This is a genomic window from Jeongeupia sp. HS-3 (assembly GCF_015140455.1).
Lineage (GTDB): Bacteria > Pseudomonadota > Gammaproteobacteria > Burkholderiales > Chitinibacteraceae > Jeongeupia.
Genome location: NZ_AP024094.1, coordinates 57,672 through 171,745 on the forward strand (window position 1 = coordinate 57,672; position 114,074 = coordinate 171,745).

General features: G+C 63.4%; 101 protein-coding genes and 1 tRNA gene (2 of these 102 cut by a window edge). 38 read left to right on the top strand and 64 right to left on the bottom strand.

Annotation, left to right across the window (positions count from 1 at the left end; translation table 11 throughout):
- The 5 genes from JLC71_RS00385 to mutL form a co-directional block, all read right to left on the bottom strand.
- A protein-coding gene (locus tag JLC71_RS00385) for a GntP family permease (protein WP_200916720.1) crosses the window boundary here: on the bottom strand, positions 1-613 show its 5' portion. Its footprint begins 779 nt before the window's first position; the window shows 613 of its 1,392 coding nt (coding positions 1-613); the start codon lies at positions 611-613; the stop codon falls past the left edge of the window.
- A gap of 379 nt (positions 614-992) precedes the next feature.
- On the bottom strand, positions 993-2,420 hold the full coding sequence (locus JLC71_RS00390; protein ID WP_200916721.1) for a sigma-54 interaction domain-containing protein: 1,428 nt from the start codon (positions 2,418-2,420) through the stop codon (positions 993-995).
- A gap of 22 nt (positions 2,421-2,442) precedes the next feature.
- Entirely contained in the window at positions 2,443-3,375 is a 933-nt protein-coding gene (gene miaA / locus JLC71_RS00395) for a tRNA (adenosine(37)-N6)-dimethylallyltransferase MiaA (RefSeq protein WP_200916722.1), read from the bottom strand.
- Positions 3,372-4,160: a hypothetical protein gene (locus JLC71_RS00400; protein ID WP_200916723.1), complete on the bottom strand. Its 789-nt coding sequence runs from the start codon at positions 4,158-4,160 to the stop codon at positions 3,372-3,374. The genes miaA and JLC71_RS00400 overlap by 4 nt, the downstream gene beginning before the upstream one ends.
- Positions 4,160-6,049, bottom strand: coding sequence for a DNA mismatch repair endonuclease MutL (gene mutL / locus JLC71_RS00405; RefSeq protein ID WP_200916724.1), 1,890 nt, complete (start codon positions 6,047-6,049; stop codon positions 4,160-4,162). The genes JLC71_RS00400 and mutL overlap by 1 nt, the downstream gene beginning before the upstream one ends.
- Before the next feature lie 137 nt (positions 6,050-6,186).
- On the opposite strand from mutL, the gene JLC71_RS00410 reads away from it, so the two are divergent.
- The 3 genes from JLC71_RS00410 (at position 6,187) to speG (ending at position 7,699) form a co-directional block, all read left to right on the top strand.
- A complete protein-coding gene (locus JLC71_RS00410; RefSeq protein WP_200916725.1) occupies positions 6,187-6,588 on the top strand; it encodes a hypothetical protein in 402 nt (133 codons plus the stop codon).
- Between the two features lie 115 nt (positions 6,589-6,703).
- Positions 6,704-7,144, top strand: a complete 441-nt coding sequence (locus JLC71_RS00415; protein WP_200916726.1) for a PACE efflux transporter — start codon at positions 6,704-6,706, stop codon at positions 7,142-7,144.
- A gap of 3 nt (positions 7,145-7,147) precedes the next feature.
- Entirely contained in the window at positions 7,148-7,699 is a 552-nt protein-coding gene (gene speG, locus JLC71_RS00420; RefSeq protein ID WP_200916727.1) for a spermidine N1-acetyltransferase, read from the top strand.
- Between the two features lie 118 nt (positions 7,700-7,817).
- Here speG and JLC71_RS00425 read toward each other — a convergent pair whose 3' ends face one another.
- The 7 genes from JLC71_RS00425 to rsmI form a co-directional block, all read right to left on the bottom strand.
- Positions 7,818-9,272: a hypothetical protein gene (locus JLC71_RS00425; protein WP_200916728.1), complete on the bottom strand. Its 1,455-nt coding sequence runs from the start codon at positions 9,270-9,272 to the stop codon at positions 7,818-7,820.
- 118 nt (positions 9,273-9,390) lie between these two features.
- Complete coding sequence (locus JLC71_RS00430; RefSeq protein WP_200916729.1) at positions 9,391-12,555, bottom strand: efflux RND transporter permease subunit; 3,165 nt, start codon at positions 12,553-12,555, stop codon at positions 9,391-9,393.
- A complete protein-coding gene (locus tag JLC71_RS00435; RefSeq protein WP_200916730.1) occupies positions 12,552-14,042 on the bottom strand; it encodes an efflux RND transporter periplasmic adaptor subunit in 1,491 nt (496 codons plus the stop codon). The genes JLC71_RS00430 and JLC71_RS00435 overlap by 4 nt, the downstream gene beginning before the upstream one ends.
- Complete coding sequence (locus tag JLC71_RS00440) at positions 14,042-15,256, bottom strand: TolC family protein (protein WP_200916731.1); 1,215 nt, start codon at positions 15,254-15,256, stop codon at positions 14,042-14,044. The genes JLC71_RS00435 and JLC71_RS00440 overlap by 1 nt, the downstream gene beginning before the upstream one ends.
- A gap of 137 nt (positions 15,257-15,393) precedes the next feature.
- Complete coding sequence (locus tag JLC71_RS00445) at positions 15,394-15,786, bottom strand: hypothetical protein (protein WP_200916732.1); 393 nt, start codon at positions 15,784-15,786, stop codon at positions 15,394-15,396.
- Positions 15,787-16,011: 225 nt separating this feature from the next.
- A tRNA-Leu gene (locus JLC71_RS00450) sits at positions 16,012-16,095 on the bottom strand.
- A gap of 44 nt (positions 16,096-16,139) precedes the next feature.
- Positions 16,140-16,970, bottom strand: a complete 831-nt coding sequence (gene rsmI, locus JLC71_RS00455) for a 16S rRNA (cytidine(1402)-2'-O)-methyltransferase (RefSeq protein ID WP_200918214.1) — start codon at positions 16,968-16,970, stop codon at positions 16,140-16,142.
- A gap of 36 nt (positions 16,971-17,006) precedes the next feature.
- Between rsmI and JLC71_RS00460 the strand changes: the two genes are divergently transcribed.
- Genes JLC71_RS00460 through JLC71_RS00480 form a run of 5 tightly spaced genes read left to right on the top strand, consistent with a single transcriptional unit; the run spans position 17,007 to position 20,470 of the window.
- The gene (locus tag JLC71_RS00460) at positions 17,007-18,260 is read left to right on the top strand and encodes a penicillin-binding protein activator (protein ID WP_200916733.1); all 1,254 of its coding nucleotides are present in this window, start codon (positions 17,007-17,009) and stop codon (positions 18,258-18,260) included.
- On the top strand, positions 18,244-18,603 hold the full coding sequence (locus JLC71_RS00465) for a YraN family protein (RefSeq protein ID WP_374757609.1): 360 nt from the start codon (positions 18,244-18,246) through the stop codon (positions 18,601-18,603). Before JLC71_RS00460 ends, JLC71_RS00465 begins: the two co-directional genes overlap by 17 nt.
- Before the next feature lie 37 nt (positions 18,604-18,640).
- Positions 18,641-19,231: a phosphoheptose isomerase gene (locus JLC71_RS00470; protein WP_200916734.1), complete on the top strand. Its 591-nt coding sequence runs from the start codon at positions 18,641-18,643 to the stop codon at positions 19,229-19,231.
- A complete protein-coding gene (locus JLC71_RS00475) occupies positions 19,232-19,837 on the top strand; it encodes a BON domain-containing protein (RefSeq protein ID WP_200916735.1) in 606 nt (201 codons plus the stop codon). It abuts the gene before it with no gap.
- Positions 19,838-19,888: 51 nt separating this feature from the next.
- The gene (locus JLC71_RS00480) at positions 19,889-20,470 is read left to right on the top strand and encodes a BON domain-containing protein (protein WP_200916736.1); all 582 of its coding nucleotides are present in this window, start codon (positions 19,889-19,891) and stop codon (positions 20,468-20,470) included.
- A gap of 13 nt (positions 20,471-20,483) precedes the next feature.
- On the opposite strand, the gene JLC71_RS00485 is transcribed toward JLC71_RS00480, so the two are convergent.
- The 4 genes from JLC71_RS00485 to JLC71_RS00500 form a co-directional block, all read right to left on the bottom strand.
- Positions 20,484-23,195, bottom strand: a complete 2,712-nt coding sequence (locus JLC71_RS00485; protein WP_200916737.1) for a DEAD/DEAH box helicase — start codon at positions 23,193-23,195, stop codon at positions 20,484-20,486.
- Entirely contained in the window at positions 23,192-24,781 is a 1,590-nt protein-coding gene (locus JLC71_RS00490) for a site-specific DNA-methyltransferase (protein WP_200916738.1), read from the bottom strand. Before JLC71_RS00490 ends, JLC71_RS00485 begins: the two co-directional genes overlap by 4 nt.
- A gap of 65 nt (positions 24,782-24,846) precedes the next feature.
- Positions 24,847-25,059 carry a hypothetical protein gene (locus JLC71_RS00495; RefSeq protein ID WP_200916739.1) on the bottom strand — a complete coding sequence of 71 codons (213 nt, stop codon included), beginning with the start codon at positions 25,057-25,059 and terminating at the stop codon, positions 24,847-24,849.
- Positions 25,060-25,200: 141 nt separating this feature from the next.
- Entirely contained in the window at positions 25,201-25,842 is a 642-nt protein-coding gene (locus JLC71_RS00500; protein WP_236250929.1) for an arylesterase, read from the bottom strand.
- Here JLC71_RS00500 and JLC71_RS00505 point away from each other — a divergent pair.
- On the top strand, positions 25,841-26,536 hold the full coding sequence (locus JLC71_RS00505; protein ID WP_200916740.1) for an ABC transporter ATP-binding protein: 696 nt from the start codon (positions 25,841-25,843) through the stop codon (positions 26,534-26,536). The genes JLC71_RS00500 and JLC71_RS00505 overlap by 2 nt on opposite strands.
- Positions 26,533-28,986, top strand: a complete 2,454-nt coding sequence (locus tag JLC71_RS00510) for an ABC transporter permease (protein ID WP_200916741.1) — start codon at positions 26,533-26,535, stop codon at positions 28,984-28,986. The genes JLC71_RS00505 and JLC71_RS00510 overlap by 4 nt, the downstream gene beginning before the upstream one ends.
- Before the next feature lie 74 nt (positions 28,987-29,060).
- On the opposite strand, the gene JLC71_RS00515 is transcribed toward JLC71_RS00510, so the two are convergent.
- The 8 genes from JLC71_RS00515 to recQ form a co-directional block, all read right to left on the bottom strand.
- Positions 29,061-29,519: a GNAT family N-acetyltransferase gene (locus JLC71_RS00515; RefSeq protein ID WP_200916742.1), complete on the bottom strand. Its 459-nt coding sequence runs from the start codon at positions 29,517-29,519 to the stop codon at positions 29,061-29,063.
- Positions 29,520-29,536: 17 nt separating this feature from the next.
- Positions 29,537-29,938, bottom strand: coding sequence for a VOC family protein (locus JLC71_RS00520; protein ID WP_200916743.1), 402 nt, complete (start codon positions 29,936-29,938; stop codon positions 29,537-29,539).
- An 84-nt stretch (positions 29,939-30,022) separates the two neighbouring features.
- Positions 30,023-30,502 carry a hypothetical protein gene (locus JLC71_RS00525; RefSeq protein ID WP_200916744.1) on the bottom strand — a complete coding sequence of 160 codons (480 nt, stop codon included), beginning with the start codon at positions 30,500-30,502 and terminating at the stop codon, positions 30,023-30,025.
- 154 nt (positions 30,503-30,656) lie between these two features.
- Complete coding sequence (locus tag JLC71_RS00530; protein WP_200916745.1) at positions 30,657-31,514, bottom strand: endonuclease; 858 nt, start codon at positions 31,512-31,514, stop codon at positions 30,657-30,659.
- Positions 31,515-31,606: 92 nt separating this feature from the next.
- Positions 31,607-32,569 carry a GMP reductase gene (locus JLC71_RS00535; protein ID WP_200916746.1) on the bottom strand — a complete coding sequence of 321 codons (963 nt, stop codon included), beginning with the start codon at positions 32,567-32,569 and terminating at the stop codon, positions 31,607-31,609.
- 295 nt (positions 32,570-32,864) lie between these two features.
- Positions 32,865-33,794, bottom strand: a complete 930-nt coding sequence (locus tag JLC71_RS00540) for a DUF2950 domain-containing protein (RefSeq protein WP_200916747.1) — start codon at positions 33,792-33,794, stop codon at positions 32,865-32,867.
- Between the two features lie 15 nt (positions 33,795-33,809).
- Complete coding sequence (locus JLC71_RS00545) at positions 33,810-35,018, bottom strand: DUF3300 domain-containing protein (protein ID WP_200916748.1); 1,209 nt, start codon at positions 35,016-35,018, stop codon at positions 33,810-33,812.
- Between the two features lie 123 nt (positions 35,019-35,141).
- On the bottom strand, positions 35,142-36,926 hold the full coding sequence (gene recQ, locus JLC71_RS00550; RefSeq protein ID WP_200916749.1) for a DNA helicase RecQ: 1,785 nt from the start codon (positions 36,924-36,926) through the stop codon (positions 35,142-35,144).
- A gap of 180 nt (positions 36,927-37,106) precedes the next feature.
- Between recQ and argS the strand changes: the two genes are divergently transcribed.
- A complete protein-coding gene (gene argS / locus JLC71_RS00555) occupies positions 37,107-38,828 on the top strand; it encodes an arginine--tRNA ligase (RefSeq protein WP_200916750.1) in 1,722 nt (573 codons plus the stop codon).
- Positions 38,829-38,891: 63 nt separating this feature from the next.
- Here the strand turns inward: argS and JLC71_RS00560 are convergent, their stop codons facing one another.
- Entirely contained in the window at positions 38,892-40,154 is a 1,263-nt protein-coding gene (locus JLC71_RS00560) for a hypothetical protein (protein ID WP_200916751.1), read from the bottom strand.
- A 141-nt stretch (positions 40,155-40,295) separates the two neighbouring features.
- On the opposite strand from JLC71_RS00560, the gene JLC71_RS00565 reads away from it, so the two are divergent.
- Complete coding sequence (locus JLC71_RS00565; RefSeq protein WP_200916752.1) at positions 40,296-40,634, top strand: GNAT family N-acetyltransferase; 339 nt, start codon at positions 40,296-40,298, stop codon at positions 40,632-40,634.
- On the opposite strand, the gene JLC71_RS00570 is transcribed toward JLC71_RS00565, so the two are convergent.
- The 3 genes from JLC71_RS00570 to JLC71_RS00580 all read right to left on the bottom strand — a co-directional run bounded on the left by JLC71_RS00570 (position 40,618) and on the right by JLC71_RS00580 (position 44,747).
- Positions 40,618-40,944, bottom strand: a complete 327-nt coding sequence (locus tag JLC71_RS00570) for a heavy metal-binding domain-containing protein (protein ID WP_070530856.1) — start codon at positions 40,942-40,944, stop codon at positions 40,618-40,620. The genes JLC71_RS00565 and JLC71_RS00570 overlap by 17 nt on opposite strands.
- 127 nt (positions 40,945-41,071) lie before the next feature.
- Positions 41,072-43,945, bottom strand: coding sequence for a peptidoglycan-binding protein (locus JLC71_RS00575; protein ID WP_200916753.1), 2,874 nt, complete (start codon positions 43,943-43,945; stop codon positions 41,072-41,074).
- A 16-nt stretch (positions 43,946-43,961) separates the two neighbouring features.
- Complete coding sequence (locus JLC71_RS00580) at positions 43,962-44,747, bottom strand: caspase family protein (RefSeq protein ID WP_200916754.1); 786 nt, start codon at positions 44,745-44,747, stop codon at positions 43,962-43,964.
- Between the two features lie 263 nt (positions 44,748-45,010).
- Here JLC71_RS00580 and chrA point away from each other — a divergent pair, with 263 nt between their 5' ends.
- Positions 45,011-46,351 carry a chromate efflux transporter gene (chrA, locus tag JLC71_RS00585; protein ID WP_200916755.1) on the top strand — a complete coding sequence of 447 codons (1,341 nt, stop codon included), beginning with the start codon at positions 45,011-45,013 and terminating at the stop codon, positions 46,349-46,351.
- 68 nt (positions 46,352-46,419) lie between these two features.
- On the opposite strand, the gene prmB is transcribed toward chrA, so the two are convergent.
- Positions 46,420-47,328: a 50S ribosomal protein L3 N(5)-glutamine methyltransferase gene (gene prmB / locus JLC71_RS00590; protein WP_200916756.1), complete on the bottom strand. Its 909-nt coding sequence runs from the start codon at positions 47,326-47,328 to the stop codon at positions 46,420-46,422.
- Between the two features lie 247 nt (positions 47,329-47,575).
- Here prmB and JLC71_RS00595 point away from each other — a divergent pair, with 247 nt between their 5' ends.
- Positions 47,576-48,958, top strand: coding sequence for a DEAD/DEAH box helicase (locus JLC71_RS00595; protein ID WP_200916757.1), 1,383 nt, complete (start codon positions 47,576-47,578; stop codon positions 48,956-48,958).
- Complete coding sequence (locus JLC71_RS00600; protein WP_200916758.1) at positions 48,955-49,398, top strand: YiiD C-terminal domain-containing protein; 444 nt, start codon at positions 48,955-48,957, stop codon at positions 49,396-49,398. Before JLC71_RS00595 ends, JLC71_RS00600 begins: the two co-directional genes overlap by 4 nt.
- 53 nt (positions 49,399-49,451) lie before the next feature.
- On the opposite strand, the gene JLC71_RS00605 is transcribed toward JLC71_RS00600, so the two are convergent.
- The 13 genes from JLC71_RS00605 to JLC71_RS00665 all read right to left on the bottom strand — a co-directional run bounded on the left by JLC71_RS00605 (position 49,452) and on the right by JLC71_RS00665 (position 59,683).
- On the bottom strand, positions 49,452-49,763 hold the full coding sequence (locus JLC71_RS00605) for a DUF2322 family protein (RefSeq protein WP_200916759.1): 312 nt from the start codon (positions 49,761-49,763) through the stop codon (positions 49,452-49,454).
- A 36-nt stretch (positions 49,764-49,799) separates the two neighbouring features.
- A complete protein-coding gene (locus JLC71_RS00610; RefSeq protein WP_200916760.1) occupies positions 49,800-50,714 on the bottom strand; it encodes an HD-GYP domain-containing protein in 915 nt (304 codons plus the stop codon).
- Between the two features lie 115 nt (positions 50,715-50,829).
- On the bottom strand, positions 50,830-51,030 hold the full coding sequence (iscX, locus tag JLC71_RS00615) for a Fe-S cluster assembly protein IscX (protein ID WP_200916761.1): 201 nt from the start codon (positions 51,028-51,030) through the stop codon (positions 50,830-50,832).
- Positions 51,027-51,512, bottom strand: a complete 486-nt coding sequence (locus JLC71_RS00620) for a YbaK/EbsC family protein (RefSeq protein WP_200916762.1) — start codon at positions 51,510-51,512, stop codon at positions 51,027-51,029. The genes iscX and JLC71_RS00620 overlap by 4 nt, the downstream gene beginning before the upstream one ends.
- Position 51,513: 1 nt before the next feature.
- Complete coding sequence (gene fdx / locus JLC71_RS00625) at positions 51,514-51,852, bottom strand: ISC system 2Fe-2S type ferredoxin (RefSeq protein ID WP_200916763.1); 339 nt, start codon at positions 51,850-51,852, stop codon at positions 51,514-51,516.
- Between the two features lie 14 nt (positions 51,853-51,866).
- The gene (gene hscA, locus JLC71_RS00630; RefSeq protein WP_200916764.1) at positions 51,867-53,723 is read right to left on the bottom strand and encodes a Fe-S protein assembly chaperone HscA; all 1,857 of its coding nucleotides are present in this window, start codon (positions 53,721-53,723) and stop codon (positions 51,867-51,869) included.
- A gap of 70 nt (positions 53,724-53,793) precedes the next feature.
- Positions 53,794-54,327, bottom strand: a complete 534-nt coding sequence (hscB, locus tag JLC71_RS00635) for a Fe-S protein assembly co-chaperone HscB (RefSeq protein ID WP_200916765.1) — start codon at positions 54,325-54,327, stop codon at positions 53,794-53,796.
- Positions 54,328-54,368: 41 nt separating this feature from the next.
- Complete coding sequence (iscA, locus tag JLC71_RS00640; protein ID WP_200916766.1) at positions 54,369-54,692, bottom strand: iron-sulfur cluster assembly protein IscA; 324 nt, start codon at positions 54,690-54,692, stop codon at positions 54,369-54,371.
- A 54-nt stretch (positions 54,693-54,746) separates the two neighbouring features.
- Positions 54,747-55,127, bottom strand: a complete 381-nt coding sequence (gene iscU / locus JLC71_RS00645) for a Fe-S cluster assembly scaffold IscU (RefSeq protein ID WP_200916767.1) — start codon at positions 55,125-55,127, stop codon at positions 54,747-54,749.
- A 161-nt stretch (positions 55,128-55,288) separates the two neighbouring features.
- Positions 55,289-56,497, bottom strand: a complete 1,209-nt coding sequence (locus tag JLC71_RS00650) for an IscS subfamily cysteine desulfurase (RefSeq protein WP_200916768.1) — start codon at positions 56,495-56,497, stop codon at positions 55,289-55,291.
- A 26-nt stretch (positions 56,498-56,523) separates the two neighbouring features.
- Positions 56,524-57,012 (bottom strand): Fe-S cluster assembly transcriptional regulator IscR, encoded by a 489-nt coding sequence (iscR, locus tag JLC71_RS00655; protein WP_200916769.1) that lies wholly within the window; start codon positions 57,010-57,012, stop codon positions 56,524-56,526.
- A 113-nt stretch (positions 57,013-57,125) separates the two neighbouring features.
- Entirely contained in the window at positions 57,126-57,878 is a 753-nt protein-coding gene (cysE, locus tag JLC71_RS00660) for a serine O-acetyltransferase (protein WP_200916770.1), read from the bottom strand.
- A gap of 344 nt (positions 57,879-58,222) precedes the next feature.
- Complete coding sequence (locus JLC71_RS00665; RefSeq protein WP_200916771.1) at positions 58,223-59,683, bottom strand: catalase; 1,461 nt, start codon at positions 59,681-59,683, stop codon at positions 58,223-58,225.
- Positions 59,684-59,917: 234 nt separating this feature from the next.
- On the opposite strand from JLC71_RS00665, the gene JLC71_RS00670 reads away from it, so the two are divergent.
- Positions 59,918-61,540 (top strand): alpha-D-glucose phosphate-specific phosphoglucomutase, encoded by a 1,623-nt coding sequence (locus tag JLC71_RS00670; RefSeq protein WP_200916772.1) that lies wholly within the window; start codon positions 59,918-59,920, stop codon positions 61,538-61,540.
- Between the two features lie 146 nt (positions 61,541-61,686).
- Here the strand turns inward: JLC71_RS00670 and JLC71_RS00675 are convergent, their stop codons facing one another.
- The 3 genes from JLC71_RS00675 to JLC71_RS00685 form a co-directional block, all read right to left on the bottom strand.
- The gene (locus tag JLC71_RS00675; RefSeq protein ID WP_200916773.1) at positions 61,687-62,892 is read right to left on the bottom strand and encodes a hypothetical protein; all 1,206 of its coding nucleotides are present in this window, start codon (positions 62,890-62,892) and stop codon (positions 61,687-61,689) included.
- 225 nt (positions 62,893-63,117) lie between these two features.
- Positions 63,118-64,347 carry a bifunctional glutamate N-acetyltransferase/amino-acid acetyltransferase ArgJ gene (gene argJ / locus JLC71_RS00680; RefSeq protein WP_200916774.1) on the bottom strand — a complete coding sequence of 410 codons (1,230 nt, stop codon included), beginning with the start codon at positions 64,345-64,347 and terminating at the stop codon, positions 63,118-63,120.
- Positions 64,348-64,399: 52 nt separating this feature from the next.
- Positions 64,400-65,620, bottom strand: a complete 1,221-nt coding sequence (locus tag JLC71_RS00685; protein WP_200916775.1) for a dienelactone hydrolase family protein — start codon at positions 65,618-65,620, stop codon at positions 64,400-64,402.
- Positions 65,621-65,856: 236 nt separating this feature from the next.
- On the opposite strand from JLC71_RS00685, the gene JLC71_RS00690 reads away from it, so the two are divergent.
- Entirely contained in the window at positions 65,857-66,255 is a 399-nt protein-coding gene (locus JLC71_RS00690) for a hypothetical protein (protein ID WP_200916776.1), read from the top strand.
- Between the two features lie 56 nt (positions 66,256-66,311).
- Here JLC71_RS00690 and JLC71_RS00695 read toward each other — a convergent pair whose 3' ends face one another.
- The 3 genes from JLC71_RS00695 to JLC71_RS00705 form a co-directional block, all read right to left on the bottom strand.
- Complete coding sequence (locus JLC71_RS00695; RefSeq protein ID WP_200916777.1) at positions 66,312-68,111, bottom strand: carbon starvation CstA family protein; 1,800 nt, start codon at positions 68,109-68,111, stop codon at positions 66,312-66,314.
- A 149-nt stretch (positions 68,112-68,260) separates the two neighbouring features.
- Entirely contained in the window at positions 68,261-68,980 is a 720-nt protein-coding gene (gene btsR, locus JLC71_RS00700; protein WP_200916778.1) for a two-component system response regulator BtsR, read from the bottom strand.
- Positions 68,977-70,692, bottom strand: a complete 1,716-nt coding sequence (locus JLC71_RS00705) for a sensor histidine kinase (RefSeq protein ID WP_305066875.1) — start codon at positions 70,690-70,692, stop codon at positions 68,977-68,979. Before JLC71_RS00705 ends, btsR begins: the two co-directional genes overlap by 4 nt.
- 670 nt (positions 70,693-71,362) lie before the next feature.
- Here JLC71_RS00705 and JLC71_RS00710 point away from each other — a divergent pair.
- The 8 genes from JLC71_RS00710 to JLC71_RS00745 all read left to right on the top strand — a co-directional run bounded on the left by JLC71_RS00710 (position 71,363) and on the right by JLC71_RS00745 (position 81,284).
- Positions 71,363-72,244, top strand: coding sequence for an AraC family transcriptional regulator (locus JLC71_RS00710; protein ID WP_200916779.1), 882 nt, complete (start codon positions 71,363-71,365; stop codon positions 72,242-72,244).
- Between the two features lie 73 nt (positions 72,245-72,317).
- Entirely contained in the window at positions 72,318-73,781 is a 1,464-nt protein-coding gene (gene xylB, locus JLC71_RS00715) for a xylulokinase (protein ID WP_236250930.1), read from the top strand.
- Positions 73,782-73,914: 133 nt separating this feature from the next.
- Positions 73,915-74,844 carry a substrate-binding domain-containing protein gene (locus JLC71_RS00720; protein WP_200916780.1) on the top strand — a complete coding sequence of 310 codons (930 nt, stop codon included), beginning with the start codon at positions 73,915-73,917 and terminating at the stop codon, positions 74,842-74,844.
- A gap of 230 nt (positions 74,845-75,074) precedes the next feature.
- Complete coding sequence (locus JLC71_RS00725; RefSeq protein ID WP_200916781.1) at positions 75,075-76,589, top strand: sugar ABC transporter ATP-binding protein; 1,515 nt, start codon at positions 75,075-75,077, stop codon at positions 76,587-76,589.
- Complete coding sequence (locus JLC71_RS00730) at positions 76,576-77,553, top strand: ABC transporter permease (protein ID WP_200916782.1); 978 nt, start codon at positions 76,576-76,578, stop codon at positions 77,551-77,553. The genes JLC71_RS00725 and JLC71_RS00730 overlap by 14 nt, the downstream gene beginning before the upstream one ends.
- A 227-nt stretch (positions 77,554-77,780) precedes the next feature.
- Positions 77,781-78,881: an alcohol dehydrogenase catalytic domain-containing protein gene (locus JLC71_RS00735; RefSeq protein ID WP_200916783.1), complete on the top strand. Its 1,101-nt coding sequence runs from the start codon at positions 77,781-77,783 to the stop codon at positions 78,879-78,881.
- A gap of 58 nt (positions 78,882-78,939) precedes the next feature.
- On the top strand, positions 78,940-80,472 hold the full coding sequence (locus tag JLC71_RS00740; protein WP_200916784.1) for an FGGY-family carbohydrate kinase: 1,533 nt from the start codon (positions 78,940-78,942) through the stop codon (positions 80,470-80,472).
- 68 nt (positions 80,473-80,540) lie between these two features.
- On the top strand, positions 80,541-81,284 hold the full coding sequence (locus JLC71_RS00745) for an SDR family oxidoreductase (protein WP_200916785.1): 744 nt from the start codon (positions 80,541-80,543) through the stop codon (positions 81,282-81,284).
- Positions 81,285-81,412: 128 nt separating this feature from the next.
- Here JLC71_RS00745 and JLC71_RS00750 read toward each other — a convergent pair whose 3' ends face one another.
- Positions 81,413-82,327, bottom strand: coding sequence for a LysR family transcriptional regulator (locus JLC71_RS00750; protein WP_200916786.1), 915 nt, complete (start codon positions 82,325-82,327; stop codon positions 81,413-81,415).
- Between the two features lie 103 nt (positions 82,328-82,430).
- On the opposite strand from JLC71_RS00750, the gene JLC71_RS00755 reads away from it, so the two are divergent.
- On the top strand, positions 82,431-83,312 hold the full coding sequence (locus JLC71_RS00755; protein WP_200916787.1) for an MBL fold metallo-hydrolase: 882 nt from the start codon (positions 82,431-82,433) through the stop codon (positions 83,310-83,312).
- A 148-nt stretch (positions 83,313-83,460) separates the two neighbouring features.
- Here JLC71_RS00755 and mutY read toward each other — a convergent pair whose 3' ends face one another.
- Positions 83,461-84,495 carry an A/G-specific adenine glycosylase gene (gene mutY, locus JLC71_RS00760; RefSeq protein ID WP_200916788.1) on the bottom strand — a complete coding sequence of 345 codons (1,035 nt, stop codon included), beginning with the start codon at positions 84,493-84,495 and terminating at the stop codon, positions 83,461-83,463.
- The gene (locus JLC71_RS00765) at positions 84,492-86,831 is read right to left on the bottom strand and encodes an AsmA family protein (protein WP_374757611.1); all 2,340 of its coding nucleotides are present in this window, start codon (positions 86,829-86,831) and stop codon (positions 84,492-84,494) included. Before JLC71_RS00765 ends, mutY begins: the two co-directional genes overlap by 4 nt.
- A 238-nt stretch (positions 86,832-87,069) precedes the next feature.
- Here JLC71_RS00765 and JLC71_RS00770 point away from each other — a divergent pair, with 238 nt between their 5' ends.
- From JLC71_RS00770 to JLC71_RS00780, 3 genes are read left to right on the top strand one after another with little or no spacing between them, the layout of a single operon-like run.
- Positions 87,070-87,480, top strand: coding sequence for an acyl-CoA thioesterase (locus tag JLC71_RS00770; protein WP_200916790.1), 411 nt, complete (start codon positions 87,070-87,072; stop codon positions 87,478-87,480).
- On the top strand, positions 87,477-87,965 hold the full coding sequence (locus JLC71_RS00775; RefSeq protein WP_200916791.1) for an LEA/WHy family protein: 489 nt from the start codon (positions 87,477-87,479) through the stop codon (positions 87,963-87,965). Before JLC71_RS00770 ends, JLC71_RS00775 begins: the two co-directional genes overlap by 4 nt.
- A 6-nt stretch (positions 87,966-87,971) precedes the next feature.
- Positions 87,972-88,388, top strand: a complete 417-nt coding sequence (locus JLC71_RS00780; protein WP_200916792.1) for a hypothetical protein — start codon at positions 87,972-87,974, stop codon at positions 88,386-88,388.
- Between the two features lie 42 nt (positions 88,389-88,430).
- Here the strand turns inward: JLC71_RS00780 and JLC71_RS00785 are convergent, their stop codons facing one another.
- Entirely contained in the window at positions 88,431-89,186 is a 756-nt protein-coding gene (locus JLC71_RS00785; protein ID WP_200916793.1) for a class I SAM-dependent methyltransferase, read from the bottom strand.
- Positions 89,186-90,028, bottom strand: a complete 843-nt coding sequence (locus JLC71_RS00790) for a M90 family metallopeptidase (protein WP_200916794.1) — start codon at positions 90,026-90,028, stop codon at positions 89,186-89,188. The genes JLC71_RS00785 and JLC71_RS00790 overlap by 1 nt, the downstream gene beginning before the upstream one ends.
- A 207-nt stretch (positions 90,029-90,235) precedes the next feature.
- Between JLC71_RS00790 and JLC71_RS00795 the strand changes: the two genes are divergently transcribed.
- On the top strand, positions 90,236-90,844 hold the full coding sequence (locus JLC71_RS00795; protein ID WP_200916795.1) for a peptidylprolyl isomerase: 609 nt from the start codon (positions 90,236-90,238) through the stop codon (positions 90,842-90,844).
- Between the two features lie 363 nt (positions 90,845-91,207).
- On the opposite strand, the gene JLC71_RS00800 is transcribed toward JLC71_RS00795, so the two are convergent.
- The 3 genes from JLC71_RS00800 to JLC71_RS00810 all read right to left on the bottom strand — a co-directional run bounded on the left by JLC71_RS00800 (position 91,208) and on the right by JLC71_RS00810 (position 93,800).
- Complete coding sequence (locus JLC71_RS00800; RefSeq protein WP_200916796.1) at positions 91,208-91,693, bottom strand: hypothetical protein; 486 nt, start codon at positions 91,691-91,693, stop codon at positions 91,208-91,210.
- Between the two features lie 197 nt (positions 91,694-91,890).
- Positions 91,891-92,934 (bottom strand): glycosyltransferase family 4 protein, encoded by a 1,044-nt coding sequence (locus JLC71_RS00805; RefSeq protein ID WP_200916797.1) that lies wholly within the window; start codon positions 92,932-92,934, stop codon positions 91,891-91,893.
- Positions 92,931-93,800 (bottom strand): UDP-2,3-diacylglucosamine diphosphatase, encoded by an 870-nt coding sequence (locus JLC71_RS00810; RefSeq protein ID WP_236250931.1) that lies wholly within the window; start codon positions 93,798-93,800, stop codon positions 92,931-92,933. Before JLC71_RS00810 ends, JLC71_RS00805 begins: the two co-directional genes overlap by 4 nt.
- A 161-nt stretch (positions 93,801-93,961) precedes the next feature.
- On the opposite strand from JLC71_RS00810, the gene JLC71_RS00815 reads away from it, so the two are divergent.
- Entirely contained in the window at positions 93,962-94,168 is a 207-nt protein-coding gene (locus tag JLC71_RS00815; RefSeq protein ID WP_200916798.1) for a DUF1289 domain-containing protein, read from the top strand.
- Between the two features lie 112 nt (positions 94,169-94,280).
- On the opposite strand, the gene JLC71_RS00820 is transcribed toward JLC71_RS00815, so the two are convergent.
- Together JLC71_RS00820 and JLC71_RS16580 are read right to left on the bottom strand one after the other, a co-directional pair.
- A complete protein-coding gene (locus JLC71_RS00820) occupies positions 94,281-95,792 on the bottom strand; it encodes a methyl-accepting chemotaxis protein (RefSeq protein WP_200916799.1) in 1,512 nt (503 codons plus the stop codon).
- Between the two features lie 28 nt (positions 95,793-95,820).
- Positions 95,821-95,955, bottom strand: coding sequence for a hypothetical protein (locus tag JLC71_RS16580; RefSeq protein WP_255517311.1), 135 nt, complete (start codon positions 95,953-95,955; stop codon positions 95,821-95,823).
- A gap of 201 nt (positions 95,956-96,156) precedes the next feature.
- Here JLC71_RS16580 and JLC71_RS00825 point away from each other — a divergent pair, with 201 nt between their 5' ends.
- From JLC71_RS00825 to JLC71_RS00835, 3 genes are all read left to right on the top strand, one after another.
- Positions 96,157-99,072, top strand: a complete 2,916-nt coding sequence (locus JLC71_RS00825) for an HD domain-containing phosphohydrolase (protein WP_200916800.1) — start codon at positions 96,157-96,159, stop codon at positions 99,070-99,072.
- Positions 99,073-99,512: 440 nt separating this feature from the next.
- Positions 99,513-99,692, top strand: a complete 180-nt coding sequence (locus JLC71_RS00830) for a hypothetical protein (RefSeq protein ID WP_200916801.1) — start codon at positions 99,513-99,515, stop codon at positions 99,690-99,692.
- A 212-nt stretch (positions 99,693-99,904) separates the two neighbouring features.
- Positions 99,905-101,530, top strand: a complete 1,626-nt coding sequence (locus JLC71_RS00835) for an NAD+ synthase (RefSeq protein ID WP_200916802.1) — start codon at positions 99,905-99,907, stop codon at positions 101,528-101,530.
- 54 nt (positions 101,531-101,584) lie between these two features.
- On the opposite strand, the gene JLC71_RS00840 is transcribed toward JLC71_RS00835, so the two are convergent.
- The gene (locus JLC71_RS00840) at positions 101,585-102,202 is read right to left on the bottom strand and encodes a TetR/AcrR family transcriptional regulator (RefSeq protein ID WP_200916803.1); all 618 of its coding nucleotides are present in this window, start codon (positions 102,200-102,202) and stop codon (positions 101,585-101,587) included.
- A gap of 188 nt (positions 102,203-102,390) precedes the next feature.
- Between JLC71_RS00840 and surE the strand changes: the two genes are divergently transcribed.
- From surE to JLC71_RS00855, 3 genes are all read left to right on the top strand, one after another.
- Complete coding sequence (gene surE, locus JLC71_RS00845) at positions 102,391-103,347, top strand: 5'/3'-nucleotidase SurE (RefSeq protein ID WP_200916804.1); 957 nt, start codon at positions 102,391-102,393, stop codon at positions 103,345-103,347.
- Positions 103,348-103,357: 10 nt separating this feature from the next.
- Positions 103,358-104,014, top strand: a complete 657-nt coding sequence (locus JLC71_RS00850; RefSeq protein ID WP_200916805.1) for a hypothetical protein — start codon at positions 103,358-103,360, stop codon at positions 104,012-104,014.
- 149 nt (positions 104,015-104,163) lie between these two features.
- Positions 104,164-105,939, top strand: coding sequence for a GGDEF domain-containing protein (locus JLC71_RS00855; protein WP_200916806.1), 1,776 nt, complete (start codon positions 104,164-104,166; stop codon positions 105,937-105,939).
- Positions 105,940-105,963: 24 nt separating this feature from the next.
- On the opposite strand, the gene JLC71_RS00860 is transcribed toward JLC71_RS00855, so the two are convergent.
- Positions 105,964-107,088 (bottom strand): GGDEF domain-containing response regulator, encoded by a 1,125-nt coding sequence (locus JLC71_RS00860; protein ID WP_200916807.1) that lies wholly within the window; start codon positions 107,086-107,088, stop codon positions 105,964-105,966.
- Positions 107,089-107,364: 276 nt separating this feature from the next.
- Between JLC71_RS00860 and JLC71_RS00865 the strand changes: the two genes are divergently transcribed.
- On the top strand, positions 107,365-107,796 hold the full coding sequence (locus JLC71_RS00865) for a Spy/CpxP family protein refolding chaperone (RefSeq protein WP_200916809.1): 432 nt from the start codon (positions 107,365-107,367) through the stop codon (positions 107,794-107,796).
- Between the two features lie 70 nt (positions 107,797-107,866).
- Here JLC71_RS00865 and JLC71_RS00870 read toward each other — a convergent pair whose 3' ends face one another.
- The 4 genes from JLC71_RS00870 to JLC71_RS00885 all read right to left on the bottom strand — a co-directional run.
- A complete protein-coding gene (locus JLC71_RS00870) occupies positions 107,867-109,048 on the bottom strand; it encodes a carbohydrate-binding protein (protein WP_200916810.1) in 1,182 nt (393 codons plus the stop codon).
- A 148-nt stretch (positions 109,049-109,196) separates the two neighbouring features.
- A complete protein-coding gene (gene uvrB, locus JLC71_RS00875; protein WP_200916811.1) occupies positions 109,197-111,215 on the bottom strand; it encodes an excinuclease ABC subunit UvrB in 2,019 nt (672 codons plus the stop codon).
- A 136-nt stretch (positions 111,216-111,351) separates the two neighbouring features.
- A complete protein-coding gene (locus tag JLC71_RS00880) occupies positions 111,352-112,962 on the bottom strand; it encodes a methyl-accepting chemotaxis protein (RefSeq protein ID WP_200916812.1) in 1,611 nt (536 codons plus the stop codon).
- Positions 112,963-113,211: 249 nt separating this feature from the next.
- On the bottom strand, positions 113,212-114,074 hold the 3' portion of the coding sequence (locus JLC71_RS00885; protein ID WP_200916813.1) for a glycoside hydrolase family 18 protein. 325 nt of this gene lie beyond the right edge of the window; 863 of the gene's 1,188 nt are visible here — the last part of the coding sequence; the start codon falls outside the window, past its right edge; the stop codon is at positions 113,212-113,214.

Consider the following 114,074-nt stretch of genomic DNA (forward strand, 5'->3'; position numbering starts at 1 on the left):
GCGAGCGGCGGCGCCAGTCGAGGTAGGCGATGCCGACGATGATGATGAAGATCGCGCCGATCACGCCCAGCGTCGGCGCGGCCCAGGTCGTGGTCTTGAAGAAGGTTGTCGGGATGATGTTCTGGATCTGCGGCGTACCGGGCAGTGCATCCATGGTGAACGAGAACGCACCGAGCGCGATCACGCCCGGAATCAGCCGCTTCGGAATCTGGCTCTGGCGGAACAGTTCGGCCGCGAACGGGTAGACCGCGAAGACGACGACGAACAGCGATACGCCGCCATAGGTGAGCAGCGCACAGACCACCACGATGACCGTGATCGCGCGGCTGGCGCCGATCCAGCGGATCACCGCGGCGACGATGGCCTTGGAAAAGCCCGACAGCTCGACCAGCTTGCCGAACACCGAGCCGAGCAGGAAGACCGGGAAGTAGAGCTTGATGAAACCGACCATCTTTTCCATGAATACGCCGGAAAACATCGGCGCGACCATGGAAGGGTCGGTCAGCAGTACCGCGCCGAGCGCGGCGATCGGCGCCATCAGGATGACGCTGTAGCCGCGGTACGCCGCCAGCATCAGAAAGACCAGTGCGGCCAGTGCAATGACAAATGCCATGAATGCTCCTCCAGTGGGTATAACGCGAGCGGCGGTGATTTTTGCCCCTGTCACCACGCGTCGCGTCGGCACGTTTCAATCAGGGGTGGCCCTGTCTTGGTGCGCCGTAACTGTATAAGCATATTTCGTACCAACTGCCGATCAACTACGAAAATGGCGGCTTTGCTGCGTTTGCGCTGGAGGACGGGGATAGCCGAAGTCTCCGATTGGAGACTGTTGTGACACACTGACGATCTGGAAAAGTGCAGTGATATCAGTGGCTTGGTCGGTGTCTGGACGCAAGTCTCCAAATCGAGACGAAAGTCTCTGCTTGGAGATATTCTGACCGGGTGAAGGAGGAGGGCGGCGGTGACGTAGTTTGCTGTTGCGGCCTACTACGCTATCGGTACGCGACGATGCCGTGCAGCACCATCTTCTTGTAGAAGGTCGCGCGGCCGATGCCCAGGCGCGCGGCGGCGTCGATGACCCGGCCGTTGCAGGCGTCGAGCGCATCCTGCAGCAGGCGTTTCTCGAAGCCTGCCATTGCATCGCCATAGCTTGGCGAGCCGCCAGCAGCGGGTGGCGCAACCTGGCCGGGGCGGAGCAGCGGCAACAGTTCGGCGGTGCCGAGCTGCAGGTGATCGCTGAGCATGGTCGCGCGTTCGAGCACGTTGCGCAGCTCGCGCACATTGCCGGGCCAGTCGTAGCCCTGCAGCAGCGCAATGCCGCTAGCGTCGATCCGCCGCACCGCACCGCCTTCGGTGGCCGCGAGGTCGGCAAAGACCGTTTCGCACAGCGCGGCGATGTCCGAACTGCGCTCGCGCAGCGGCGGCAGATTGATCGACAAGACGTTGAGCCGGTAGAAGAGGTCGGCGCGGAAGGCGCCGGTTTCGACCTGCTGCAGCAGCCGGGCCGACGTTGCGGCGATGATGCGTACGTCCGAGCGGACCACCTGGTTCGAGCCGAGCGCCTCGAATTCCTTGTCCTGCAGCACGCGCAGCAGCTTGGCCTGCAGCGCCAAGGGCAGGTCGCCGATTTCATCCAGAAACAGCGTGCCGCCGTCGGCGAGCAAAAACTTGCCGACCCGGCTTTTGGCGCCGGTATAGGCACCGGCGGTGGCGCCGAACAGCTCGGCCTCGAGCAGCGCTTCGGGGATCGCCGCCATGTTCAGCGTCACCAGCGGCTTGTGGGCGCGGCGCGATGCGCTGTGGATCGCGTGCGCGAGCACCTCCTTGCCGGTGCCGGTTTCGCCGAGCAGCAGCACCGGCGAATCCATCGTCGCGGCGCGCTGGGCCTGGCGCTTGACCTCTTCGCTGGCCGGCGCACTGCCGACGAAACTGTCGAACGAATACTTGGCGCGGCGCGTCTGCGCCAGCGATTCGCGCGCGGCGGCGAGTTCGTCGTTCAGCTTGCCGACCTTGGCGATCAGCGGCGACAGCGAGCGCACCTCGTCGTACAGCGCGAAACCGATCGCGCCGACGATGCGGCCGGCCTCGTCGCGCAGCGGCAGCCGGGTGACGACGAGCGAACCGTTGCGCGTCGGCATCAGGTCGAGCAGCATCGGCTTGCCGGTGCGCACCACTTCGCGCAACAGGCTGGACGGGATGACTTCTTCGACCTCGCGGCCGAGCGCGTCGGCCGGATCCTTGAAGCCGAAGCGATCGGCGTAGCGCGCGTTGATCCACACCACGCGGGTGTCGGCGTCGACGATGACCGTGCCTTCGCAGAAGGTTTCGAACGAGCGGAACAGCGAGGCAATCGCCCAGTCTCGCGTCTGTTCGTAATCGGCGAGCCGGGCGCCGAGCGGGGCGGTGGACAGGTCGGTCATCATCGGCTCCGTCATCGGACTGCTAGGGCTTGATCCAGCCGGCGATGCGCAAGGTGACCGCATCGGCGAGCCCGGCCTGCTGGCAATCGAGCGTTTCTACATCATCCATGCCGCGCAGCCACGTCAACTGGCGCTTGGCGAGCTGGCGCGTCGCGGCGATGCCCTTGTCGCGCAGCGTTGCCAGATCATAGTCGCCGGCGAGATGCTCCCAAGCCTGGCGGTAGCCGACGCAGCGCATCGAAGGCAGGTCGAGCGACAGCGCGTACTTTTGTTGCAGCTTGCGCACTTCGTCGAGCAGGCCGCCTTCGAGCATCAGGTCGAAACGCAGCGCGATCCGTTCATGCAGCCAGGCGCGCTCGGCCGGCACCAGCGCGAGCTTGTGCAGCCGGTACGGCAGTGCTTCGGCGGTGGGGGCGGCGAGCAGCTCGGCCATCGGGCGGCCGGCCAGGATGCAGATTTCCAGCGCCCGGCCGACGCGCTGCGAGTCGTTCGGCGCCAGCCGTGCCGCGGTGATCGGATCGAGTACGGCAAGGCGCGCGTGCATGCCGGGCCAGCCGATCTCCAGTGCGTCGGCCTCGATCTGCAGCCGCAACGCGGCGTCGGCCTGCGGCAGATCGTGCAGCCCGTGTTGCAGCGCGTTGTAATACATCATCGTGCCGCCAACGAGTACCGGCACCTTGCCACGTGCGGTGATATCGCTCATCAGCGCCAGCGCGTCGCTGCGGAACTGCGCCGCCGAGTAGCTCTGCTCGGGGCTGATGATGTCGATCAAGTGGTGCGGCGCGCGTGCGAGTTCGTCGGCGTCTGGTTTGGCGGTGCCGACATCCATGTCGCGAAACACCAGCGCCGAATCGACCGAGATCAGTTCGACCGGCAGGCCGGCTTCGACCAGCGCGATGGCGCTGGCGGTCTTGCCCGACGCGGTCGGGCCCATCAGGAAAATCGCCGGGTTCATCGTTCCAGTCTTTGCATAAGGAAGTTGGCGCCGTAGCCGCAAGCAACAGCGATCAGCGTGGCCGGCAACGCCGCCCAGCCGCCGAGGTGGGCCGCCAGCGCGGGCAGGCACAGGAAGCTCGCGCCGGTACCGACCAGGCCGGTGAGGAAACCGCGCAACTGCACCAGCACCGCATCACGACCGGCATTGGCGAGCGTGAACGCCGGGATGACCGCGCCTGCGACCGGGGCTGCCGCGAGTACGCCGGTCAGCGCCGGGCCGAGTATTTGGGCCAGCCCCGTCAGCGATGCCACCAGCAGCAGTGCGGCGCTCATCCGTGTCACCAGTTCGATCCGCGGCAGCGGCACGATGACCGGCGGTGCGGCCGGTTTCGGCAGCACATACCGCGCCGCCAGCAAGAGACCCGCCAGTGAGGCGATGCCGACCGGCAGGCTGTGTGCGAGACCGCTCCTGGCCAGCGCAATCGCGGCGAACAGGTACACAATCCAGCCGCAGGCGAGCATGCCGGCCCAGCCGAAACGGCGACCGGCAAAATGCCGGCTGGCAAAACCGAGCGCGAGCATATAAGCGACATTGGCCCAGAGCCCGACCGGCGCGGCGCTAGCGGTGGCGACCGCGTAGTCCTGACCGTGTTCGAGCCACAGCGCGGTGATCACGCACGCGGCAATCAGCGGCAGCCCGCCGAGCAGGCCGGCGGCGGCCGGGCCCCAGCGCTTGCCGGCGAGGCTGGCGAGACCGATGACCAGCGGGCCGGCGAACAGCTTGACCGCAAGCACGCCATCCATCACTGGCCGCGCATGAAGAGTTTGTCGAGGTCGTTCATCGTCAGCCGGAACCATGTCGGCCGGCCGTGGTTGCACTGGCCCGAACGTTCGGTGATCTCCATCTCGCGCAGCAGCGCGTTCATTTCCGGAATCGTCAGCGCCCGGTTCGCGCGCACCGAACCGTGGCAGGCCATGGTGGCGAGGATCTCGTTGCGTCGGCCGGTGAGCACCTGGCTGGCGCCAACGTCGCGGATGTCGCTCAACACGGACTTCGCCAGCTCGACCACGTCGGCGTCTTTCAATAGCAGCGGCACGCCGCGTATCGCCAGCAGCGTCGGCGATTGCACCGACAGATCGAAGCCGAGCCGTGCCAGCGTTTCGCCGTGATCTTCGACCGTGGCGACGTCGAGCCGGTCGGCCGGGAAGACGTGCGGAATCAGCAGCGGCTGCGTCGGCAGTTGTTCCAGATCGAGCGCGTTCTTGAGCTTTTCGTAAACGACGCGTTCGTGCGCCGCGTGCATGTCGACGACGATCAGCCCGTCGGCGGTCTGCGACAACACATACACGCCGTGTAGCTGCGCCAAGGCGAACCCGAGCGGCGGAATGCCGGCGTCGTTGTGCGCGGGGAACGGGGTCGTTTGTGGCGCGGTGGCCGATGGATTCCACGCCGGCGTCGCCTGATCAGACCCAAGAGCCGGGGGGCGGGCATCGAGCGTCGCAACACCATCGTTGCGGCGCAGATCGCCGAACATCCTGTCGTACAAAGCCATCGGCTCGTTCGCCACCGGCAGCGGCATAGCCTGCTGGCTGTAGGCGCCGCGCGCGGCGAGGTCGGCGTAGCTTTGGCCCGCCGTTTGAATCGATGGTGGCGGTACGAGCACCTCACCGGTTTCGGGGTCGATCCCGGCCGGCATCGTGCCGGCCTTGGTCGCCGCCAGTGCTTTTTTCAGCGAATGCAGCAGGAAGCGGTACACCGCCTGCGATTCGCGGAAACGCACTTCGATCTTGGTCGGGTGAACGTTGACGTCGACGCCGTCGGGGTCGAGATCCAGAAACAGGCAGTAGGCGGCGTGGCGGTCGTGGTGCAGCACGTCGCGGTAGGCCTCGCGCAGCGCGTGCTGGATCACCTTGTCGCGCACGAAGCGGCCGTTCACGAAGAAATACTGGCCGTCACGGCTGGATTTGCCCAGCGTCGGGCTGCCGGTCAGGCCGTAAATGCGCAGCGGCCCGGCGGCCTCGTCGATGGCGATCGCGCTGGCGGCGAATTCGTCGCCGAGAATCGCCGCGGCTCGCTTCAAGAGATCGCCGGCGAGCAGGCGCAGCTGCGCACGGCCGTTGTGGCTCAGCGTGAACTGCTTGCCCGGATTGGCCAAGGCAAGGCGCTGCACCATGTCGGCGCAATGCGCGTATTCGGTCGAGTCGGATTTCAAAAATTTGCGCCGCGCCGGCAACTGGTAATACAGATCGTGGACTTCGATCATCGTGCCGAGCGCCAGCGCCGCCGGTTCGGGCTCGGACAAGCGGCCGTGATCGGCGTCGACGCGCCATGCGTGCGCACCGCCGGCCTCGCGGCTGGTCAGCACCAGCCTTGAAACCGACGAGATCGACGCCAAGCCTTCGCCACGAAAACCCAGGGTCGAAACGCGCTGCAAGTCATCGAAATCGCGAATCTTGCTCGTCGCATGCCGGTGCAGCGCCAGCGCCAGATCATCGCGACCGATGCCGCCGCCGTCGTCGATCACCTTGATCAGCTTGGTGCCGCCGGCGATGAGCTCGACGTTCAGATTCTCGGCACCGGCGTCGATGCTGTTCTCCAGCAATTCCTTGAGCGCATTGGCCGGGCGCTCGACCACTTCGCCGGCGGCGATCTGGTTGACGAGGGTGTCGGAGAGAACCTGGATACGGGGCATGGCGGGGGACGGCGGGCAAATCGATATGATAACAGGCGGGCACGGGAGCTCGGGTCGCCCTGTACGGGCATTGCCGGTGCGCGCAGGACTGCCACTCTGGCACAATCGGGCCCTGCCGACCGTTACCCGAATCCCGCATGCTCAATCCGCTTCCGATTTCCACCGACATCCCGCCCTATGGCGCCGATGAGGACACCGAGCACGCCTGGCAATGGTTCCACGCCGTCTGCCAGCTGGTGGCGGCACAACTGGCCGAGCTGCCGCGCGGTACGGTGGCGCTGCAGGATGATGGCGATCCGGTGTACTGGCTGACCGAGCACGACGGTTATCGCTATCTGGCGACGGCACCGACATTCGAAGGTGAAATTGCCATTGGCAGCGCCGCACTGGTGCGCGATCTGGCCGGTCTTGGCGTCGACGAACTGGCGTATCTGCGCCAGGGGCTGGAACACTGGCTGCATACGCAAACAACCATGCGCATCGGCGATGTGCGTCTGTTGCGCGTGGCCCCGGTCAGCCGCAATGAGATGGATCAATAGCCTGTCGTCGTGACGTGAGCCGCATCAACCATCTGTTTATCAGATGGATTCCAACTGGCTCTAACCAACCAGCCGCATAGAATGGCAATCTTCATTGTTCGTTCAAGGTGCCGGTATGCGCAGCGTTGCTGACCGCATTCGCCATTCACTGCTGTTCGAGATTTTCGGCGTCCTGCTGGTCATCCCTTATGGCTATCTGCTGTTCGATCTTGGTCCCAAGGAAATGGGCGTGATCGGCGTGGTCAGTGCGCTGATCGCTACGCTGTGGAATTACGCGTTCAACCTCGGCTTCGACAAGGTCATGCTGCGGCGACGCGGTCATACCCGCAAAACCATCCGCCTGCGCGTGCTGCATGCGCTGCTGTTCGAGGGCGGCCTGGTGGTGGTGCTGTTGCCGCTGATGGCGTTTTATCTGGGCATCAGCCTGATGCAGGCGCTGGTGATGGATATCGCCTTTGTCGTGTTCTATCTGGTTTATGCCTTTATCTACAACTGGCTGTATGACACGGTGTTCCCGATTGCGCCGCCGCTGGCACCCGCCGTCGAGCTGGATTGATCCATGAAAAAAACCGATAGCCGCCTGAGCTTGCGACCGCTTGAACGCAGCGATCTGCGTTTCGTGCACGAGCTGAACAACAACGCCGGCATCATGCGTTACTGGTTCGAAGAACCGTACGAAACCTTCACCGAACTCTCGCAACTGTACGACCGGCACGTGCACGATCAGCGTGAACGGCGTTTCGTCGCGGTCGACCAGGATGGTGAAACGGTGGGGCTGGTCGAGCTGATCGAACTCGACTATATCCATCGCCGCGGCGAGTTCCAGATCATCATCGCCCCGGATGCCCAAGGCTGCGGCTATGCCACCAGTGCCACGCAGCTGGCGATCAATTACGGCTTCTCGGTCTTGAATCTGCGCAAACTGTATCTGGTGGTCGACGTTTCCAACGAGGCGGCGATTCATATCTACGAGAAGTGCGGCTTTATCAAAGAGGCCGAGCTGGTCGAGGAGTTTTTCAGCAACGGCCGCTATCACAATGTGTTCCGCATGTATTTGCTGCAGCCGCAGTTCTTTGCCACCAAGGCGGGCGAGGCGCAGGCAAAACCGTGATGACCGCGACTAAACGGTTCGATAACGGTTCGATAACGGTTCGATAACGGTTCGATTGAACCATGACTAAAAAACCCCGGCATCGGCCGGGGTTTTTTAACGTCAGGTTTGCGCGCGGCTACGGTCGCTTGGGCAAACCGAACTGGTACATCAGGCTCAGGTCGTACACCGGCGAGCTCAGCTCACCCTTGATGGACATCACGCGCCCGGCGCTACCCCGCAGTTGCCAGCCCGGCGTGACGTTGTAGCCCAGGAACACCATCGGCTGGGTGATCGCGCCACCCTCGCTGGAAACGCCGCCGCCACCCGCCGCCCCGGCGGTGAGCTCGGCGCCGGCCACCAATTTGTTCGACGCAAAACTGCTTTGCCAGCCCGCGCCGAACAGGCCGACCGAATACGCCCCGGCATCGCCGGCAAACGCGCTGTGCGCCTGACCGGTGAGGTAAAAGCCCTGGGCCAGATCGCGCTCGATGCGCAAGCCGATGGTATCCAGTGGCTTGGATTCACCGCTGCGGCGCTGTGCCGAGCTGTAGCGCTGCACGCTGCCGCCCCAGCGCCAGCCGTCGAGCTTGGCCGTACTGAGCCCGGTTTCCGGGTGATCCAGCGCCAGCTGCAATTGCGCACTGCCGTACCAGGCGCGGAAGCTGCCTTGCGGCGCATCGGCCAGACCGCCTTCCAGCAGCAGGCTCAGATCGCGGCTCAGCGCCACGCGGCTGAACACCGCCGCCTTGGCCAGCACGCCGCCCTTGGTATCGATCGCGCCACCACCACCGGCGCCGAGCGCCGCCCTGGCGCCCAGATACACGCTGTTGCCGATCACCGGCGTTTCCCAGCCCAGATAGCCAAGCACCTCGGCATACCCGTCCGCGCCGCCCGAGGCCGCGCCGGCGGCTTCGATGCCCCATAACCAGCCGTTGGCGAGCACCTGCTGCATGTCTACGCCGGCAAAGCCGATGTTTTCGCCGCCATCCTTGGGGCGATACCCGCCGGCGCGCACGCCGATCCGGTCGAAACCGACGCCGCCGCGCTGATCGGTGAGCAAGGATTTGCCCGCATTGCCAGCAGCGGTGAAATTGAACGGGTCATCCAGCGACCAGACCACACCGAGCTGATTACTGCGGATGTCGCCATTCGGAAAGTACACCTGCGAGAGCGACAGACCGGCGCGTTGCCGTCCCCACGCCCAGGTCAGATCCACGTGCGGGCGGAGCATCAGCCCGCCACCCACCGGTGCCGCCGCGCCGCCGCCGCCGCCGACATAGAGGCCGGCCTCCAGCATCAGCCGGCTATAGATAGGCTGCCGCCAGGCCGTTTCCCAGCCGCCGGTAAAGAAGCCGCCGCGCTGGCCGGATACCGCGCCATAGGCGGCCGGGCCGACATACAGCCCGGGGATCGTTTCAATCAAATAGGTGCCGCCAAGCAGACCCAGATGTTCATCGCCAGGTAGCTTGATCGTTTCGTAACCGAGGCGGAACACGGCATCGTGGCTGGAAAGCGTGGCATCGTCGGCGAACGTGACACCGGAGAAGGCGGCAGTCAGGATGGCAATGGAGAGTTTGATTTGATCTTTCATCGGCGGATGTTATCAAACTTTCATTGTGGCAAAACTAACTGACTTGATGCTTTTGACTTGTCTCGCGAGTGCGCCTGGTAGCGCCGGGCTGGGCGCAATGAATGCGCCCAGCAAGCGTTCATCGTTTTTCTTTCCGCGTGAGCTGAGGCACTGCATGTGCTTGCTTGGGGCGGCCTCGCATCAGCAGGTAAGCCGCCGGAATCACGAACATCGACAGCAGCGGCGCGGTGATCATGCCGCCGACCATCGGCGCGGCGATCCGGCTCATCACCTCCGAGCCGGCGCCGCTACCCCAGAGGATGGGCAGCAGGCCGACCAGGATGGTCGCCACGGTCATCACCTTGGGGCGGACGCGCTGCACCGCGCCCTCGACAATCGCCGCAAGTACCGTGGCCGTATCGTCGGGCTGGCCGGCGATTTCGCGTGCTTCGAGCGCCTGTTTCAAATACAGCAGCATGATCACGCCGAACTCGGCCGAGACGCCGGCGAGCGCGATGAAACCGACGCCGGTCGCCACCGACAGGTGATAGCCGAGCAGGTCGAGGAACCACACGCCGCCGACCAGCGCGAACGGCAGCGTCGCCATGATCAGCAGCGCTTCGTCAAAGCGCCGGAACGTCAGATACAGCAGCACGAAGATGATCAGCAGCGTCGCCGGCACCACCAGTTTGAGCCGCGCGTTGGCGCGTTCCAGATATTCGAACTGGCCCGAGTAGGCGACGCTGATGCCCGGTGGCGGTTTCAACTGCTGCGCCACGGCGTTCTGCAGGGCGTGCACCACGGTGCTCAGATCGCTGTCGCGCACGTCGATATACACCCATGACGACAGCCGGCCGTTCTCGCTTTTCAGCATCGGCGGGCCATCGGTCACGGCGATCCTGGCGACGGTGCCGAGGGTGATCTGCGCACCGCTGGGCGTCAGCACCGGCAGCTCGCGCAGCTTCTGTACCGAATCTCGCAGTTCGCGCGGGTAACGCACGCTGATCGGATAGCGCGCGGTGCCCTCGACCGTTTCGCCGACGTTCTCGCCACCGATCAGCCGCGACACCACCGATTGCACGTCGGCGACGTTCAGGCCGTAGCGGCCGGCGGCGTCGCGGTCGATATCGACGTCGATATAGCGTCCGCCCGACAGCCGCTCGGCCAGACTCGACGACACGCCGGGTACGTCCTTGGCGATGCGTTCGATCTCCAGCGCCACTTTCTCGATCTGCCCCAGATCGCTGCCCGACACCTTGACGCCGATCGGGCTCTTGATCCCGGTCGCCAGCATGTCGATGCGGTTGCGGATCGGCGGCACCCAGATGTTCGCCAGCCCCGGCACCTTGACGACGCGGTCGAGCTCGGCGACGAGCTTTTCGGGCGTCATCCCCGGCCGCCACTGATCGCGCGGCTTGAACTGGATCGTCGTCTCGAACATCTCCATCGGTGCGTTGTCGGTCGCGGTATCGGCGCGACCGGCCTTGCCGAACACGGTGGCGACCTCGGGCACGGTCTTGATCAGCCGGTCGGTCTGCTGCAACAGCTCGGCCGCCTTGCCGGCCGACAGCCCCGGCAGCGCGCTCGGCATATACAGCAGATCACCTTCGTCCATATTCGGCAGGAATTCGCCGCCGAGCCTTGAGGCCGGGACCAGCGCGGTGAAGAACGCCAGCGCCGCGATGGCCAGCGTCGCCTTGGGCCAGCGCAGCACCCAGTCGAGTAAGGGTTGATACGCGCGGATCAGCCAGCGGTTGATCGGATTTTTGTGCTCGGACGGAATCCGCCCGCGTATCCAGTAGCCCATCAGCACCGGCACCAGCGTCACCGACAGCCCGGCGGCGGCGGCCATTGCATAGCTCTTGGTGAACGCCAGCGGCCCGAACAGCCGGCCTTCCTGCGCTTCGAGCGTGAAGATCGGGATGAACGACAGCGTGATGATCAAGAGGCTGAAAAACAGCGCTGGGCCGACCTCGGCCGCGGCCTCGGCGATCACCAGCCAGCGTGCCTCGCCTTCGAGCCTTTCATCGGGGTATTGGTGTTGCCACGCTTCGAGCTTCTTGTGGGCGTTCTCTATCATCACCACTGCCGCGTCGACCATCGCGCCGATGGCGATGGCAATCCCGCCCAGCGACATGATGTTGGCGTTGACGCCCTGATAACGCATGACGATGAACGCCGCCAGCACGCCCAGCGGCAGCGAAATGATCGCCACCAGGGCCGAGCGCAAATGCCAGAGGAAGATCACGCACACCAGCGCGACGACGATGAACTCCTCCAGCAGCTTGTGGCTGAGGTTCTCGACCGCGTGGTCGATCAACTGGCTGCGATCGTAGGTGGTGACGATCTCGACCCCCGGTGGCAGGCTGGCCTTGAGCGTTGCCAGCTTGGCCTTGACCGCCGTGATCGTCTCGCGGGCGTTCTTGCCGCTGCGCAAAATCACCACGCCGCCGGCCACTTCGCCCTGACCGTTCAGCTCGGCAATGCCGCGGCGCATTTCCGGGCCGATCTGCACCCGCGCCACGTCGCCAAGCCGCACCACGGTGCCGTTGACGGTCTTGAGCGGAATCGCCCGGAAGTCGTCAAGCGACTTCAAATAGCCGGTCGCGCGTACCATGTACTCGGCCTCGGCCAGCTCGACCACCGAGCCGCCGGCCTCCGAATTGGCCTTGCCGACCGCGGCGATCACCGCATCGGCCGACAGCCCGTAGCCAGCGAGCTTCACCGGATCGGGGACGATCTGGTACTGCTTGACCATGCCGCCGATAGACGCGACTTCGGCGACATTGGGCAGCGTTTTCAGCTCGTACTTGAGGAACCAGTCCTGCAGGCTGCGCAAATCGGCAAGGCTGCGTGTGCCGGTCTTGTCGACCAGCGCGTACTCGTAAATCCAGCCGACGCCGGTCGCATCCGGCCCCAAGGCCGGGCGCGCGCTGGCCGGCAGCTTGCCCTGCACCTGGTTCAGGTATTCAAGCACCCGCGACCTGGCCCAGTACAGGTCGGTGTGATCGTCGAACAGTACGTAGACGTAGGAATCGCCGAAGAAGGAATAGCCGCGCACCGTCTTGACGCCGGGCACCGACAGCATCGTCGTGGTCAGCGGATAGGTGACCTGATCCTCGACAATACGCGGCGCCTGCCCCGGATACGGCGTGCGGATGATCACCTGCACATCCGAAAGATCGGGCAGCGCATCGACCGGCATCGTCTTCACCGCCCAGACGCCCCAGAGCGCGAGCATCAGCGTCGCCAGCAACACCATGAAGCGGTTGCGGATCGACCAGTAGATCAGCTTGGCGATCATAGTCCGCCTCCGTCTTGGCGGCTTAGTGATTCGATCATTGCGTCATCACCGTGCATCATCAGGCCGAACTTCACCTTGTCGCCGACCTTGATGCCCTGAACGAGTTTCGCGTCCATCAGCGGAAACGGCATCGTCATCGCCGGCCACTGCAGCGCGGCAATCGGCTCGTGCGCCAGCGTGATCGAATCGCCGGAGATCGCCTTGACCACGCCGATGCCTTCGATTGCGGGTGGCGCGGCGGCTTTGCTCGCCGCCGTTGCACTTTCGGCCATCGCGGCCATAGGCGCACTGGCCATGCGCGCCAGTACCCCGCGCAGGCTGGCTTCCGAATCGATCATGAACTGCCCGGATACCACGACCTGCTGGCCTTCGTTCAAGCCGGCGACAATCTCGGTCTTGCCAGCGCGCTCGGCGCCGACCTTGACCTCGACCGGCGCGAACCGGCCCGCGTCGTCGGCGGTGATGATGACAAAGCGTTGACCGGTCGCGATCACCGCATCGCTCGGCACCAAGAGCGCCGGCTTGGCTGCCTCGCCGGCGAGGCTCACGCGGGCATACAGCCCGGGGTGGAGCATGCCGTCCTTGTTCGGCACCTCGATCCGAACACGGATCGTCCGTGTATCGACCTTCAGTTCCGGCACCAAGGCCGTGACCTTGCCCTTGACCGGCTGGTTCGGCCACGCGGCAAAGTGCGCGGCGACCGCTGCACCGATACGGATTTGCGCGGCTTGTGCCTCGGGCACATCGGCCTCGATCCACACGGTCGCAAGGCCGTTGATCCGGGCCAGCGCCTGCCCGGCAGACAAGGTCATGCCCTGGCGCACACCGAGTTCGGCGATCATGCCGCCACGCGGCGCGGTGATCGTCACCACCGGCTGCGGCTGGCCTGTGCGTTCAAGCCGGGCGACCGCGTCGGCACTCATGCCAAGCTGAATCAGCCTGGATTTGGCCGCCGCACCCAGCTGCGCATCGCTGCGCAACGCCAGATATTCGTTCTGCGCCACCAGCCATTCGGGCACGCGTACATCGGCAAGCGGGCTACCGGCCTTGATCACGTCGCCCACCGCATGCGGATAGGCGCGCTCGACAATCCCGCCGGTACGCGCCGAAACGATGGCGACATCGCGGTCGTTGAACACCACGCTGCCGGCCACATCCAGCCCGCCAGCCAGCTCGCCGCGCGCAACCTTGGCCAGCTTGACGCCGGTGTTCTGCGTCAGCGCCGGATCGATGCGCACGCCGCTTGTCGTGTCGCCGGTCTCGTCGGCGTAACGCGCTACCAGCTGCATATCCATGAACGGCGATTTGCCCGGTTTGTCGAAATGCACGTCTGGCTTCATCGGGTCGTACCAGTACAGCACTGGTTTTTCTGGTGCCGCTACGGCGGGAACTGCGTGATCCATGCCTTGACGGCTTGCCATCCAGCCGGCTGCCGTGCCGATGCCGAGCGCCGCAATAGCGATCGCGATTGTTGTTCTGGTTTTCATCAGTGGGCTCCGGTCAGGAAATACAGGCGGGTGCTGGCTGCGGCGAGCTGGGATTCGAGCTCGACCCCGCGCATCTGCACCGCCAAACGCGCCTGGCGCGCGTCAAGCACGGTGCCGCTACCGGCCTTGCCCGAACGCAGTCCGGCCAGGGCAAGGTCAAGCTGCCGATCGATCAGCGGCAAGGTATTGGTTTTGAGTCGGCCGATTTGGGCCTGCAAGGCATCGCGCTCGGCGCTGGCCTCATCGATCTGCTGGCGGTAGCTCGCCATTCTGGCCTGGCGTTCGGCATCGCTTTTCTGGATGTTTGCCAGCGCGGCGGCAATTTTCGGGTCTTGGCGGTTGGCCGCGAAAATCGGCAGGTCAAAGGTGAACTTCACCATTGCCATGCCCTGATCCATCGCGTCTTGGCCCCAGCCGACCTCGACACCCCAATTGGGCTTCTTGGCGGCTTGCGCCAGCGATAACTCGGCCTGCGCGACACTGAGCTGCGTCGTCGCGGCGCGGATTTCCGGTTGCTCGGCGATGTCGTCGCTGTCGGCCTGTTGCGCGCTTAACCACACGGGCAGGCCGCCGCTGACCGCTTGCCGCGCCAGATCTCGCCCGATCCACCGGGCCAGCTGTGCCCGGGCCTTGGCCTGATCGCGGGCCAGCCCGTCGCGGGCATCATCAAGCTGCGCACGCTCCAAGCGGGCGGTCAGCGCCGTATCGGCCGAGGCACCGCCCTTGAGTGCGGCCACGCTGGCTTGCTGGCTGCGCGCGTTATCGCCTTCCTGCGCCGCCAGAATCTCGGCCTTGCGATCGAGGTAATACAGCGCCAGCCAGGCGAGCGTGGCCTCGCGGCGCACGTTCAGGCGGGTATAGCGCGTCTGCGCCTCGCTGGTTTGCAGCTGTGCGCCGGCGATCTGCCGCTCGGCGTCGCGCAGGTCGCCATTGGGCACTTCCTGCATCAGGCTGACCATGCGTTTGGCGTCGCCGACGCGGTAGGCATCGGGGCCAGACGTTTGCAAATCATCGACCCAGACCGAGAGTTTGGGATCGGGCAATGCACCGGCCGAGACGGTCAGCGATTGGGCGGCCGACGTTGCCGCGGTGCTGGCGGCAATATCCGGCGCATGGCCGGCGGCGGCAAGCGCTTCATCCAGCGTCAGCGCATGCGCAGTGATACTGGCGGCGCCGAAGACAAGGGCCAGCCAGCCAAGACGGAATGGGGACATGAGTCTCTCCACGCAAAACGGGTTCGAATACGTTCGGCGGGAAACTGACACGTGGCCAAGTCGGCCCTGAACAGGGACGGGTTGAAACCACGAATGAGGCAGTACGGCCGAACGAGAAAACGGACGATCAGCGCGGACTAATTGCGAAAGACTTGATACTGGATGCGCAAAGGCGGAGACGACGCGATCAGCGTCGGAGGAACGACCCTCGTCGACAACGTCGTCGAATCGGGTGTTTCAAGGTAGGGCATCGCAAAGAAAAGCGCGATGAAGAGTGGCGCCGAAAGCTGGGGCAGCTGTACGTCGGCCGACTGGGCATCCTTCTGGCAGTGCGCCTTGCAGATCACCGGCTGCGCCATCTGCTGCATATCGCCACATTCGGACATATCCATCATCTGCACGCTCATCGGTGCAGTTTGCGCCGCTGGTAACGCTTCCACGCAAGCATAGGCTGCCGTCACCAGCTGGCTGAAGACCAGCAGGAGCGCGAGGAAGCACGCGAGACGGGATGAGCGGAATAACGTCAGCATGCCGGGATTATAGCTTCCGGACGCTGCCCATATATATGAGCGCGGACAAACATTGAGCTGTTGCAGCTCGCTTGGGCGGCGTCAGTCCCGGGGCCTTTGAGCAGCTTGTGGCGCGAGGCAGGCGTTTGCCTGCTGAATCCAGGGTGGCCCAGTAAACAAAAAACCCCTGGAAGCCAAGCTTTACGGGGGTTTCTGGATGCCGTTGGACGGCTTTGTAGGGGTGCCTGGTGCCCGGGGTCGGACTCGAACCGACACGTCTTTCAACGGGGGATTTTGAGTCCCCTGCGTCTACCATTTCGCCACCCGGGCAGGCAAGGGCTGGATTATCGCCGAACTGGCGACCGACGGCAATATCAATCTTCGTCGGCGGCGTTCTTCAGCGTCAGTGCACGCTCGTACAGCCGGTTGCGCGGGGCGCCGGTGATGGTTTGCGCCAGCGCCACGGCCTGCTTGAGTGGCAGCTCGGCGACCAGCGGCGCGAGCACCGAGTCGTGTGCGTCTTCGTCGCTTTGGGGTGCCGGTGGTGCGGCGTCGACCACCAGTACGAACTCGCCGCGCTGCTGGTTGGGGTCTGCCTTGATCCATTCGGCCAACTCGCCCAGCGGGGCGCGACGGATGGTTTCGAAGGTTTTGGTCAGTTCGCGCGCCATCACCGCCAGCCGTTCCGCGCCGAATACCGCGACGAGATCGTCGACGCTTTCAACGATGCGGTGCGGCGCTTCGTAATAGACGGTGAGGTAGGGCAGTGCCGCCAGCGGCGTCAGTGCGTCACGGCGCTGTTTGGTTTTCGGCGGCAAAAACCCATAAAACAGCGTGTGCGGACAAGTGAAACCGGCGGCCGAGACTGCGGCGGTCAGCGCGCTGGCGCCGGGTACCGGTACCACCGGGTAGCCGGCGGCGTGCACCGCTGCGGCAAGCACCGCGCCGGGGTCGGAAATGCCCGGCGTGCCGGCGTCGGAGATTTGCGCGACCGATTCGCCGGCGGCGAGCCGGGCGATGATGCGCTCGGCCATGGCGTGTTCGTTGTGCTCACGCAGGCTGACCAGCGATTTCTGGATGCCAAAGTGGCGCAGCATTTGACCGGAGACCCGGGTATCCTCGGCGGCGACGACGTCGACGCTGGTGAGCACATCCAGCGCGCGCTGGCTGATATCCCGCAAATTTCCGATGGGCGTGGCCACCACATATAATGTAGCCCGGGCTACCTGGTAAGGATCGTGATGCACATTCAGGCTCCATGGCGCGTCTTGCGCCGGATTCAACACGGCGGTGGCCGTGGGTTGCGGGCGCTACTATACGGCGCGCTGCTGGCTGGTGTCAGTACCGGCTGCGCCACGCGGCAGGTGCCGGTGTCTTCACAACCCGCGCCGGCACCCAGCGTCGTGGCTCGCCCGCTGCCGCCAGCGGCGGCGCCGGTAGAAATCACACCACTGCCGTCCGAGTCGGTGACGGCCACGCCGCCAGCGGGACGCGGTGCGTACATCGCCTTGCTGCTCCCCACCGCGAGCAAGGCGTTCAAGCCGGCGGTGCAGCAGATCCTGGATGGCGTGTTCGGCGCCGAGCGCGTCTACGGTCAGGGCAAGGAGCCGCCGGTACGTGTCTTCGATACCACCGATCAGGATGACGACGTGCTGGCGCAGTACAACAAGGCCATCGATGGCGGTGCAGCCGCGGTGATCGGGCCGCTGACGCGCAGTGCGGTCGATTACCTGGCCGATAACGGGCGTTTTCCGGTGCCGGTGGTCGCGCTGAACCGTTTTAATGCGAAAACGCTGCGTCGCCCGAATCTCTACAGTTTCAGCCTGTCGGTTGAACAGGAGGCGAGCGAAGTCGCCCGGCTGATGCGCGAGGATGGTATACGCTCGCCGGTGATCATTGTTGCACCGGGTGTGTTGAACCAGCGCATGGCCCAGGGTTTTGCCGCCGCTTGGACGACGATAGGCGGAGCCGTACCACAGCAGATCGAAGCCGGCAGCAGCATGCAGAGCTTCGGCGGGATCAGGGCGCAATTGACGATCACCGGGGGCGACGCGGTGTTCTTCGCCAGCGGCTTCAAGCAGGGGCGTAAACTGCGCCCCTTTATCGGTACCGATTTGCCGATCTACGCCACCTCGCAAATCAACCCGGGGCCGAAAGCGTCGCAGGCCGATCTGGTCGGTATCCGCTATCTCGACATGCCTTGGCTGGTGCACGCCGATGACCCGTACTACGCGCTGTTCGCACGCGCACGCACGCAGTCGAACGATCAAGAGCGGCTGTTTGCCCTTGGCGTGGATGCCTGGCGGATTGCCGTGGCGTTGATTGACGCGCCGGAGCAGCCGGTGGCCATCGATGGCATTACCGGGCTGTTGTCACAGGGGCAGGATGGCGTGATCGAACGCCGTCTGCTGCCGCAACGCATCGGCAACAACAGCAGCAGCGCGCCAGCGGCGAGCGATGCGTCAACGCCGGATGATGGTGCGTCTTTTCTCTAAGGCGTCGACCCGCGAGCGCGGCGCGGCAGCCGAAGACATGGCGGCCGAACATTTGCGCCAGCATGGCCTGGTGGTCGTGGCCCGCAACTGGCTTTGCCGTCGTGGCGAGATCGATCTGATCTGCCGCGACGGGAACACGCTGGTGTTTGTCGAGGTCAGACAGCGGGCTTCCAGCCGCTTTGGCGGCGCGGCGGCCAGCATCACGCCGGCCAAGCAAGCCAGACTGATCGCCGCTGCCCAGCATTATCTCCTTGGTGTTTCGCCGTTGCCGCCATGTCGCTTTGACGCAGTGTGCATCGATGGCGAAACGATTTCCTGGATCAAGCACTGTATCGAGGCCTAACTCCCTGTGGGCAGGCCCAAGCAAGAAAGGTAAGCGGATGGATTTATTGCAACGGGTGCGTCAGCACTTTGAAGAAAACATCACCACGCAGCAGCTGGTGATGGACATTCTTGGTCCCAGCATCGGTTTGGCGGGTGAAAAGGTCGTACAGGCGCTGATTTCTGACGGCAAGGTGCTGGCCTGCGGCAACGGCGGCTCGGCGGCGATATCACAGTATTTCGCCTCGGCCATGGTCGGCCGCTTCGAGCGCGAACGCCCGGGCCTGTCGGCCATCGCGTTGACGACCGATTCCTCGGTGCTGTCGGCGATCGCCAACGATTACGACTACGACCTGGTGTTCTCCAAACAGGTGCACGCGGTCGGTCGCGCCGGTGATGTGCTGCTGGCGATTTCAACCTCGGGCAACTCGGCCAACGTGATTTCCGCGATCAACGCCGCGCACGAGCGGCAGATGAATGTGATCGCGCTCACTGGCAATGACGGCGGCCAGATCGGAGACTTGCTGGTTGGCGACGACCTGCACCTGTGTGTGCCGGCCGAGCGCACCGCACGGATTCTCGAAGCGCACATCACCGTGGTGCATGCGCTGTGCGATACGATCGATTACATGTTGTTGGGAGGCGAGTAAATGAAGAAGTCCAAAATCGTGATTGCAGCGCTGCTGGCGTCGTTGTCCTTGTCGGCCTGCGTGCCGATCGTGATCGCCGGCGCCGTCGCGGTCGGTGCGATGGTCGGTACCGACCCGCGTCGTGCCGAAACGATCAAGACCGACTTCGACCTCGGCGCCCGCATCAGCGCCAAGATCCTCGACGCCTACAAGGACAGGGCGCACGTCAACGTCAATAGCTACAACGGTATCGTGCTGCTGTCGGGCGAAGTGCCGGACGCCGCCGCGCAGCAAAAGCTGACCGAACTGGCGCGCACCGAACCGGGACTGCGCAAGCTCTACAATGAAACCGTGGTGGCCTTGCCGTCGGGCAGCACCGACCGCCTCAACGATACCCAGCTGACCGCCAGGGTGAAGACATCGATCCTGACCAATGCCGGTGACAGTACCGCACTGCACCTGATGGTGGTGACCGAGCGCAAGGTCGTCTACCTGATGGGGATATCGCGTGCCGACATCGCCGATAAGGCCGCGCGCGCCGCGAGCATGGTCGACGGCGTGGCCCAGGTGGTGAAGCTGGTCGAGTTCGCGCCGGTTGGCCCGGCCGACGAGGCGCTGCGCAAGTAAGCGGACCGACCGAGGGCGTGCGCAGCGGGTTCCGTTCGATGGGAGAGCGGCATGAAGCGCAGCGTTCTCGTTCTGCCGTTGCTGATCGCGACCTTGACGGCCTGCGTGCCGCTGATGCTGGCGCTCAATCTGGTCGAGATCGGCGTACTGGTCGGCACCGATCCACGCCCGCTGGTGGTGATCAAGCGCGATTTCGACATCGCCGCGCGTCTGGAGGCGCTGATCGACGCGAGCTACGGCGATCGCGCCCACGTCGACGTCAACGCCTTCAACGGGGTGGTGCTGCTGAGCGGCGAAGTGCCCGACGCGGCGGCGCAGCAGCGGCTCACCGCGTTCGCCAGCGCCGAGCCCGGCCTGCGCAAGCTCTACAACGAAACGGTGATCGGGCCGCCATCGGCCAGCGATCAGCGCGCCAACGATGCGCAACTCACTGCGCGGGTGAAAACGGCGATCGTCGCCTACGCCAGCGATAGCCTCGAATCGTTGCACCTGATGGTGGTGACCGAGCGACGGATCGTTTACCTGCTGGGGCTGACCCGGCCGGCCTATGCCGAGCATGCGGCGATTGCCGCCAGCCAGGTCCGCGGCGTGGCCGGGGTCGTGGTGCTGATCGAGACCGGCGCGCCGCAGTGAACGTGTCGGCACATCAGCGACAAGCGCCGCCTTTTGCGACTGATCCAAGATTCTGGCTATCTGGGCTGTGCAGTCGCAGCCAATCACGCAATTCGTGCAAGTCAGCCAAATCCACATTCTCGCCCAGGCTGCCATCATCCTTGACCCAGCGCAGCCGTTCCTGATCCTTGGTCAAAAACAGCACCTTGCCGTAATACGCGGGAATATGCCGTGCCTTGCGCGCGGCATCCTTCACGTCTTGCTTGGTTTCGATCAGCCGAATCAATGGCTCATCCCCCGGGTCATGCTCAAGGCAGACGATGAAGTCGGGATAGAAAAAATGCTTGTGCTCGCCACGAACGAGTCGCACCGCATAGGCCTTGCCACCACCGGGCGGATTACGGTGCCACCACGCCACAAATTCACTGCGATCCAGTGCCTTGGCAAAAGGCAATTCTTCGCCATTGAGCGAAAACGATTGATCAAAGCCGCCGCAATACAAGGCGTCGTCGTCCCAGCGCCATTCCTTGTCACGCAGCCATTTTCGCTCGTCGGGCAGCAATATCTGCTCGACTTGCAATAGCGTGTCCACGCTGGGTGGCATCACGCCATAAATATTCTTGGCCGATTGCGGCAAGGGCAGCTCGGTTGGGAAGAGCATGGCATCGGGCAAGCGGCCCGCATCTTCCAGTTGCGCCTGCAGGGCAATGATCTCGTGCAAGGCTTCGGCCAGACGGTCGGCTTCGCTTTTTGCAATCCAGTTGGCCGCATCACGCGCCAATCTGCGCAGGGTGATTTCATCCCGTGCGTCATCCAAGGCCAGTTGCAGGGCAGGCTGAATCCGCTCGGCCAGCGTATTCAATATGTCGCGAATATCGGCTTCTTCGACTTGCGGCAATCTGCGCAGCGCCAGCCGCGCTTCGCGTGCTAGTGCACTGCGGTCGGTCACTATCGCTACTTCGGCGAGATGCATTGCGCGGCTGTTCAACTCGGTGCGCTGCTCCGTGGCCCGCAAATGATGCAATGCCGCGTCAATCGCCTTGGATTGCAGTGCTTCGGCCAGCGGCAATGCTTGTGCGACCGTGCGCGAAAGTTGCGACATCGCCAGCATTTGTGGACGACGTTCGCGCTTGAGCGCGGTCGGCAAATTGCGGGCATCGCGTTTGCGTGGATAGACCGCAATCCCGTTTTCCCGCAGCGTGGCCTTGAGTTCGACGACGCTTGCAGGAGCTGCCGGGATATCAGCGCTGGTCGTGGCGACGGTGATGACTTGATCCAGAAGGTCGTCCTGCCCCGAGAACAAATCGTCTTGATGGCCTTGCCGTGCTACGGCATAGCCAGACGGATGTTCCATCGCCACCGAGGGGGCATTGTCGTTGCGCGGCAAGCCGATGTCGTAGCCCAGCGGGTACTGTGGCGTTGGGCAGTTGCTGAAAACGATTGCGCCGTTCTGTGTTTGCCGCTGCACCAGCTTTTCGGTTTGACCTTCCAGCTCGCTTTTGACCCGGCTGGCGGCGGCTACCGCATATTCAAAACCTTGCTGGGCCTCGGCATCGGCCAGATAGATATAGGCGGTGTTGAATGAAGCGGGGATTGCCTCTGCGCTCGAAAACCGTGCGCGCAGTGCGGCGGCCACCCGCATGACGCGGCCGATGAATTGCATCGCAAAATCAGCATCATTCACCACCTTGGTTGATGCCAGCACAAAGGCGCGCGGCGCATCAAAGCCCGTGCCTGCCGACTGCTTGAAAATCAGCACCTCCTTGCTGCTGTCGTTGGCAATGGCCGCCATCAGTACGGGGTCGGGCGCATCGGCAGAGTGTTTGCCAATGGCGTGTGGCGGAATATTGCAGAGTTCGATCAAATCGCGCTCGGCATCCTCGACGGTTTTGTCGCCATTGCCCACCTGCACCAGCAAGAGCGGCGTCAGCGGAATGCCCGCATTCGCCAGCGCCGCTTTCAATGCCTGATTGCGCGCCCAAGCTTGTCGCAACACGGTGCGCTTTAAATCGATCACGTCGTGCATGCCGTGGCGCAAGTCGTAGATGATTGCTTCAATATATTGCTTGTTGAGCCGCGCATTCACCACATCACTGCGGCTGACGGCAAACGATTCATAGCTCGACATGCCCGCGCCGGCCAGGAACTCCAGCAGCCGCTGATCTTTGGGCGTCGCCGTGGCCATCAACAGGTAATCAGGATTCAGCCATTGGGTGAACTTGCCAAATTCGGTGGTTTTATCCAGTGCGATATGGGCCTCGTCGACGATCATTCCCAGACGCAAGCCTTGTACGCGGGCGCGCGCAATCCATTCGGCCAGCGTGCGGGTATCATCATCGCCATCGGCGTTGTAACCCTTGTTGCGCCACTGCGCTTTCGCAACGGCTTGCGCGGTGGAAATCAGTACCTGCCCGGCCTCCGCGTCCTGATTGCGGCCGTGCGTGAGCAGCAGTGGCGTTAAATCCGCCGCATTACTTTTAATCGCATCCAGCGTTTGCGCAACCAGATTCACAAAGGGCACGAACCACAGCCAGACCACGTCGCGTTCGGCGCTGACGTCGGCCAGTACCCGCGCCAGCATCAGCGTCTTGCCCGCACCGGTCGGTGCGCGCAGCAGGCAGGGCGGATGGTTGTCGCGCAGAAGGGCATCGCGCAAATTGTCGATCAGTGTTTGCTGGAATTTTTCCGGCGCCAGCAGCGCACCTTGAGCGGTGGTGACCGCCAGATTCAATGGCAGTGCGCTCATTGTGTCGCTCCCCGTTGCGTGGTCTGACCGCGCAGTAGCGCATCCTCCAGGCTGTAACTGATGACATCGCGGTCGGCGTCGGCGAACTGTTGGCTCACCGTTTGTGGCCGGGATGAATACACCACTAGCCGCTCGGCCGGCCACGCCAAGAGTTGCGCCATGCTGTCTTCATCGACCACATTCGCCAGCACGATTGCAATTTGCCCATCGTTGGCAATGAGGGTGAGTTTGCCGTTGTGCCCTGTGACAAGCGCCGTCTGTTGATGGCGCAAGCTCAACAGCTGCGCGGCATGGTCGTTGCTGGCGTCAAACGGCACATCTGCGGCTTCGATTTTATCCAGTTGCAAATAGGCGAAGCTGCCCCCGAGCGCGGGCTTGTTGCCATAGCCCTGCATGACGCGGCGGATACGCTCGGCGCACACATCGCGGCAGAGGTTTTTATCCGGTTCCTTGCCGGTGGCTTCAGTGCTGGAGCACAGAATAAAGCGCCGCGAACCTTCGTCTTCGGCGTTCAGTTCCAGCACCGCCTGGCCCGTGGTGCCGGAACCGGCAAAGAAATCGAGAATGATGTCGTTGGGGCGGGTGGCTTGTTGCAGCAGGGTTTTGATCAGCGACAGCGGCTTGGGGTAAGGAAAGGCATTAAATCCAAGGATTTCATTGACGGAATGCTCTCCAGTACCGCTACGCTGTGACACCAATCCAACCGCAAATTCGTCGAGATTCTCTTCTTCAGATGCACCTCTAATCCAGCTTGAGACTGGGCGAACTTCACTTTGCAAATCGACCAAGTGGCGTTTGAACCATGGGCGACCAAATCCAACAGCTTTGCCAACCCAAAAATCCAGATCTGGCAAATCCGCAGTAATCAGTGGTGTTTTGTTTTTCGGGCGTAATGGAACATCACCTTTGGCTATGGCCGCGAGCAATTCTGCTTTGCTATTCCAAGTGACTACACGCTCTGCTTCTGGGGTAGGGAATATCACCTTGTCCTCACGAATGTACTGTTCCATGGTCTTGGCTTGCAGTACTTCGCTTGGGTCAATAATGTTCTCGCTGGCAAATGCCCAGACCCGGCTAGGATTGCAGGGGTACCAAACACCATTGACCGGATTTTTAATTGGGTAATATCCATTTGGGCGTTCTAACAGGGTATGTGATTTGCTCAGGTCGCCTGTTTTCCAACGGCCTCGTGAGTCATTGTCCGGATTCTTATATTGGGAGAAATCCTTGAACTGTCCACTGAAAGCAAAGCCGGGATTGGCATAAATCAGTATGTGTTCGTGATCGAGGGAAAGCTGAAAGCCGGATTTATCATTTGAGCCTGAGCGAGTTTTCCATGCAAAACTGCCCACCCTCCGCCCCGGCATCACCTCATCCATCAGCAATTCCAGCCGTGACCGGTTTTCGTCGTTGATTGACATCATGATGACGCCATCGGGCGTGAGCAGATCACGCGCCAGGGTCAGGCGTTGATAGAGAAATTCCAGCCATTGCGAATGGCGGTAACGATCGTTGGCGCCGACGTAATGGTCGTTGTAGACCCAATCCTTGTTACCGGTGTTGTATGGCGGATCGATATAAATCACGCGGATTTTGCCGCGATGCGTGGCTTTCAGCAGCCTGAGCGAATCAAAGTTATCGCCTTCGATAATCAGATTCTGGGGGGGGGTACACTATTTACATGCGAGAGTGCAAGGCTCAGGCGCGGGAAAACCAGATTGGCATTCAGCGCGGCATCGCGGGCAATCGCGTTCGATTCCCAGTAAAGCCCCAGTTTCTGCTTGGTGAGGTGCTCAACCAGCAGGCGGCGCAGTTGCTGTTCATTGCAATGTTCAAGCTGGGAAAGAAGAGAGTCGGCGTTCATGGGCGGGTAGCGTGTAGCTCAGGCGAAACAAGCGGTAATGCTAATAGAAAACCGGCGATGTCCCCAGTGTTTACGACCAAAGCTGGCCCCTGCTTGGGGGCGCTGGCGCGCCGAACCGGGGGCGGAGCCTTGGCGCCTTGCTTACAATAGCGGCGCCAGATCGCGCGCGATCATTGTCGCGATCGCCGGCTGTGCCGCCGCGACCGGATGCAGCTGGTCGGGCTGGAACCAGTCCGGCCGGTTGATCACCGGCGCAAGCAGAAACGGCGTCAGGCCGGTGCGGTACTGCTTGGCCAGGGCCGGATACATCGCCGCGAAATCCCGCGTGTAGTCCTGACCGTAATTCGGCGGCATTTGCATGCCGACCAGATGTACCCGTGCGCCGGCTTTTTGCGCCGCAGCGATCATCGCCGCGAGGTTGGCGCGCGACTTGGTCACCGGCAGCCCGCGCAGGCCGTCATTGGCGCCAAGCTCCAGAATCACCAGCTTCGGGCTGTGCATTTTCAGCGCCTGCGGGAACCGGGTGAGCCCACCGGCGGTCGTTTCTCCTGACACACTCGCGTTGATGACCCGGTACGGTTTGCCGCGCTGCGCCAGTTCCGCTTCCAGCTTCACAGGCCACGCCGCATTGGCGGCGATGCCGTAGCCGGCCGCGAGGCTGTCGCCGAATACCAGCAGCACCGGTGTCGCCGCCATCGCACCACGCGCCAGCAGCGCAATGCCGCAGAACACCGTAAGCTGAAGCGCTGCCCGTCCGATCACCCTAAGCATCCTGGTTCCCATGTCCGAATCGTTCCCTGTTCTTGAATGCCGATCACTGGCAAAACGCGTTGCCATTGCCGATGGCTCGCTCGATCTCCTGAGCGATATTTCGTTTTCCTTGCCCGAAGGCGAGAGTCTCGCCATCGTCGGCGCCTCCGGCTCGGGCAAGTCGACCTTGCTGGCGCTGCTGGCCGGGCTGGATCTGCCCAGCAGCGGCAGTATCAGCCTCGCCGGCACCGATCTGGCCGCGCTGAATGAGGACGGCCGCGCCCGCTTGCGCGGCAAGCTCGCCGGTTTCGTGTTCCAGTCTTTCCAGTTGCTGCCCGAGCTGACCGCGCTGGAGAACGTCATGCTGCCGCTTGAACTCGCATCCCGCAAGGGCGCGCGCGAGATCGCCGCCGGCTGGCTGGAGCGCGTCGGTCTTGGCAAGCGGCTCGATCACACCCCGCGCACCCTGTCGGGCGGCGAACAGCAGCGCGTGGCGCTGGCCAGGGCGTTTTGTACCGAACCGCGTATTCTTTATGCCGATGAGCCGACCGGCAGCCTGGATACCCATACCGGCGAGCGCATCGCCGACCTGCTGTTCGAGCTGAACCGCGAAACCGGCGCGACCCTGGTACTGGTGACACATGATGAAACGCTCGCGGCCCGCTGCGGTGCGCGCCTACGTCTGGCCGCCGGCCGGGTGATCGAACAATCCGGGTTTGCCGCATGAGGCTCGCGCTACGCCAGTTCCGCCGTGGCTTGGCCGCCGGCGATTACCGCACGCTGATCGTCGCGCTGGTGGTGACCATCGCCGCGCTGACTGCGGTCGGCCTGTTCGCCGGGCGCATGGCCAAGCTGCTCAATACCGAGGCCAACAACCTGCTCGCCGCCGACGCGGTGCTGACCGCCGATCACCCGATCCCGCCGCGCTTTATCGATGCGGCCAGGGCGCGCGGCTTGAACGTGGCGCAGACGCGGGCTTTTCCGAGCATGGCCGCCAAGGGCGACGCGGCGGTGCTCGCCAGCGTCAAGGTCATCGACGGCGCATATCCCTTGCGTGGCCAGCTCTGGCTGGCCGGGCAGGACGCGCCGGTGGTCGGGGCGCCGCCGGCCGGCAGCATCTGGCTTGATCCACGTCTGAGCGACCGCCTCAAGCTGGGCGTTGGCGATATCTTGCGCCTGGGGACATCGCAGTTTCGCGTTGCCGCGTTGATCGAGCGCGAACCCGATGGCGCGCTCGATTTCGCCAGCCTGCAACCGCGGCTGATGATGAACGGCGCCGACCTCGGCCAGACCGGGCTGGTCGGTTTCGGCAGCCGGATCAAGTACCGGCTGCTCGTCGCCGGCCCGCCGCAGGCCGTCTCCGCCTGGCAGCAGGACGCGCGTGGCTGGCTGGCGCGCGGTGAGCGGCTGGAAGACGTGCGCGAGGCGCGCCCCGAGGTCAAAACCGCGCTCGAACGCGCCGAAACCTTTTTGCGACTGGTGACCTTGCTCGCGGCGACGATGGCTGGCACCGCGGTGCTGCTGGCAGCGCGGCGTTTCGCCGCCCGCCGCGCCGATGCGGTGGCGCTGTATGTGACCCTGGGTGCAACGCGGGCGCAGATTCGGAGCATCCTGCTTGGCGAGCTGTTGCTGCTGTTCGTGTTCGGTGCGCTCGCCGGCGGTGCGCTGGGCTGGGGCGCGCAGGAGTTGCTCGGCTGGGCGGTGCGCGATCGCTTGCCGGCCGCGCTGCCGGCAGGGTCGGTCTGGCCGTGGTTCGCCGCGTGCGGCTTCGGTTTTGTGCTGCTGATCGGCGTCGCCGGTCCGGCGCTATTGCGGCTGGCGGCAACGCCGCCGATCCGGGTGTTGCGGCGCGAAATCGTCGCGCCACCGCGGCTGTGGCTGACCTTGGCGCTGACCGGTATCGCCACCGCCGCGCTGTTCGTCGGCGTTGCCGGCGATGCCAAGCTTGCCGCCATCGTCGCCGCCGGCATCGCCGGCGCACTGATCGCCGCCGGCCTGCTGGGTTGGTTGCTGCTGATCGTGCTCGGCCGTTTTGCCCAGGGTTTTGCCGCGCGCATTGCCGTGCGCCAGCTGACCCGGCGGCGCTGGCTCGCCGCGGCGCAGCTTGGCGCGCTGGCGGTCGGTCTGCTGGGACTGTGGTTGCTGACCGTGGTCGAGCGCGATCTCTTGAGTGCGTGGGAAAGGCGCGTGCCACTCAACGCGCCGAACCAGTTTGCCTTCAATATCCAGCCCGATCAGGCGGCGTCGTTCGACAAGGCGTTTACCGACGCCGGCTTCGCGCCACCAAAGTTGCAACCGATGATACGCGGCCGCTGGAGCGCGCAGAACGGCCAGCCGGTCGAGCCGAAACGCTACGAGGACGACAGGGCGCAAAGGCTGGCCGAGCGCGAGTTCAACCTCTCGTGGGGCGAAACCTTGCGCGCCGACAACCGGCTCGACGCTGGCAAGCCGCTCGACGAGACCCAGCCCGGTTTCTCGGTCGAATCGGGGCTGGCGAAAACGCTGGGGATCAAACTCGGCGACACGCTGACCTTCGATGTCGCCGGCACCATGGTGAGCGCGCCGGTGGTCAACCTGCGCACGGTCGACTGGGATTCGTTCCGGGTGAATTTCTTTGTCGTCGGCACCCAGGCGCTGTTTGCCGAGCAGCCTGCCAGCCTGATCACCAGCTTCCACCTGCCGCCCGAGCGCCGCGACGTCGTGTCGCGCTGGTCGGCGCAGTTCCCGAACGTGACCTTCATCGACGTCGGCGAGGTGCTCGGCGAAGTCCGCCGGGTGCTCGAACTGGCAGCCAGCGCCTTGCGGCTGGTGTTCGGCTTCTGCCTTGCCGCCGGGCTGACGGTGCTGCTGGCGGCGCTGGAAACCACCGCGCCCGAACGCCGGCGCGAGGCTGCGGTGATGCGCGCGCTCGGCGCCAGCCGGGCGCAGATCACCAGGGTGCAATGGGTCGAAGGCGCGGCGATCGGCGCCACCGCCGGGCTGGTCGCCGGCGTCGCGGCCAGCGTTTCCGGCTGGCTGCTGGCGCGCGAAGTGCTGGAACTGAGCGTGCCGTTTGACTGGCAGCTGCCGCTGATGAGTCTGGCTACCGGGCTCTTGCTGGCGGCGCTGATCACCGCGTGGGAGCGGCGCCAGCTCGCGCGTGCTTCGGCACTGCGGTTGCTGCGGGATCCGGGTTGATTTTTTGTGGAGGGGGCGATGGCCGGTACGGCGTCGCTCATGCTTTCAACGGCTTTGTTGAAAGTCCGAGCGAATCAGCGATCCGGCTGGCGCTCGTACAGCAGATCCGGGCAGCCTTCCTCGTTGTCGGCGCCGTCCGATTCCGCGACGGCCGCAAAGCCGAAGCGCTCGTAAAACCGCCTTGCCCCGTGGTTGGCTTGAAAGGTGTGCAGCCGCACCGGGCCGGTTGCGCCGGCCAGCACCCGGTTCAGTAACGCCGTACCGGTTTGCCGCCCCACCGACGCCGGCCGGACGTACAGCTGGTCGACCCAGAGAATCCCGTCGGTCTCGGCGGTGTTCACAAATCCGCAGATCTCGCCACCGACCTCGGCAACGGTGACGCCGCCGGCCGGCAACAGCAGATGCCGCACCCAGGCACGAACGGCGTCATCCGAATGCGCCAGCGGCGCGTAGGGCAGGAAGGCCTTCCGCGACGCGAGGTAAAGTTCGCCAATGGCGGCCGCGTCGTCCATCGATGCGGGGCGCAGTAGCATGGGGTGCGTTGAGTTGCTCAAAGCTCATCCGACGAGGCAGGGGCATGGCAGACCACTTCGACGTTGTGGCCATCGGGATCGAGGACGAACGCCGCGTAGTAGTGCGGGTGGTAGTGCGGCCGCAGTCCCGGCGCGCCATTGCCCCGGCCGCCAGCGGCGATGGCCGCGTCGTAAAAAGCCTGCACCTGTGCCCGATCCTGCGTGCTGAAAGCGATATGAATAGGCTGTATGTCGGCCGCATTTCCGCCGATCCAGAAGTCCGGCTTGGGTGGCGCGCCGAATCCTGCAAAATCCTTGCCGCCGCTCACGGATTGAGGGACTTCCATCATCAGCACATAGCCGATTGGTGACAGTGCCTTGGAATAGAAGGATTTGCTTTGCTCGAAGTTGCTGACTGTAATGCCGACGTGATCGATCACTTTCAAGCTCCTTGGGAAGCATAAGGTGTGAAGTAACTGGCCGCTGGCGCTGCGCAGCTCTGGGTTGTCCAGTTGGCAGAAGTCTCAGGGCTTGTCAGACAAAATGTCTGCGTTGAGCGCCGGGCCATTGTCGTCAACGGTGATGCGAAGGATTGAATTGTGCCAACCGAGCCCTGAGCATTGCCCGAGTTCATATTCATATGTGGACTTGTAAGAACGATCGGGTTTTCCCAAGAAATGCTCGATTTCGGTTGGTGATTTTCCGTTTAGCTGTTTGCTTTTGAGTAAATCTAGCGCCATGCCGCCACGCACACAACCTGGATCGCGGTTATGAGCATATACGTTTGATACTTTCTGCCATTCTGCAGAATCAAACGCAACTGCTGTTGCTTCGACAGCGTAATGAAATGACCAATATATCCAGAATAAGCGCAGCAAAAAAGCACCAAACAAAATGAATGCCGATATTCGGAGCATTTTTGCCATGGCGCTTGGCCTTAATGAATAAGATGGACTTCCCGTTCCGAGATTGCAGCGAAAGCCGCTGGCAGCGGACGCTGCCATGACGGAACTCCCCCAATCATACCTTACGAGTTGGGAAATAAACTGCCGTTATGCGGTTGGCATTGGGCTCGCCAAGCATGCCTTTGCCGTCCACTGCACCGATGCAACCGGCCGGCGCTGGTCCAACTCCGAGGGGCAACGCGCGGCGTAGCGCTCAGCCTGCGCAGACGGCCGCAGCGGCCTTGGGGTCGGAGACAAAGCGGTTGCCGTTGCCCTGGATGCGGGTGATGCGGCGGTCGCGCTCGGTTTCCCAGCCATCCACGGCATAGGTCTTGGCCCACGCGCACATCAGCTGTTTTTCCTGCCGGCTCATCGTCAGACCGTAGCGCTCGTACATATACAGATAGGTGCGGGCTATGCGGCCGCGCACTTCTTCGCGCGGCTGGGCGCGGCGCTGCTGGAAATCGACGATGGTCTGGCACTGGCCGTACATCGGCGTTGGATTGCGTGTCCACGCGCCGTAGCCGAAGTTGCTGCGATCACCGTTGACCTCGCCAACCGCAGGCACCAGGTTGACGAGATCGCCTTCGGCGGTCTGGAACACCGGATCGTTGCCGGCGCACTGCTTGCGGCCGCCCTGTTGCCAGCACTGGCGCTGGTGGCCCAGATTCCACGCCGGCACGATGTGCTCCCATTCGATCCGCGCGGCGCGCTCGGGGTTCTTGCGTGGCTTGAAACCGCAGGAGGCCCAGTTCACCTTCTTGTCGGTGTAGTCGCAGCCGCAGTAAAACTCTTCGTGCAACTCGCCGGTAAAAATGCGTGGCAGCACCTTCTTGGCGTGGACGAAGTCACGGTGGCCGACCTCGGTGGCACGGCTCACCAGCGGCGCGGCGCCGGTGGCCGAATCGGGTGATTGCGGCAGGTTTTGCAGCAACTGGTCGCCGAGCCGGGCGAGCGCCTTGGTCGCCTCGTGGCGGGCGATTTTTTGCAGTTCGAGCTGGAGATCTCGGGGGGCGTCGTCACCGCAGGCGGTGAGCGCAAGGGAAAGCAGTATGGGGACGATAAAGCGCATCGGCGGCATTCTTGCCGCCGCCGAGCCGCCTGTCTTGTGAATAAGCCATTGCGCGGCGGGGCTACTTTTGCTCCGCCACGTTTGGCCGTGACCTAGCGACTGACCTTCACCATCGGCGTGCCCTTCAGCGCCGCCAGATCCCGGCCGCCAGCGTAGCTGATCGACGACTGCAGATCTTCCTGCAGCTCGATCAAGAGCTTGTCTATGCTGCCCCGATAGGGCACCAGAATCTTCTTGCCCTCGACGTTCATATACGCGCCCTTATTGTGCTCGGATGCGCTGCCGAAGTATTCCTTGTAATGCTGGCCGTCGATCTCGATCAGCCCACCGGCCGACTCGTCGTAACCGGCAAACAGCGAGCCGGCCATGACCATGGTCGCACCACAAGCCAATGCCTTGGCGATATCGCCGTGTTCGTTGACACCGCCATCGGCGATCACCGGCACCTTCACCGCGGCGGCGCAGTCGAGCGTGGTCGACACCATCGGCCGGTGAAAGCCGGTCTTGTTCTTGGTGATGCAGACGCGGCCACCGGCGATGCCGGCCTTGATCGCATCGCAGCCCCAGCTTTCCAGATCACGCGCGGCATCGGCCGTTGCGACGTTGCCGCCGATCAAAAAGGTGCTCGGGAAGAGTTTCTTCACATGCGCGATCATCCGCTCGGCCTTCACGCACCAGGCGTTGGCGATATCGAGCGTCATGTATTCGGGCTTGATACCGGCGGCCCGCAGTTCGGCGAGCTGGCCATAGGTGTCGTCGTTGACGCCGATCGAGATCGATGCAAACAAGCCGTCGTCGTGCATCTGCCGGCAGAAAACCACCGGGTCGATATTGAAGCGATGCATGGTGTAGAACCAGCCACGGCTGGCGAAGTAGCGGCAGGTCGCTTCGTTGATCACGCTCTTCATGTTCGACGCGTACGCCGGCATGGTGAAGCGGCGCGGGCCGAACTGTACCGACGTGTCGCATTCCTTGCGGCTGTCGACGATGGTTTTTTGCGGCACGAGATAGACGTCGCCGTAATTGAGTTCTGGGGTGATGGTGACGATGGACATCGGGTGTATTCCTCTCCGTTGGCATGAACCGGGTTTGCACCGGGCCTGCACGCCGGAACAGTGTTCGAGCGCGCAGTCTGCGTGTTGAAAAAAAACGGGGGCCCCAATAAAAACGGGAGCGGCACGCCGCTCCCGTTTGCAGAAATCCTTGCGCCATCAGCCACTTAGGGGCTGCGCACAACGAATCAAATCTAGGCCGCATCGGCGGCGCTGTCAACCGTGTGCTGCGTGAAAATAGCGGATTGTGACAAAGATCAAGATTGCCGTGATCCGTCGGGGAGGCCCGGCGCAGCGCCTACTGCGGCAAGGGTTTCCAGCTGTCGTCGGGGTCAAAACGCGAGATCCGTTTGACGACGGTGGCCGTTTGCGCGCCAAGGTTCTTTTCGAAAACCTTGCCGTCCTGATTGACGACAAAAGTCATGACGCCGGAAACGCCGTACTTTGCAGGCCAGGCAACGAGCGCAAAGCCGCCGAGCATCTTCCCCTGGGCCACGTAGTCATACGCACCGCCCCTGGCGTTCGGCCCCTGGGCCGCCAGGATGCGGTAGTAGTAGCCGTGGTACGGCGTCTGCGCCTGGTTCCGGGTCTTGCCGTAGCCCTGCAGCGCTGCGTCGGCGTACAGCTCGCCAAGCGGGCTGGCTTCGCCGCTTTCATCGGCCGGCCAGTACAAGCCGTCCCGTTTGCCCGGCGTGCTGACGAAGCGCTGGGCGTAATGCAGCAGGCCGGATCGGTCGGGGTCGCGGCGGTAGTATTCTTGCTGGGCATCGACGTAGGCGAGTATGGCTTGAGTCGCCGCATTTTCGTTCTGGCCGATCCGGCGGTTGATCAGCTCTTCCCGGCCGGCGGCTGCATCGAACTGCCATTGGCCGTCGACCTTGCGAATCGGAATCGGAAACGGCCAGCGATGGTCGCCGATCACCAGCGTCGCGCGGTCGTCGGCAATGCGTTCGACCTCGTGGAGGGCCCGGTATGCGTTTGCGAACTGCTCACGGCCGTGCCTGTCGGCGACCGGATCGCCAGAGTCGATCAGCGGCTCGGCCTTGCTGCCAAGCACCTGCAACATCGTCGCCCGGCTGCCGGACTGGACTGCTTCGTGCAGGGCTTTTGCAGCTGCATCCGGCGTGGCGTACCGGTTTGCCGTGATACCGGGTACCGGTGTCGCAAGCAGTAGCGCAGATGCCACCCACGAAAGGAGTCGCGGTGTCACAACGTGCTTGGCAGGCATGGGGGCGCTCTCCGGTTAGCGGCGGCCGCCGCCGCGGCTGGGGATAGGGCGGCTCATCTGGCCACGGCTCGAGGCGCCACGCAGGCTGTCCTGGCGGGCCATGCTGCCACGATCCATATGCTGAAAGGAGTTGTTGCGCTGACCAGCCTGATCCCGGCGTGTGCCACGGTCGGTCGCCGTTGTGGTGCGATGATCGAATGCGCCTGCACTTGAGCCACGGTCGGAACCGCCTTGCGACGGACTCCGCGTGTCACGGGTGCCGACCTGACGGTCCTGGCCGGCGCCGGGCCGCTCGCGCAGCGATCCCTTGTCCACGTTACCCAACTGGCCGCGTTCCTGATCGGCGCGGCCGCGGAACGCCTCGCGGCTGTCGGCGCCTTGACGGGTGCCGCGATAGCGCTGCTGGGTCGCGTTGTCCCGGTACTGTACGCCCCTGCGGTGGTCGACGTTGTGGTTCCACTGGTTGTTGCTGATATTGGTGCGATTGAAGTTGTTGTAGCGATTGACGTTGATGTTCACGTCGCCACGCCCCCAGTTGCAGCCGCCCCAGAGTGCCGCGCCGACCACGACGCCAGCGGTGAACGAGAAGAAGGCTGCGCCGGCCACGTAGCCGGGCGGGTACCAGTAGTAGGGCGTGTAGGCCGGATACGGCCACGGGCCGTAGACCACGGTCGGGTTGTAGGTGGGCACATAGACGACTTCGGGTTGCGCCGGTTCGATCTTGATCACGGTGGTCGAGCCGCTGCCCGTATCGGTGCTCACCGTCTGTTCCTTCCCGGACTTCAGGTTGCCTTGCGCCTGCGCCTTGGCGCGCAGCCGTTGCGCCGCATCCATCACGCCTTTCTGCTGCGCGAGAAACGCGTCGCCGAGTTTCTGCGTCCAGTCGAGCTTGTCGTTCATCATCTGCAGTACTTGCGGGAACGCGGTGAGCGACTTGACACTGGCGTCCCAGCCTTGCTTCTGCAGTGCGTCTTCGAGCGCCTTGTCCTTGAGGTTCGGGTTGGCTTGCCGCCAGCGCTGCGCCTCGACGATCTCGAGCGGATACGTCGATGCCATCAGCACCTGCGCGAGCAGCGAATCGGGGTAGAGCGCGATCGGTGCGACGAGCTGTTCGAGTTCTTCCTGCTTGAACGGTGCCGGGCCGGCCTCGCCATCGGCGGCGACGGCTTGGCCGAAAACGAGCAGCAGGATCGTGCACAGGATGGCGTGCATCATTGCGTTCATCGTTCCTCCTTCGAGGCGGATGAAGCCGGGGGGATGCAACCACCTTAGTTGCTCGTTGCGGCGCCGGCAAAGCGGATGCGGCAACGGGGCGACGGCTGACCGTGCACCCGGCGCTGCGCGGGATCAGTTCGCGGCGATCACCGCGAGGAAATCGTCGCCGTATTTCTCCAGCTTGCGATCGCCGACGCCGGTGACGCGGCCGAGTTCGTAATGGTCGGCCGGGCGCAGCCGGACCATTTCCTTCAGCGTTGCGTCGCCGAAGATCACGTAGGCCGGCACGTTCTGATCGTCGGCCAGTGCCTTGCGCTTGCGGCGCAGTGCCTGCCACAGCGTGTCGTCCGCCGGGCTGTCGAAGCCGGCGTCGCGGCTCTTGGCGGTGAATTTCTCGCTGCGCGCGCGCAGGAACACGTCGACCTCGCCCTTGAGGATCGGCCGTGCCGCATCGGACAGCGCCAGCCCGCCACGGCTCTCGGCGGCCAGTTGCAAGGCGCCACGCGCGACAAGTTGGCGGAACACCGCGCGCCAGGTTGCTTCGGGTGTCTCCTTGCCGATGCCGTAGGTCGACACGGTCTGATGGCAGTGCTCGCGGACCTTGGCGTTGTCCTTGCCGAGCAGCACGTCGACCAGATGGCCGACGCCGAAGCGGTTGCCGGTGCGGAATACGCACGACAGCGCCTTGCGCGCCGCGTCGGACACATCGACGAGCTTGGGCGGGTTCAGGCAGTTGTCGCAATTGCCGCAGGGCTGCATTGCCTCGCCGAAATAGCCGAGCAGCGTCTGCCGGCGGCAGTCGGTCGCCTCGACGAAACCGAGCATCGCGTCGAGCTTGCGGCGCTCGACCATCTTTTGCTCATCGGGCGCGTTCGAGCCTTCGATCATCTGCGTCAGCAGCATCAGGTCGTTCAGCCCATAGGTGAGCCACGCGTTCGCCGGCAGGCCGTCGCGGCCGGCGCGGCCGGTTTCCTGATAGTAGTTCTCGATGCTTTTGGGCAGATCCAGATGCGCGACGAAGCGCACGTCGGGTTTGTCGATGCCCATGCCGAAGGCGATGGTCGCCACCATCACCACACCGTCGTCGCGCAGGAAAATCTTCTGGTGATTGGCACGGGTCGAGGCATCTAGCCCGGCGTGATAGGGGTAGGCGCGGATCTGTTTTTCGCGCAGCCACGCGGCGGTGTCTTCGACCTTTTTGCGCGACAGGCAATAGACGATGCCCGATTCGCCTTCGTGCTCGCGGCGGATGAACGACAGCAACTGATCGCGGCCGTTCTGTTTCTCGACGATGGTGTAGCGCAGGTTGGGGCGATCGAAACTGGAAACGAACTTGCGCGCATCGATCAGCCGCAGCCGTTCGGCGATTTCCTCGCGCGTGGCGTGGTCGGCGGTGGCGGTCAGCGCGATGCGCGGCACGCCGGGGAAATCGTCGGCCAGGATCGACAGCTGCAGGTATTCGGGGCGGAAATCGTGACCCCATTGCGAGACGCAATGCGCCTCGTCGATTGCAAACAGCGAGACCTTGCCGCTCTTGATCAGCCCCTGAAAACGCGGCGTCATCAGTCGCTCGGGCGCCACGTACAAGAGCTTGAGCGTGCCCGAGAGAAAATCGCGCTCGATTTCGCGCGCGGTATCCAGATCGACGGTCGAATTGAGGAAGGCCGCGGCGACGCCGAGTTCCTTCAGCGTATCGACCTGATCCTGCATCAGCGCGATCAGCGGCGACACCACCACGGCGCAACCGTCGCGCAGCAGCGCCGGCACCTGGTAGCACAGCGATTTGCCGCCGCCGGTGGGCATCAGCACCAGCGCATCGCCGCCGTTGGCGACATGTTCGACGATCTCGCCTTGCTGGCCGCGGAAGGCGTGGTAGCCAAAAACGTGTTCGAGGACGGAAAGCGGGGTGGCGGACATCGGGGAGCTTGAATCGCGGGAAGGGCGCCATTGTACGCCGGCCCGAGCGCGCATACGCGCCGAGGCACCGCCGTCTGGCCTGTCAGCTATTCACGCCGGATGCCGCAGGCGGCGAAGCGGGCTCGGGTTCTCAGGTAAAATGCGCTATTCGACGAAATCGCACTTACCAGGAAGCTCCCGATGACCCTTCACGAACTGATCTCGACCCGTGTGGCCACAGCGCTGGCCGCTGTCGGCGTGCCCGATGCGCCGCCCGCGGTTGCACCGGCATCGCGACCCGAGTTCGGCGACTATCAGGCCAATGGCGTGATGGGCGCGGCCAAGAAGCTGAAACAGAATCCGCGCGAACTGGCCGCTAAGGTCATAGCTGCACTCGATCTCGCCGGCATCGCCAGCAAGATCGATATCGCCGGCCCGGGCTTTATCAATATCACCCTGGCCGATGAATTCCTCGCCGCGCAGGTCGCCCGCCAGCAGGCCAATGTGCGCCTGGGCGCAGGCGCCGCTGCGGCGCAAAAAGTGGTGATCGACTACTCGTCGCCTAACCTCGCCAAGGAAATGCACGTCGGCCATTTGCGTTCGACCATCATCGGCGATGCGCTGGCCCGCGTACTCAATTTCCAGGGCCACGACGTGGTGCGACAGAACCATGTCGGCGACTGGGGCACCCAGTTCGGCATGCTGACGGCGTTTCTGGTTGAGCGTGAAGAAGGCGGTGCCGACGATGCGTTGGCGCTCGACGATCTGGAAGGTTTCTACCGTGCCGCCAAGGTACGTTTTGACGCCGACGAAGCCTTCGCCACGCGTGCCCGCGATTACGTCGTGAAGCTGCAAGGCGGCGACGTGCGCGTGCGCGCGCTGTGGGAGCGCTTCCTCGATGTATCGCTGACGCATTGCGAGGCCGTGTACGCCAAGCTCGGCGTGCAACTGACGCGCGATGACGTGATGGGCGAATCGGCCTACAACGACGACCTCGCCCCGGTGGTTGCCGACCTCAAGGCGCAAGGTCTGGTGACCGAATCCGAGGGCGCGCAGGTCGTGTTCCTCGACGAATTCAAGAACAAGGACGGCGAGCCGCAGGCCTATATCGTGCAGAAGCAGGACGGCGGCTATCTGTATTCGACCTCCGATCTGGCCGCGGTGCGCTATCGCGCCGGCAAGCTCAAGGCCGACCGCGCGCTGTACGTGGTCGATGCGCGCCAGGCGCTGCACTTCCAGCAGATGTTCACCGTAGCCCGCAAGGCCGGCTACGCGCCAGCCTCGCTCTCGCTCGAACACGTGGCCTTCGGCACGATGATGGGCGACGACGGCAAGCCGTTCAAAACCCGTTCCGGCGGCGTGGTGAAGCTGGCCGAGCTGCTGGCCGAGGCCGAACAGCGCGCGTTCGATCTCGTCAGCAGCAAGAACCCGGATCTGGATGAAGCCACCCGCCGCCATGTGGCGCATGTGGTCGGCATCGGCGCGGTCAAGTACGCCGATCTCTCCAAGCACCGCACCAGCGATTACATCTTCGACTGGAACACGATGCTCAGCTTCGAGGGCAATACGGCGCCGTATCTGCAATACGCCTACACCCGCGTCGCCAGCATCTTCCGTCAGGCCGGCGAATTCGACGCGCACGCACCGATTGCGATCACCGAGCAGGCCGAGCACCAACTGGCGCTGCAGCTGGCGCAATTCCCCGAGCTGCTGCAACAGGTTGCGGCCGACACCTGCCCGCACTTCCTCTGCGCCTATCTGTATCAGCTGGCGACCAGGTTCAGCCGCTTCTACGAAGCTTGCCCGGTGCTCAAGTCCGAAGGCGAGATCCGCGCCAGCCGCTTGGCGCTGTGCGCTGCAACGGGCAAGACGCTGTCGACCGGTCTGGGCTTGTTGGGCATCGACGTGCTTGAGGCGATGTAAGCGGGTGTTTTGATAAAAAAAAGCCAAGTATTTTTTGGCTTTTTTTTATGCGGAGATGGACGATTATTTTTCTGCGGTCTTTATGAGTAATTCCGGTTGCTCGCTGATGAAGGCAGACACATCTGGAATGTCTTTCATGTCTGCAATCCATCCAGTTCTCAGTGACATCGAGCCATCTGGGTTGACCTTGCTGTCGAAGGTCGATATTCCTAATGTGCGTTCGTATGCCAAGACTTTTTTTCCTGTGCTTAAATTAATTGCGGTTGCCTTTCCTCCTCCTTCCATTGCGACCAAAACTGGGCCTTTGTTGGTTTTTTGCCAGTCGGCCAACCAATAATAATGAGTCATGTTTTTGCCAGTTTTTGAGTATAGCGATTCAAAGCTGAACATTTGGTCGCAAACGTTTATCCCTAATTTCTTCTGGTAGCACTGACTGTAAGTGTGAATGTTCTTTCCGTTGGAGGAAATGTTTAGCGGGTATATATTTCTAGTGTCGAGATTGAATAGCGCGTAATCGCTTTTTTCGTTGATTCCGAAAATGGCACCAAGATTTTTTACGGAGTCAAGCAGGCCGCTTGCTGAATCTTTTTTTTCTGAGGCGCTGGCGACCTCAAGCAGCACATAGCCGGTTGCGCCAACATTGCCATGTTGCAATGGTGCCAGCGCATAGCCTTCTGGCAGCGCCGATGTCTTTGTTCCTTGTCCCGGGGTATACCGAACAACGGCGGACTCGCGTCCAAGCAATACCCCGCGTGGCATTGGGCTGAAAATTTCGCCGGATAGTTTTTTACCGGATGTAGTAACTATACTCCAAATACCATTTTCTCTTGTCCCTGAAGCAATTTCAATTGCTTCGTCGCTGCTGCCTGCCTTTATATATTTTGCTGATTGTTTGTTTTTGCTCTGCTCTACAAGGTAAGTGATGTCGCCATTAATAACATCAAATGCATAGGATTTTATTTTTCCTTCTGCATCGACGTAAGGTGTGCCATTGACAATAAAGCCGTCTTTTCGTTCTTCTATTTTAAGGGGGGCTGATGCGCCGGACATTTTTTTTATGGCATCCGATAATGCAGCTTCTGAAATAAGGGGGTGCGTGTTTTTTTCTTGAATATCAGATGAGGTGGCGACGGGCTTCATCAATTTTCCCATGCTTTTTTGTACCATGGCATTTACTTGCTCATCGGTTAAGTCAATGCCTCTCTCTTTATATCCTGCTCTGATGGCATTTGCCATTTCATCTTGCAATGTCAAGGCGAGAGTTGGTCCCGCGCTGACACTCAGTGAGTACGCCAACAGGATTTGTATTGAACTGAATTTAAACATGATTGACCAACTTATTGACAAAGAGTCAATTTTATTTGTAAGCAAATGGAAAGTAAATAATCAGAGAGCAGATGAGTCGTATCCTGTTGGAAAAGTACACATTAAGTGCACTGCATTGCTCGGGGGCTGAGCGGGTCGGCGGTGACGTTCTGGACCGCGTGGGACGGCGATGCGCTGCTCGGTTGTGGCGCGCTGAAATCGCTGGGCGCGGATCACGGCGAGATCAAGTCGATGCGCACCGCGCGGGCGCATCTGCGCAAGGGCGTGCCCCAAGCGGTTCTGACCGTACTGCTGAACGAGGCAGAGCGCCGTGGCTATGCGCGGATCAATCTGGAAACCGGTTCGTCGCCGGCCTTCCTGCCCGCGCATGCGCTGTATGCCCGCAACGGTTTTGCCCGCTGCGGGCCGTTCGGCGATTACCTGCCGAATGCGTTCAGCGTGTTCATGAGTAAGGCGCTGCCGGTCAGGCCGGCGTGGTGACGACGGCGGTACCGCTGGCCGAGACCATCAGCATGCCGTTGTTCTGGCCGAGCACCTCGTAGTCGAGGTCGATGCCGATCACCGCGTTGGCGCCGAGCGCGGCGGCGCGTTCCTGCAGCTCCTGCAGCGCGATGTCGCGGGCCTTCTGCAGCTCCTTTTCATACGTCGCCGAGCGGCCGCCGACAAGGTCGCGGATGCCGGCGAACAGGTCCTTGAACACATTGGCACCGAGGATGGCCTCGCCGGTGACGATGCCGCAGTAACGGCTGATCTTGTGGCCTTCGAGCGTGGCGGTGGTGGTGACGATCATGAGGGGCTCCTGACGGGATCACGGGCGGAGCCGGTTTCCGCCCAAGGCGCTTGGTCCATCGCGTGACCCGATGGTTCCGGCCGTCTCAGCATAGGCCACCGCCCTAGCCCTGCTCGGCCCGTGGCGCTCAGTAGCCACGCAGGTCGTCGACCGGCAGCGCCAGCGGCGTACCGGTGATCCGCTGCAAGGTCTGACCGATCACGTCGATATTGTTGTCGAAGCTGCCATGCGTGGTGCCGGTGGTGACCGGTTTGCCGCCCGGGTTGAGCGCGATGTTGACGGTCGGATCGCGGTAGACATGCAGCCGCTTGGTGCCGCCCGAGTCGCTCCAGGCGCGGTGCCAGTCGTTGACGACATCGAAGCTGCCCGACGAGCCGTCCCAGTCGCGCTCGGCCGAGCCGTTTGCCGCGAAGACCTTCTCCAGCCCGAGGATCGGCGTGCGCTTGTCGGGTTCGAGCGCGTTGCTGATCAGGTAGAGCAGCGATTTGCGGTAGAGCTGCGCGACGGTGTCGTCGCGTTCGTTGCCGTCGCTGAGGATGTGCAGCTGCATCCGCTTCATCAGTTCTTCGTGCGGCGTGTAATGGCGGTTGGCGAACGCCACCGTGCAAGCCGGCGCGTACAGGTGGATCGATGCGAGCCGCTGCTCGAGGTCGAGCTGCGCAAACCGGCCGAGCAGGTGGCCGAGCAGGATGGCGCCGGCCGAATGGCCGATCAGGTGGATTTCCAGCTTCTCGCCCCAGGTCTGCGCCAGCTCCTGCAGCGCCAGCCCCAAGAGGTCGCCGCCGCGGCCGCGCTCGACCGAGAACGCGGCGTTTTCCTTCATCTCGCTCCAGATCGGCCGGCCGACCGGGCGGCCGATCGCCGTTTCGACCATCGCGTCGTGCTGGTCGGCGAACCAGTCCTTGATGCTGCGCGCGGCGCCGGCCGGCCCCGGGCGTATCCGGTCGACATGGTCTTCGAAGATCTGTGCTAGCGACTCGAACAGCCCGGTTTTCCAGACCAGGAACAGCGGGTAGCAGCCGTTACCGGTGAAAAATCGGCCCATTGCCCGGGCCCGCGCGAGCGCGACCTCCTCGCTGTTGAGTCCGCCGTGCGCGTACAGCACCAGCTTCTTGGTGTCGCCCGGCTGGCTGCGAAACCAGCGGTCGGGCAGCGTGCACACTTGGTTGAGCAGGGTGCGCTGGATTTCGTCCTCGGCGATGAAGCGGGCGATCCGGCCGTCGTTGCCGCAGATGATGCTGTGCAGGGCGGTCGTCTCGTCATCCCAGTTCGCCTGCGTCGCGCCGGCGAGGCCGCCGTCGGCATGCGGCTTCGGCACGCGCTGCCCCGAGAGGTTGCCCGGTACGCCGGTGGCGGCGACCCAGGCGTCCATCGCGTTGGCCAGCCAGTCGCCGTAGCCCAGTACGGCGAAGCCGCCGGCGCCCCAGTGCTGGCCCCACGAGTTCTGCACGATGAAGCCGGTCCGGTTGAAGCCGACCAGTGCAAAGGCGTGACCGTTCGCTAGCGACGGCCGTCCGTCGAACGCAATCACCGGCAGGTCGGCGTGTTTCTTCGGCATCTTGCCCACCGGCAGCTGCTGCCAGCCGTCGTGCGTGTACGCCGAGACATAGATTGCGCCGACCTCGAGGATCGCCGCCTGCAGGTCGACCAGCGCCTTGGTATCGATCCGGTAGTAGACGCCGAGAGTGGTTTCCAGCGCAGCGTCGATCCAGCCCGGATTCGGCGACGTGTCCTCGCCGTCGCCGTAGCGCCAGTCGTGCTCGAGACAGACACCGTGGCGGTGCCAGCCCTTGAGCGCGCCGCGGCAGCTCGATCCCTCGTAGTCCTCGCCGTCGTATTCGTCGTAGCGGCGTGCGAAGTAGTAGAGCATGCGCGGGCTGACCGAATCGATCGGTTTGGCGCCGTTGCCGCGCCAGCGCAGATAGTTGATCACGCAGGCGAGGCCGAAGCCGGTGCATGCGCCTTCCTGTCCCTGGTTCAGCACTAGCCCGGCCTTGGCGTACGCCGGCAGCAGCGCGGCGACGTCGGCATCGTCCGGATACTGTGGCGGCAGCGCCTGCACGCGCGGCTGGTACGGCCGGTCGCGCAGGTCGACGCCGTCGCGGACGACGTCGAGCCTGGGTAGCGTGAATGTCGCGGCGCGCTTGGCCGCCGCCCCACGGCTTGCCCTGACCGGCGCGAGCGCCCGCATGCCGCGCCGGTACGCATCGCTGAAGCGGTCGAGTCCGTGGCTGCCGCCGTTGACGAGCCTGCGCGCCGCCTTCAGGTCGTCGGCCGCGAGCGCGTCGCGCAGCTTGTCGAGCTTGGCGGCGAGGAAGGCCGCGAGCAGGCTGGCGGCGACCTCGGGCGCGTTGGCCAGATCGGGCTGGCCGACGAGGTCGATGCCGAGCTGCTGGCCGAAGCGGGTGTAGTTGTCGCGCCCGGTCAGTTGCACATAGCCGCGGCCCTTGAAGCGCGCGCCGTCGCCGGATACCGTGTTGCCCAGCCTCTTGCCGGGCCCTGTGCCCGGATCGTAGGCGCTGAATGGCGGCCTGCCGGGTTCCGTGTTGAACTTCGACACGCCCTCGCTGATCGGCAGGAAGCCCTCGGTCTCGGCGCGGATCGTCGCCAGCGCCATGCAGACCAGCTCGCGGTCGGTCAGGCCAGCGGCGCACAATGCCGCCATCACGTAGGGCAGGTTGCGCTCGATGTTCGAGGCCTTGGTCGCCGGAAACATCTGCCGCACCGTCGCAACATTGACCTGCGCCGCGGGTTGCTTGAGCTGCAGCAGCCCGAGTTCGCCGAGCACGCGCGGGCCGGCGATGCCGTCGGCGGCGAAGCCGGCTGCACCCTGCCATTGGCGCAGCGCCGCGCCGGTGTCGGTGTCGAAACCGTCGCCACTATTCAGGCCCGGGAACAGTGCCGGGTCGATACCGAGCGTTGCCAGCCGATCCAGCAGCGCCCGTTTCAGCGCGGCGACGTCGGCCCCGTCGTGGCCGTTGAGCAAGAGCGTCCGTGTCATGATGATGCCCTCCGTCTCAGCCCAGAACCGGCCACTGTTTCTGCGAGCGCGTGCCACCGAGCTGCGGCGTCTGCGGGTAGTTCTGGCTCGGCAGCGATTGCCTGATCGCCCTGAACCAGTCGCCGTAGCGCGCCGGGGCGGCCTTCAGCGCCTGCAGCGCGACATAGGTGAACGCGCCGTTGGGCCGGCCGCCGAACTGCGCGTCGTAGCTGTACTCGATGTCGCGACAGCCCGCCATCAGCAACGCGCCGAACGGCCGCGCCGGTTTGGCTGGCGCCGCTGTACGGCTTTTCGCCACCGCCAGCGCCGATGCGTCGAGGAAGGTCTCCGGCGCGAGAAAGCGGGCCTTGCCGCGGCCGCCATCGCCGAGCGGTGGCGCCAGCTTGGCGACGGTGCCCGAATGGCAGGAATCGGCGATCAAGACGATCTTCACGCCGCGTTCACGCTCGCCGAACAGGTCGTAAAGTTCGTCGTCGCTGAGTACCTGACCCTGGCTGATATCGTGTGGGCAGAGTACCTCGTCGCGGCTGTCGGGTTCGTCGCCGTTTTGATCGGGCACCCACGAGCCGTGGCCGGAATAGGTGATGACGAGCACGTCGCCGCCGCGCGCAGCGCTGATGTGCCGGCGGATCGCGTCGACCATGGCCTGTTTTCTGGCGTCGGCATCGAGCAGCAAGGTCGCCGCAAAACCGCGCCGCTGCAATTCGGCGGCCCAGTCGTTGGCATCGTTGATGCAGCCCGAGAGGTCGCTATCGACGCCGGGATAGTCGTTGATGCCGATGCAAAGTGCGGACTTGTTCATGATGTGCTCCGTGTTGTTTGGCAATGCTTGGGAGCGGGTGTGTTGAATGATCGAAACCGCGGCTGCGTGTAGCCCCGTCTCGTCAGGGGTCGTCCAGGGGATAGCTTGAACATAGCAAGCGTGCCCGCCGCTTCAGCCCAAAGCGGACAGGTGGGCGTGGTGCCCGCCGTTTATCGCTGCCGGTTATTTCTTGGGCATGGAAAAGCCTTTCCCGGCAGAACACGTATTCCGTAGGATTGCGCGCAAAAAAACAGGAGGCATACATGGAGAGGCAACAACAGGCGGAGCGCGCCGCGCCGGCCGCGCCATCATTTGGCGTGGCATTGATCTGGTGGTTCAAGCTCGGCTGTATCAGCTTTGGCGGCCCGGCCGGGCAGATTGCGGTGATGCATCGCGAGCTGGTCGAAATGCGGCGGTGGATTTCCGAGAAGCGCTTTTTGCACGCGCTCAATTACTGCATGGTGCTGCCGGGGCCGGAGGCGCAGCAGTTGGCGACCTACATCGGCTGGTTGCTGCACGGCGCGCGCGGCGGCATCGCGGCCGGGGCGCTATTCGTGTTGCCGTCGCTGGCGCTGCTGATCGGGCTGTCGTGGGGCTATATGGCCTTTGGCGCGGTGCCGGCGGTGGCGGCCTTGCTGTGGGGAATCAAGCCGGCGGTGGTCGCGGTGGTCGCGTTCGCGGCGTGGCGGATCGGCAAGCGGGTATTGCGCAATGGCGCGCTGTGGGCCTTGGCGATTGCGGCGCTGCTGGCGATCGCCGTGCTGCGCTTGCCGTTCCCGGCGATCATTCTTGCCGCGGCCTTGCTGGGTGCCCTGGGCGGGCACTGGCGTCCGAGCTGGTTCCGCAGCGGCGGCGGCCATGCGGCCAAGGCCGGCGAGCACTGGCCGGCGCTGATCGACGACGATACCCCGCCGCCGGCGTGGGCGCGGTTCTCGTGGCGACGTCTGGCCGGCATCGCCGCGATCGGGCTGGCGCTGTGGGCGCTGGTCATCGGCATCGTCGTGGCCGTGTATGGCTTTGATCGGGTGTTCACGCCGATGGCGCTGTTTTTCAGCAAGGCGGCATTACTGACCTTTGGAGGTGCTTATGCGGTGCTGCCCTATGTGTATCAGGCGGCGGTCGAGCACTACCAGTGGCTGAGCGCGCCGCAGATGATCGACGGCCTGGCGCTGGGTGAATCGACGCCGGGGCCGCTGATCATGGTGACGGCCTTCGTCGGCTTTGTCGGTGCTTGGCAGCACGCCGGGATCGATCCTTTCCTCGCCGGCGTGATCGGCGCCTGCGTGGCGACGTGGTTCACCTTTCTGCCGTCGTTCGTGTTCATCCTCGCCGGCGGGCCGCTGATCGAATCGACGCACGACAACCTCAGGCTCACGGCGCCGCTGACGGCGATCAGCGCGGCGGTCGTCGGCGTGATCGCCAATCTGGCGCTGTTCTTCGCCTGGCACGTGTTCTGGCCTGCTGGTGTGTGGTCGGCTCCCGACTGGCCTGCGGTGGTGTTGGCGCTGCTGGCGGCGGCGGCGCTGTTCAGTCAGCGCTTGGGGATGATGCCGGTGCTGGGGCTGTGCGCGCTGGCGGGGCTGGTCCGCTATGCGCTGAGCTGAGGGGCTGAATAAGAAAACGCCATCGCGGTGAGCGATGGCGTTTTCTTATTGCCGGGTAAAGCCGCCGATTACAGCCCGGCTTCGACCAGCATTTCCCGCGTCAGCAGGAACACGAAGCCATCGCCGCTGGCGGTATCGAGCCAGACAAACGGCAGTTGCGGGTAGAGCGTTTCCAGTACGTCGCGGTTGTGGCCGATCTCGACCACCAGTACGCCGCGCGGGTTGAGGAAGGCGCTGGCCTGATCGATGATCTTGCGGGTGATGTCGAGGCCATCCTCGCCGCTGCCGAGCGCCATGGCTGGCTCGTGGCGGTATTCGTTCGGCAGCTCGTCCATCGACGGCGCGTCGACGTAGGGCGGGTTGGAAATGATCAGGTCGTAGACTTCGCCGGTGACCGGTTCGAACAGATCGCCGTCGAGCAGGTCGATGCGTTCGCCAAGGTGATAGTCGGTGATGTTGAGCTCGGCGACGTCGAGCGCATCCGGGCTCAGGTCGACGGCGTCGATCGCCGCGTCGGGGAAGGTATCGGCCAGCACGATCGCCAGGCAGCCCGAGCCGGTGCACAGGTCGAGTGCGCGGTGGACCAGCTCCGGGTGTTCGATCCACGGCTCCAGCGCTTCGTTGAACAGCAGCTCGGCGATGAACGAGCGCGGCACGATGGTGCGCTCGTCGACGTAGAACTTGTAATCGCCGAGCCAGGCTTCCTTGGTCAGGTAGGCGGTTGGCACGTGTTCTTCGGCGCGCTTGCGGATCACTTCAATCACGCGGTCGACTTCGGACGGCAGCAGCCTTGCTTCGAGGAAGGGATCCAGCTTGTCGATCGGCAGCTTCAGCGTCGCCAGCAACAGATAGGCGGCTTCGTCGAAAGCGTTGTCGGTGCCGTGGCCGTAAGAGAGCTCGGCATCGTTGAAGCGGCTCACGGCAAAACGCAGGCAGTCTCGCACCGTGGAGAGGTGTTGGCGGGCGGCTTCGTACATGGGGGCGAGACTCCTGTTGCTGAAAATACCGGCAGTGTAGAGCGGTAGAAGCAAATCGGCGAGCGGCCTGTGGCGCAAGTTGCTGTCATTTTCCTTTCAATGTTGTGGCGATTGCCGCCGCATGGCACCCCAAGAGCGCAGAATGTGCCAATTGGGGATGCGGCGCGCATGGCTTGGGTGTACATTTCTGCCTTTCTTTCAAGCTGTTGGCGCATTTTGCCCGCAGCAACCGCAGGGCAGACCGCTAATGAGTTTTTCGACCCTGGGCTTGGCCCGGGAAGTACAGCAGGCCGTCGAGGCCATGGGTTACGAAACCCCGACGCCGATCCAGTCCAAAGCCATTCCGCTGGTGCTCGCCGGCCGTGACTTGCTCGGTGCCGCGCAGACCGGTACCGGCAAAACCGCCGCGTTCACCTTGCCTATCCTGACGCTGCTGGCGCCCTACGCCAGCAATAGCGTGTCGCCGGCCAAGCATCCGGTGCGTGCACTGATCCTGACGCCGACGCGCGAACTCGCCGATCAGGTCGGCGAGAACGTCAAAACCTATTCGCAGTTCATGCCGCTGCGCAGCCATATCGTGTTTGGCGGTGTCGACATCAAGGCACAGATTCCGGCGCTGCGTGCCGGGGTTGAAGTGCTGATCGCCACGCCGGGCCGCCTGCTCGATCACGTGCAGCAGAAATCGGTGAATTTGTCGCAGGTCGAGATTCTGGTGCTCGACGAAGCCGACCGCATGCTCGACATGGGCTTCATTCTCGACATCAAGAAGATCATCTCGATGTTGCCCAAGCGCAAGCAGACCTTGCTGTTCTCGGCGACGTTCTCGGCCGAAATCAAGAAACTCTCGGCCGAGTTCCTCAACAATCCGGAACTCGTCGAAGTGGCGCGCCAGAACGCGACCAACGACAACGTCGAGCAGGTCATGCACCCGTGCGAGACGCATCGCAAGCCGGCACTGCTGGCGAACCTGATCCGCACCCACAAGATGGGCCAGGTCATCGTCTTCAACCGCACCAAGCAGGGCGCCGATTCGGTGGCGCGCGAGCTCAAGCGCGGCGGTTTCGATTGCGAAGCGATCCACGGCGACCGCGATCAGCGCTCGCGACTGGAAACGCTGCAACGCTTCAAGGATGGCACGCTGCAGATTCTGGTCGCCACCGACGTCGCCGCGCGCGGGCTGGATATTTCCGAGCTGCCGTATGTGGTCAACTTCGAGCTGCCGAACAACCCCGAGGATTACGTCCATCGCATCGGTCGTACCGGTCGCGCCGGCGCGACCGGGGTGGCGATCTCGCTGGTTGATCCGGGCGAGGACAAGGCCTACGCGCTGATCCAGAAGCTGATCAAGAAAGAACTGCCGCTGACGCCGGTGCCGGGCTATTCGCCGGGCACGACGCCGATCCAGGTTCAGGCCGAACGGCCGAATCGGGGCGAGCGCCGTCATCCGGAAGCCCGCCGTGACAGCGTTGAAGCCCGCGCCGCCGCGCCGGCACCCGCTGCGGCGCCCGTGCGTCATCGTGGCGACGTCGAAGTCGCCCTGCCGACCAAGCCCTTGCCGACGCTGCCCAAGCGCGGGCAACAGATCGCGGCGTTGTTCCTGCCGCCCAAGCACCCGGTCTCGCATAAGTGAGCGATTTCGCCGATCGCTGGACCCAGCGGCTGCACAGCGGTTTTCCGCTGCTCGCGGCGATGGATGTCCGGCTGGTCGGCGATGCAAGGGCGTGGCAGTTGCACGCGCCGTTCGATCCCAACCGCAACGATCACGGCACCGCCTTCGGTGGCAGCCTGTCGACCCTGGCGACGATCGCCGGCTGGCTTTACGTCAGCGTGCTTGCCGGTGACGCGTTCGACGTGGTGATCCAGTCGGGCAACGCGCATTTCGTCCAGCCGCTGCAGACCGGGCTGGTTTCGCAGGTCACCGCGGTGAGCGATGACGAACTGGTGCGCTTCCGCCAGACCCTGGCGCGACGCGGCCGGGCCCGGCTGACGGTGCATGCGTCGGTTGGCGACGGGACGAGCGAGGCGATGCGCTTCACCGGCCAGTATGTCGCGGTGAGATTGCCGGGATGAGGTCGAAAAAAAAGCCGCTGATTCAGCGGCTTTTTCTATTGGCTAAATAACGTTCAGGCCGCAATCAGCCGCACCGCCAGCGGCGTGCCGCCGTCGATCTGCGCGATCAGCCGATCGATGTTCGGGTGCTTGCCCGGGAAGGCTTCGGCATCGGCGGTGTGCTCGGCATACAGGCGCAGGCCCTTGTCGGCGGCGATGGCATCGATGGCGCCGAATTCCTGATACAGCGCGTGATACACGCGCACGCTGCCGGCCTGACCGGGTTTGTTCTCGATGCGCGCGACGATCTCGTCGCCGTGCAGCAGTTCCAGCGCGGCGAGGTGGTCGATGGCCGGCAGGGTGTCGAGGGTATCTTTGAAGTTCATGGTGTTGAAACTCGTATCGGGATCGGAAGGGATGGTTTAGTTGTCGCTGCCCAGCGCATCGCGGCCCCAGATGGCCTCGGCGTTGAGTGCGGCTATGGGCGTGTCGACAATCGCGACGACGCGGAATTCGGCTTGCCGGGTATCGCGCTCGATCACTTCGCTCCCGCTAAGCACTGCAACGCGCGGCGCATCGGCGTGCTCGCCGGGAGCGCGGACGACGCCGGTTTCGCCATTGACGAGCGAGACGGTGCTACCGGGCGGATAGACGCCGACGGTTTCGGTGAACAGCCGCGCCAGCTTGGCATCGACATCGCCGGCCAGGCTTTGCTTCAGCGCGGCGTCGGCGTGCTGTGCGTGCCGCCAGGCGCTTTGGGTCAGCAGCGCGCAATAGCGGTCGGCCAGACCGAGCAGGCGCGCTTCGAAGCGAATCGCATCGCCTTGCAGTTGCTGCGGATAGCCGCTGCCATCGGGCACTTCGTGATGCTGCAGCACGCAATCGAGCCACAGCGTATCGGCGACGCCCAAGAGGCGCAGCGCATCGCGGCTGCTTTGCGGATGCTGCTGCATGGCCTCGCGCTGCTCGGCGCTGAGCGGCGTGGTTTGCGTCGCCAGCGTGGTCTGCAGTGCCTGCATGCCCAGATTCATCGTCAGCGCGGCGGCCAGCACCGGCAGGCGTTCGGCGCGCGGGTAGCCCAGCCGGGCGAGCACCAGTTCGACCACGATGGCGACATCGCAGGCGTGTCGCGACGGGTAGGCACTGCGCTGGTCGAGCAGGATTTGCGCCAGCGCGACACTGCTGTTCTGGGCGCAAGCCAGTTGCACTGCCTTGGCGATGGTGAGGATGTCGGTGGCGAACGGCGTGTCGCGGCCGCCATCGGCCAGCAATGATTCAAGACGGTGGCGGGCGGCGCGGACAAGTTGGGCAGGGCTGAGAGCGGTGGCGGGTGGCATGGGATCTGGGCTCGGTCGTGGCGACGATTCTAGCCTATCTACCGTAGTAAGCTGGGCAGCAAAAAGGCCAACGTCCTTTGCCGACGTTGGCCTAACGGTCTTGCGGGGACGACGCTCAGTCTTCGTCGGCTTCGTCGATCCACGCCAGCTGGATCGCTTCGAGAATCTTTTCGCCGCAATGCTTGGGGTCGTCGTTGAAATCCGGCAGCGCCATCACCCAGTTGCGCAGGTCGACGAAATTGACCTTGAGCGGGCTGATTTCCGGGTGGGCTTCGGAGAGTTCGATGGCGATCAGACGGCTATCGGTCCATTTCATGGCTGGCTTTCCTCTTTGATTTTGGCGACGCGGCCGCCGGTGAGCGTGACCAGATGCTGCGGTGCCAGCGCGAACACGCTGTTCGGCGTGCCGGCGGCGGCCCACAGTTCGGCATGAGCAAGCAGGTCTTCGTCGATCAGCGTGATCGGGGCTTCGGCATGGGCGATCGGCGCGACGCCGCCGATGACGAAACCGGTCTTGGCACGAACGAAGTCGGCATCGGCACGGCCGATTTTCTCGCCGACCAAGGCCGCAACGGTTTTCTCGCAGACGCGATTGGCGCCGCTGGTCACGACCAGCACATGGCGCTCGCTGGCTTTGGCGCGCAGGATCACCGATTTGGCGATCTGCGCCACGCTGCAGCCGATCGCCGTGGCGGCATCTTGCGAGGTGCGGGTCGACGCGTCGAATTCGACGATGCGGGTTTCAACGCCGGCAGCCTCAAGCGCAGCGGCAACGCGTTGCTGGCTCTCGGACGCCATTTTAGTGGTGCTCGCGCGCGAGGTTGATGGTGTATTTGGGCAGCTCGACCACCAGCTCGGCATCGGCGACCAGCGCCTGGCACGACAGCCGTGAGCACGGCTCCAGCCCCCAGGCCTTGTCGAGCTGGTCTTCTTCCAGCTCTTCGGCGGGTTCGAGGCTCTGAAGGCCTTCGCGGATCAGCACATGACAGGTGGTGCAGGCGCAGGACATCTCGCAAGCGTGTTCGATTTCGATATCGTTTTCGAGCAGCGCTTGGCAGATCGATGTGCCGGGCTTTGCATCGAACACCGCGCCCTCGGGGCAGAGTATCGGGTGAGGCAATACAACAACTTGGGTCATGGTTTTCGGTCCCCTTAGAAGTCGCTGACCTTGTGGCCAGCCAGCCCGCGGCTCACGGCTCTATCCATCCGGCGAGCGGCAAAATCGCTGCTGGTCTGATTGAGCGCTTCGGCCACGGTGCGAATGAGATGGGCATCGTCGCCGGTATTGGCGGCTTGCGATGCGGCCAGGGCGGCGTCGATATCGGCGCGCTCGGCGGCGTTCAACAGATCGCCATCCTGAGCTAGCGCGGCCAGCGTGGCGTTGATGATGCCTTCGGCATCGACGCGGGCTTCGGCGAGCTTGCGGGCTTCGAGGTCGTCACTGGCGTGCGCCATCGAATCACTGAGCATGCGGCCGATTTCGTCGTCCGACAGCCCGTACGACGGTTTGACGACGATGCTCGCGGCAACGCCCGAGCTTTGCTCCTGCGCCGACACGCTCAACAAGCCATCGGCGTCGACCTGGAAGGTCACACGGATGCGTGCCGCGCCGGCGACCATCGGCGGAATGCCGCGCAGCTCGAAGCGTGCCAGCGAGCGGCAGTCGGATACCAGCTCGCGCTCGCCCTGCAGCACGTGGATCGCCATCGCGGTCTGGCCATCCTTGAAGGTGGTGAATTCCTGCGCGCGCGCGGTCGGGATGGTGCTGTTGCGCGGGATGACCTTCTCGACCAGGCCGCCCATTGTTTCCAGGCCGAGCGACAGCGGAATCACGTCCAGCAGCAGCCAGTCGTCGTCGCCCTTGTTGCCGGCGAGCACATTGGCCTGCATCGCCGCACCGATGGCGACGACCTTGTCCGGGTCGAGGTTGGTCAGCGGCGGCTTGCCAAACAGTTCGGCGACCGCGCGGCGCACGTGCGGCATACGCGTGGCGCCGCCGACGAGGACGACGCCCTTGATGTCGTTGGCCGACAGCTTGGCATCGCGCAGCGCGCGTCGCACCGGGGTGATGGTTTTCTGCACCAGATGTGCGGTGATCTGCTGGAAGACCTCGGCCGTGAGTTCGACATCGATGACTGTGTCGTCCGAGAGTTTGGCGGTGATCTGCGCGTGATCGTGGTCGGTGAGTTCTTCCTTGGCCTGACGCGCGCGGGTCAGCAGCAGGCGTGCGTCCTTGTCGTTCAGCTTCGAGAGCTTGGCTTCTTCGAGTATCCAGCAATACAGCCGGTGATCGAAGTCGTCGCCGCCCAGTTGCGAGTCGCCGCTGGTTGCGCGGACTTCGAACACGCCGCGCGTGAGCTCGAGAATCGAGACGTCGAAGGTGCCGCCGCCGAGGTCATAGACGACGTAAGTGCCTTCGGCCGCATTATCCAACCCGTAGGCAATGGCTGCGGCGGTTGGTTCGTTCAGCAGGCGCAGCACGTTCAGGCCGGCCAGCCGCGCGGCATCCTTGGTGGCCTGGCGCTGGGCATCGTCAAAATAAGCCGGGACGGTGATCACCGCGCCGACGAGTTCGCCGCCGAGGCTCTGCTCGGCGCGGGCGCGCAGCGCCTTGAGGATGTCGGCCGAGACTTCGACCGGGCTTTTGATCCCGCCCGCGGTCGAGAGCTTGAGCATGCCCGGCTCGTCGACGAAACGGTAAGGCGTGGCGGCATCGGCAACGTCGGTCAGTCCGCGGCCCATGAAGCGCTTGACTGAGACGACGGTGTTGGCCGGGTCCTGATTGAGTTTTTTCTGTGCGCCGTGGCCCACCGTGACAACGCCGTCGGCGGCGTAGTGGACGATGGACGGCAGCAACATGCGGCCGGCGTCGTCGGGCAGACAGGCTGCGCTGCCGCTACGGACGGTTGCGACCAGCGAATTGGTCGTGCCAAGGTCGATGCCGACCGCGAGGCGGTGCTGGTGCGGCGCGGCGGAAAGGCCGGGCTCGGAAATCTGCAGTAGGGCCATGGTTCGCAGCTAGTAAAAACGTGTTTGCACGTGGGCGCGGGCGGGGTAGTGGAACCCGCGTTCGCCAACGCTAAAAAAGCACCGATTCGATGGCATCGCCGATTTCCTCGTTCAGCTTTTCGAGGAAGCGCAGCTTGCGCACGGCCATCGCGGCGGCGGGGTAATCGCGATCGATATCGATAAGATCGCCCAGTTCTTCGGTCAGCGCGGCGGTCTCGGTGGCCAGATCGCGGTTGAGTGCTTCCAGCGCATCAACACTGCGGCCGGCACGGGTCTCGGCAATCGCTTCACGCCATTCCATCTGCGCCATGAGGAAATCAATCGGCATCGCCGTATTGGTTTCTTCCTCGGTATCGACGCCAGCGAGTGACAGCAAGTACCGGCCGCGCGCCAGCGGCGACTTCAGCGTCTGGTACGCCTCGTTGACGCGGGTGGCGATCTGCAAGCTCATGCGCCGCGTGGCGTCGTCATGGCTGGCGAAACGATCCGGGTGGTAGTCGGTTTGCAGCGCCTTGTAGCGCGCGTCGAGCGCACGGCGATCCAGCGCAAAGGTCTGCGGCAAATCGAAGAGCGTGAAGTGGGATTGGGCGAAATCGAAATTCATCAGCGATCCATCAGGCCGGCGCACAGGCCGGCCGGCGGGGGTCAGACGTGGAAGCTCTCGCCACAGCCGCACTCGTTCTTCACGTTCGGATTGTTGAACTTGAAGCCTTCGTTCAAGCCTTCCTTGGTGAAATCGAGCTCGGTGCCGTCGATGTACGCCAGGCTTTTGGCGTCGGTGTACAGGCGCACGCCGAAGCTTTCGAATACGAGGTCGTCTTCGACCGCGACGTCGACAAACTCCAGTTTGTACGCCATGCCCGAGCAGCCGGCGGTTTTCACGAACAAGCGAATGCCAAGGCCCTTACCGCGCTTGGCGATAAAGTTGGCGATGTGCTGTGCAGCAGGTTCGGTGAGTGTGAGAGCCATGTCTTGTTTACTCCTGAAACAGGCGGCGAGCTTGCGCCCGCCCCTGGCGCGACATCAGTCGTGCTTTTTCTTGTAGTCGGCCACGGCGGCCTTGATTGCATCTTCGGCGAGAATCGAGCAATGGATCTTGACCGGCGGCAAGGCCAGTTCTTCGGCGATCTGGGTGTTCTTGATCGACAGCGCTTCGTCCAGCGTCTTGCCCTTGACCCATTCGGTCACCAGCGAGCTCGATGCAATCGCCGAGCCACAACCGTAGGTCTTGAACTTTGCATCTTCGATGATGCCATCGGCGCCGACCTTGATCTGCAGCTTCATCACGTCGCCACAGGCCGGAGCGCCGACCATGCCGGTGCCGATCGCGTCGTCACCCTTGTCGAACGCGCCAACATTGCGCGGGTTTTCGTAGTGGTCGAGGACCTTTTCGCTGTATGCCATTTCGATTACCTCTGTTTCAGTGAGCGCCGGATCAGTGAGTCGGCACATTAACTATTCAATCGCGCCGCGCCGAAAGGGCAGGCTAGGCGCCGGTTCGCGAGGTGGGCATTATGCCCACGAGCGGGGCGGCAACAACGCCAGCCCGCACGCCGCGGATGCGATTAGTGGGCGGCCCATTCGATGGTCGAAATATCGATGCCTTCCTTGTACATATCCCACAACGGCGACAGCTCGCGCAGCTTGCCGATCTTTTCGTGGATCAGCTTCACCGCGAAGTCGATGTCGTCCTCGGTGGTGAAGCGGCCGATGCTGAAGCGGATCGAGCTGTGCGCCAGTTCGTCCGAACGGCCCAGCGCGCGCAGCACATAAGACGGTTCGAGCGAGGCCGAAGTGCATGCCGAACCCGACGACACCGCCAGGTCTTTCAATGCCATGATCAAGGATTCGCCTTCGACGAAGTTGAAGCTGACGTTGAGGTTGTGCGGCACGCGCTGTGCCATGTCACCGTTCAGATGCGTTTCTTCGATATCGGACAGACCGGCCCAGAGGCGATCACGCAGCATGCGGGTGCGCTCAAGCTCGGCGGCCATGTCTTCACGGGCAATGCGGAAGGCTTCGCCCATGCCGACGATCTGGTGCGTCGCCAGCGTGCCCGAACGGAAACCACGCTCGTGACCGCCGCCGTGCATTTGTGCTTCGAGGCGCACACGCGGCTTGCGGCGGATGTACAGCGCGCCGATGCCTTTCGGGCCATAGGTCTTGTGCGCCGACATGCTCAGCAGGTCGATCTTGAGCTTCTGCAGGTCGATTTCGACCTTGCCAGTGGCTTGAGCAGCATCGACGTGGAAAATGATCCCGCGTTCGCGGCAGATCTCGCCGATGGTTTCGACATCCTGGATCACGCCGATTTCGTTGTTCACGAACATGATCGACACGAGGATGGTATCCGGGCGCAGCGCGGCCTTGAACACGTCCAGATCGATCAGGCCGTCTTCCTTGACGTCCAGATAGGTGACTTCAAAGCCTTGGCGTTCAAGCTCGCGACACGGGTCAAGCACGGCCTTGTGCTCGGTCTTCACCGTGATGATGTGCTTGCCCTTGGTCTTGTAGAAGTTGGCCGCACCCTTGATCGCGAGGTTGTCTGACTCGGTCGCGCCCGAGGTGAAGACGATTTCCTTCGGGTCGGCGTTGAGCAAGGCGGCAACTTGTTCGCGCGCTTCCTCGACCGCAGCTTCCGCGTCCCAGCCATAGGCGTGCGAGCGGCTCGCCGGGTTACCGAAAATCTCGGTCAGGTACGGAATCATCTTTTGCGCCACGCGCGGATCGACCGGGGTGGTGGCGGAGTAATCGAGGTAGATCGGCTTCTTCATTGTGCGGGTGCTCCTGTGTGCCCGGACTATCGCTGGGCGGGAAATTCACTGTGTCGAACGTTGCGCGCATCGACGAGTACATTGGCGGCGTCTGCGCGGCGGCGCAGTTTTTCTTGCTGCTTCTCGACCAGTTGCGCCAGCGTGACCGACGAGAGAAATTCAAAGATGGTGGCGTTGAGCCCGCTCCACAAATCGTGGGTCATGCAGCGGTGCTCTTCCAGACAGTTTTCCTTGCCACCGCACTGGGTGGCATCGATCGGCTCGTCGACGGCGCAAATGATCGCCGCGACGGTGATTTCGCTTGAAGGTCGCGCCAGACAGTAACCGCCACCGGGCCCGCGTACGCTGTCGACGAGTTCGCGCCGGCGCAGCTTGCCAAACAGCTGTTCAAGATAGGAAAGCGAGATTTGCTGCCGCTCACTGATGCCGGACAGCGTCACCGGGCCACCGGCTTCGCGCAGGGCGAGGTCGAGCATGGCGGTAACGGCAAATCGGCCCTTGGTGGTCAGTCGCATCGTGCGCTCTTCAATCCTTCGATGATCGGTCTGATCGTAAAATACCCTAGCATTTTAGTCAACTAAAAACTTGACTGAATTACTCGGCTATTCCGACTGCGTCCGACGTCTGTTCATTCAACAATCTTGTTCAGATAGTTCGGATCGAACTGGTCGGTTTTGGCGCGTTCCGCGCTGCAATCGACGCCGAGTTGTTCGAGCTTCTTCAAGATCGCCTCGACCTTGGCATCGGTGTTGACCGAGTGATCCAGCAGGCCATGGATGGCCTTGACCACCGGGTCGTTGATGTCACCGGAAATGCCGTAAGCCGAGAAACCCAGTTGCTCGGCTTTTTGCATCCGTGCACTGTCGGTGCTCGATTCGATGATCCGCGCCGGATTGCCTACCGCAGTGGCGCCGGCGGGAACGGGTTTGACCACCACCGCGTTGGAGCCAACCTTGGCGCCGGCGGCAATGGTGATCGGGCCGAGGATTTTTGCACCGGCACCGACGATCACGCCGGCTTCCAGGGTCGGATGACGCTTGCCCTTGTTCCACGAGGTGCCGCCGAGCGTGACGCCGTGGTACAGCGTGCAGTCGTCGCCGATCTCGGCGGTTTCGCCGATCACAATGCCCATGCCGTGATCGAGAAACACGCGCTGGCCGATGGTGGCGCCAGGGTGGATTTCGATGCCGGTGAGAAAACGGCCGATGTGCGAGATAAAGCGCGCCAGCAGCTTGAAGTCACGCCGCCACAGGCCGTTGGCGACAACATGCAGCGTCAGTGCGTGAAAGCCCGGGTAACAGGTGATCACTTCCCAGACCGAACGGGCGGCGGGGTCGCGATCAAAAACGACTCGGATATTTTCACGCAGGCGGGCAAGCATGGCGGCGATGGTATGGCGGCAGAAAGTTGAGTATTTTACTCTACTTTACAAGGCAAGGCCAGCGCGCGATGTCGGTTCAAGTTATTGATTTTATTGGGAAAAATAGCGTGCCGCTATTCTTGGGTGATGGCCTGTTCGGGGTGGCTGCGCTTGTTTGGGCGATGGGTGTGCCCAGCGCATGCCAGCGCTGATTGCCGGCATGGAGCCCAGGCAGGATTGATCGGCACCCGAGCAGTATCAGGTCGTCTCTGAAACAGTGGCTGCGGCGTGCTCGCGGTTCAAAGGGCGGGGAGATGAAAAAACGGGCGCCTGAAGCGCCCGTTTTGCTTGGTGCGTGTATCGCCTTAAGCCGGAATGTCGCTCAAGGGAATACCCAGCAAATCGGCGATGCCCTTGCCATAGGCCGGATCGGCCTTGGTGCAGTTGCTCAGATGGCGGAGCTGGATCTCGCGCGGCGCACCGCCGATGTTGCGGGCGGTGTTCTCGAACAGCACCTGCTGCTGTGCCGGTGTCATCAGCCGGAACAGCGCACCCGGTTGCGAGTAGTAATCGGTGTCGACGCGATGATTCCAGTGGTCGGCCGCGCCTTCGAGCGCCAATGGCGGTTCGGCAAAATCGGGCTGCTGCTGCCATTCGCCGTAGCTGTTCGGCTCATAGCCGAGCGTGCCGCCGTGATTGCCGTCGGTGCGCATTGCGCCGTCGCGGTGGTAGCTGTGCACCGGGCAGCGCGGGGCATTCACCGGAATCAGGTGGTGGTTCACGCCCAGCCGGTAGCGCTGTGCATCACCGTAGGAGAACAAGCGCCCCTGCAGCATCTTGTCCGGTGAAAAACTGATGCCGGGGACAATGTTGGCCGGGTTGAATGCCGCTTGCTCGACTTCGGCAAAGAAGTTTTCCGGGTTGCGGTTCAGTTCCATGACGCCGACTTCGATCAGCGGGTAATCCTTGTGTGGCCAGATCTTGGTCAGATCGAAGGGGTTGTAAGGCACCTTGGACGCATCGGTTTCCGGCATGATTTGCACGAACAGCGTCCATTTCGGGAAATCGCCTTTTTCAAGGCTTTCGTACAGATCGCGCTGGTGGCTTTCTCTATCCTTGCCGCACACGGCTTCGGCTTCGGCATCGGTGAGGTTGCGGATGCCCTGTTGGGTTCTGAAGTGGAACTTCACCCAGTGCCGCTCGTTCTGGGCATTGATGAAGCTGAAGGTGTGGCTGCCGAAGCCGTGCATGTGACGGTAGCTGGCGGGAATGCCACGGTCGCTCATCACGATGGTGACCTGATGCAAGGCTTCCGGTAAGGAACTCCAGAAATCCCAGTTGTTCTTGGCGCTGCGCATATTGGTGCGCGGATCGCGTTTCACTGCGTGGTTCAGATCGGGAAACTTCAACGGATCGCGCATGAAGAACACCGGCGTATTGTTGCCGACCAGATCCCAGTTGCCTTCTTCGGTGTAGAACTTCAAGGCAAAGCCGCGGATATCGCGCTCGGCATCGGCCGCGCCGCGCTCGCCGGCCACGGTGGTGAAGCGTGCGAACATCTCGGTTTTCTTGCCGACTTGCGAAAAGATTTTTGCCTTGGTGTATTTGCTGATGTCATGCGTAACGGTGAAGGTGCCGTAGGCGCCGGAGCCCTTGGCGTGCATGCGCCGTTCCGGGATTACTTCGCGATCAAAATGGGCGAGTTTTTCCAGAAACCAGACGTCTTGCAGCAGTTGCGGGCCGCGCGGGCCGGCGGTCAGAACGTTCTGATTGTCGGCGACGGGACAGCCACTATTGGTTGTCAGCTTTTTCTTGTCATCACTCATATTGCGCTCCTTCGTGTGGGCCGGTCAGCGTGTTGGGTCAAGGGGAAGGAACACGGTTCCGGCTGCATCCAATTTAGGGTATTCGTTATTGGAATGCCTTGAGATTTCGCAGTAAATTGATCGCTAAAAGCACATGTTTCCCTTGTGATGCCTGTCATTGGGCGGGCGGGCAACGATCGGGTTAAGATACGTTTTTCCCGCCTTGCAGGCGGTGTCAACTTGCATGATTCCCCCATGACCATTCAAACCATTTCCACCCGCGCGTTCGACGGCCAGAAGCCCGGCACCTCGGGCCTGCGCAAGAAAGTCACCGTGTTCCAGCAGCCACACTATCTGGAGAACTTCGTTCAGGCGATTTTCGACACGGTGCCGCTGGCAGGTTGCACGCTGGTGCTCGGCGGCGACGGCCGCTTTCATAACCGCGTGGCCGTCGACACCATCGTGCGCATGGCTGCAGCCAACGGCGTGGCGCGGGTGCTGGTCGGGAAGGGCGGGCTACTGTCGACGCCGGCGGTCAGCTGCGTGATCCGCAAGCACGGCGCCGCCGGCGGCATCGTCCTCTCGGCGTCGCACAATCCCGGCGGCCCGGATGGCGATTTCGGCATCAAGTACAACATCGGCAACGGCGGCCCGGCGCCCGAGAAGATCACCGACGCGATCTACGCCGTGACGCAGACGATCAGCGAATACAGGATCACCGAGTCGGCCACGTTCGATCTCGACACCCTCGGTCACTACCAAGTCGGCGACATGATGGTCGACGTCATCGACCCGGTCGACGACTACGCCGAGCTGATGCAGCAGCTGTTCGATTTCGATGCGATCCGCGCCTGGTTCGCCGCCGGCCACACGCTGCGCTTCGACGCGATGAGCGCCGCAGCTGGCCCGTATGCGACGCGGATTATCGAAGGACTGCTCGGTGCGCCGACCGGCTCGGTCGTCAACGGCGTGCCGCTGGAAGACTTCGGCGGCCACCACCCGGACCCGAATCCGGCGCATGCGACCGAGCTGATCGATGCAATGCGCAGCAACAATGCACCGGATTTTGGCGCAGCCAGCGATGGCGACGCCGACCGCAATATGGTCGTCGGCCGCAAGCACAACGTCTCGCCATCCGACAGTCTGGCAGTGCTCGCCGCCAACGCCACGCTGATCCCGGGCTACGCCAAGGGCCTGGCCGGCGTGGCGCGGTCGATGCCGACGTCGTGCGCCGTCGACGTCGTCGCGCGCGAGCTGGGCATCGAATGCTTCGAAACGCCGACCGGCTGGAAATTCTTCGGCAACCTGCTCGACGCCGGCAAGGTCACGCTGTGCGGCGAGGAAAGCTACGGCACCGGCTCCGACCACGTGCGCGAGAAGGACGGCGTCTGGGCCGTGCTGTGCTGGCTCAACCTCGTCGCCACAACCGGCAAGTCGATCGACGAACTACTCGAAGCACACTGGGCACGCTTCGGCCGCCATTACTATAGCCGCCACGATTTCGAAGGCATCGATACCGCCGCCGCCAACACGCTGGTCGACGGCCTGCGCGCCAAGTTGCCTCTACTCGCCGGCAGTGAAATCGCCGGCAAACGCGTCGTGCTCGCCGACGACTTCGCCTACGACGACCCGGTCGACGGCAGCCACAGCGCCAAGCAGGGCATCCGCGTGATCTTCAACGACGGCGCGCGCATCGTCTACCGGCTCTCCGGCACCGGCACCGACGGTGCGACGCTGCGGGTGTATCTGGAACAACCCGAGCGCGAGCGTTTGGATCTGGATGCGCAGGACGCGCTGGCGCCGCTGATTGCCGCATCGCGTGAACTGGCGAATATCAAGGGGTTGACTGGAAGGGATGCGCCGACGGTGGTGACTTGATCGGTTTGATCAATTGTGCAAACAGCAACGCCGGCATTAGCCGGCGTTGCTGTTTGGGTGTAGGTGAATTAGGTCCCTAGCTCTTGAAATAAAATGCGGGCCTTAGTCAGCTTGCCTGATTGAGAGATAGGCCGGCATTTCTTTATTTACTTTTTAAGGGCCTTGACAAGTTCTATTGCCAAATCTTTTACTGCTGCAGCATCAAGTGGGTTGTTCGCGGTGTGTGCTTCTACCGTTTTTCCGAAGTACGAGGGAGTGAGTTGCTCGCGAATCTGCACCTTTTTCTCTTCTGGCATGAGTTCAATGAAAGGGCCTATTGATGCAAGCTCGAGTTCCGTCTGTCTCGCTCGATCCGAGTTAGTTCGATGGCGTGCAGATTCGCGAGCGGTATACCAAGCAGGTGCAGTGATGGCTAAGGCATAAAGAAGACGAATCGCGACAGACCATGCGTTTTCAGATGAGAAAGGCTGGCCCCAAAATTTGATGAATGTTGCAGCTGCGACAGCAACACCGGTGCTGAAGATTGCAACAGTTACCCAACGCCAGAAATTGGCTTGGGTTGCCTCAGTATTTGCAATTTGTTGATAGTTCCCCGTGACGCCGATGTTACCGACAACTTGAACAATGCGAGCGGCTTGAGTGCGTTGATCTTCTAGATTGGTGATTAGTGCTGCACTTTCGATCCTGGATTCATTTTCAAAAACCTTGAAGTCCTTTCTCAGTTCGGAAACGGCAGTCTCAAATATACTTGCTCGATCAGTTTCTTTTTGCGCAAACAACTGCTCAAGCTTCGCAACTGTAGCTACTGCCTCCGCACGTTCCTTGGCAGCCCCTTCTGCGAGAGTATCAAGCCTTGCTGCTTGAGTTTCGGCTTGGGTTGTAAGTTCGTGAAGCCTTGCGGCTAAGTCGTCTCGTTGTGCTCCGAGCTGTCGGATGGATTCACGCGATACGGTGGCTTGGGATTCCAGTAAGTGGGAAAAAGAGTTTTGAGACAGGTTTTGAAGCTGAGGGACAAAACCCCAAAGGTGCGGAAGCACGTTTTGATCAAACTGTGCGGCAGCATTGCTAAGGTGTCCTGGATTCTTGTTTGCTAGAAATGCTGTTAGCTCGCTCAATGGGGTTTGTAGTCCGTTTTGAAGCTGACTAAGTGCATGAGTACTGGTTAGTTCTGCCGGTGTGCGATGGAGTAATTCATTAATCGCGTGAGCTATTGCAAATACCTTATCCCGAGCAAACGCGTACTGCTCACTACTCGCTACACTCGGCTCAGCAAATTCCGGCGCGGCTTGCATCTCAAGAATTTGAGATACTAATGCTCTTACTGGATGGTCTTTGTATGCGGATGCTGACACCGAATTCCTCCCGTATTTTTAGGTGTTGTTAATGCAGTGAATATAAAAATATGTCGACGCGTCTGATAATGTTGGCGATTTATGATGTTCTGTTTTTTTATTGCAATAAAATTTCTTCGAGTGTGCACCGCGTCCGTGTTGTGCGGTGTGTTGCCGCGCCCATCCGAGCTAAAATTAAAAAACGCCGGTAACATTGCCGGCGTTTTTCCAATTACAGCGCATTCATCAAGACCGGTAATCTGCATTGATCTTCACGTAGTCATAACTGAAATCGCACGTCCACACCGTCGCTTCGACATCGCCGCGATTCAGCTTCACCGTGATGGTGATTTCGGACTGTTTGAGCACGCGCTGGCCGTCTTCTTCCTTGTAGTCCGGATGGCGGCCGCCGTCTTTGGCGACGAGGACGTCGTCGAGCCAGACTTCGAGCTTGTCGACATCAAGCGCGTCGACGCCCGAGTAGCCGATCGCGCAGAGGATGCGGCCGAGGTTGGGGTCGGAGGCGAAGAAGGCGGTTTTCACCAGCGGCGATTTGCCTATCGCGTAGCCGACCGTTTTGCATTCGTCCCGGGTCTTGCCACCCTCTACCTTGATGGTCATGAACTTGGTTGCGCCTTCACCGTCGCGGATGATGGCCTTGGCGAGGTACTGGCTGACTTCGAGCACGGCGTCGCGCAGCAGCGAGAAATCGGCCGAGGCTTCGTCGTTGATTTCGGCGTTGCCGGCCTGGCCGGTGGCGGCGAGGATGAAGCTGTCGTTGGTGCTGGTGTCGCCGTCGACGGTGATCGAGTTGAACGAGCGGTCGGCGGCCCACTTCACCAGTTCCTGCAGCAGCGACTGGCTGATGCAGGCGTCGGTGGCGACGTAGCCGAGCATGGTGGCCATGTTCGGGTGGATCATGCCGGCGCCCTTGGCGATACCGGTGATGGTGACCAGCTTGCCGCCGATCTGCACTTGCAGCGATTTCGCTTTCGGTGCGGTGTCGGTGGTCATGATCGAGTACGCGGCGGCGGCCCAGTTGGAAGGCAGCAGATCGGCCTTGGCGGCAGGCAGGGCGGCGATGATCTTCTCGTGCGGCAGCGGTTCGAGAATCACGCCGGTCGAGAACGGTAGCACTTCGACCGGGGCCACGCCCATCAGCTCGGCGGTGGCGAGGCAGATCTTTTTGGCGCGATCAAAGCCATCCAGCCCGGTGCCGGCATTGGCGTTGCCGGTGTTGATCACCATGGCGCGAATCTCGCCGGTTTCGGCCAGATGGCTCTGGCAGATACGCACCGGCGCAGCACAGAAGCGGTTGAGCGTGAACACACCGGCCACGCGCGTGCCCGGGGCGAATCGGAACACCGTCACGTCCTTGCGGCCGACCGTCTTGACGCCGGCGGAGGCAATGCCGATTTCAACGCCGGCGACGGCGTGCAGTTGGGCGGGATCGAGTTCGGGCAGATTCACGGGCATGGCGGGGCTCTCAGGTCGGCGCAGGAAAAGGGCGAGTTTACCGCAGTCGGGTTCAGCTTTCAGGTGCGCTCGCGGGTTTGGCGGTAGCGGTGGTCTCGCTTGTTACCGCTGCCGGTTTGGGCCAGATGACGACGTCGTCGAGCAGATAGATCTGACATGGCTTTCTGGCGACCGATTGGCACATCTTCAGTGCGTAGTAACGTGCCGCGCCAGAGTCGCCATAACCCGAAAGAAACGCGAAACCGGGGCCGTCGGGGTTGAGGGCGACGACGCGAGGGGAAGGCTGGTCGGTGATCACCTTGCGGTACTCGGCCCGGCTTTCGTCATTGACGTGTTTGGGCAGTGCATCGACGTTCGTCATCTCTGCATAGCCGCTGGGTTTGGGCGCGGGCGGATCGACGTATTGCGGGTTGATTACCGCCGTTGGCAAGCCATGCGCCTTGAGGAAGGGCTCGGCCTTGGGCCACCAGATGTTCTCGAAGCCTTCGCGCGTGCCGAACATGAGGTGGGCGTTCTGGCGGAAGGCCGGGAAACTCACCAGCTCGGCGCGGCCGCCGGCCTTGGTGTAGCGGGTGAAGAACGATTGGGCGATTCTGGGTGGAAACAGCGAGTCGTTTTCTCCGTAGAACCACAGCGAATCGACTTTAGCGTCCTTGCCGAGCGCTTCGAACGCGCTGTTGATCGACGGCTCCCAAGTGCAGCCGGGCCAGTCCTGGCTGTAGTACAGCCCTCCGGCGAAATTCAGCACCGCCTTCATTCCGGGGATGTTGCGCTCGGCGAGCGCCAGGCTGGTGAAGCCGCCGTGTGACTGGCCCATGACCAGAATCCGGCTGCCGTCGACGTCAGGTCGCTGGCGCAAGAGTTCGATGGCCTTGGCAACGTCGTCGGCCTGATTGCGCGCGTCCTGCGCCAGGTTGCAGCCCTCGAACGGGTAGCTGCTGCCCGATTTGCCGAAGCCGCGCCGCATTGGCAGCGCGACGATATAGCCGCGCTTGAGGAATTCCTGAGCCATCACCGTGTAGCGCACGCGATCCTGATAGTACGTCTGGCCAAAATTCTTGCCGTGGTTGATCACCACCAGCGGAAACGGCCCCGGACCATCGGGTTTGTACAGCGTGGTCTCGAGATCGAAGCCGAAGATGCCCGGCTTGGCCGGCAGCATCAGCACCTGTTCGTTCAGATCCTTGCGCAGCGGTGGGCCGTCGTCATCGGCGGCATGGGCGCAAAGGCTGGCGAGCAGAAATAGCGGGATCGCAAAACGGGCGAGATTCATGGGTGGATCCGGAGGGGGATTGATCGGTGTGTCGGGCGCTTAGGCATTGTGAAAGCGGGTAGACGGCGCTGACATTGATAATTGTCATGAAAAGAAAGTTTCTCGACATTTTGCATCAGTATTTTGGCCGGGGGCGACCATTTGTCTTGGGTGTTAGGCGCGGATGGGCAAATCCGCTATAGCGGAATCAGGTGCCGCGCGGCTCACGTTTAGAACGTTTAGACCAGGAGGCTCTCATGGCCCCGTATCGTTTGCTCCTGCTTGCCCTGATCGCTACTAGCGCCGTGCCGGTGGCAACGGCCGATACCCGCGTGCCCGAGGCGGTGGATTGCCTGCAGCCGGCAAAGGCCGAAGCGTCGCCGCAGGACGATCCGCTCTACCGCAATACCTGTTCCAAGCCGGTACGCATGCTGGGTTGCGCCTTGCCGGGCGCGAGCAACGGTAATTGGCCGTGCAGCAAACTCCCCCAAATCGGCCCGGACACCGAGGTGCAGGAGCGCACGGTGGCGCCGCATCAATCGGTGCAGCTCTATCGTGGCTGGACCTACGCGGTGTGCCCGGCCGATGCGCACCTGGCCGGCCATTTCGATGGTGCTGTGCTGAGCTATCGCTGCGTGCGCACATCGTCGAACTGAGTCTGGACGAAAAAAACCGCTGGTGGACCAGCGGTTTTTTTTGGGGGGGGAGTGAATCAGGCTTGCGCCAGTTTCAGCCGTGCCGCCGGGGTGAGGCCCAGCATTTCCTTCCACTTCTTCAGAGCCGCAAGCAGGATCACCGCACCCAGCGCCATCATCACGATCGAGATGATGCCGTTGAAGACGTTGTAACCCTTGGATGCGGCGTTGAAGTAGACGTGGTCGATCATCCAGTAACCGGCGTAGTTCACCGTCACGAACAGATAAGCCAGCGGGATCAGGCAGGTCAGCATGTACACGCGCTTGTCGGCGATGCGCAGGATGACGGTGGCGCCGATGATCAGGCCGACCGAGGCCATCAGCTGGTTCGATACGCCGAACAGCGCCCACACCGAGTTGATGTCGCCCGAGTTCAGCAGGTAGCCCCAGGCGATGCAGGCCAGGATGCTGGTGCCGATCGCGCCGGGCATCCAGTCGGTGCGCTTGAGCGGTGCCCACAGGTCGCCGAGGAAATCCTGCAGCAGGTAACGCGAGACGCGGGTGCCCGAGTCGATGGCGGTGAGGATGAATACGGCTTCGAACATCACCATGAACTGGAAGAAGTACGACGCCAGCGACGAGAACCACGGGATTTTGGTGAAGATGTCGGCCATGCCGACGGCCAGCGTGACCGCGCCGCCGGTGCGGCCCTGCAGGTCGAGGCCGATGGACTGGCTCAGCGCCGGCAGGTGGATCACGTCCATGCCCAGGGTCTTGAACACTTCCGGGGTCGAGTTGATCGCGAAGTAGTCGGCCGGGTGCAGCGCGGTTGCGGCGACGAGGGCCATCACGCCGACCAGGCATTCGGCCAGCATCGCGCCGAAGCCGACCGGCAGGATGTCGCTCCACTTGTCGATCTGCTTGGGCGTGGTGCCCGAACCGATGAAGGCGTGGAAGCCCGAGATCGCGCCGCAGGCGATGGTGATCGAAATGAACGGCCAGACCGGGCCGGCCAGCACCGGGCCGCCGCCGTGGATGAAGTCGGTGACTGCGGGGAACTGGATCTGCGGGTTGATGAACACCACGCCGACGATCAGCAGGCCGAACACGCCGATCTTCATGAAGCTCGACAGCGCGGCACGCGGCGTCAGCAGCATCCACACCGGCAGCGCGGTGGCGAAGAAGGCGTAGATCGGCAGCAGCAGCGAGACGGTCTTGGCGTTCAGCGACAGCCATTCACCGATCACGGTGTGCTGGATGTAGGGGCCGGCGAACACACAGGCCATGATCGCGGCAATGCCGACATAGCTGGCGTTCTTCATGCTGCCGGTCATTTTTTCCCACAGGCCGACGCAGATCGCGATCGGGATCGTCATGAACACGGCGAACGCACCCCACGGATTGCGTTCGAGCGCATGCACCACGACCATCGACAGCCCGGCCATGGTGATGGTGATGATGAACAGCATCGCCAGACCGGTGCACCAGCCGGCGACCGGGCCGAGTTCGGCCTTGGCGACTTCGGACAGCGACTTGCCGCGATGCTTCATCGATGCGAACAGCACTACGGTATCGTGCACCGCGCCGCCGATCACACAGCCGATCAGCAGCCACAAAAAGCTCGGCAGATAGCCGTACTGCGCGGCCAGCACCGGGCCGACCAGCGGGCCGGCGGCGGCGATCGCGGCGAAGTGGCCGCCGAAGGCCACCCACTTGTTGGTCGGCAGGTAATCCTTGCCGTCCTTGAGTTCGTGGGCGGGGGTGATTTTTGTATCATCGGCTCGCAACACCTTGCGGACGAAAAACACCCCGTACAGGCGGTAGCAGATCATCAGGATGCAAATGGTGGCGATCACGAACGTCAGGGCGTGATCCATGGCGGCACTCCGGTTGGTGAGATGGGATGCCGCCACCTTATGCGCGTGGCTTGATGGAACGGTTGCCGGATCGGGTCAGCGGTCGCCGGCGGATGCGAGCGGTGCCGGAACGGGGGCGAGCGGTTGGCGCCTGCCGGCGGGGCCGGGCGTCAGATGATGCCGAGCGCATCCTTGACCGCACGTAGAAAGCGCCGGCTCACCGGCACCGTCAGCCCGCCGTGGGTGTGGATGTCGGCGGCGCCGTTGTCGCCGAAGCGGATCTCGGCAATCCGTGCCGGGTTGACGAGGTGCTGGCGGTGGCAGCGCAGCAGCGGCGTCTTGTCCTCCAGCGTTTTTAGCGTCAGCTCGGTGAAGTGCTCGTTGCCGTCGGCGTCGACCAGATAGACGCCGCTGAGCCTTGACAGCGCGTACTCGACCGACTCGACCTTGAGCAGGTAGACGCGGTTGTGGCCGTAGCACGGCAGTTGCGTCAGCGGCACGTTGCCGCCGATCGCGCCCAGTGGCTGCGGCCCGCGTTCCTTCCGCAGCCGTGCCAGCGTCTTGGCCAGCCGCGCCGGTTCAACCGGTTTGAGCAGGTAGTCGAACGCGTGTTCCTCGAACGCCTGCACGGCGAATTCGTCGAAGGCGGTGACGAACACGATGTGCGGCATGCGTTCCGGATCGAGCATCGTCAGCAGCTGCAGGCCGGAAATCTGCGGCATCTGGATGTCGAGGAACACCACGTCCGGATGCAGGCGGTTGATGGCGGCAATGGCTTCGACGGCGTTGCCGGCCTGGCCGATCACCTGCAGGTCGGCCTCGGGGGCGAGCAGGTCGGCGAGTTCGTCGCGGGCCAGCGGTTCGTCGTCGACGATCAGGATCTTGATCATGGTGTTTGCTCGGGCTGGGGCCGCGCGGCGAGCGGCAGGTTCAGGATGATGCGGGTGGCGAGCTCGGGTTCGCACTCGACGGCCACGCCGAAGCCCGTGCCGTAACGCGCCTTGATGCGGCGGTCGACGAGGCTCATGCCGAGCCCGTCGCCACCCGGTTCGGGGTGGTAGAGGCCGGCGTTGTCCTCGACCACGAGCGAGAGCGTGTCGCTGCCGTCATCGGCATGGGCATGGATGCGGATTCGTCCGTGGCCGAGCAGCTGCGAGGTGCCGTGCTTGATCGCGTTCTCGACGATGGGCTGCAGCGAAAACGCCGGCAGCTGCACCGCCAGAAATCGCTCGGGCAGGTCGATCTCGACATCGAGCCGGCCGGCGAAGCGCGCCAGTTCGATCTGCAGGTAGGCGTTCACGTGTTCAAGCTCGTCGGCCAGCGTCACCACATCGCTCGGGCGCTTGAGGTTCTTGCGGAAGAAGGTCGACAGGTACTGGATCAGCCTGCGTGCGTGGTCCGGGTCGCGGCGGATCACCGCGCTGATGGTGTTCAGCGCGTTGAACAGGAAGTGCGGGTTCACCTGCGCGTGCAGCAGCTTGATCTCGGACTGCGCCAGCAACTGCTGCTGCGCATCGATACGCCCGGCGAGGATCTGCCGCGACAGCAGCTTGGCGATGCCTTCGCCGAGGGTGCGGTTGAGCCTCGAAAACAGTTTGCGCTTGGGTTCGTACAGCTTGATCGTGCCGACGACGCGGTCGCCTTCGCCCTGTAGCGGGATCACCAGCGTCGAGCCGAGCGGGCAGTTGGGCCGGATCGAGCAGCGGTAGGGCATGGCGTTGCCGTCGGCGAACACGACCTCGTTGCGGGCGATCGCCTCGAAGGTGTACGCGGAGGTGATCGGCGTGCCGGGCAGGTGGTGGTCGTCGCCGATGCCGATGAAGGCGAGCAGCTTGTCGCGATCGGTGATCGCCACCGCGCCGACGCCGGTCTCCTCGTAGATGATGCGCGCAACTTTGGTGCTGTTCTCCTGATTGAAGCCGTCGCGCAGCGCGCCTTCGGCACGGGCGGCGATTTTCAGCGCGCGCGACGAGAAAGCGGTCGAGTACTTCTCGAACATCGCCCGCCGGTCGAGCAGGATGCGCATGAACATCGCGCTGCCGACGGTGTTGGTCACCAGCATCGGCAAGGCGATGTGCTCGACGAGTTGCGCCGCCATTGCGTACGGCCGGGCGACGGCGAGGATGATCAGCATCTGCATCACCTCGGCAAACAACGCGACGCAGCCGACCAGCAAGGGCTTGAACAGGATGTCGACGCGACCGCGGCGGATCAGGTAGCGGTGCACCAGCCCGCCGATCAGCCCCTCGGTGACGGTCGAGATCATGCATGCGGTCGCCGTCGGCCCGCCGAGCGAATAGCGGTGCAGCCCGCCGGTAAAGCCGACCGCCAGCCCCACCGACGGCCCGCCCAGCAGCCCGCCGAGCACCGCACCGATCGCGCGGGTGTTGGCGATCGAGTCATCGATGTGCAGGCCGAAATAGGTGCCGAGGACGCAGAAGGTCGAAAAAATCAGATAACACGCGAGCTTGTGCGGCAGCCGGATCGTCACCTGCATCAGCGGTGTGAACAGCGGAGTTTTCGACAGCAGATAGGCGATCACGAGGTAAACGCACATCTGCTGCAACAGCAGCAGCACGAGATTGAACTGGTCGAAGATCATGCCGGGTCTTCCTGAGGGCAGCGCCAATCGATGCATTTGCTACCGATTTTCGTCGGCATGGTGGGTGTTTGCAGCTTTTTTCGGTCGTGCGGTTGCACGGTTTCGGGGCGCTCGCGCGACCGGTGCACCGCAATGCGTGCGGCGGCGAATTCTAGCGCCGGCGTGTCTTGCAGATGTAGTGCGCCGCAAAAAACTTCAGCTTTTCATGATCTTGGACAAGGGTTTTGTGCAAAAAAGTATCGGGTTTTGCGGGTTTTTGTGGTTGTTCGTATGTAGTCATAAAAATTATGTTTCAACCTCGCTCAGCCCGATGGCATCCGGGTTGCGGCAATGGAGGCACCGCTTTGGGGCAAAGACCCCGGTGAGGCAAGAGCGGGCCGGACTGGATAAGACACACGGAGCACGGCGATGAAAGCGATGGATCTGTCAGGCGGAATGGCTCCGGTGTGCGTCGCCCGGACGCGTCTCGCCGCCGTGCTAGGGGGAAACCCGGATTGGTCGCGTCGCCATGCCGTGTTTAATGGCTGCTACAGCGCGAGCGCCGTTTCCATGTCCGTCTTCGGTCGTTGAGGAAACGCCGATGCGCGCACTCAAGCACCCGTCCGTTTTCCGCCAGTTTGCCCTTGGTCGCGCTGCTGGCGCTGCCGGGTGCCGGGAAAGGAGCAGCAGCATGACCCCAGACCTTGAAGTCGTCGAATTGCAGGGCAATGAATCGTTCCGTGTCTGGTATCACGGTTACCCGTTCCGCACCGTACGCTGGCACTACCACCCGGAATACGAAATCCAGCTGATCGCCGAAACCAGCGGCAAGTATTTCGTCGGCGATTTCATCGGTGACTTCGCCCCGGGCAATCTGGTGATGACCGGGCCGAACCTGCCGCACAACTGGGTCAGTGAGCTGCCCGATGGCGAAAGCGTGGCGCGGCGCGGCCTGATCGTGCAGTTTCCGGCCGAATACATCAGCAAGGGTATCGCCGCGTTCCCGGAACTGGCGCACACGCAAAAGCTGCTGGCCGAATCGCAGCGCGGTCTGGTGTTCTGCGCGCACACCGCCGCCGCAGCCAAACCGATCTTTGAAGAGCTGCTGGACGCGCAGGGAAGCCGCCGCATCGTGCTGTTCCTGTCGCTGCTCGATCTCTTGGCGCGGTGCGAGCACCGCCAGCCGCTCGCCAGCGCCGGCTACCGCGCCGACCCGAAACATTACATGTCGTCGACGATCAACCAGGTGCTGTCGTACATCGGCGAAAACCTGGCCAGCGATCTGCCCGAGGCCGATCTGGCCGAGCTGGCCGGGCAGAGCGTCAGCGCGTTCTCGCGTTATTTTCGCAGGCACACCGGCATGTCGGTGGTGCAGTGCATCAACCGGATGCGGATCAACCGGGCGTGCGAGCTGCTGGCGAGCAGCGAGTTCACCGTCACCGAAATCTGCTTCTTGGTCGGCTTCAACAATGTGTCCAACTTCAACCGGCACTTCCTGGCGCAGAAAAACATGCCGCCATCGAAGTTCCGAAGTTGCCAGCAACTGAACGCGGCCTGCCTCAGCGTGGCCTGACCATTCGCTGATTCCCATACCCAAACAGATCACTATCCTGCGCCCCGACGGCGCCGGGAGGGGAGAGTACATCGTGACATTTCTGGGCATAGACCTCGGCACTTCCGAAGTGAAGGCCATGCTGGTCGACGAGAGCCAGCGGGTGCTGGCCAGCGACTCGGTCAAACTGGCCATCGCCAACCCGCAGCCGCTGTGGTCCGAGCAGAGCCCGGACGAGTGGTGGCATGCCACGCTGAAGGCGATCGACAAGGTGCGCAGTGCCGCGCCCGATGCATTCGCCGCGCTGCGCGGCATCGGCCTGTCGGGGCAGATGCACGGTGCGGTGCTGCTCGACAAGCACCAGCGCGTGCTGCGCCCGGCGATCCTGTGGAACGACACCCGTGCCCACGCCGAATGTGTCGAACTGGAAGCGCTGGTGCCGCAATCGCGGCAGATCACCGGCAATCTGGCGATGCCCGGCTTCACCGCGCCCAAGCTGCTGTGGCTGCAGAAGTACGAGCCGGCGATCCGCGCCCGGGTCGACAAGGTCTTGCTGCCCAAGGATTACATCGCCTTCCGCCTGACCGGCGAGTTCGTGTCGGAGATGTCCGACGCCGCCGGCACGCTGTGGCTCGATGTCGCCAAACGTGACTGGTCCGACCGGATGCTGAGCGCTACCGGGCTGAGCCGCGCCCACATGCCGCGCCTGGTCGAGGGCTCGCAAGCCGGTGCGGCGCTGCGGCCCGCGCTGGCCACCGACTGGGGGCTGGATCACGAGGTCATCGTTGCCGGCGGTGCCGGCGACAACGCCGCCGCCGCTGTCGGCATCGGTGCGGTGGCGCCGGGCAATGCGTTTATCTCGCTCGGCACCTCGGGGGTGATGTTCGTCGCCAACGAGCGTTTCCTGCCCAATCCGGCACAGGCGGTGCATGCGTTCTGCCACGCCTTGCCACAGCGCTGGCACCAGATGAGCGTGATGCTCTCGGCCGCTGCCAGCCTGTCGTGGGCATCGCGGCTGACGCAGACGCCGGTCGGCGATCTTGCCGGGCTGGCGCAAGGCGTCGACCCGCGCCGCGCGCCGCTGTTCCTGCCTTATCTGAACGGCGAGCGCACGCCGCACAACAACGCCAGTGCGAGCGGCGTGCTCGTCGGCCTCTCGAATGCCGGCGAGCGCGCGGCGATCGGCTATGCGGTGATGGAAGGCGTCGCCTTCGGCCTTGCCGACGGTTATGCCGCGCTGGCGGCGACCGGCAGCCGCGTCGAGACCGCGTCCTTCGTCGGCGGCGGATCGCGCAGCCGTTTCTGGGGAGAGCTGATCGCCAGCGCCACCGGCATCACGCTGCTGCGCCATGCCAACGGCGATTTCGGCGGCGCGTTCGGCGCCAGCCGGCTGGCGCGACTTGCCGTCAGCGGCGAGGCGGTCGACGCCGTGTGCACCGTGCCGCCGGTGGCCGAAGCGATTGTTCCCAATCCCGAGCTTGCCGAGGTGCTGCAACCCCGGCTGGAACGGTTCCGCCGGCTGTACGCCGCGCTGGAGCCCGAATTCGCGCGGACGTGAGTCCCCTTCAACCCACCCATCGATAAGGAGAGCGCATCAGACCCGGCCCCTTTTCCCGAACCGGCCGCGCCATGAGCGTCGGTGCATTACCGCAAGCCACTTCGCACTTTGAACAAGAGATCTGGAGATTGTTATGTACCTTTCCAACCGCATTCTGAATCTGACCGCCAAAACCATCGCCGCCGGCCTCTGTGCCGCCGCCATTGCCGCGCCGGCGCAGGCCGCGCCGCTGAAGATCGGCATGTCGTTCCAGGAGCTGAACAACCCGTACTTCGTGACCATGAAAGAAGCGCTCGAGCAGGCCGCCGGCTCGATGGGCGCGCAGGTGGTGATTACCGATGCCCGCCACGATGTCTCCAAGCAGGTCAGCGATGTCGAAGACATGGTGCAGAAGAAGATCGACATCCTGCTCCTGAACCCGACCGATTCGGTCGGCATCCAGAACGCGGTGAAGTCGGCCAAGAAGGCCGGCGTGGTGGTGGTCGCCGTCGACGCGCAGGCGCAGGGGCCGATCGATTCCTTCGTCGGTTCGAAGAACTACGACGCCGGCGTGATGGCCTGCGATTACCTCGCCAAGAACATCGGCAGCAGCGGCGATGTGGCGATTCTCGACGGCATTCCGGTCGTGCCGATTCTCGAGCGCGTTCGCGGCTGCAAGGCGGCGCTGGCCAAGTATCCGGGCATCAAGATCGTCTCGGTGCAGAACGGCAAGCAGGAACGCGCCACCGCGCTGACGGTGACCGAGAACATCCTGCAGGCCAACCCCAAGCTCAAGGGCATGTTCAGCGTCAACGATACCGGTTCGCTGGGCGCCTTGTCGGCGATCGAAGCGTCGGGCAAGGACGTGAAGCTGACCAGCGTCGACGGTGCGCCGGATGCGATCAAGGCGCTGCAGAAGCCGAACTCCAAGTTCATCGCCACCAGCGCGCAATACCCGCGTGACCAGGTCCGCCTGGCACTGGCGATCGCGCTGGCGAAGAAGTGGGGCGCCAATGTGCCGGCGACGGTACCGGTCGATGTGAAGCTGATCGACAAGGCTGGCGCCAAGTCCTTCAACTGGTAAGAACCCGTCCCGTTAGGCGGCTGCGCCTGCACATTTCGTCCCCGACCGATGCTCGGAACCCCGCAAGGGGGCTACCTTCGGGGCGTCCTCATGGACCCCATGTTGATGAAGGTTCCTGCGCTTCGGGCGGCAACGAACTGTTTTGGCTCGCTCGCCTACCGGAACAGGTTCTCAGGTGTACCGGAATCCCGCCAACAGGCGGTGTTCCTCAACCCTCCCAAGGGGTGACGATGAATCAAACCATACTGACACTGGAACACATCTCGAAGTCGTTCCCGGGCGTGAAGGCGCTGTCGGATATTCACCTGTCGGTGAACCGCGGCGAGGTGCATGCGCTGCTGGGCGAGAACGGCGCGGGCAAGTCGACGCTGATGAAGATCCTTTGCGGCATCTACCAGCCGGACGAGGGCCGCATCGTCTTCGACGGCAGCGAGCGCCATTTCGAGAGCTACAACGACGCGATCGATGCCGGTATCGGCATCATCTTTCAGGAATTCAGCCTGATTCCCGATCTGAACGCGGTCGAGAACATTTTCCTCGGCCGCGAACGGACCAACCGCGCCGGCCTGCTGAGCAAGGGGGCGATGCGCCACCGCGCGTCTATGATCTTCGACCGCCTCGGCATTGCGATCGACCTGACCGTGCCGGTACGGCACCTGTCGGTGGCCGAGCAGCAGTTCGTCGAAATCGCCAAGGCGCTGGCGCTGAATGCCAAGGTGCTGGTGCTGGACGAGCCGACCGCGACGCTGACGCCGAGCGAGGCCGAGCACCTATTTTCGATCATGCGCGAACTCAAGGCGCACGGCGTGGCGATGATCTTCATTTCGCACCACATGGAAGAGATCTTCGCCGTGTGCGACCGGATCACCGTGCTGCGCGACGGCCAGTACGTCGGCACGACCGAGGTCGCGGCAACCGATGTCGATGCGCTGGTCGAGATGATGGTCGGCCGCCGGCTCGAACAGAGCTTTCCACCCAAGCCCGCCGCCGGCGCCGCAGCGAAGAAGGTGCTCGAAGTGCGCGCGTTGCAGCGCTTCAGGGGCGATCCGGTCAACCGCTTCGATCTGTACGAAGGCGAGATCCTCGGCTTTGCCGGGCTCGTCGGGTCGGGCCGCACCGAGCTGGCGCGCGCGGTGATCGGTGCCGATCCGGCGCACCGCAAGGACGTGTGGCTGAACGGTGTGCCGGTGAAGCTGAAGGACTCGGGCGATGCGCTGGCGCTCGGTATCGGCTTGCTGCCCGAGAGCCGCAAGACCGAGGGGCTGATCCTCGATTTCAGCATCCGCGACAATATTTCGATCAACAACCTCGGCAAGTACCAGCGTCTGGGGCCGCTGATTGACCAGCGGCTGGAGGGCAGCACCACCGTCGACGTGATGCGGCAGGTCGGCGTCAAGGCGCCGGGGCCGTGCACGCGCGTCGGCACGCTGTCGGGCGGCAACCAGCAGAAGGTCGTGATCGCACGGTGGCTCAATCACCACTGCAAGATATTGATCTTCGACGAGCCGACCCGCGGCATCGACGTCGGCGCCAAGGCCGAAATCTACAACCTGATGCGCCGGCTCACGGCGCAGGGCTACGCGATCATCATGATCTCGTCGGAACTGCCGGAAATCGTCGGCATGTGCGACCGGGTCGCGGTGTTCAAACAAGGCGCCATCGTCACCGTGCTGGAAGGCGACGCCATCGAATCGAACGAGGTAATGCGCCATGCAACCGCAGGTTCTCACCATGAATACGCCTAAAACCAACAGCGCCGGCAGCGCCGCCGAACGCTATAAGCGCTTCAGCCTTTCGCCGGTGTTCTTTCCGCTGATCGGCCTCGTGCTCGTCTGTATCGCCATGGCGGCGACGACCGAGCATTTCTTCGACCCGGACAACCTCGTCAACATCGCCCGCCAGGTGTCGGTGAACGCGATCATCGCCGTCGGCATGACCTGTGCAATCCTCTCGGGCGGCATCGATCTGTCGGTCGGCGCGGTGATGGCGCTGGCCGGCACGCTGATGGCCGGGCTGATGGTCGCAGGCATGCCGCCCGAAGCGGCGATCGTGATCGGCCTCGGCGTCGGGCTGGTGTTCGGCGTCGCCAACGGTTTCTTCGTCGCCTACGCCGGCATGCCGCCTATCATCGTCACGCTCGCGACGATGGGCATCGCCCGCGGTCTGGCGCTGATCTACACCGGCGGCTACCCGATCGACGGCCTGCCGGACTGGTTCGCCTTCTTCGGCAGCGGCCACGTTCTGGGCATCCAGGCGCCGGTGCTGATCATGGCGCTGGTCTTCGTCGCCGCCTACGTGCTGCTCGATCACACCCCGGTCGGCCGCTACATCTACGCGATCGGCGGCAACGAGGAGGCTACGCGGCTCTCCGGCGTGCGCGTGCCGCGCTACAAGCTGCTCGTTTACGGCCTGTCGGGGCTGACCGCATCGATCGCCGGTCTGGTGCTGACCTCGCGTTTGATGAGCGGCCAGCCCAATGCCGGCGTGTCGTTCGAACTCGACGCGATCGCCGCGGTGGTGATGGGTGGCACGGCGATCTCGGGCGGCCGCGGTTCCATCGTCGGCACGCTGATCGGCGCGGTGATGCTGGGCGTGCTCAACAACGGGCTGAACATGATGGGCGTGTCGCCCTACGTTCAGAACATCATCAAGGGCGTGATCATTCTGCTGGCGATCTATATCAGCCGCGAACGAACCAAGCGCCGTTGAGGGCGGCCACCGGACGCCGAATGCTGCGTTGCGCTCGCTGGCCGTACTTGAACGTACTGTCTTCGCTCGCGCGCCTTGCCTTCGGCGCCCGCTGACGCTCCTGAACCTGACCAATCCTCAACCGTGCAAACCGATGCCGGCGGCGAAAACCGCCCGGCAGGGGGCGCTGCACGCCCGAAATTCACCCCGGTTTTTAGTCTGCAAACCCGCTTTATACGGAGCGCATCATGAGCAAATACCAGTATCACGAAGTCGACATGAACGCCGTTGTCTGCCACGGCCCGAAGGATTACCGCTACCAGAAGGTGCGCCGCCCCAAGGCCGGCGCGCGCGAGCTGGTGATCAAGATCGACGCCTGCGGCATTTGCGCCAGCGATTGCAAGTGCCATTCGGGCGCGGCGATGTTCTGGGGCAGCAACAGCACGGAGAGCTGGGTGAAGCCGCCGGTCGTGCCGGGGCATGAATTCTTCGGCACCGTGGTCGAGGTCGGCGACGGCGCCGACGACCATTTCGGCTTCAAGGTCGGCGAGCGCGTGATCGCCGAGCAGATCGTCCCGTGCGAGAAGTGCCGCTTCTGCAAGAGCGGTAAGTACTGGATGTGCGAGGTCCACAACATTTTCGGCTTCCAGCGCGAAGTCGCCGAGGGCGGCATGTCCGACTACATGCGCCTGCCGTCCAACGCCGTCGTCCACAGGATTCCGGACAGCGTGTCGCTTGAAGACGCGGCGATCATCGAGCCGCTGGCGTGTGCGGTGCACACGGTCAACCGCGGCGATGTGCAGCTCGATGATGTGCTGGTCATCGCCGGTGCCGGCCCGATCGGGCTGATGATGGTGCAGGTCGCCAAACTGAAAACGCCGAAGAAGCTCGTCGTCATCGATCTGGTGCGCGAGCGGCTCGATCTGGCGCTGCAATACGGCGCCGATGTGGTGATCGATCCATCGAAGGAAGACGCCAAGGCCATCGTCGATGCGCTGACCGACGGCTACGGCTGCGACGTGTATATCGAGGCGACCGGCGCGCCGATCGGCGTCAACCAGGGCCTGAACCTGATCCGCAAGCTCGGCCGTTTCGTCGAGTTCTCGGTGTTCGGCAAGGAAACCACCGTCGACTGGTCGATCATCGGCGACCGCAAGGAGCTGGACATCCGCGGCGCCCATCTGGGCCCGTACTGTTACCCGATCGCGATCGACCTGCTCGACCGTGGCCTCGTGACGTCGGAAGGCATCGTCACCCACAAGTACACGCTGGAAGAGTGGGACACCGCGATCAAGGTCGCCGATTCGCTCGATTCGATCAAGGTGTTGCTGACGCCGAACGCTGCATAAGCGCAACGGGCGTATCTGGATGCGCCCGCCTGCGGGCGGGCGCACTGCGAGGATGGATATGGTTTACGTGATCGGGGTCGATATCGGCACCCAAAGCACCAAGGCGCTGCTGGTCGATGCCGGCGGAACGATCGTCGCGCAGCACGCGCAGGCTTATCAGGTCGATACGCCCAGGCCGCTGTGGGCCGAACAATGGCCGCAGGTCTGGTTCGACGCGGTATGCGAATGCGTGCGGCAGGTGATGGCCAAGAGCGCCGTCGCACCGTCGAGTGTGCGCGCGGTCTGCGTCAGCAGCCTCTACGGCGGTTCGGGCATCCCGGTCGACGCCGACATGCAGCCGCTGCATCCGTGCCTGATCTGGATGGACCGGCGCGCCGGTGACGAGGTCGACCGGGTGAAGGCCGGGGCCGACCTCGAGCGGTTGTACGACATCACCGGCAACGGCGTCGACAGCTATTACGGCTACACCAAGATGCTGTGGCTCAAGCATCAGCGGCCCGAGGTCTGGGCGAAAACGCGCTACCTGCTGCCGCCGAACAGCTACGTGAACTACCTGCTGACCGGCGAGGTCGCCGTCGACCACAGCTCGGCCGGCAATATCGGCGGCGTCTACGACATCAAGGCGCGGACGTGGTCGGACGAGGCAATGAACATGCTCGGCATTCCGGCGGCGATGATGCCCGAGCGGCTGGTGCACAGCAGTGACGTGGTCGGCGGCCTGCTGCCGCACTGGGCCGACGCGCTCGGTCTTGCCGCCGGCACACCGGTGATCGCCGGCGGCGTCGATGCGGCGGTGGCGACGTTCGCCGCCGGCGTGGTCAAGGCCGGCGACCATGTGGCGATGATAGGCACCAGCATGTGCTGGGGTTATCTGAACAAGGACGTCGATGCGCGCCACGGGCTGATCAGCATGCCGCACGTCTACAACGGCGAGCGCGACAACTACATCTTCGGCGGCGCGATCACCGCCGGTGCCTCGGTCAGCTGGTTCCGCGAGGAGTTCTGCCAGGCGGAGATCGCCGCCGGGCGCGAGCAGGGCGTCGATCCGCACGTACTGCTGGAGCAACGTGCGCAGGCGGTCCCGCCTGGGTCCGACGGCGTGCTGTTCCTGCCTTATCTGATGGGCGAGCGCAGCCCGGTCTGGGACGCGAAAGCCAGCGGCGCCTTTGTCGGCCTGTCGCTGTTCCACAGCCGCGCGCACCTGTACCGCGCGGTGCTCGAAGGCGTGAGCTTCGCGCTCAAACACAATATGGAAGCCGGTGCCAAGGGCGCCGAGCGGTTGGACGAGCTCCTCATCGTCGTCGGCGGTGCCGCGCATTCGGACTTGTGGATGCAGATCATCGCCGACATCACCGGCTACCCGGTCTACACCATCGTCGAGGAGGTCGAGGCCGCGCTGGGTGCAGCGCTGCTCGCGGCGGTCGGCACCGGCGTGGTCAGCGCGGCGGACGCCGAGCGCGGCTGGGTCACGCTGGCCGAGCGCGCCCGGCCCGAACCGCAGGCGTGGGCGCGCTACCAGAAGCTGTTCGGCCTTTACTGCGAGCTGTACCCGAGCCTGAAACCGGTGATGCACGGCCTGGCTGCGGTCTGATTTCCTTCCTCTTGGCGCCGGCCGGGTACTGACACCCGGTCCGGCCGCCTTTTTTGCGGATTACTTTTATGTCCCTATCCTTGTTCAACGATCTGGCCGGCAAGACCTTTCTGGTGACCGGCGCCGCCAGCGGTATCGGTCTGGTCACCGCGCAGCGCCTTGCCGCCGCCGGCGCGCATGTCGTCGCCGGTGTACGCAGCGCGGCCGATGCCGAACGGCTGCGCCGCGACGAAGGCTTCGAGTCGCTGCTGCTCGATGTCGGCGATCTGGTGTCGATCAGCTCGGCGCTGAACGATTTCCGCGCGCTCGACGGTCTCGTCAATTGCGCCGGTATTGCCTCGCTCGAATCCAGTCTGGATCTCGATCCGGCCGAGTTCGACCGGGTGATGGCGGTCAACGCGCGCGGCGCGGCGCTGGTCGCCAAGCACGTTGCCGGTGCGATGGTCGCCGCCGGCAAGCGCGGCGCCATCGTCAATGTATCGAGCCAAGCGGCACTGATCGCGCTGACCGATCACCTGAGCTACTGCGCATCGAAGGCGGCGCTGGACGCGATCACGCGGGTGATGGCGCTCGAACTCGGCCCGCACGGCATCCGCGTCAACAGCGTCAACCCGACCGTGACGCTGACGCCGATGGCGGTCGCCGCGTGGAGCGATCCGGCCAAGCGCGATCCGGCGCTGGCGGCGATCCCGCTAGGCCGCTTTGCCGAGCCGGTCGAGGTCGCCGACCCGGTGCTGTTTCTGCTCAGCGATGCCGCGGCGATGATTACCGGGGTGAGCTTGCCCGTCGACGGCGGTTACACCTGCCGCTGAGGGCGACCGGCAAAACCCTGCTGGCCGCGTTGCGCTCACTCGCCGTACTCTGACGTACTGTCTTCGTTTCGCGCGCCTTGCCAGCACCGCTACGCTGGGTTTTGCCAGCCGCCTTCGCGCCTTCGGTTTCAATGCCGGCCTGAGCCTTCCTGCCATTGGGGGTCGGCGGCGAACCATTCGACCAGGAAGTCGAGCAGGGTGCGCAGGGCCGGCGGCATTTGCCGGCGCGAGGTGAACACGCCGTAAATACCCAGATCCTGCGGGCGGTAGTCGGGCAGTACCGGCAGGAGCTGGCCGCTGGCCAGCATCGGCGCCACCGCGTACGCCGGTTGCATGGTGATGCCGGCGCCTTCGATCGCGGCCGACAGCAGCACATTGGATTCGTTGGCGCTGAGGTTGCTGCTCACCGGCACGGCGTAGCGCTCGTCCCCGCGTGCGAACTGCCACAGGCTTTTGCCGAAGTAGGAGTAGGTCAGGCAGTTGTGCGCCGCCAGATCGTCGATTCGCGCCGGTGTGCCGCGTGCGGCCAGATAGGCGGGTGCCGCGCACAGCAGCGAGGCGCAGGTCGCCAGTGGCCGGGCGATCAAATTGGGGTCGAGTTCGTTGGTGATGCGGATCGCCAGATCGATGCGCTCGTCGACCAGATGCACCGCGCGGTTGCTGATCTGCAGGTCGATGCGGACTTGCGGATACCGTTGCAGATAACGGGTGACCGCGGCGGCCAGCGTGGCCTGCCCGAGCGACTGGGCGCAGGAAATGCGCAGCAGCCCGCGCGGCGCATCGCCATCGTGCGCGGCGGCGTCGGGCATCTGCGCGGCAATGTCGAGCAGCTGCCGGCTGCGCTGCAGCGTCAGCTCGCCGGCGTCGGTCAGGCCGAGCTTGCGCGTGGTCCGGTGGATCAGCCGCACGCCGGCCCAGTCTTCCATCTGCGCCAGATAGCGGCTGATCATCGCCCGCGACATGCCCAGCGCATCGGCTGCGGCGATCATGCTGCCCCGGTCGGCGATGGCGACAAAAACCTGCGCGGCGGTCACGCGATCCATGATTGGCTCGATTTGTGCAATGAATCGTTGCAGTTTATCCGGTATTTGAATCGATTCGAGCAACCTATGATGGGGCAACTCCATACATTCAAGGCCAAGCATCATGTTCAAATCCGTCACCGTTTTCGCCGCCCTCGCCACCGCCGGGCTGATGTCGGGCGCGCTCGCCGCGACGCCGGCGCTGCAGCTCGATGTGTACAACCCGGGCAGCAAGAGCATTTTCCCGGTGTCGTCCGAGCTTGTGAGCGGCAAGAAGGACGCCGTGCTGATCGATGCGCAGTTCCAGCGCAACGATGCCGAGGCACTGGTGCAGAAAATCCGCGCCAGTGGCAAGAAGCTGACCACGGTCTACATCAGCCACAGCGACCCGGATTTCTACTTCGGCCTCGACGTGATCAAGGCCGCGTTCCCGGATGCGAAAATCGTCGCCACGCCGCAGACCGTGGCCAAAATCAAGGCATCGATGGACGGCAAGCTCGCGTACTGGAGCCCGATTCTCAAGGACAACGCACCCAAGTCGCTGGTGCTGCCGGAGCCGCTGAAGGGCAACACGATCACGCTGGAAGGCAAGCAGATCAAGGTGGTCGGCCTGGATGGCGCCAGCCCGGATCACACCTTCGTGTGGATTCCGGCGATCAAAACCGTCGCCGGCGGGGTGGTGGTGTTCGGCAATATGAATGTCTGGGTTGCCGATACCCAGACGCCGGCGTCGCGGCAGAACTGGTACCAGACGCTGAGCCGCATCGAGGCACTGAAACCCAAGACCGTGGTACCGGGGCATTTTGCCGCCGATGCACCGCACACCGTTGCATCGGTGAAGTTCACCCGCGATTACCTGAAGGCCTTCGAGCTGGAGGCCGCGAAGGCCAAGGATGCCAATGCGCTGATCGCGGCGATGGTGCAGCGCTACCCGCAACTGGGGCGGGATGCGACCCTGGAAATGAGCGCCAAGGTGATCAAGGGCGAAATGAAGTGGCCGCAATAAACCAATAAACCGAGTCGCCGGCGGGCGCGGGCGCCGGAAAAAAAGAAGGGCAGGCTTTGGCGCCTGCCCTTTTTAACAATACTGCGTCTAAGAGATCCTGCACGCACTATGCCAGCCGCGGATGACCGGAATATGTCAGCCTCGCCGCTCAGGCCGCCAGCAGGCGGCGCAATGGTGTCGGGATGCCGGCGGCGAGCGCTTCGGCGCGGCTGAACCAGCGCAGGCCATCGTTGTCCGCCAGTGCGGTCGCAGCGGCCAGCGTCGCCGGTTGCGGGGTGATCGTCAGCCTGAAATGGGTGAAGACATGGACGAAATCGGCCAGCGCCGGTTCCAGCTCGATCGCGAGTTGCAGCCGGTCGCGGCAATGCGCGACCGCATCCAGCGTGGTCGCGGTTTCGGGCAGGCTCCACAAGCCGCCCCAGATGCCGGTTGGCGGGCGGCGTTCCAGCAACAGCCGGCCGGCGTCGTCGCGGATCAGCAGCATCACCGTGCGGCGCTCGGGTACGGCTTTTTTCGGCTTCGGTGTCGGCAGCTCGGTCTGCCGGCCGGTGATCCGGGCGACGCAGTCGCTTGATACCGGACAAGCCAGGCACGCCGGTTTCTTCGGCGTACAGACGGTGGCACCCAGATCCATCTGTGCCTGCGTGTACGCCGGCATGTCGTGGCCGTTGGCGGGCAACAGACTCTCGGCCAGCGTCCACAGGCGGTTTTCGATCGCCTTTTGCCCCGGAAAACCGGCTATGCCGGCCCAGCGCGTCAGCACCCGTTTGACGTTGCCGTCGAGAATGGCCGAGCGGGTGTCGAACGAGAACGCGGCGATGGCCGCCGCGGTCGAACGGCCCACGCCGGGCAGCGTTTCGATCTCGGCCGGTGTGCGCGGGAACTCGCCACCAAAGTCGTTCATTACCGCCTGCGCCGCCTTGTGCAGATTGCGCGCGCGGCTGTAATAGCCGAGGCCGCTCCACAGCGCCAGCACGTCGTCGAGTGGCGCGGCGGCAAGGCTGGCGATATCGGGGAAACGCAGCAGGAAACGCTGGTAATAATCGATGACCGTGGCCACCTGCGTTTGCTGCAACATGATTTCCGACAACCACACGCGGTAGGCGTCGGCCACCTGCCAGGGCAGATCGTGCCGGCCGTGCGTGCCTTGCCACGCGATCAGCCGGGTGGAGAAATCGCTCATCGCTGCGCCTTGGGCTTGGGGGCGACCTTGCCGCCGGTTTGGGCCGGCTTTTTCGGTGCAGCTTTGCTTGCCGGTGTTGCCTTGGGCTTGGCGGCTGCCGCTTTCGCTGCAGCGGCTTTGGTCGCCGCGGCCTTGCGCGCCGCTTCGGCTTCACGCGCCTTGAGCTTGGCGGTTTCTTCGGCCTGCTGGCGTTCGATCAGTTGATTTTTCAGGCTGGTGTAGTCGACATGATAGGTCGGGCCGTCGATCGGGCCTTCGAGCTTGATCGGCAGCGTCAAACCGTTCAGGCCCTTGAGTTCGGGCACATCCGGGTTGGGGCTGGCCTTGAGCTGGTAGTCGACCATGCCTGTGCCCAGATCGATCGTGCCGCCGCCGGCCAGGCGCAAGATGCCGGCGCGAACCAGCATATCGCTATTGGTGGCGACGCCGTGTTTCAGCAGCATCGTGGCGTTCAGCTCGGAGAAACGCGTGCGTGCGTCAAGGTTGGGCAACTGGGCCACTTCGCCATTCATGGCCTTGATCTGGCGGCTGGCGGTACGCAGCACGGCCTCGATGTCGATACCGCGCACCGAGCCCTTCGATAGCTGCACTCGAACATTGCCGCCGGCGGTGCGGCGCAGATCGGTCAGCGTCTTGCCGACGGCACTGACGTCCAGATCGAGATGGCCGCGGCCCTCGAAGCGCGAGGTATCGAGCAGATCGATCAGGAGCATATTGATGTTCATGTTCGACAGCCGCTGCCTGGCATGCCAGCGCGGTATTTTCTGGCTGGTGTCGATCTCAAGCCCGCCGTTCAACTGGCCGCCGTAGATATTGGCAATGAGCGGATCAAGCGAGAGCTTGTGATTCTTGGCGGTGAAACCAAGGGCGATGTCGTTGAAGTGCAGCTTTTGCATCGTCAGCTGGCCGATTTTGAGCTGGCCGTGCGCATCAAGCCGGTCAAGCCACCGAAAATCGAACGGCGCGGTCGCGGAAACATTCTTGGCGCCGGCGGCGACCGCCGGCAGATAGGGGGTCAGATCGAGCTGCGCCAGATCGATGTCGAAGCCGTAGCGCGGCGAAACGAAATCGTCGACGCTGAACGTTGCCTTGATCGGCGCATGGTCGAGCGCGCCGCGACTATCGAGCCGGATGGTTTCGTTGCGCAGGTTCAGTGCGGCAGTGCCGGCCAGCGCGAAGGGAATCGCGCCGCGCGGCAGTGCCTTGTTGCCGTACTGGCCGGCGAGATTGAAGTCGGTCAGGCGGGCCAGGGTGCCGCTGTAGAGTTCGAGCGGGCTGATGAAGTTCAGCGCCAGCGTCTGTTGCGGCGTGACCAGCTCGACATTGATCTTGGCCTTGTCGGCGCGCATCAAGCCTTGCAGCGTGCCCGACAGTTGCGGTACCGAAACGCCGGCAGCGAAGCGGCCACGCGGGCTTTGCATCCGGACCGCCAGTTGCGGCTCGTTCAGCGACATGGCGCTTTCGGAGACCTTGAGCGAGGGCAAATTCAGCTCGCCCTGCCAGTCTTGCCCGGCGCGGCGGCCGTGGCCGGTGAGCTTGAGTTCGCCACCGGTCAGCCGCAATGGTTGCCAGCCATAAACCAGATTGCCGACCACGGTGAGCCCGCTGGCCTCGATATCGACCCCGGATTTGCTCGCGCCTTGCTGCTTGAGCTCGAAGCGCAGATCGGCGATCGACAGCCGGCGATCGGCTTCGGTGTAACGCATCGCCGCGGCGACGTCGACGCTGCCGCTCCACCAAGGCGATTTGCCATCACCAATGCGCACCTGGCCGTTGGCGCTGAAGCGGCCGTTTTTCGGATCGGCGAGGTTGTCGAGGTTCAGGTCCAGCTCGGATAGCGTGCCGTCGACGCCGACCAGTGCATCGCGGTACACGAGCTTGGCGCGGTCGAAGTGCAATGCGTCGAGACGGATGTCGACCTCGCGTGGGCGCGCCGGATTGGCGAGCAGGTCTTCGAAGTTGTAGGTTCCGTCGGCGTAGCGCTCGATCTGCAGCTCGGGATCGTCGAATTCAACCTGCTCGATCACCGGCTTGCCACGCAACAGCGGCCACAAGTCCAGCCGGACACGGACGCGTTCGGCATGCATGAAACGGGTGGTCGAATCGGGCTGGGTCAGGGTGACGTTGCCGAGCGTGATGGCCGGGCGCGGCAGCAGCACAAAGCGTGCCTTGCCGTCGACCTTGAGGGTGCGGCCGGTTTCGCTGGCGATCTGGCTGGTGAGGGTGTCGCGCAGCAGGGTGGCATCGATAAAGTAGGGCACGATGCCGATCAGTAGTATCAATCCCGCGATCAAGAGCAAAAAGATCCGGAATGGACGCGAGTGGCGCAAGTCCATTGGCAGAAGTCTCCTGCCGCCCGGTTGCGCAACGCCGGTCGCGCGGGGCGCGGTACCGGGCCGGCTGGCCGGGCTGCATAGTGTGAGGGGGCCGTGTCCCTGGGCATGGGGACGATCGCCGTGGCGACATCAAACAGTCAAACGGGTTTTGAAACGGCGAACGCCCGATTATCACTAAGACCCGGCCGAAATCAAAGTGCTAAGATTTGTTCCCCTGTCCGGCATGATTGAGTTCTCCATGCATCAAACCGAAATCAAAGTCCGTGGTTACCATCTGGATCTGTACGGGCATGTCAACAATGCCCGCTATCTGGAGTTTCTCGAAGAAGCGCGCTGGGGCACGCTGGAAGAACACGGCGATCTGGAATGGTTCATGCAGCGCCAGCTGGCGCTGGTGGTGAGCCGGATCGACATCCGCTACAAACGCCCGGCGACGATGGGAGATGTGCTGGTGATCGACACCTGGCTGGCCCGGCTGGAAGAGCGTTCCGGGGTGATCCATCAACGCATCGTTCGCCAGGACAACGGCAAGCTGGTCGCCGAGGCCGATGTGAGCTTCGCGGTGATTCATCCCGATACGCCCGGCGCGCTGCCGCTGGACGGCGAGCTGGCCGAACGGCTGGCGCCCCTGGCGGGAGCGACGGCATGAAGCGCCTGCTGTTGACCGGTCTGGTCGCGATGCTGGCGGCGTGTTCGAGCCTGCCGACGTCGTTCGAGAAGCCGAAGGTGTCGGTCGCCGGGATTGCGATCAAGGATATCGGGATCTTCGAACAACGTTTTACCCTGAGCCTGCGGGTACAGAACCCGAACGATGTGTCGGTGCCGGTCTCGGGGCTGAACGCCAAGCTTGAAGTGAACGGCAAGCCGGTTGCCGACGGCGTCTCCAACACCAGCGTGACGATTCCGGCACTGGGCGAAGCGACGGTGCCGATCGAGATCGTCAGCAATCTGGGTGGCCTTGCGCGCCTGCTCAAGCGGGGCGATAACGCCGCGCCGTCGTACCGGCTTTACGGCAAGCTGTTTTCGCCATGGAAACCGGGCGGTATCGAGTTCGATCAGAAGGGCGATCTGCCGGCCTTGGGCGATATTCTGCCTACCGGTGATGCGCCCGCAGCCAAAACCGGTACGAACTGACGCGATATGAGTGCACTGAAAATCGTTCTGTTTGTCGCACTGGTGTTGGCGGCAATGGCCGTGGCGCTGCTGGCCGGCGTCTTTTTCGGCAAGCAGTGGTCTGACGGCGACGCTGGCGCACAAGAGGCACGGATTTCAGCGCTGAGCCGCGAGCTTGCCCACAGCCGGGTGACGATCAAAACGCTGGAGACCGAACTGATCGCGCGCGCGGCCAGTTCGGCCAGTTCGGTCAGTGCTGCGGACAATGCCGTTCAGGTGGCGAGCGCCGTTGCCATCCGGGTTTCTGCGCCTGAGCGGAGCGCTTATCGCCACTTCGGCAACATCAGCTGCACGCTCTCCAGTGGTGATGGCACGCTTGAAGCGGGTGATTGTGCGGTGCTGAAGCGGATTGCCGCGTCGGGCCCGGCGATCCGTCAGCCTTGACCGCGCCCACGCGTGTGGCGTGGAGCTGGCGGTGACGGTTGTTCAGGACGAAAGCAGCGGCAGGTAGGCGTCGAAGCGGGTGCTTTCACCCGGGTAGTCGAAGTTGGGTTTGATCCCGGCCAGCCACGGCGCGTGGCGCGGCCGTTTGACCACCACGCGCTGGCGCGCAATCCGCCTTGCCGGCGCCAGCAGCGCATCGGCATCCGGGTCGCCGCCGATCAGCGTCTGAAACATCGCCATTTCCTTCTTCGACTTGGCGCGTTTATCCGGCTCGGGAAACATCGGGTCCAGAAACACCACGTCGAACGATTGCGCCGCGGCCTCCAGCAGCCATTGCAGCGAATCGGCGTGAACCAGCGTCATTCGTGCCGCGATTGCGGCCGTGCCGGCATCGGCCGCCGCGCGCGCCAGACCATCCTCGAGTAGCGCCGCGGCCACCGGGCTGCGCTCGATCAAGGTCACGCTGCAGCCGAGGCTGGCGAGCACGAAGGCATCGCGGCCCTGGCCGGCGGTGGCGTCGAGCACGCTCGGGTTGGCACCGCCCTTGAGCCCGACCGCCTTGGCCACCGGCTGGCCGCGTCCGCCGCCGAACTTGCGCCGGTGTGCGCTGGCGCCGTCGACGAAATCGACGCAGACGCGCGCCTTGTCGCCGACCTCCAGCAGCTCAAGCCGGCCGTCGCAAAAACTCAGGTAATGGCCGGCGGCGGGGATCTCGGTGATCGGCACGAAACCGTAACGCGCGGCCAGCGCGGTGGCGGTGGCGCAGCCGTCGCCAGCATCGATCAAAAGCAACTGCATCAGTACATCTCCGGAGCCGGTGTCGGAATCGTCACCGGGCCGAAGTTTACCGGCTCGAAGCACGGGCGGTAACGCACGCGCGGCAGCCGCGCCGCCGGATCCTGCTTGTAGAACTGTTTCAACTGTTCATACACCGCCGGGTAATGCTCGGTCAGCGCGTGCGGCGTTTCGAAGAAGTATTCCGAAAACACCGCGAAGCACTCGGCCGGGTTCTCGGCGGCGTACAGATCGATCGGGCTGTAGAGCTGGTGGTCGGCGCGACGGCTCAGGTCGTCAAAGGCCAGCGAAAAGCTGCGTTTCCAGCCGGCGTAATCCATGCCCTTGTGCAGCGGCGGGCAGCCGTTGGCATCGCCCGAGCGCATGTCGAGCTTGTGGGCGAATTCGTGGATGACCACGTTCCAGCCATCGAGCCACGGCGATTCGGACACATCCAGCCATGACAGCAGCACCGGGCCGTCGCTGCGCGCCTGGCCGGCAAGCTCCTGCTCGTACTCGTGCACCAGGCCGATATGGTCGGTATAGCGGTCGCGGCTGAGAAACTGCCCCGGGTAGACGATGACCTCGTGCCAGTCGTCATAGGCATCGAAGCCGAGATGGAGGATGGGCAGCACCGCCTGCGCCGCCAGCAATACGTGGGCGGCTTCGTTCAGCTCGAAACCGTCGACCGGGGTGATGGTTTTTTCGGTCAGAAACCACGCGGCGTGATCGCGCAGCGTCTGCAGCTCGGCACTGGAAAGGCCGATGAACAGCGGCGCGCGCATCGTCTGCTGCCACAACGCATCGGGAATCGGGTTGGCGGCCAGCAACTTGGCACGCTTGCGGGTTTTGAGAAAGCCGAACATGCGGTCTCCTTGTTTACCCGTACAGATGGGCCCGGTGGGGACAGATTCAATCGCCGGACGGCGCGAACGAGCGGCTGTCGTGCCGCTGCGACGCTGCGTCGGCCGGACGTTGTCGCCCGGAGGGCGGCGCGGCAAGCTGCGCCATCGCTACCGGGGTGACATCGGGGGCGCAACGACAGCCCGCCCGATCGGGTGTGGAGGAGAACAATGAAACAGCAGCTGATCGCGGCCGTCCTGGCCGCTGTAGCGTGGGTGAATCCAGCATTGGCGGCACGCGACGTCGGCGTCGTGTACCAGACGACCAAGGGGCCGATCAACATCATCATCCGCCCCGAGTGGAGCCCGCGTGGCGCAGAACGCTTCCTGCAACTGGTCGACGCCGGCCACTTCAACCGCGTGCCGTTCTTCCGTTGCCTCGACGGCTTCCTGTGCCAGTTCGGCTATCCGCAGTCAAAGGCCGCGACGAAACAGTGGTCGGCGATCGCCGACGACCCGAAGCAGCCGGCGCTGCGCCAGTTCAAGCGCGGCTACATCAGCTTCGCCGGAGCCGGCCCGAACACCCGCACCGAGCACCTGTTCATTACGCTGGGCGATAAGGTCGAATCGCTAGGCACCCAGCCGTGGGAAACGCCGATCGGCTATGTGGCGCCGGCGTCGATGCAGCAGACCGTCAGCCGTTTCAACATGAGCTACGGCGATATTCCGCCCTGGGGCAAGGGGCCGGATCCGCAGAAGCTGCAGGGGACGGGGGCGGCCGAGTACTTGAAGCAGAATTTCCCTGCGCTGGAGTACAGTCAGTCGTGCAAGCGGGGATGAAATGCGTAGGTTGGGCTGAATGAAGCCCAACAATGGCAGCGCATGATCAAGCCGTCATGGGATTGGCGCGTTGGGCTTCGTGGCCTCAGCCCAACCTACGGGCTGGCACATTAACGCTGCAAAAAAAAGTAGCAAATGAATATGGCGCATCCCGATCAACCACCGCGCACGGTGGATTGGCTCCGCCGAATGGCCCAAGGCCACCTCGTCCACCCTACAACAGGGTAGGGCGGATTCGGAGCAAAGCGACAATCCGCCATTCAGTGGCATTGATCCGGCGTACCGCGGTGCGGTGAATGCAATAAAGTCCAGCATTAGCAGGGCACGATCAGACTGTTATGGCGCGCGTTGGGCTTCGCTGGGTTAGCACAATTTACGGACTGGATAACTCAAAATCCAAGGGTCGCGACAGCCATGGTCACGATAAAATCGTATGGCTTTCGGGGTTAATTCTTCGGCAACTTTTATTAAAGTGGATGAGTATGATCTACGTGAGGTTGCCTCGTATTTGTACCGTGAATGAGTGAAGACATCTGAAAAATCAACTAAGAAAGTGACAAGTTGTTCATCAAATAATGATTCTTTTACTTCTTTCGGTAGCTGTTCGTACAGGTGGCATAAATTATGAGGTTTCATTCCTTTGGGATTTCTATACTCATATTTTTCATATGCAGAGCCAAGATTTTCAACAGGTTTAACCAAAAAGCTTTTTAGTAGAATTTCAATAGAAAGAGCCGCATTCAGTTCTGCAACTGACAGAAGAGTGTTGTGGTTTTTTAAAACCGTTGCGGCTTGGAGGTATTTGTTGCTTTCTTCTAAGAGCCATGGTGCCAAACTGATATCGGTCAATGTTCAGTCCTAATGAATAAGATGGCCTAACAAATAAAAGGAACTTCCCGTCCCTAGCCTGCGGCGGAAGCCGCAGGCAGTCTACCGATCCAGTCGCAGGGGGAGCGTTTGGGCCTGGAGCAGCGTTGCATTGTGCGCCAGAAGTACAAAGGCCGCGCAGTGAGCGCGGCCTTGATGGGGCGGGTCTGCGATTGGACTTACTTCGCCGCCTGCATACTCAACTGCAACTCCTGCTGCGCCGCCGGGGTGAACGGGTGCAGATGCGAGAGGAATTGCTGGCTGGCGGCGGCCCACGAGAAGCGCTCGGCGAAGCGGCGTACTTCAAGCCGGTCGAGCTTCAGTGCGGCAAGGCAGGCGGCCTGCAGATCGTTGTTGAGCGCGCCGGGGCCGTCGATGCCGATCACGTCGATCGGCCCGGTGACCGGGTAGGCGGCCACGGGGCAGCCGCAGCCCATGGCTTCGAGCAATACCAGCCCGAAGGTGTCGGTGCGGCTGGGGAAGACGAACACATCGGCCGAACTGTAGACCTCGGCTAGTTCGGTCTGGCTCAGCACGCCCAGCCAGTTGACGCCGGCGTACTTGGCTTTCAGCGATGCGGCCGCCGGGCCGTCGCCGCAGACCCATTTCGAGCCGGGCAGATCGAGTTCAAGGAAGGCTTCGACGTTCTTTTCCACCGCCACCCGGCCGACGTAGACGAAGATCGGCCGGCGGGTCTGCAGCTTGTCGCGCGTCACCGGTTTGAACACGTCCAGATCAACGCCGCGCGACCACATCACCGTCTTGGTGAAACCGCGCGCCTTCAGGTCGTCGACCACGACGCGGGTCGGCGCCATCGTGGCCTCGGCGGCGTTGTGGAAATTGGCGAGCCAGCGATACGTCCAGGCGATCGGAATGCCGAAGCGCAGCTGCACGTACTCGGGGAAGCGCGAGTGGTAGGCGGTGGTGAAGGGCAGTGTGTGCCTGATGCAGTATTTGCGTGTGGCCAGACCAAGTGGGCCTTCGGTGGCGATATGGATCGCGTCGGGGCGGAAGGCTTCGATCCGCGCGGCGATCTTGCGACCGGGGCGCCACGACAGGCGGATTTCCGGGTAGGTGGGGCAGGGGAAGGTGGTGAAATCCTGCGGTGTGATCATCTCGACGGTGTGGCCGAGCTTTTCCAGTTCGCGCCGGGTTTGTTTGAGCGTGCGCACCACGCCGTTGACTTGCGGCTCCCAGGCATCGGTAACGATCAGGATATTCATGCGGCGACCTCTTTTTTCAGTGTGAAATCGGTGCTGTTCCTGCCGACCGGTACCGCATGCGGTTCGGGCTGGCTGTCGGGGCGGGCGACGCCAAGGCGCGCGGGTGCGTGTTGTTCGGCATAGAACTTCTGCCAGGTGATGATCTGCAGCTCGCCCGAGTGGGTTTCGACCAGCGCGGTCAGGCTTTCGACCCAGTCGCCGTCGTTACAGTAGAGAACGCCGTCGATCTCGCGCATTTCGGCCTTGTGGATATGGCCGCAGATCACCCCATCGACGCCGCGCGCCTTGGCTTCGGCGGCAACGGCTTCCTCGAACTTGCCGACGAAGTTCACCGCCGTTTTGACCTTGTGCTTGAGGTATTGCGACAGCGACCAGTAGCCAAGCCCCATGCGGGCGCGGGCGCGGTTGAACCAGGAGTTGAGCCGCAGCGTGATGCCGTAGGCGCGATCGCCGACGATGGCCAGCCACTTGGCGCACTGCACCACGCCGTCGAAACGGTCGCCGTGCAGCACCAGAAAGGTTCGGCCGTCGGCGGTGGTGTGGATCACCTCGTCCTCGATGCGGATATCGCCGAACATCAGCCCGAGAAACTGCCTTGCGCCTTCGTCGTGGTTGCCGGGGATATAGGTCACTTGCGTGCCCTTGCGGGCCTTGCGCAGCACCTTCTGGATCACATCGTTGTGGCTCTGCTTCCAGAACCAGCTGCGCTTCAGTGCCCAGCCGTCGATGATGTCTCCGACCAGATAGAGGTGCTCGCACTCGGCGTGCCTGAGGAAATCGAGCAGGTAGTCGGCCTGGCAGCCGGCGGTGCCAAGGTGAACGTCGGAGATCCAGATACTGCGGAAGGCCAGCGGCGTGTCGCTCATGTGCGGGCGTCTCAGCGGTTGCGATTGCGACCCATCGTGAAAGGCAATTGTGACCATGCCGTGACGCGGTGAAGTCAAAGCAATGACATACGCTGAAAGGCAGTCTGCGGCAGCGCCGGCGAGGCTTGCGGCTTGTTGCAAACTCGCGTCAAATCGCGGCCATGACACCGAAAGACCGCCCCGACACCCCCTGCATCGCCATCTGCTCGACCGGCCTTGGCGATGACGTCTGCCGCGGCTGCGGCCGCAGCTTTATCGAGGTCGCTAACTGGGTGTCGATGAGCGAAGCCGAAAAAGAGACCGTGTGGCAGCGGCTGGAAGCCCACTGGGCCGCGCAGGGCTTGCTGCCGCCGTGGTTGAAACGCTGAGGAGGCGACAGCGACCAAGTGTTCAGCATTGGTGTGTTCTTGGTCGCTAGAGGCGGTGGTTTACGCTGCAGACGGCTCGGAGCCGCTGTCGCAGCGGCATCCGCTGCCGGTGTTAAACCCGGAAACGCCCCACATTGCTGCGAACGCTGCCGGCGATGCCTTCGAGGTCGCTCGCCAGGGTGGCGGTTTCGGCGGTGATGCTGTCGCCCTGGTGGGCGGCCGTCACCAGCGATTGCAGCTCGGCTTCGATCCGGCCGCTTTCCCTGGCCTGTTGCTGCAGCTCGCGGCTCATTGCGGTGACGAGGCTGGCCGAATCGTGCACGGCAGTGTTGATTTCGCGGATGGCGCTGCCGGCCTGCTGCGCGAGGCTCTGGCCGTTCGCCACCCGTTTCAGCGCCGTTTGCATGTCTTCGAGTGCCGCGCTCTTGCTAGCCTGCATTTGCTCGATCATCACATTGATCTCACCGGTGGCCGAGGTGGTGCGCTCGGCCAGCTTGCGCACTTCGTCGGCCACCACGGCGAAACCGCGGCCCTGTTCGCCGGCGCGCGCGGCTTCGATCGCCGCGTTCAGCGCCAGCAGATTGGTCTGGTCGGCGATGTCCTTGATCACGCCGACGATGCCGCCGATCTGGCCGGTCTGCTCGACCAGGGTTTCGACCTGTCCGGCGGTGTGGTCGAGCTGGCTGGCGATGACCTGCATTTCGGCCACCGAATCGCCGATCACCCGGCCGCCTTCGCTGGCGAGCTCGCTGGAGCGGCCGGCGAGCACGGCGGAACGGTCGGCGTTTTCGGCCAGCGCCGCCGCCATCTGGCTCAAACGCTGCATATCGACCGCGAGCGCGCTGACCAGTCGCACCCGGCCGGCCGAGTTGGTGGCCGATTCGCCGGCCAGGCGCGATAGCGCGCCACAGTCCTGGTCGATGCGATGGCTGAGCACCACGACCTCGCGGATCAGCGCGGCGAGCTGGTCCTGCATATTGTGGACCGAGTGCGCGAGGTGGATGCCGCCGAGTCGTTCATCCATGCGCGAGACCAGATCGCCCTGACTGATCAATTCGGAGTGCGCGGCGACGGCGTAGCCGGCGCGTTGATCCAGCGCCATCCGCTGCGCCAGCAGGCACAGCACCGCGGTTTCGGCGACGACGAAGGCGGCGTGCACCACCACCAGCCACAGCGAAAACTGGCCGGCCGGAAAGGCAAATACCGGCATCTGCGCCGCCTGCATAAAGCTGACCGCAACATGGTGAACGGCGATCAGCGCGGCGGCGAACACGATAGGGCGCCAGTCGCGGTAATACAGCAGGAACGCCAGCAGGCAAAAAATCGAAAAGTGGAACTCCAGCATGCCGCGGCTCTGATGAATTTGCAGCGCGGCGAACGCCATCAGCGCCGCCGCGTTGGCCAGGCGCACCAGCAGCCCGCCGGGCTGGGCGCGGTAGAGCAGCCACGGCACCAGCAGCGCCGGAAGCCCGATCGCCAGCGCCGACGGCCAGCTGTCGTGCCACGAGGCGAGCCCGAGCGAAATGACGAACAGGCCGGCCAGTACGTAAAGCAGCATGCGGTCGGCTTGACGGGCGGCCTGCTGCAAGAGGCCGGAAATCGATGTGAGGGGTGCCGAGGGCATCAGGTATTCCAGTAAACGGTAGAGAAAGTCAGCGGCAGAGGAAAGCGCGGACGGCGTCATCCCACGCCAGCCAGCCTAGTGCCAGCACGAGGTAGGTGAGCCAGCCGGCGAAAACGACAATGGGCCAGCGGGCTTGGCGGAGCGGCAGGTGAGGGATATTCATATTGCGTGCCTAGCGCGGTCACATTAGGTGTCGATTATACCGACCGGCCTGTCGTTTCACCGAAGCCCATGCTGGGTGATCGGCGCATGGCCTGTGACCCATGGTTCAGCCGCTCTTTTTTGCCGCTACGGTGGGCCTAGCCAAGCCCGGATAGCCACGGTGAACTAAGCTTTAAGCCAAGTTGTCGGGAGCCTTGCCGTCATGTCAAAAAACCACGCCGCACCGAAGCGGCGGCGCAGTTATCCGCTGCATCTGCACGTTGCCTATCTTTTTGTCGCGCTGATCACCTGCTACGCGCTGGTGAATACCTATTTTCAGTACCGCAGCACCCGGCAGATGCTGCTGGCGGCGACCGAGAGCCTGTTCAACCAGATCGGCTCGCAAACGGTACGCACGGTCGAGGGTATTTACGCGCCGGCGCTGACGGTGGTCGACCTGCTGGCGCAGCAACATCTGATGTATGCCTTCGATCTGGACGAGCGCCTCGAAAGCCTCGCCTACCTGACCGAAGCGCTGCGGAGCCAGCCCAGCCTGTCGGCGATCTACATCGGCTACGAGAACGGTGACTTCTTCCTCGTTCGCAAGCTGACCGGTGCGCCGCTATTCGGCGCGGCGCAACCGCTGCCGCCGGGAACGGCCTTCCTGGTGCAGAGCCTTGTCGACGGCGACGGCGCTTTCCTCTACTACCGCAACGACCTGAGCCTGATCGAAAAACGCTTCGCGCCCGGCTACCGCTTCGATGCGCGCACCCGGCCGTGGTACATCGGCGCGATCGGCAAACCGGCACACCAGATCAGTGATCCCTATCTGTTTTTCACCACCCGCGAGATCGGCACGACCTTGTCGCGGCGTACCGCCAACGGGCGCAGCGTGGTCGGCGCCGACATCACGCTGGCGGCGCTTGATACGGTGCTCGTCAAGGAAAAGATGACGCCCAATGCCGCGCTGGGCATCGTCGATGGTGCGGGTAACGTGATTGCCGCCTCGGACGGCGCGACCTTGATGCGCGAGGCTGGCGACAGCAAGATCAGGCAGGCACGGATTGGCGAGCTGAAGCGGCCGGTGCTCGAGCGTCTGCTCGACCGCACTTTCGAGATGGGCAACGCCAAGACACTGAGCGTGGCGGGGCAGGACTGGTTGGGCTTTGCCGCGCCGATTCCGCTGCGCGGCGGCAGTGCGCTGTTCCTTGCCGTCGCGGCGCCGCAGGATGAGCTGCTGATCGAGGCGCAACGTCTGCGCATGCGTTCGCTGTTCCTCGCCGGCGCCATTTTGTTGGTCGCCGCACTGGCGGCCTATCTGATTTCCAGGCTGGCATCGCGGCCGCTGAAGGCGCTGACGGAAGAGGCGCAGCAGATCCGGGCGATGCGCTTCGGCAAGCCGGTGCAAATCAGCTCGTTCATCACAGAGATCGATGAGCTGGCCGAGGCGATGGCGCTGATGAAGTCGACCATCCGCAATTTCCTTGATATTGGCGAAGCAATGGCGGCCGAGCGCCGCTTCGAGCCCTTGCTGGCGCGCATCCTCGAGGAAACGACCCAGATCGCGCAGGCCAAGGGCGGGGTGATTTATCTCGCCGACGAGACGGGCGGGCTGGTGCCGGCGCAGGCGCGGCTGGACGACGTGGCGCTGGCCGATCCGCGCACGCTGCCCATCCTGAATTCGGAAGGTGACAACGTCCATCCGGCGGTGATTGCGATGGCCGGAGCAACCACGCTTGAATCGCTGCTGGCACCGGCGCTGAACGACTGGTACGGCGCCTTCGGACATTTCGACAAACCGCTGACGACGATCTCGATTCCGCTGAAAAACCGTCAGGACGAACTCGTCGGCGTGGTCTTCCTGCTGCAGGACGAAAAAGTGCTGCGTTACGGCGTCGGCCAGGAGTTGATTACGCTGGTCGAGGCGCTGTCGGGCACGGCGGCGGTGACCATCGAAACGCAGCGGCTGATTCTGGAGCAGAAAAAGCTGCTGGAGTCGTTCATCCAGCTCGTCGCCGGCGCCATCGATGCCAAGAGCCCGTATACCGGTGGCCATTGCCAGCGCGTGCCCGAGCTGACCAAGATGTTGGCGCGCGCCGCCTGCAATGAGCAGAGCGGCCCGTTTGCCGATTTCGCCTTGTCCGAGGACGAATGGGAAGAACTGCATATCGCCGCGTGGCTGCACGACTGCGGCAAGGTCACCACGCCCGAGTACGTGGTCGACAAGGCGACCAAGCTGGAAACCATTTACGACCGTATCCACGAAATCCGCATGCGTTTCGAGGTGCTCAAGCGCGATGCCGAGATCGCCACGCTCAAGGCGATCGCCGCCGGTGGCGATGCGACGGTGCTCAACGACGAACTGCAGCGCCAGCTGGCCGAGCTCGACGATGATTTTGCCTTTGTCGCCTCATGTAATCAGGGCGGGGAGTTCATGGCGCCGGAGCGTATCGATCGCCTCAAAACCATCGCCACGCGCAACTGGCTGCGCACGCTGGACGACCGGCTCGGCATCTCGCATGACGAGCTGCTGCGCAAGGGCGATGTACCGGTCGCGCTGCCGGTGCGCGAACGACTGCTGGCCGACAAGTCCGAACACCTCTTCCCGCGCAGTCCCCGCGATGCGCTGCCCGAAGGCTACGGCTTCAAGATGACCGTACCAGAGCTGCTGTACAACCGCGGCGAGCTGCACAATCTGGCGATCGGCCGAGGCACGCTCTCGGACGAAGACCGCTACAAGATCAACGAGCACATCGTCCAGACCATCGTGATGCTGGAAAAACTGCCGTTTCCACGCCACCTGAAACGCGTGCCCGAGATCGCCGGTGGTCATCACGAAAAAATGGACGGCAACGGTTATCCGAAACGACTGAAGCACGACGAGATGAGCGATACCGCGAGGATGATGGCGATCGCCGATATTTTCGAAGCGCTGACCGCGGTTGATCGGCCGTACAAGAAGGGCAAGACCTTGTCGCAGTCGATCGCGATCATGAGCAAGATGCGCGACGACGCGCACATCGACCCGGTGCTGTTCGCGTTGTTTCTCAGAAGCGGCGTCTACCTTGAATACGCGCGGCGCTACCTGCGGCCCGAGCAGATCGACGAGGTCGATATCGCCAGGGCGCTGGCGAATTAGGCGTTGTGCTGCACGTCGACGTGTATCGAGGCTGAGACCGTGCTTCGATCCGGTTTCCTTAATAAAAACAAACAGCTATCCAGACTCTTCAGCCCCGGGTAACAGGCTGGCGGCGATCGGCGGCGGCAAGGCTGAGACGGTTTCAATACCAGTACGGCCTTCCTAGCTGGCCTGAATCTGGTTTATTCCAACAAAAACAAACAGTTGTGCTTTGTGGAACATGCCTTGCTGGATCAGCAAAACAAGGTTGTTCGCCGAGCGCTTGTTTAGAGTGTTCAGGCAACACGTTCAGGATGGGCTGGGCCGGCGGGGCTGTTTCCTTGCAGGATTTCCTGGCGTCATCCGCTCCTTATCAAAGGATCGTGACCATGAACACACACTGGCTGTCTTTACCCGCCATCCCTGGTGCAAGCCGACCTGCACCGACGAGGTCGGCGCCAATGAGTAACGCCACTGTCATCGCTCTGATGGTTGGTGACGGACTTGCAGCCGCGCTACTTGATCCGCTCTTCGCCGCCGGCTACCGCATCAGCGGTAGCGCCGATCCCCGCTTTTACATACTCGACAACGCCGGCAGCCCGAACGGCGAAGGCCGGCCGGCAGGGCGGGCCGCCGCATGAGCGCCATCTAGCCGTTAGGCCGCTGCATCCCGGCATTCGCCCCGTGCACGTTCTGCCGCGATTTACCGCCTCCCGTTCGACTAGATCACCGCCGGCCTAGTGCTGTGCGCCGCTTTGGCCAATCCGCTGCCGGTCCGCTTGACGATCTTGGCAAGGCGCTCGGCGGCGCGGTGTCGTAAAATGCCGGCTTGTCCCATCGCGGCACCCGCCTAATGAAAATCGCCCTTGCCCAGCTCAATCCCAAGGTCGGCGATATCGCCGGCAACCTTGACCTGATCCTTGCCGCCGCGCGCGATGCGCGTGAGGCCGGCGCCGATGTGCTGGTGACGCCCGAACTGGCGCTGACCGGCTACCCGCCCGAAGACCTGCTGCTGCGGCCGAGCTTCCTCGCCGACTGCGCCAAGGCCATCGGCCGCTTGATCGACGAAGTCGACGGCATCACCCTGGTCGTCGGCCACCCGCGCGCCTCGGGCGACGAACGCTACAACACCGCGACGGTGATCCGCGACGGCAATGTGCTCGGCCGCTACGAGAAGATGCTGCTGCCGAATGACGAAGTCTTCGACGAAGTGCGCTACTTCACCCCGGGCGCGGTGCCGCTGGTGTTCGATCAACCCAACGCCGACGGCGACCATCGCATCGGCGTGGTGATCTGCGAAGACGTCTGGGATATCGAACCGGCCGCCGCCGCGCGCGACGAAGGCGCCGAGCTCTTGCTGGTGCTGAACGCCTCGCCCTATCACAAGGCCAAGCAGGACAAGCGCCACGAGGTGGTGCGCCAGCGGGTGGAGGAAAATGGCATCCCGGCGGTTTACGTCAATATGGTTGGTGGTCAGGACGAGCTGGTATTTGATGGCCATTCGTTCGCGATGAACCGCGCCGGCGATGTCGTCGTCCAGGCCGCGCCGTTCGCCACTACGCTCGCCTATGCCGATTACCTTGAGGGCGACCTGCAGCTCGGCGATGTCGAGCCCGAGTGCAGCGAGGAAGAAAGCGTCTACAAGGCGCTGGTCACCGGCGTGCGCGACTACATCGGCAAGAACGGTTTCCCCGGCGTGCTGCTCGGCCTGTCGGGCGGCATCGATTCGGCGCTGACCTTGGCGATCGCCGTCGATGCGCTCGGCGCCGACAAGGTGCACGCGGTGATGATGCCGTCGCGCTATACCGCCGATATCTCGGTCGATGATTCGCGCGACATGATCAAGCGGCTCGGCTGCCAGTATTCGGAAATCGAAATCTGGCCGGTGTACGAAGCCTTCATGGCCGGCTTGGCGGGCGAGTTCGCCGGCACCTCGGCCGATACCACCGAAGAGAATCTGCAGGCGCGCATCCGCGGTACGCTGTTGATGGCGCTGTCGAACAAGGGCGGCAAGCTGGTGCTGACGACCGGCAACAAGAGCGAAATGACCACCGGCTACGCCACGCTGTACGGTGACATGGCCGGCGGTTTCGCGGTGCTCAAGGATGTGGCCAAGACGCTGGTGTACCGGCTGTCGAGCTGGCGCAATTGCACCGACGTGTTCGCGCTGGCCGATGTGATCCCCGAGCGCATCATCACCCGGCCGCCGAGTGCCGAATTGCGCCCCGACCAGAAGGATCAGGATTCGCTGCCCGAATACGAAGTGCTCGACGCGATCCTCGAGGCCTATGTCGAGCGCAACCTCAGCCGCGCCGAAATCGTCGCGCAGGGTTTTGTCGAAGCCGACGTCGACCGCGTGGTGCGGCTGTTGCGGATCAACGAATACAAGCGCCGCCAGGCGCCGGTCGGCCCGCGCATCACCCATCGCAGCTTCGGCAAGGACTGGCGCATGCCGATCACCAACGGTTACCGCGACTAAAGCGGCAAGCAAAAACGGCGCCATCGGCGCCGTTTTGCATTCAGTGTCGGGCTATTACGCGGATTCGGTTTCCAGAACCGGCCGCGCCGCGAATGCGCCGAAGTGTTCGACGAAGCTGGTGGGTTGTTCAACCAGCGCCAGTATCCAGCGCAGTGCCGCACGCAGATTGTCGACGTCGAAGTCGGCGTTGAAGCGGTGCAGCGCTGCGCCATGAAGCAGAAAGCGCAATGCCAGCGTTTGCGGATCGCTCGGCATCTTGGCATCAAGGCCGAACAGCCGTGGTAGCACGCTATCGAAAATCGGCCCGACGCCGTCATACAGTTTGGCGTCGCCGCGCGCGGCCATCCAGATTTGCAGTAGCGCGACGCTGGTGCTGTGTTCCGGGTAGGCCAGCGTGCTGTGCAGCATCAGGTGCACGCGCTCAAGCGGCGTTAGCGGCCCGAGCGCGATGAAGCGTGCTTCTTCGGCGGCGACCAGCCTTTCGACGACGACCGGCAAGAGGTCGTAGCGACCGCTCGGGAAATGGTGACGCAGCGCACCGCGGCTGACGCCGGCGCGCTCGCAAATGCGCGTTTCACTGAGTCGGGCATAACCTAATTCATCAAGCAGCGAGATGGTCGCGTCGATCAGCCGGGTTTGCGTTGCGCTGGAACGTTCGATTTGAGTAGCCATAGGCGGCGATTTTAGCCGATTGGTCTCATTGCTGACTTAGGGTTAGTACCAATATCGGCATGCCATTTGCAATAAATTGAGGGGCGACTTTTCCCTGCTTGCTTTCAAGCTTACACGTCATCAAGCGGACATACAGAAATGTTTTTATATCGCGCTCCGACACAAAACTTAGCCAGACAGGGAACGAGATGAAACTCCGCCATTTGACCGCCGCACTGGCGGCATTCGGGCTGGCCACACCGGCCTTCGCGCTGAATATTTTAGTATCGAACGATGACGGCTTTGCCGCCGCCAACGTGCGTGCGCTGTACACGAAGCTCAAGGCCGCCGGCCACGACGTGGTCGTCGCCGCGCCGTGCCAGGATCAAAGCGGCAAGGGCGCGGCGGTCAACTTCCTGTTGCCGCTGACGCCGCTTGCCAAAGACTGTCGCGGTGGCACGGTCAAGGCCGGTTCGGCCGCGGTCGGCGCCGATCCGGGCATCGCCGACATCAACTACGTCGATGGCACGCCGGTAATGGCAACGATGTACGGGCTCGACGTGCTGGCGCCCGCGCGCTGGGGCAAGGCGCCGGATCTGCTGATCTCCGGCCCGAACGAAGGCCAGAACCTTGGCGCTATCGTCAATTCGTCGGGCACCGTCAGCAACGCCATTTTTGCCGCCAGCCGTGGCATCCCGGCGATCGCGGTCAGCGGTGATGCCAATACCAAGGACAATGCCGCGCTGGCCGTCGAAGCCGCCGATCTGACGGTCAAGTTCGTTAACGCCTTGCTCGCCAAGCGCGGCAGCGGCCCGATCATGCCGGCCGGTACCGCGATCAACGTCAATCTGCCCAAGTTCGACGCCGGCGGCAGCGCCAAAGTGCAGTGGGTGTTCAGCCGCTTCGGCAGCTATACCGCGATGACGCCGAAGTTCGTCGCTGATTTGTCCAAAGACCCGGTCGCATCGGGCTATGGCGTCAAGTATCCGTATCCAGGGGTGACGTTCACGCTGAACAACACGCCGACGGCAGCCGATGCCGGCAGCGAATCGGCGCTGAACGCCAAGGGTTTTGCGACGGTGACGACGATGCAGGTCGGCTTTGAAGCCCGACCGCAGGCGCAGCAGTGGTTGCGTTTGCGGCTTAAAAACCTGCTGACACAATAAGGGGATGGCGATGACGCAGTTTCAATCTGCAGCGCCACTGGTTCTGGCGCTGTTGCTGGCCGCTTGTGGTGGCAGTGATGGTGGCGAGGCCAGTGCCCCGGTTGCCGCGGCGGCCAAGGTCAGCGTCGATGCCTTGCCGGCCGGTAGTTATACGGTCAGCAGCGGCGATGATGGGCAGCCGGGCGTCGGCCAGTATTACGCAGGCAGCGACGGTAGCCGGCTGATGGTGGTTAACGATGATGACGAAGGCGCGCGTACTTTATATAAGCAAAGCGCCAGCGGCGTATGGAGCGCGGTGCCACCGGCCAAGACCGATGTCACCCTGCACTTGAGCGGCTACGAGCCGCGCGCTAGCCCGCTTGCCGAGGCGGCCCAGCTGGCCGGCAATTACACGGTGCCGCTGGCTGCGGGCGGGGTGGCGATGTTTGCCTTGTCGGCACAGGGGGCGATTGCTGCGATGGGTAGTGGCTGCCAGATCAGCGGCCAGACCGGTGCGAGCAAGCTGCCGGGGGCGCTGGCGGTGAGCCTGAAGTTCGCCGGCTGCAACGGCTTGCCGAGCAGCGCCAGCGGTGTGCTGCTGGCCGATCCGGACTACGCACCGGCGAAGCTGCGCCTGCTGGTTGACGACGGCAGCGTCGTCGCCGATCTGTGGGCCTACGTGGGCTGATGATCGATGCCGGGCGGCTGGCACTGTCGCCCGGTGTGTAGATATTTGCAAACCGGCCAGGCGGTAAAACGCGCGCGAATATGAACTTGTCATCGTTTCGTAATGGCCCAGTCCTAGACTGGGTCGACCTTTTTCGAGTAGAACTTACTATGTCCAACGGTCGCGATATCCTGCGCGGTGATCTCGAGCAGATCATTGCCCAGGGGCGCCTCAATGCCCTGTTCCAGCCGATTGCATCGATGCGTGACGGCGAGGCATTCGGCTACGAAGGCCTGGTTCGCGGCCCGTCGACGAGTTTTCTGCATTCACCGATCAACCTATTTCGGGTGGCCGAAGAATGCGGGCTGCTGGCGCAGCTGGATTTCGCCTGCCGCCGGACCATCGTCAGTGCCTTTGTGCGCGAACGACTGCCCGGCAAACTGTTCCTGAATGTGTGTCCGGCAACGTTGATTCATCCGGATTTTCGCCCCGGCGCGACGCTGGAAATCCTCCGCGAAGTTGGCCTGTCGCCGCAGCGGGTGGTGATCGAACTGACCGAAACCCAGCCGACACACGATTACGATCTACTCAAGGAAGCGCTGCTGCACTACCGCGAGATGGGCTTTCGTATCGCCATCGACGATCTGGGCGAAGGGTTTTCGGGCTTGCGGCTGTGGTCCGAGCTCAAGCCCGAGTACGTCAAGATCGACAAATACTTCATCCAGGGGCTGACGCAGGATGCGCAAAAGCGCCAGTTCGTCCGCTCGATTCACCACATCGCGCTCAATACCGGCACCCGTGTCGTCGCCGAGGGCATCGAAACACCCGAAGAACTCGATGTGGTTCGCCGTATTGGTATTTCGCTGGCTCAGGGATATCTGATCGGCCGGCCACTGACGAGCCCGCCGCATCGGCTGGCGCTGGAGTTCGATGGCGTCGAGCGCCCACAGCTGGGGAGTAGCCGTCAGGGCAATGCCGGTGATCTGCTGGTCGATGTGCCCAAGGTTTCGCCGGACGAGCCGGCCAAGGCGATCTACCGGCGCTTTGCCGACGACGCAACGCTGTATGCGCTGCCGGTGGTCGATGGCATCCGCCCGGTTGGCCTGCTCAAGCGCCACGAAGTGCTCGAACTGTTTGCGCGGCCGTTTACGCCCGAGTTGTTCGGTAACCGGCCGTGCAGCGTGCTGATGGATCGCAGCCCGTTGATCGTCGAGGCGTCGACCAGCCTGCAGGAGCTGTCCCAGCTGGTCACTGCGGCCGAACGGCGCTATCTGGCCGATGGCTTCATCATCACTTCGCAAGCGCATTATCTGGGGATGGGTACCGGTCATGACCTGATGCGGGCGATGACCGAGTTGCAGGTACGCGCGGCGCGGCATGCCAATCCGCTGACCCTGCTGCCCGGCAATGTGCCTATCCAGGAGCGGATCGAGCGCTGGCTGGAGGAGCGGCACCCGTTCACCGTCGCGTATTTCGATCTCGACAATTTCAAACCGTACAACGATGTATATGGCTACGTGCGTGGTGATGCGCTGATCCAGCTTTGTGGTGAAACGCTACTGACGTGTGCCGATCCGGTTCGCGATTTCGTCGGCCATATCGGCGGCGACGACTTCATGGTGCTGTTCCGTTCGGACGATGCGCAAGCCCGCTGCCAGAGCGCCTTGATGCAGTTCGAACAATCGCTGCTGCAACACTTTTCACCCGAACATCTGGCGACACGCGGCTACAGCGCCGCTGATCGGCGTGGCGTGATGCAGCGCTATCCCCTGGTCAGTCTGTCGGCGGGGCTGGTCGATGTGGTGCCCGGCGAATTCGCCAGCCACCATGAGGTGGCGTCTGCGGCGGCCAGCGCCAAATCACTGGCCAAGCGCGAGCCCGGCTCGACACTGTTCATTGAGCGCCGTGTCGGCCCGCACGCGCAACCGTGGTCGGTTGCCGCCTGATCCTTCCGTTTTTCTTCGCGTTGTTCAAACAGTCTGGCCGCGAGCCTGGTCGGCGTAGATGGTTTCCAGCAAGGCATCGGTGCCAAGTTCCTGGCTGGCAAAGCGCAGCAGCGGAGCCAGCTGCGCGAGCAACGCCGGTAGATGCATCCGGACGCTGTCGTGCTCGCCGTGCGCCAGCTTTTGCACCGCTTCGGCCAGCGTCGGCGCAAGCGGCGCTTGCACTCGCCGTGGCGGTGGAATCACCCGGTTTTCGCCCGGCACATTGTCGAGCCGCATCGAGGCGGTATCGAACAGAAGCTGCGCCGCAAAGCTGTCGTCGTGCAGGGTATTGGCGATCGCCAGACTCGCGGTCAGGCTCAGTTGCTCGCCGCGAAAATTCATTCTTGCCGCGCTGATCGTCTGACGTAGCCGGTCGGCAAGGATCTGCGCCTGATCCAGCGTCGTCCCCGGCGACAGCACGGCAAAGCGGCCCCCTTCCAGATGCGCGAGCGTATCTTCGCGCCGCAGTTTGGCGCTCAGATGCTTGGTGAAAATCCCCAGCAGCTGTTCGGCCAGGCGCTCGCCGATATGGCTGGCGAGGGCGTCAAAACGATCGAGCTGCAACAGCAGCAGCGAGGTTTCAGTGCGGTGGCGCTGGGAATAGGCCAGCGCTTGCTCGATCTGCAGTGCCAACAGGTGCGGGCTGCCGGCGCCGGTAGTGTCGTGCGTGGTGGTCTGCGCCTGTTGCACCTTGGCCGCTTCCAGCGCCCGCTGGCGATCGGCCAGTTCGATATTGGCGTGAATCCGGGCGAGCATTTCGCTGCGGTCGGTCGATTTGGTGATGAAGTCGTTGGCACCGTGGGCGACGCATTTCTCCCGCGTGGCTTCGTCTTCCTCGCCGGAGATGATGATGACCGGCAATTGCGCCAGGCGCGGCTGGCCGCAGGCGCGCAGCCGATCCAGCAGGCCGAGGCCGTCGAGCTCGGGCATCGATAGATCCGAAATCAGCAGCCGGATTGTTTCATCCGCTTGCACCCGCTGCCAGCCTGCCTCGCCATCGCTTTCCTCGATGACGTCATACACGTCGGCCAGGTGTTTTTTAACCGTGGCGCGAACGATGCGCGAATCGTCAACGATCAACAGGCGGGGAAGGGGGGAAACAGACGACATGGTAAACCTCGTTCTTACAGGCTGGCCGTCAGCCTAGCACAGCGTTGTGTCTCGTTGCGGTGCCGATTGCATGCCGGCCGGCTTGCCGCGGCATTTGCTGCATGGGGGCCACAGCGGCATCGGTGCGGACGCGTTTTTTCGGTGGGCACGGCCAGGACGGCAAGCACACAATGCTTGTTATTGTTGTGTAAATAAACCACTTGGTGGCGCTGCGGGCTTGGCAAAGAATGGTGCCATCGCGGCTAGCCCGCCTTCCTCACCCGCAAGGCAATCACGATGAAACTGATCAAGTCCCTTCTATTGGCCACCGCCATCCTGCTGCCGGCATCGGCCGTTTTCGCTGAGACCGCGACGGCGCCAACCGTCGCCGATACCGCAGCGGCACCGGCCGAAAAGAGCACGCTGGCGACCGAGCTCAAGCTGAGCAAGGATCAGCAGCAAAAAATCGAGGCGATCAAGAAGGACGAGAAAAAGCAGATCGAGGCGGTCGATACCAGCAAGATAGAACCGGGCGTATTTCGCGACATGATCAAATCCGGCAAGTGGGACGAGGCGCGTGCCAAGCGACGGATTCAGGCGGTCGGTGATGCCGACAATCAGGTCACCTATATCCGCGTCAAGGCGCTGTTCGATGCGAGCCAGGTGCTGACCACCGAGCAGAAACAGCACTTCGTGCAGTTGTACAAGAAGGAACTCGCAGCGGATTGAGCGCAGCCTCCCTGCTGCGGTTGACCGGCGGCATGGCGAGTGCGGGTCGACTCGCCATGCCGCAGCCTGATCAGCGGGGATAGGCGTAGAGCAGGCCTTCGGTGCTGGCGACCTCGGCCGCCGACTCGTGGGTCTGCCCCGGCAGCACGCTGTGCCGTACCGCGAGGCCTTTGTCGCCGAGCGTTGCCGCAAAGCGGGCCGTATCGAGCAGATAGGGGCTGTCTTCCAGGCTGCCCATGCTCAGGTAGACCTTCCGGACTCCGCTGTACTGCTCGGCGGGACTGGCTTGCGCTTCGCCGGCCAGCCGGCCGTCGTGATACCAGAGCGCCGGGCTGTTGACGAGGTAACGGCCGAACGTCCCGCTGTCGTGCACCAGCGCATGGCCGGCCAGCAGTGCGCTGAGCGAGGTGCCGTGAATGCCGCGTTCCGCCGGCTGGCTCAGGTAGCGCGTTTCGATGCGCGGAATGAGTTCGTGCTTGAGGAAGGCCAGGAAGTTGGGGCCACCGCCGGTGATGCGCAGCGCGGGGTCGGTGTTGCCGAGGTAGTGCTCTTCGGGCAGCCAGTAGCTCGGCGTGTAGTCGCGTTCCCGCCGCAGCCAGCACACCGCTTCGGCGTCGGCGCAGCCGATGCCGACCACGATAAAGGGCTGCAGCCGGCCGGCATCGCTCAGCGCCCGATGCTGCTGCTTGAATGTATCGGCGACGAGGAACCAGTCGAGCACATACAGCACCGGATACGCCCGGTCGGGCTGGAAGCCGTCCGGCAGCATCACCTCGATCGGATAATCGGTGCCCGCCGTATCGGGTCCGAAGGTGACCGGCTGCACCTGCGTCGACGCGAGCGTGAACGTGTACTGGCTGACGTAATTGCAGCGACCCAGATCGCGCCAGACTTCGCGGCTTTCCCCGCTGGCCGGATTGCTGCCCCGCGTCCACCAGTTGGCGAGATAGTTCCGCCCCTGATGGCTGACGACCGCGTTGCCACTGTAGGCGGTCTGGCCGCGCCAGACGTCGCCGCACGCCAGCGGCGGCTGGGTCGGGTCGAGCCGCAGCCAGGGCTGGCCGCTGCCGGGGGCGCCGGCGTGAGATTGCGGGGGCTGCCCCTGGGTCCACCACTGGGCGCGGTAGTCGGTGCCCGCAACGGTCACCGTATCGCCGGCCTGATAGGCACGGTCGTTTTGCCAGGCCGGTGCGGCGGCGAGGCAGGCGCTTGCCAGTATTGCAATGGCTGCAGCGGCCAAAGTCGTTCGCATGGAGATTCCATCCTGATTGAGCAGCGCAAATGCGCGCCGCTCATCATGCCAAACGCATGAGATCAGGATGGGGGCACCGGTCGGCGACGACCGGCTTGCGCCGCTTATCAGGGCCGCAAGTGCGGGCCGAGCGGCTGGCCGTGGTGGTTTACTGGTGGCCGAAGGCCCGCTCGCGCAGTGATTTGAGCTGGTCGCGCAGATTGGCTGCCTTTTCGAACTCGAGGTTTTTCGCCGCGACCATCATGTCCTTCTCGAGCCGCTTGAGTTCCTTGGCGAGGCCCTTCTCGTCCATGTCTTCCACTAGGCGCTGACGCTTGGCCTCGATCCGTGTCGCCGCAGCGTCTTCGGCGTTGTAGACGCCGTCGATGATGTCTTTGATGCGCTTGGTCACCGATTTCGGCACGATGCCGTTGGCCAGGTTGAAGGCGGTCTGTTTGGTGCGGCGGCGTTCGGTTTCGTCGATGGCCTTCCTCATCGAATCGGTGATCCGGTCGCCATAGAGAATCGCCTTGCCGTTCAGATTGCGCGCGGCGCGGCCGATGGTCTGGATCAGGCTGCGCTCGCTGCGCAAGAAACCCTCCTTGTCGGCGTCGAGGATCGCCACTAGCGAGACTTCCGGAATATCCAGGCCTTCGCGCAACAGGTTGATGCCGACCAGCACATCGAACACGCCAAGGCGCAGGTCGCGGAGGATTTCGACCCGTTCGACCGTGTCGATTTCCGAGTGCAGATAGCGCACCTTGACACCGTGCTCGTCGAGATATTCGCTCAACTGCTCGGACATCCGCTTGGTCAGCGTCGTCACCAGCACCCGTTCGTTCAGCGCCGTGCGCAGCTTGATCTCCGAGAGCAGATCATCCACCTGGGTGGCCACCGGGCGCACTTCGATTTGCGGATCGACCAGACCGGTCGGGCGCACCAACTGCTCGACCACCTGACCTTGGTGTTCCTTTTCATAGTTGGCCGGCGTGGCCGAAACGAAGACCGTCTGCGGCATCATGTGCTCGAATTCCTCGAACTTCAGCGGCCGGTTGTCCAGCGCCGATGGCAGCCGGAAGCCGTAATCGACCAGATTTTCCTTGCGCGAGCGGTCGCCTTTGTACATGGCGCCGACCTGGCCGATCATCACGTGCGACTCATCAAGAAACATCAACGAACCCTGCGGCAGGTAGTTGATCAGCGTCGGTGGCGCCTCGCCGGCCTTCTTGCCGGAGAAGTGGCGCGAGTAGTTCTCGATGCCCTTGCAAAAGCCCATTTCATTGAGCATTTCCAGATCGAAACGCGTGCGCTGCTCCAGCCGCTGGGCCTCGATCAGTTTGTTTTCCTGATAGTAAAACGCCAGCCGCTCGCGCAGTTCTTCCTTGATCGTCTCGACCGCGCGCAGCACCGTATCGCGCGGCGTCACATAGTGGCTGGACGGGAACACGGTGAAGCGGCCGACACGCTGCTTGATATGGCCGGTGAGCGGATCGAACAGTTGCAGCGTTTCGATGTCGTCGTCGAACAGCGAGATCCGCAGCGCCAGCTCGGCGTGTTCGGCCGGAAAGATGTCGATCACGTCGCCGCGAACGCGGAAGGTGCCGCGCGCGAAGTCGGTTTCATTGCGGTCGTACTGCATCGCGCTGAGTCGTTTGATGATCTCGCGCTGTTCGAGTTTCTCGCCTTCCTTGAGGTGCAGAATCATCCGGTGGTAATCGGCCGGATCGCCGATACCGTAGATCGCCGACACGGTGGCGACGATGATGCAGTCCGGGCGCTCGAGCATCGCCTTGGTCGCGCTCAAACGCATCTGCTCGATGTGCTCGTTGATCGCCGAATCCTTCTCGATAAACAGATCGCGGCTCGGCACATAGGCTTCGGGCTGGTAGTAGTCGTAGTAGCTGACGAAGTACTCGACCGCGTTTTCCGGAAAGAACTCGCGGAACTCGGCGTAGAGCTGCGCCGCCAGCGTCTTGTTCGGCGCCATCACGATCGCCGGCCGGCCGGTGCGGGCGATCACATTGGCCATCGTGTAGGTCTTGCCCGAGCCGGTGACGCCGAGCAGGGTCTGGTACTTGAGGCCGTCTTCTATGCCGTCGATCAGGCCGGCGATCGCCGTCGGCTGGTCGCCGGCGGGCGGGAAGGGCTGGAACAGCTTGTACGGAGAATTCGGGAATTCGACGAACATGGCGATCCGGGCGAGTAGCGGTGAGGGAAAAGGGGAATTTTACTCCCGCGCCGGGCCGCGACCTAATCTGCCGCACACGACCCGCGACTGCGGGTGAATCGGCCAGCGCACCGATCGCTGGCCGGATGCGGTATCGTCAGACCTTGTAGCGCGCGATGGCCGACTGCAGTTGTTGCGACATCTGCTGCAGGTGCTCGGCCGCGCTCGCGGTGTGCATCGCGGTGGCGTTGCTTTCCTCGCTCATTTGCGCCACGCGCTCGATTTGCTGGGCGATGCTGGTGCTGGCCTGACTCTGCTCGCGCATCGCGCCGGAAATCTCGCTGACCTGATGCACGACGTCATCGCTGCCGGTACGGATCTGCCGGATCGCCGCGCCGGCCTGTTCGGCCTGGGCGACACCGTCACCGACCAGGGTGACGACGGCCTGCATCGATGCGACGGTCTGGCCCGCTTCGGACTGGATGGCCTCGACGGTGCCGGCGATCTCCCGCGTCGATACCGCGGTGCGTTCGGCCAGCTTGCGGACTTCGTCGGCAACGACGGCAAAGCCGCGGCCGGTTTCGCCGGCGCGCGCAGCCTCGATCGCGGCGTTCAGCGCCAGCAGATTGGTCTGGTCGGCGATGTCCTTGATCACGCTGACCACCGCGTTGATCTCGGCGGTACGCTCCTTCAGGCTTTCGATCTGCGTCGCCGCGGTGCTGACCGTGGTGGAAATGCCGTTGATCTTGGCGATGGTCTGTTCGATCACCGTGCCGCCGCTGCCGGCGAGCCGGCCGGCTTCGCGCGCCAGGTCGTCGGCGCCACTGGCGCGGTCGGCGACATGGGTCACGCTGACGGTCATTTCTTCGACCGCGGCGGCCATATTGGCGGTCGATTCGCTCACGTCGCTCGACGCGGCCGACATTTGCGTCGATGCGTCTGCCAGCTCTTGCGCCGATTGGCCGAGGCCGCTGCCGACCTGCTGCAACTGGCGGAAACTTTGCTGCATGGTATCGAGCAGCTGGTTGAAGGCGTGCAGCGTCTGGTTTACCTCGTCGCCGCCGCGCGCGGCCACCCGGCGGGTGAAGTCGTAATCGCTGGCGAGCCGGACGACCGAATCGCGCAACTGGCCCAGCGGGCCGGTGACGCTGCGAACGATCAGCGTGCCAAGAACGAACAGCAGCGCGGTGGCGACGAGTGGCGTGATCAGGCTGGTCGTCTGACCGGTCGAGATCGCGCCGGCGACGTCTTTGCGGGATTGCTCGAGTTGGCGCTGGTTGTTGTCGACGGCCTGCTTCATTGCGGCGATCGCCTTTTCGCCTTGCGCCGCCGCCCGGCTGATCGCCGCCGCGACCTCGCCGGACTGGTCACTCTTCGAGTATTTGAAGATTTCCTGGATCTGCGACATGTAGCGGTCGATCTCGTCGCGCGCCTGCCGAACGTCGGCCTGGTCGCCGAAGCGGCTCAGGTGCGATTCGAAGACTTGGTCGAGTTCGGCGCGCAGGCTGTTGAAGTTGGCCTCGACCTTGTCCTTGCCGGCCGGCTCGCGCTGCACCAGATGCTGGTAGACGCTCATGCGCAGCCGCAGGAACACTGCCTGTGCGCGGTTGAGGCTCTGCATCGCCGGGACGGCCTTGTCGAGCATCTCGGTCGAGTTGTCGCGGATCTTGGCCAGCAAGAGGCCGGCGACCAGCGCCATCATCACGACGGCGGCGACGCCGAGGCCGCAGAGCAGGTACAGGCGGGTCGAGATCTTCATCGGGGCCATTGCGTAGATTCCATATGGAATATCAGGGTGATCTACTGTAGCAGTCCGATCAAAACTACATCGAGGCAGGCGACTTCGGTGTGGCAAAACGATCTCAGGGTTTTTCCCGGGTCCGGCAGCACGCCGGAGCCGGCTTGCCGCAGTCCGGCCGTTCTCTGTGATAGGCGAAAGCCAAGCGCAAGGTGGTGCTTTTGGCCGGCCCGGTTTACGGGGCGGGTCGCGCCGATCGGGTGGCGCGACCCGAGCACCTTAGCGCAGATTGCGCTCGAGCGCGCGCCACAGCGTGTGCTCGGCGTCGTCCTGCGTCAGCTCCCAGATCATCACGCCGCCGAGCTTGTTGGCCTTGACGTAGTCGGCCTTGACCTTGAGCGACGCGGCGTCGTCATAGCTGACCAGTTCCTTCGTCTTGCCGTTGTACAGGTACGGGGCATCGCCGGCCGCCTTGCTGCGGAAGGACTTCCAGCCCGGCTGGCCGATGAGCGTCTGCTTCGCCACCGAATACTTGGCGGTGCCCGGTTCTTCCTGCTGCGGCAGACCGGCCCCCTTGGCGGACTGGGCCAGCCCGTCGCCGTTCGGCCCCGGTTCGACATTGCCCTGGGCACGCGCGTAGAACGGAACGCCGAGCACCAGTTGCGACGGTTTGAAGCCCTGGGCCAGGAAGTACTTCACGCCACCGTCGCCGTTGAGGACGCCGGCATCGGCTTCGCCGGGCGTCGGATACAGCGCCGCATGCAGCCCGGCGCGCGGGCTCCATGCGCCGTAGAAGTCATAGCTCATCAGGTTGACCCAGTCGAGCAGCTTGGCGGTGGCCGGCAGATCGTAGCCCGACGAACCCCAGCCGCCATTGGTGCCGGGGATGGCCGCGGTCAGCAGATAGCGTTTGCCGTCGGCCTTGCTCTCGGCGTCGAGCCCCGCGCGCAGCGCCTGCAGCAGCTTGATGTAATTGCCGCGATCCGCTGGCGATGCATCGGCCGCATAGTCGCCGCCGGTGACCGGGTGTTCCCAGTCCAGATCAAGCCCCTGGCACTGATAGTCGCGCATGATCGCGATCGAGGTGCGGACCAGCTGTGCCCGGGTGGCTTCGTTCTGTGCCACCTTGGCGATGTTGCGCG

Excerpts from the sequence above, each read along its gene's own strand:
- JLC71_RS00390 (WP_200916721.1), bottom strand. The coding sequence starts at position 2,420 with ATGACCGACCTGTCCACCGCCCCGCTCGGCGCCCGGCTCGCCGATTAC.
- miaA (WP_200916722.1), bottom strand. The coding sequence starts at position 3,375 with ATGAACCCGGCGATTTTCCTGATGGGCCCGACCGCGTCGGGCAAGACC.
- JLC71_RS00400 (WP_200916723.1), bottom strand. The coding sequence starts at position 4,160 with ATGGATGGCGTGCTTGCGGTCAAGCTGTTCGCCGGCCCGCTGGTCATC.
- mutL (WP_200916724.1), bottom strand. The coding sequence starts at position 6,049 with ATGCCCCGTATCCAGGTTCTCTCCGACACCCTCGTCAACCAGATCGCC.
- JLC71_RS00410 (WP_200916725.1), top strand. The coding sequence starts at position 6,187 with ATGCTCAATCCGCTTCCGATTTCCACCGACATCCCGCCCTATGGCGCC.
- JLC71_RS00415 (WP_200916726.1), top strand. The coding sequence starts at position 6,704 with ATGCGCAGCGTTGCTGACCGCATTCGCCATTCACTGCTGTTCGAGATT.
- speG (WP_200916727.1), top strand. The coding sequence starts at position 7,148 with ATGAAAAAAACCGATAGCCGCCTGAGCTTGCGACCGCTTGAACGCAGC.
- JLC71_RS00425 (WP_200916728.1), bottom strand. The coding sequence starts at position 9,272 with ATGAAAGATCAAATCAAACTCTCCATTGCCATCCTGACTGCCGCCTTC.
- JLC71_RS00430 (WP_200916729.1), bottom strand. The coding sequence starts at position 12,555 with ATGATCGCCAAGCTGATCTACTGGTCGATCCGCAACCGCTTCATGGTG.
- JLC71_RS00435 (WP_200916730.1), bottom strand. The coding sequence starts at position 14,042 with ATGAAAACCAGAACAACAATCGCGATCGCTATTGCGGCGCTCGGCATC.
- JLC71_RS00440 (WP_200916731.1), bottom strand. The coding sequence starts at position 15,256 with ATGTCCCCATTCCGTCTTGGCTGGCTGGCCCTTGTCTTCGGCGCCGCC.
- JLC71_RS00445 (WP_200916732.1), bottom strand. The coding sequence starts at position 15,786 with ATGCTGACGTTATTCCGCTCATCCCGTCTCGCGTGCTTCCTCGCGCTC.
- JLC71_RS00460 (WP_200916733.1), top strand. The coding sequence starts at position 17,007 with ATGCACATTCAGGCTCCATGGCGCGTCTTGCGCCGGATTCAACACGGC.
- JLC71_RS00470 (WP_200916734.1), top strand. The coding sequence starts at position 18,641 with ATGGATTTATTGCAACGGGTGCGTCAGCACTTTGAAGAAAACATCACC.
- JLC71_RS00475 (WP_200916735.1), top strand. The coding sequence starts at position 19,232 with ATGAAGAAGTCCAAAATCGTGATTGCAGCGCTGCTGGCGTCGTTGTCC.
- JLC71_RS00480 (WP_200916736.1), top strand. The coding sequence starts at position 19,889 with ATGAAGCGCAGCGTTCTCGTTCTGCCGTTGCTGATCGCGACCTTGACG.
- JLC71_RS00485 (WP_200916737.1), bottom strand. The coding sequence starts at position 23,195 with ATGAGCGCACTGCCATTGAATCTGGCGGTCACCACCGCTCAAGGTGCG.
- JLC71_RS00495 (WP_200916739.1), bottom strand. The coding sequence starts at position 25,059 with ATGAACGCCGACTCTCTTCTTTCCCAGCTTGAACATTGCAATGAACAG.
- JLC71_RS00505 (WP_200916740.1), top strand. The coding sequence starts at position 25,841 with ATGTCCGAATCGTTCCCTGTTCTTGAATGCCGATCACTGGCAAAACGC.
- JLC71_RS00500 (WP_236250929.1), bottom strand. The coding sequence starts at position 25,842 with ATGGGAACCAGGATGCTTAGGGTGATCGGACGGGCAGCGCTTCAGCTT.
- JLC71_RS00510 (WP_200916741.1), top strand. The coding sequence starts at position 26,533 with ATGAGGCTCGCGCTACGCCAGTTCCGCCGTGGCTTGGCCGCCGGCGAT.
- JLC71_RS00515 (WP_200916742.1), bottom strand. The coding sequence starts at position 29,519 with ATGCTACTGCGCCCCGCATCGATGGACGACGCGGCCGCCATTGGCGAA.
- JLC71_RS00525 (WP_200916744.1), bottom strand. The coding sequence starts at position 30,502 with ATGGCAGCGTCCGCTGCCAGCGGCTTTCGCTGCAATCTCGGAACGGGA.
- JLC71_RS00530 (WP_200916745.1), bottom strand. The coding sequence starts at position 31,514 with ATGCGCTTTATCGTCCCCATACTGCTTTCCCTTGCGCTCACCGCCTGC.
- JLC71_RS00535 (WP_200916746.1), bottom strand. The coding sequence starts at position 32,569 with ATGTCCATCGTCACCATCACCCCAGAACTCAATTACGGCGACGTCTAT.
- JLC71_RS00540 (WP_200916747.1), bottom strand. The coding sequence starts at position 33,794 with ATGCCTGCCAAGCACGTTGTGACACCGCGACTCCTTTCGTGGGTGGCA.
- JLC71_RS00545 (WP_200916748.1), bottom strand. The coding sequence starts at position 35,018 with ATGAACGCAATGATGCACGCCATCCTGTGCACGATCCTGCTGCTCGTT.
- recQ (WP_200916749.1), bottom strand. The coding sequence starts at position 36,926 with ATGTCCGCCACCCCGCTTTCCGTCCTCGAACACGTTTTTGGCTACCAC.
- argS (WP_200916750.1), top strand. The coding sequence starts at position 37,107 with ATGACCCTTCACGAACTGATCTCGACCCGTGTGGCCACAGCGCTGGCC.
- JLC71_RS00560 (WP_200916751.1), bottom strand. The coding sequence starts at position 40,154 with ATGTTTAAATTCAGTTCAATACAAATCCTGTTGGCGTACTCACTGAGT.
- JLC71_RS00570 (WP_070530856.1), bottom strand. The coding sequence starts at position 40,944 with ATGATCGTCACCACCACCGCCACGCTCGAAGGCCACAAGATCAGCCGT.
- JLC71_RS00575 (WP_200916753.1), bottom strand. The coding sequence starts at position 43,945 with ATGACACGGACGCTCTTGCTCAACGGCCACGACGGGGCCGACGTCGCC.
- JLC71_RS00580 (WP_200916754.1), bottom strand. The coding sequence starts at position 44,747 with ATGAACAAGTCCGCACTTTGCATCGGCATCAACGACTATCCCGGCGTC.
- chrA (WP_200916755.1), top strand. The coding sequence starts at position 45,011 with ATGGAGAGGCAACAACAGGCGGAGCGCGCCGCGCCGGCCGCGCCATCA.
- prmB (WP_200916756.1), bottom strand. The coding sequence starts at position 47,328 with ATGTACGAAGCCGCCCGCCAACACCTCTCCACGGTGCGAGACTGCCTG.
- JLC71_RS00595 (WP_200916757.1), top strand. The coding sequence starts at position 47,576 with ATGAGTTTTTCGACCCTGGGCTTGGCCCGGGAAGTACAGCAGGCCGTC.
- JLC71_RS00605 (WP_200916759.1), bottom strand. The coding sequence starts at position 49,763 with ATGAACTTCAAAGATACCCTCGACACCCTGCCGGCCATCGACCACCTC.
- JLC71_RS00610 (WP_200916760.1), bottom strand. The coding sequence starts at position 50,714 with ATGCCACCCGCCACCGCTCTCAGCCCTGCCCAACTTGTCCGCGCCGCC.
- iscX (WP_200916761.1), bottom strand. The coding sequence starts at position 51,030 with ATGAAATGGACCGATAGCCGTCTGATCGCCATCGAACTCTCCGAAGCC.
- JLC71_RS00620 (WP_200916762.1), bottom strand. The coding sequence starts at position 51,512 with ATGGCGTCCGAGAGCCAGCAACGCGTTGCCGCTGCGCTTGAGGCTGCC.
- fdx (WP_200916763.1), bottom strand. The coding sequence starts at position 51,852 with ATGACCCAAGTTGTTGTATTGCCTCACCCGATACTCTGCCCCGAGGGC.
- hscA (WP_200916764.1), bottom strand. The coding sequence starts at position 53,723 with ATGGCCCTACTGCAGATTTCCGAGCCCGGCCTTTCCGCCGCGCCGCAC.
- hscB (WP_200916765.1), bottom strand. The coding sequence starts at position 54,327 with ATGAATTTCGATTTCGCCCAATCCCACTTCACGCTCTTCGATTTGCCG.
- iscA (WP_200916766.1), bottom strand. The coding sequence starts at position 54,692 with ATGGCTCTCACACTCACCGAACCTGCTGCACAGCACATCGCCAACTTT.
- iscU (WP_200916767.1), bottom strand. The coding sequence starts at position 55,127 with ATGGCATACAGCGAAAAGGTCCTCGACCACTACGAAAACCCGCGCAAT.
- JLC71_RS00650 (WP_200916768.1), bottom strand. The coding sequence starts at position 56,497 with ATGAAGAAGCCGATCTACCTCGATTACTCCGCCACCACCCCGGTCGAT.
- iscR (WP_200916769.1), bottom strand. The coding sequence starts at position 57,012 with ATGCGACTGACCACCAAGGGCCGATTTGCCGTTACCGCCATGCTCGAC.
- cysE (WP_200916770.1), bottom strand. The coding sequence starts at position 57,878 with ATGCTTGCCCGCCTGCGTGAAAATATCCGAGTCGTTTTTGATCGCGAC.
- JLC71_RS00665 (WP_200916771.1), bottom strand. The coding sequence starts at position 59,683 with ATGAGTGATGACAAGAAAAAGCTGACAACCAATAGTGGCTGTCCCGTC.
- JLC71_RS00670 (WP_200916772.1), top strand. The coding sequence starts at position 59,918 with ATGACCATTCAAACCATTTCCACCCGCGCGTTCGACGGCCAGAAGCCC.
- argJ (WP_200916774.1), bottom strand. The coding sequence starts at position 64,347 with ATGCCCGTGAATCTGCCCGAACTCGATCCCGCCCAACTGCACGCCGTC.
- JLC71_RS00685 (WP_200916775.1), bottom strand. The coding sequence starts at position 65,620 with ATGAATCTCGCCCGTTTTGCGATCCCGCTATTTCTGCTCGCCAGCCTT.
- JLC71_RS00690 (WP_200916776.1), top strand. The coding sequence starts at position 65,857 with ATGGCCCCGTATCGTTTGCTCCTGCTTGCCCTGATCGCTACTAGCGCC.
- JLC71_RS00695 (WP_200916777.1), bottom strand. The coding sequence starts at position 68,111 with ATGGATCACGCCCTGACGTTCGTGATCGCCACCATTTGCATCCTGATG.
- btsR (WP_200916778.1), bottom strand. The coding sequence starts at position 68,980 with ATGATCAAGATCCTGATCGTCGACGACGAACCGCTGGCCCGCGACGAA.
- JLC71_RS00705 (WP_305066875.1), bottom strand. The coding sequence starts at position 70,692 with ATGATCTTCGACCAGTTCAATCTCGTGCTGCTGCTGTTGCAGCAGATG.
- JLC71_RS00710 (WP_200916779.1), top strand. The coding sequence starts at position 71,363 with ATGACCCCAGACCTTGAAGTCGTCGAATTGCAGGGCAATGAATCGTTC.
- JLC71_RS00720 (WP_200916780.1), top strand. The coding sequence starts at position 73,915 with ATGTACCTTTCCAACCGCATTCTGAATCTGACCGCCAAAACCATCGCC.
- JLC71_RS00725 (WP_200916781.1), top strand. The coding sequence starts at position 75,075 with ATGAATCAAACCATACTGACACTGGAACACATCTCGAAGTCGTTCCCG.
- JLC71_RS00730 (WP_200916782.1), top strand. The coding sequence starts at position 76,576 with ATGAATACGCCTAAAACCAACAGCGCCGGCAGCGCCGCCGAACGCTAT.
- JLC71_RS00735 (WP_200916783.1), top strand. The coding sequence starts at position 77,781 with ATGAGCAAATACCAGTATCACGAAGTCGACATGAACGCCGTTGTCTGC.
- JLC71_RS00740 (WP_200916784.1), top strand. The coding sequence starts at position 78,940 with ATGGTTTACGTGATCGGGGTCGATATCGGCACCCAAAGCACCAAGGCG.
- JLC71_RS00745 (WP_200916785.1), top strand. The coding sequence starts at position 80,541 with ATGTCCCTATCCTTGTTCAACGATCTGGCCGGCAAGACCTTTCTGGTG.
- JLC71_RS00750 (WP_200916786.1), bottom strand. The coding sequence starts at position 82,327 with ATGGATCGCGTGACCGCCGCGCAGGTTTTTGTCGCCATCGCCGACCGG.
- JLC71_RS00755 (WP_200916787.1), top strand. The coding sequence starts at position 82,431 with ATGTTCAAATCCGTCACCGTTTTCGCCGCCCTCGCCACCGCCGGGCTG.
- mutY (WP_200916788.1), bottom strand. The coding sequence starts at position 84,495 with ATGAGCGATTTCTCCACCCGGCTGATCGCGTGGCAAGGCACGCACGGC.
- JLC71_RS00765 (WP_374757611.1), bottom strand. The coding sequence starts at position 86,831 with ATGGACTTGCGCCACTCGCGTCCATTCCGGATCTTTTTGCTCTTGATC.
- JLC71_RS00770 (WP_200916790.1), top strand. The coding sequence starts at position 87,070 with ATGCATCAAACCGAAATCAAAGTCCGTGGTTACCATCTGGATCTGTAC.
- JLC71_RS00775 (WP_200916791.1), top strand. The coding sequence starts at position 87,477 with ATGAAGCGCCTGCTGTTGACCGGTCTGGTCGCGATGCTGGCGGCGTGT.
- JLC71_RS00780 (WP_200916792.1), top strand. The coding sequence starts at position 87,972 with ATGAGTGCACTGAAAATCGTTCTGTTTGTCGCACTGGTGTTGGCGGCA.
- JLC71_RS00785 (WP_200916793.1), bottom strand. The coding sequence starts at position 89,186 with ATGCAGTTGCTTTTGATCGATGCTGGCGACGGCTGCGCCACCGCCACC.
- JLC71_RS00790 (WP_200916794.1), bottom strand. The coding sequence starts at position 90,028 with ATGTTCGGCTTTCTCAAAACCCGCAAGCGTGCCAAGTTGCTGGCCGCC.
- JLC71_RS00795 (WP_200916795.1), top strand. The coding sequence starts at position 90,236 with ATGAAACAGCAGCTGATCGCGGCCGTCCTGGCCGCTGTAGCGTGGGTG.
- JLC71_RS00805 (WP_200916797.1), bottom strand. The coding sequence starts at position 92,934 with ATGAATATCCTGATCGTTACCGATGCCTGGGAGCCGCAAGTCAACGGC.
- JLC71_RS00810 (WP_236250931.1), bottom strand. The coding sequence starts at position 93,800 with ATGAGCGACACGCCGCTGGCCTTCCGCAGTATCTGGATCTCCGACGTT.
- JLC71_RS00815 (WP_200916798.1), top strand. The coding sequence starts at position 93,962 with ATGACACCGAAAGACCGCCCCGACACCCCCTGCATCGCCATCTGCTCG.
- JLC71_RS00820 (WP_200916799.1), bottom strand. The coding sequence starts at position 95,792 with ATGCCCTCGGCACCCCTCACATCGATTTCCGGCCTCTTGCAGCAGGCC.
- JLC71_RS16580 (WP_255517311.1), bottom strand. The coding sequence starts at position 95,955 with ATGAATATCCCTCACCTGCCGCTCCGCCAAGCCCGCTGGCCCATTGTC.
- JLC71_RS00825 (WP_200916800.1), top strand. The coding sequence starts at position 96,157 with ATGTCAAAAAACCACGCCGCACCGAAGCGGCGGCGCAGTTATCCGCTG.
- JLC71_RS00830 (WP_200916801.1), top strand. The coding sequence starts at position 99,513 with ATGAGTAACGCCACTGTCATCGCTCTGATGGTTGGTGACGGACTTGCA.
- JLC71_RS00835 (WP_200916802.1), top strand. The coding sequence starts at position 99,905 with ATGAAAATCGCCCTTGCCCAGCTCAATCCCAAGGTCGGCGATATCGCC.
- JLC71_RS00840 (WP_200916803.1), bottom strand. The coding sequence starts at position 102,202 with ATGGCTACTCAAATCGAACGTTCCAGCGCAACGCAAACCCGGCTGATC.
- surE (WP_200916804.1), top strand. The coding sequence starts at position 102,391 with ATGAAACTCCGCCATTTGACCGCCGCACTGGCGGCATTCGGGCTGGCC.
- JLC71_RS00850 (WP_200916805.1), top strand. The coding sequence starts at position 103,358 with ATGACGCAGTTTCAATCTGCAGCGCCACTGGTTCTGGCGCTGTTGCTG.
- JLC71_RS00855 (WP_200916806.1), top strand. The coding sequence starts at position 104,164 with ATGTCCAACGGTCGCGATATCCTGCGCGGTGATCTCGAGCAGATCATT.
- JLC71_RS00860 (WP_200916807.1), bottom strand. The coding sequence starts at position 107,088 with ATGTCGTCTGTTTCCCCCCTTCCCCGCCTGTTGATCGTTGACGATTCG.
- JLC71_RS00865 (WP_200916809.1), top strand. The coding sequence starts at position 107,365 with ATGAAACTGATCAAGTCCCTTCTATTGGCCACCGCCATCCTGCTGCCG.
- JLC71_RS00870 (WP_200916810.1), bottom strand. The coding sequence starts at position 109,048 with ATGCGAACGACTTTGGCCGCTGCAGCCATTGCAATACTGGCAAGCGCC.
- uvrB (WP_200916811.1), bottom strand. The coding sequence starts at position 111,215 with ATGTTCGTCGAATTCCCGAATTCTCCGTACAAGCTGTTCCAGCCCTTC.
- JLC71_RS00880 (WP_200916812.1), bottom strand. The coding sequence starts at position 112,962 with ATGGCCCCGATGAAGATCTCGACCCGCCTGTACCTGCTCTGCGGCCTC.